Annotated in this window: 101 protein-coding genes, 1 tRNA gene and 1 pseudogene (2 of these 103 running past the window's edge); 58 read left to right on the top strand and 45 right to left on the bottom strand. The window is 73.4% G+C overall.

Annotated elements, in window-relative coordinates:
- The 6 genes from recR to ACQP26_RS29200 all read left to right on the top strand — a co-directional run.
- Nucleotides 1–90: the 3' portion of a recombination mediator RecR gene (gene recR / locus ACQP26_RS29225; protein WP_269703570.1), read on the top strand. 504 nt of this gene lie to the left of the window's left edge; 90 of the gene's 594 nt are visible here — the last part of the coding sequence; the start codon falls outside the window, past its left edge; its stop codon occupies nucleotides 88–90.
- A gap of 323 nt (nucleotides 91–413) precedes the next feature.
- Nucleotides 414–2,075 carry an ABC transporter substrate-binding protein gene (locus tag ACQP26_RS29220; RefSeq protein ID WP_269703572.1) on the top strand — a complete coding sequence of 554 codons (1,662 nt, stop codon included), beginning with the start codon at nucleotides 414–416 and terminating at the stop codon, nucleotides 2,073–2,075.
- 78 nt (nucleotides 2,076–2,153) lie between these two features.
- Complete coding sequence (locus tag ACQP26_RS29215; protein WP_269703574.1) at nucleotides 2,154–3,158, top strand: ABC transporter permease; 1,005 nt, start codon at nucleotides 2,154–2,156, stop codon at nucleotides 3,156–3,158.
- The gene (locus ACQP26_RS29210; protein ID WP_269703575.1) at nucleotides 3,155–4,123 is read left to right on the top strand and encodes an ABC transporter permease; all 969 of its coding nucleotides are present in this window, start codon (nucleotides 3,155–3,157) and stop codon (nucleotides 4,121–4,123) included. Before ACQP26_RS29215 ends, ACQP26_RS29210 begins: the two co-directional genes overlap by 4 nt.
- 11 nt (nucleotides 4,124–4,134) lie before the next feature.
- Nucleotides 4,135–5,250 carry an ABC transporter ATP-binding protein gene (locus ACQP26_RS29205; RefSeq protein WP_433494510.1) on the top strand — a complete coding sequence of 372 codons (1,116 nt, stop codon included), beginning with the start codon at nucleotides 4,135–4,137 and terminating at the stop codon, nucleotides 5,248–5,250.
- Nucleotides 5,247–6,350: an ABC transporter ATP-binding protein gene (locus tag ACQP26_RS29200; RefSeq protein ID WP_269703578.1), complete on the top strand. Its 1,104-nt coding sequence runs from the start codon at nucleotides 5,247–5,249 to the stop codon at nucleotides 6,348–6,350. The genes ACQP26_RS29205 and ACQP26_RS29200 overlap by 4 nt, the downstream gene beginning before the upstream one ends.
- Nucleotides 6,351–6,402: 52 nt before the next feature.
- On the opposite strand, the gene ACQP26_RS29195 is transcribed toward ACQP26_RS29200, so the two are convergent.
- A complete protein-coding gene (locus ACQP26_RS29195; RefSeq protein WP_281579536.1) occupies nucleotides 6,403–6,855 on the bottom strand; it encodes a hypothetical protein in 453 nt (150 codons plus the stop codon).
- The gene (locus ACQP26_RS29190; RefSeq protein WP_269703580.1) at nucleotides 6,837–7,496 is read right to left on the bottom strand and encodes an HNH endonuclease family protein; all 660 of its coding nucleotides are present in this window, start codon (nucleotides 7,494–7,496) and stop codon (nucleotides 6,837–6,839) included. Before ACQP26_RS29190 ends, ACQP26_RS29195 begins: the two co-directional genes overlap by 19 nt.
- Before the next feature lie 108 nt (nucleotides 7,497–7,604).
- Here ACQP26_RS29190 and ACQP26_RS29185 point away from each other — a divergent pair, with 108 nt between their 5' ends.
- Entirely contained in the window at nucleotides 7,605–9,029 is a 1,425-nt protein-coding gene (locus tag ACQP26_RS29185; protein ID WP_433494509.1) for an MFS transporter, read from the top strand.
- Between the two features lie 61 nt (nucleotides 9,030–9,090).
- Here the strand turns inward: ACQP26_RS29185 and leuA are convergent, their stop codons facing one another.
- On the bottom strand, nucleotides 9,091–10,836 hold the full coding sequence (gene leuA / locus ACQP26_RS29180; protein WP_433494508.1) for a 2-isopropylmalate synthase: 1,746 nt from the start codon (nucleotides 10,834–10,836) through the stop codon (nucleotides 9,091–9,093).
- Between the two features lie 238 nt (nucleotides 10,837–11,074).
- Complete coding sequence (locus tag ACQP26_RS29175; protein ID WP_269703583.1) at nucleotides 11,075–12,349, bottom strand: MFS transporter; 1,275 nt, start codon at nucleotides 12,347–12,349, stop codon at nucleotides 11,075–11,077.
- A gap of 77 nt (nucleotides 12,350–12,426) precedes the next feature.
- Here ACQP26_RS29175 and ACQP26_RS29170 point away from each other — a divergent pair, with 77 nt between their 5' ends.
- Nucleotides 12,427–13,413 (top strand): DUF5937 family protein, encoded by a 987-nt coding sequence (locus ACQP26_RS29170; RefSeq protein WP_433494507.1) that lies wholly within the window; start codon nucleotides 12,427–12,429, stop codon nucleotides 13,411–13,413.
- Nucleotides 13,414–13,423: 10 nt separating this feature from the next.
- Here the strand turns inward: ACQP26_RS29170 and ACQP26_RS29165 are convergent, their stop codons facing one another.
- The gene (locus ACQP26_RS29165) at nucleotides 13,424–14,179 is read right to left on the bottom strand and encodes a hypothetical protein (protein WP_433494506.1); all 756 of its coding nucleotides are present in this window, start codon (nucleotides 14,177–14,179) and stop codon (nucleotides 13,424–13,426) included.
- A 238-nt stretch (nucleotides 14,180–14,417) separates the two neighbouring features.
- Between ACQP26_RS29165 and ACQP26_RS29160 the strand changes: the two genes are divergently transcribed.
- Together ACQP26_RS29160 and ACQP26_RS29155 are read left to right on the top strand one after the other, a co-directional pair.
- A complete protein-coding gene (locus tag ACQP26_RS29160) occupies nucleotides 14,418–15,683 on the top strand; it encodes an aspartate kinase (protein WP_269703586.1) in 1,266 nt (421 codons plus the stop codon).
- Nucleotides 15,684–15,689: 6 nt separating this feature from the next.
- Nucleotides 15,690–16,751, top strand: coding sequence for an aspartate-semialdehyde dehydrogenase (locus ACQP26_RS29155; protein WP_433494505.1), 1,062 nt, complete (start codon nucleotides 15,690–15,692; stop codon nucleotides 16,749–16,751).
- Nucleotides 16,752–16,901: 150 nt separating this feature from the next.
- Here ACQP26_RS29155 and ACQP26_RS29150 read toward each other — a convergent pair whose 3' ends face one another.
- On the bottom strand, nucleotides 16,902–18,359 hold the full coding sequence (locus ACQP26_RS29150) for a GGDEF domain-containing protein (protein ID WP_269703588.1): 1,458 nt from the start codon (nucleotides 18,357–18,359) through the stop codon (nucleotides 16,902–16,904).
- A 177-nt stretch (nucleotides 18,360–18,536) separates the two neighbouring features.
- Here ACQP26_RS29150 and ACQP26_RS29145 point away from each other — a divergent pair, with 177 nt between their 5' ends.
- From ACQP26_RS29145 to ACQP26_RS29125, 5 genes are all read left to right on the top strand, one after another.
- The gene (locus ACQP26_RS29145; protein WP_269703589.1) at nucleotides 18,537–19,316 is read left to right on the top strand and encodes a phosphodiesterase; all 780 of its coding nucleotides are present in this window, start codon (nucleotides 18,537–18,539) and stop codon (nucleotides 19,314–19,316) included.
- Between the two features lie 12 nt (nucleotides 19,317–19,328).
- The gene (locus tag ACQP26_RS29140) at nucleotides 19,329–19,943 is read left to right on the top strand and encodes a histone deacetylase (RefSeq protein WP_269703590.1); all 615 of its coding nucleotides are present in this window, start codon (nucleotides 19,329–19,331) and stop codon (nucleotides 19,941–19,943) included.
- An 84-nt stretch (nucleotides 19,944–20,027) separates the two neighbouring features.
- Nucleotides 20,028–20,540, top strand: coding sequence for a SigE family RNA polymerase sigma factor (locus tag ACQP26_RS29135; protein ID WP_433494504.1), 513 nt, complete (start codon nucleotides 20,028–20,030; stop codon nucleotides 20,538–20,540).
- Between the two features lies 1 nt (nucleotide 20,541).
- Nucleotides 20,542–21,807, top strand: a complete 1,266-nt coding sequence (locus ACQP26_RS29130; RefSeq protein ID WP_433494503.1) for a hypothetical protein — start codon at nucleotides 20,542–20,544, stop codon at nucleotides 21,805–21,807.
- Between the two features lie 466 nt (nucleotides 21,808–22,273).
- Complete coding sequence (locus tag ACQP26_RS29125) at nucleotides 22,274–24,016, top strand: bifunctional metallophosphatase/5'-nucleotidase (RefSeq protein ID WP_281579542.1); 1,743 nt, start codon at nucleotides 22,274–22,276, stop codon at nucleotides 24,014–24,016.
- 89 nt (nucleotides 24,017–24,105) lie between these two features.
- On the opposite strand, the gene ACQP26_RS29120 is transcribed toward ACQP26_RS29125, so the two are convergent.
- Entirely contained in the window at nucleotides 24,106–25,395 is a 1,290-nt protein-coding gene (locus ACQP26_RS29120; protein ID WP_433494502.1) for an MFS transporter, read from the bottom strand.
- A gap of 109 nt (nucleotides 25,396–25,504) precedes the next feature.
- Between ACQP26_RS29120 and ACQP26_RS29115 the strand changes: the two genes are divergently transcribed.
- Entirely contained in the window at nucleotides 25,505–25,978 is a 474-nt protein-coding gene (locus ACQP26_RS29115; protein WP_433494501.1) for a hypothetical protein, read from the top strand.
- A 120-nt stretch (nucleotides 25,979–26,098) separates the two neighbouring features.
- Here the strand turns inward: ACQP26_RS29115 and ACQP26_RS29110 are convergent, their stop codons facing one another.
- The 5 genes from ACQP26_RS29110 to ACQP26_RS29090 all read right to left on the bottom strand — a co-directional run bounded on the left by ACQP26_RS29110 (nucleotide 26,099) and on the right by ACQP26_RS29090 (nucleotide 29,723).
- Nucleotides 26,099–27,202 (bottom strand): calcium:proton antiporter, encoded by a 1,104-nt coding sequence (locus ACQP26_RS29110; protein ID WP_433494500.1) that lies wholly within the window; start codon nucleotides 27,200–27,202, stop codon nucleotides 26,099–26,101.
- Nucleotides 27,203–27,278: 76 nt separating this feature from the next.
- The gene (locus ACQP26_RS29105) at nucleotides 27,279–27,953 is read right to left on the bottom strand and encodes an HAD family hydrolase (protein ID WP_433494499.1); all 675 of its coding nucleotides are present in this window, start codon (nucleotides 27,951–27,953) and stop codon (nucleotides 27,279–27,281) included.
- Nucleotides 27,954–28,118: 165 nt separating this feature from the next.
- Nucleotides 28,119–28,517 carry a hypothetical protein gene (locus ACQP26_RS29100; RefSeq protein ID WP_433494498.1) on the bottom strand — a complete coding sequence of 133 codons (399 nt, stop codon included), beginning with the start codon at nucleotides 28,515–28,517 and terminating at the stop codon, nucleotides 28,119–28,121.
- A 104-nt stretch (nucleotides 28,518–28,621) separates the two neighbouring features.
- Nucleotides 28,622–28,698: transfer RNA gene (locus ACQP26_RS29095), tRNA-Pro, on the bottom strand.
- Between the two features lie 131 nt (nucleotides 28,699–28,829).
- Nucleotides 28,830–29,723, bottom strand: a complete 894-nt coding sequence (locus ACQP26_RS29090) for a metallophosphoesterase (RefSeq protein ID WP_281579547.1) — start codon at nucleotides 29,721–29,723, stop codon at nucleotides 28,830–28,832.
- Nucleotides 29,724–29,748: 25 nt separating this feature from the next.
- On the opposite strand from ACQP26_RS29090, the gene ACQP26_RS29085 reads away from it, so the two are divergent.
- Nucleotides 29,749–30,204, top strand: a complete 456-nt coding sequence (locus tag ACQP26_RS29085; protein ID WP_269703601.1) for a GatB/YqeY domain-containing protein — start codon at nucleotides 29,749–29,751, stop codon at nucleotides 30,202–30,204.
- Between the two features lie 76 nt (nucleotides 30,205–30,280).
- Here the strand turns inward: ACQP26_RS29085 and ACQP26_RS29080 are convergent, their stop codons facing one another.
- Nucleotides 30,281–32,716 carry a transglycosylase domain-containing protein gene (locus tag ACQP26_RS29080; RefSeq protein ID WP_281579548.1) on the bottom strand — a complete coding sequence of 812 codons (2,436 nt, stop codon included), beginning with the start codon at nucleotides 32,714–32,716 and terminating at the stop codon, nucleotides 30,281–30,283.
- 404 nt (nucleotides 32,717–33,120) lie between these two features.
- On the opposite strand from ACQP26_RS29080, the gene ACQP26_RS29075 reads away from it, so the two are divergent.
- Nucleotides 33,121–33,441 (top strand): WhiB family transcriptional regulator, encoded by a 321-nt coding sequence (locus ACQP26_RS29075; RefSeq protein WP_269703603.1) that lies wholly within the window; start codon nucleotides 33,121–33,123, stop codon nucleotides 33,439–33,441.
- A 9-nt stretch (nucleotides 33,442–33,450) separates the two neighbouring features.
- Here the strand turns inward: ACQP26_RS29075 and ACQP26_RS29070 are convergent, their stop codons facing one another.
- The 3 genes from ACQP26_RS29070 to ACQP26_RS29060 form a co-directional block, all read right to left on the bottom strand.
- Nucleotides 33,451–34,599, bottom strand: a complete 1,149-nt coding sequence (locus ACQP26_RS29070; RefSeq protein ID WP_269703604.1) for an ArsA family ATPase — start codon at nucleotides 34,597–34,599, stop codon at nucleotides 33,451–33,453.
- A 54-nt stretch (nucleotides 34,600–34,653) separates the two neighbouring features.
- Nucleotides 34,654–35,628 carry an ArsA-related P-loop ATPase gene (locus ACQP26_RS29065; protein ID WP_269703606.1) on the bottom strand — a complete coding sequence of 325 codons (975 nt, stop codon included), beginning with the start codon at nucleotides 35,626–35,628 and terminating at the stop codon, nucleotides 34,654–34,656.
- 72 nt (nucleotides 35,629–35,700) lie between these two features.
- Nucleotides 35,701–36,282: an Rv0361 family membrane protein gene (locus tag ACQP26_RS29060; RefSeq protein WP_281579549.1), complete on the bottom strand. Its 582-nt coding sequence runs from the start codon at nucleotides 36,280–36,282 to the stop codon at nucleotides 35,701–35,703.
- Nucleotides 36,283–36,617: 335 nt separating this feature from the next.
- Between ACQP26_RS29060 and ACQP26_RS29055 the strand changes: the two genes are divergently transcribed.
- From ACQP26_RS29055 to ACQP26_RS29025, 7 genes and pseudogenes are all read left to right on the top strand, one after another.
- On the top strand, nucleotides 36,618–37,058 hold the full coding sequence (locus ACQP26_RS29055) for a hypothetical protein (protein WP_269703608.1): 441 nt from the start codon (nucleotides 36,618–36,620) through the stop codon (nucleotides 37,056–37,058).
- 62 nt (nucleotides 37,059–37,120) lie between these two features.
- Nucleotides 37,121–37,276, top strand: a complete 156-nt coding sequence (locus tag ACQP26_RS29050) for a DUF4177 domain-containing protein (protein WP_013289021.1) — start codon at nucleotides 37,121–37,123, stop codon at nucleotides 37,274–37,276.
- Nucleotides 37,277–37,281: 5 nt separating this feature from the next.
- Nucleotides 37,282–37,743 carry a RidA family protein gene (locus ACQP26_RS29045; RefSeq protein ID WP_269703609.1) on the top strand — a complete coding sequence of 154 codons (462 nt, stop codon included), beginning with the start codon at nucleotides 37,282–37,284 and terminating at the stop codon, nucleotides 37,741–37,743.
- Nucleotides 37,744–37,870: 127 nt separating this feature from the next.
- On the top strand, nucleotides 37,871–38,665 hold the full coding sequence (locus ACQP26_RS29040) for an MBL fold metallo-hydrolase (protein WP_433494497.1): 795 nt from the start codon (nucleotides 37,871–37,873) through the stop codon (nucleotides 38,663–38,665).
- Nucleotides 38,662–42,242 (top strand): annotated as a pseudogene (locus ACQP26_RS29035) (adenylate/guanylate cyclase domain-containing protein). The gene ACQP26_RS29040 and the pseudogene ACQP26_RS29035 overlap by 4 nt, the downstream one beginning before the upstream one ends.
- 135 nt (nucleotides 42,243–42,377) lie before the next feature.
- The gene (locus tag ACQP26_RS29030) at nucleotides 42,378–42,836 is read left to right on the top strand and encodes a hypothetical protein (protein WP_433494496.1); all 459 of its coding nucleotides are present in this window, start codon (nucleotides 42,378–42,380) and stop codon (nucleotides 42,834–42,836) included.
- 30 nt (nucleotides 42,837–42,866) lie between these two features.
- Complete coding sequence (locus ACQP26_RS29025; RefSeq protein WP_433494495.1) at nucleotides 42,867–44,342, top strand: serine/threonine-protein kinase; 1,476 nt, start codon at nucleotides 42,867–42,869, stop codon at nucleotides 44,340–44,342.
- Here ACQP26_RS29025 and ACQP26_RS29020 read toward each other — a convergent pair.
- Nucleotides 44,329–44,796, bottom strand: coding sequence for a hypothetical protein (locus ACQP26_RS29020; protein WP_269703614.1), 468 nt, complete (start codon nucleotides 44,794–44,796; stop codon nucleotides 44,329–44,331). The genes ACQP26_RS29025 and ACQP26_RS29020 overlap by 14 nt on opposite strands.
- Before the next feature lie 254 nt (nucleotides 44,797–45,050).
- Here ACQP26_RS29020 and ACQP26_RS29015 point away from each other — a divergent pair, with 254 nt between their 5' ends.
- Nucleotides 45,051–45,992, top strand: coding sequence for a transporter substrate-binding domain-containing protein (locus tag ACQP26_RS29015; protein WP_269703615.1), 942 nt, complete (start codon nucleotides 45,051–45,053; stop codon nucleotides 45,990–45,992).
- Nucleotides 45,989–47,026: a hypothetical protein gene (locus ACQP26_RS29010; protein WP_433494494.1), complete on the top strand. Its 1,038-nt coding sequence runs from the start codon at nucleotides 45,989–45,991 to the stop codon at nucleotides 47,024–47,026. Before ACQP26_RS29015 ends, ACQP26_RS29010 begins: the two co-directional genes overlap by 4 nt.
- Before the next feature lie 81 nt (nucleotides 47,027–47,107).
- On the opposite strand, the gene ACQP26_RS29005 is transcribed toward ACQP26_RS29010, so the two are convergent.
- From ACQP26_RS29005 to ACQP26_RS28965, 9 genes are all read right to left on the bottom strand, one after another.
- Nucleotides 47,108–48,271, bottom strand: a complete 1,164-nt coding sequence (locus ACQP26_RS29005) for an acyl-CoA dehydrogenase family protein (RefSeq protein WP_269703617.1) — start codon at nucleotides 48,269–48,271, stop codon at nucleotides 47,108–47,110.
- Entirely contained in the window at nucleotides 48,268–50,283 is a 2,016-nt protein-coding gene (locus tag ACQP26_RS29000; protein WP_433494493.1) for a biotin carboxylase N-terminal domain-containing protein, read from the bottom strand. Before ACQP26_RS29000 ends, ACQP26_RS29005 begins: the two co-directional genes overlap by 4 nt.
- 14 nt (nucleotides 50,284–50,297) lie before the next feature.
- Nucleotides 50,298–51,905: an acyl-CoA carboxylase subunit beta gene (locus ACQP26_RS28995; RefSeq protein WP_269703619.1), complete on the bottom strand. Its 1,608-nt coding sequence runs from the start codon at nucleotides 51,903–51,905 to the stop codon at nucleotides 50,298–50,300.
- Entirely contained in the window at nucleotides 51,902–53,041 is a 1,140-nt protein-coding gene (locus tag ACQP26_RS28990; RefSeq protein WP_269703620.1) for an acyl-CoA dehydrogenase family protein, read from the bottom strand. The genes ACQP26_RS28995 and ACQP26_RS28990 overlap by 4 nt, the downstream gene beginning before the upstream one ends.
- Nucleotides 53,038–54,714 (bottom strand): acyclic terpene utilization AtuA family protein, encoded by a 1,677-nt coding sequence (locus tag ACQP26_RS28985; protein ID WP_281579556.1) that lies wholly within the window; start codon nucleotides 54,712–54,714, stop codon nucleotides 53,038–53,040. Before ACQP26_RS28985 ends, ACQP26_RS28990 begins: the two co-directional genes overlap by 4 nt.
- The gene (locus ACQP26_RS28980; protein ID WP_433494492.1) at nucleotides 54,711–55,508 is read right to left on the bottom strand and encodes a TIGR03084 family metal-binding protein; all 798 of its coding nucleotides are present in this window, start codon (nucleotides 55,506–55,508) and stop codon (nucleotides 54,711–54,713) included. The genes ACQP26_RS28985 and ACQP26_RS28980 overlap by 4 nt, the downstream gene beginning before the upstream one ends.
- Before the next feature lie 29 nt (nucleotides 55,509–55,537).
- A complete protein-coding gene (locus ACQP26_RS28975) occupies nucleotides 55,538–56,149 on the bottom strand; it encodes a TetR/AcrR family transcriptional regulator (protein WP_269703623.1) in 612 nt (203 codons plus the stop codon).
- A 105-nt stretch (nucleotides 56,150–56,254) separates the two neighbouring features.
- A complete protein-coding gene (locus tag ACQP26_RS28970) occupies nucleotides 56,255–56,998 on the bottom strand; it encodes a metallophosphoesterase family protein (RefSeq protein ID WP_433494491.1) in 744 nt (247 codons plus the stop codon).
- A gap of 161 nt (nucleotides 56,999–57,159) precedes the next feature.
- A complete protein-coding gene (locus ACQP26_RS28965; RefSeq protein WP_007466162.1) occupies nucleotides 57,160–57,837 on the bottom strand; it encodes a Crp/Fnr family transcriptional regulator in 678 nt (225 codons plus the stop codon).
- A 219-nt stretch (nucleotides 57,838–58,056) separates the two neighbouring features.
- On the opposite strand from ACQP26_RS28965, the gene ACQP26_RS28960 reads away from it, so the two are divergent.
- The 6 genes from ACQP26_RS28960 to ACQP26_RS28935 all read left to right on the top strand — a co-directional run bounded on the left by ACQP26_RS28960 (nucleotide 58,057) and on the right by ACQP26_RS28935 (nucleotide 63,485).
- A complete protein-coding gene (locus ACQP26_RS28960) occupies nucleotides 58,057–58,782 on the top strand; it encodes an adenosylcobinamide amidohydrolase (protein WP_433494490.1) in 726 nt (241 codons plus the stop codon).
- A 172-nt stretch (nucleotides 58,783–58,954) separates the two neighbouring features.
- Nucleotides 58,955–60,100, top strand: coding sequence for a CapA family protein (locus tag ACQP26_RS28955; RefSeq protein WP_433496222.1), 1,146 nt, complete (start codon nucleotides 58,955–58,957; stop codon nucleotides 60,098–60,100).
- A gap of 59 nt (nucleotides 60,101–60,159) precedes the next feature.
- Nucleotides 60,160–60,939: an endonuclease III gene (nth, locus tag ACQP26_RS28950; RefSeq protein WP_269703627.1), complete on the top strand. Its 780-nt coding sequence runs from the start codon at nucleotides 60,160–60,162 to the stop codon at nucleotides 60,937–60,939.
- Entirely contained in the window at nucleotides 60,939–61,541 is a 603-nt protein-coding gene (locus ACQP26_RS28945; protein WP_433494489.1) for a TlpA family protein disulfide reductase, read from the top strand. Before nth ends, ACQP26_RS28945 begins: the two co-directional genes overlap by 1 nt.
- Nucleotides 61,538–62,230, top strand: a complete 693-nt coding sequence (locus ACQP26_RS28940) for an NUDIX hydrolase (protein ID WP_433494488.1) — start codon at nucleotides 61,538–61,540, stop codon at nucleotides 62,228–62,230. Before ACQP26_RS28945 ends, ACQP26_RS28940 begins: the two co-directional genes overlap by 4 nt.
- A gap of 76 nt (nucleotides 62,231–62,306) precedes the next feature.
- Nucleotides 62,307–63,485 (top strand): MarP family serine protease, encoded by a 1,179-nt coding sequence (locus ACQP26_RS28935; protein WP_269703630.1) that lies wholly within the window; start codon nucleotides 62,307–62,309, stop codon nucleotides 63,483–63,485.
- A gap of 15 nt (nucleotides 63,486–63,500) precedes the next feature.
- On the opposite strand, the gene ACQP26_RS28930 is transcribed toward ACQP26_RS28935, so the two are convergent.
- The 4 genes from ACQP26_RS28930 to eccCa form a co-directional block, all read right to left on the bottom strand.
- Nucleotides 63,501–64,226: a phosphatase PAP2 family protein gene (locus ACQP26_RS28930; protein ID WP_269703631.1), complete on the bottom strand. Its 726-nt coding sequence runs from the start codon at nucleotides 64,224–64,226 to the stop codon at nucleotides 63,501–63,503.
- 30 nt (nucleotides 64,227–64,256) lie between these two features.
- Complete coding sequence (locus tag ACQP26_RS28925) at nucleotides 64,257–65,051, bottom strand: phosphatase PAP2 family protein (protein ID WP_281579558.1); 795 nt, start codon at nucleotides 65,049–65,051, stop codon at nucleotides 64,257–64,259.
- A gap of 40 nt (nucleotides 65,052–65,091) precedes the next feature.
- Complete coding sequence (gene mycP / locus ACQP26_RS28920; RefSeq protein ID WP_433494487.1) at nucleotides 65,092–66,405, bottom strand: type VII secretion-associated serine protease mycosin; 1,314 nt, start codon at nucleotides 66,403–66,405, stop codon at nucleotides 65,092–65,094.
- Nucleotides 66,406–66,493: 88 nt separating this feature from the next.
- Entirely contained in the window at nucleotides 66,494–70,432 is a 3,939-nt protein-coding gene (gene eccCa, locus ACQP26_RS28915; protein ID WP_433494486.1) for a type VII secretion protein EccCa, read from the bottom strand.
- Nucleotides 70,433–70,538: 106 nt separating this feature from the next.
- On the opposite strand from eccCa, the gene eccD reads away from it, so the two are divergent.
- Nucleotides 70,539–71,921, top strand: a complete 1,383-nt coding sequence (eccD, locus tag ACQP26_RS28910) for a type VII secretion integral membrane protein EccD (protein WP_433494485.1) — start codon at nucleotides 70,539–70,541, stop codon at nucleotides 71,919–71,921.
- A gap of 55 nt (nucleotides 71,922–71,976) precedes the next feature.
- Here eccD and ACQP26_RS28905 read toward each other — a convergent pair whose 3' ends face one another.
- Complete coding sequence (locus ACQP26_RS28905) at nucleotides 71,977–72,483, bottom strand: inorganic diphosphatase (RefSeq protein WP_013288994.1); 507 nt, start codon at nucleotides 72,481–72,483, stop codon at nucleotides 71,977–71,979.
- Nucleotides 72,484–72,987: 504 nt separating this feature from the next.
- Between ACQP26_RS28905 and dacB the strand changes: the two genes are divergently transcribed.
- The 3 genes from dacB to tilS all read left to right on the top strand — a co-directional run bounded on the left by dacB (nucleotide 72,988) and on the right by tilS (nucleotide 76,582).
- Nucleotides 72,988–74,391 carry a D-alanyl-D-alanine carboxypeptidase/D-alanyl-D-alanine endopeptidase gene (dacB, locus tag ACQP26_RS28900; protein WP_433494484.1) on the top strand — a complete coding sequence of 468 codons (1,404 nt, stop codon included), beginning with the start codon at nucleotides 72,988–72,990 and terminating at the stop codon, nucleotides 74,389–74,391.
- A 66-nt stretch (nucleotides 74,392–74,457) separates the two neighbouring features.
- Complete coding sequence (locus ACQP26_RS28895; RefSeq protein ID WP_433494483.1) at nucleotides 74,458–75,525, top strand: zinc-dependent metalloprotease; 1,068 nt, start codon at nucleotides 74,458–74,460, stop codon at nucleotides 75,523–75,525.
- Between the two features lie 127 nt (nucleotides 75,526–75,652).
- Entirely contained in the window at nucleotides 75,653–76,582 is a 930-nt protein-coding gene (tilS, locus tag ACQP26_RS28890) for a tRNA lysidine(34) synthetase TilS (RefSeq protein WP_433496221.1), read from the top strand.
- A gap of 103 nt (nucleotides 76,583–76,685) precedes the next feature.
- Here tilS and ACQP26_RS28885 read toward each other — a convergent pair whose 3' ends face one another.
- A complete protein-coding gene (locus ACQP26_RS28885) occupies nucleotides 76,686–77,645 on the bottom strand; it encodes a GlxA family transcriptional regulator (protein WP_433494482.1) in 960 nt (319 codons plus the stop codon).
- 150 nt (nucleotides 77,646–77,795) lie between these two features.
- Between ACQP26_RS28885 and ACQP26_RS28880 the strand changes: the two genes are divergently transcribed.
- The 4 genes from ACQP26_RS28880 to folE all read left to right on the top strand — a co-directional run bounded on the left by ACQP26_RS28880 (nucleotide 77,796) and on the right by folE (nucleotide 81,756).
- A complete protein-coding gene (locus ACQP26_RS28880; protein WP_281579563.1) occupies nucleotides 77,796–77,933 on the top strand; it encodes a hypothetical protein in 138 nt (45 codons plus the stop codon).
- A 99-nt stretch (nucleotides 77,934–78,032) separates the two neighbouring features.
- A complete protein-coding gene (gene hpt, locus ACQP26_RS28875; protein WP_013288988.1) occupies nucleotides 78,033–78,608 on the top strand; it encodes a hypoxanthine phosphoribosyltransferase in 576 nt (191 codons plus the stop codon).
- A gap of 431 nt (nucleotides 78,609–79,039) precedes the next feature.
- A complete protein-coding gene (gene ftsH, locus ACQP26_RS28870; RefSeq protein WP_269703640.1) occupies nucleotides 79,040–81,052 on the top strand; it encodes an ATP-dependent zinc metalloprotease FtsH in 2,013 nt (670 codons plus the stop codon).
- Between the two features lie 86 nt (nucleotides 81,053–81,138).
- The gene (gene folE / locus ACQP26_RS28865; protein ID WP_121683718.1) at nucleotides 81,139–81,756 is read left to right on the top strand and encodes a GTP cyclohydrolase I FolE; all 618 of its coding nucleotides are present in this window, start codon (nucleotides 81,139–81,141) and stop codon (nucleotides 81,754–81,756) included.
- A 4-nt stretch (nucleotides 81,757–81,760) separates the two neighbouring features.
- Here folE and ACQP26_RS28860 read toward each other — a convergent pair whose 3' ends face one another.
- From ACQP26_RS28860 to ACQP26_RS28850, 3 genes are all read right to left on the bottom strand, one after another.
- Entirely contained in the window at nucleotides 81,761–83,479 is a 1,719-nt protein-coding gene (locus tag ACQP26_RS28860) for an IS110 family transposase (protein WP_433494481.1), read from the bottom strand.
- Between the two features lie 114 nt (nucleotides 83,480–83,593).
- A complete protein-coding gene (locus tag ACQP26_RS28855) occupies nucleotides 83,594–84,295 on the bottom strand; it encodes a hypothetical protein (RefSeq protein ID WP_281579564.1) in 702 nt (233 codons plus the stop codon).
- Complete coding sequence (locus ACQP26_RS28850; protein WP_433496220.1) at nucleotides 84,292–86,874, bottom strand: FtsK/SpoIIIE domain-containing protein; 2,583 nt, start codon at nucleotides 86,872–86,874, stop codon at nucleotides 84,292–84,294. The genes ACQP26_RS28855 and ACQP26_RS28850 overlap by 4 nt, the downstream gene beginning before the upstream one ends.
- A 213-nt stretch (nucleotides 86,875–87,087) precedes the next feature.
- Between ACQP26_RS28850 and ACQP26_RS28845 the strand changes: the two genes are divergently transcribed.
- The gene (locus ACQP26_RS28845; RefSeq protein ID WP_433496219.1) at nucleotides 87,088–87,651 is read left to right on the top strand and encodes an Rv0361 family membrane protein; all 564 of its coding nucleotides are present in this window, start codon (nucleotides 87,088–87,090) and stop codon (nucleotides 87,649–87,651) included.
- Nucleotides 87,652–87,654: 3 nt separating this feature from the next.
- Here the strand turns inward: ACQP26_RS28845 and ACQP26_RS28840 are convergent, their stop codons facing one another.
- Genes ACQP26_RS28840 through ACQP26_RS28810 form a run of 7 tightly spaced genes read right to left on the bottom strand, consistent with a single transcriptional unit; the run spans nucleotide 87,655 to nucleotide 96,039 of the window.
- Nucleotides 87,655–88,254: a hypothetical protein gene (locus tag ACQP26_RS28840; protein ID WP_433494480.1), complete on the bottom strand. Its 600-nt coding sequence runs from the start codon at nucleotides 88,252–88,254 to the stop codon at nucleotides 87,655–87,657.
- A gap of 10 nt (nucleotides 88,255–88,264) precedes the next feature.
- Complete coding sequence (locus ACQP26_RS28835; RefSeq protein ID WP_433494479.1) at nucleotides 88,265–89,440, bottom strand: M23 family metallopeptidase; 1,176 nt, start codon at nucleotides 89,438–89,440, stop codon at nucleotides 88,265–88,267.
- Nucleotides 89,437–89,997 (bottom strand): hypothetical protein, encoded by a 561-nt coding sequence (locus ACQP26_RS28830; RefSeq protein ID WP_433494478.1) that lies wholly within the window; start codon nucleotides 89,995–89,997, stop codon nucleotides 89,437–89,439. Before ACQP26_RS28830 ends, ACQP26_RS28835 begins: the two co-directional genes overlap by 4 nt.
- Nucleotides 89,994–91,931 (bottom strand): MFS transporter, encoded by a 1,938-nt coding sequence (locus ACQP26_RS28825; protein WP_433494477.1) that lies wholly within the window; start codon nucleotides 91,929–91,931, stop codon nucleotides 89,994–89,996. The genes ACQP26_RS28830 and ACQP26_RS28825 overlap by 4 nt, the downstream gene beginning before the upstream one ends.
- A gap of 1 nt (nucleotide 91,932) precedes the next feature.
- Nucleotides 91,933–95,298 (bottom strand): ATP-binding protein, encoded by a 3,366-nt coding sequence (locus ACQP26_RS28820; protein ID WP_433494476.1) that lies wholly within the window; start codon nucleotides 95,296–95,298, stop codon nucleotides 91,933–91,935.
- Between the two features lie 49 nt (nucleotides 95,299–95,347).
- The gene (locus ACQP26_RS28815) at nucleotides 95,348–95,710 is read right to left on the bottom strand and encodes a hypothetical protein (protein ID WP_013288977.1); all 363 of its coding nucleotides are present in this window, start codon (nucleotides 95,708–95,710) and stop codon (nucleotides 95,348–95,350) included.
- A gap of 14 nt (nucleotides 95,711–95,724) precedes the next feature.
- The gene (locus ACQP26_RS28810) at nucleotides 95,725–96,039 is read right to left on the bottom strand and encodes a hypothetical protein (protein WP_013288976.1); all 315 of its coding nucleotides are present in this window, start codon (nucleotides 96,037–96,039) and stop codon (nucleotides 95,725–95,727) included.
- Nucleotides 96,040–96,397: 358 nt separating this feature from the next.
- Between ACQP26_RS28810 and folP the strand changes: the two genes are divergently transcribed.
- The 7 genes from folP (at nucleotide 96,398) to ACQP26_RS28775 (ending at nucleotide 101,077) form a co-directional block, all read left to right on the top strand.
- Nucleotides 96,398–97,339, top strand: a complete 942-nt coding sequence (folP, locus tag ACQP26_RS28805) for a dihydropteroate synthase (protein ID WP_433494475.1) — start codon at nucleotides 96,398–96,400, stop codon at nucleotides 97,337–97,339.
- On the top strand, nucleotides 97,336–97,695 hold the full coding sequence (folB, locus tag ACQP26_RS28800; RefSeq protein ID WP_043327897.1) for a dihydroneopterin aldolase: 360 nt from the start codon (nucleotides 97,336–97,338) through the stop codon (nucleotides 97,693–97,695). The genes folP and folB overlap by 4 nt, the downstream gene beginning before the upstream one ends.
- On the top strand, nucleotides 97,692–98,219 hold the full coding sequence (folK, locus tag ACQP26_RS28795; protein WP_269703650.1) for a 2-amino-4-hydroxy-6-hydroxymethyldihydropteridine diphosphokinase: 528 nt from the start codon (nucleotides 97,692–97,694) through the stop codon (nucleotides 98,217–98,219). Before folB ends, folK begins: the two co-directional genes overlap by 4 nt.
- An 85-nt stretch (nucleotides 98,220–98,304) precedes the next feature.
- Nucleotides 98,305–98,793 (top strand): DUF3180 domain-containing protein, encoded by a 489-nt coding sequence (locus ACQP26_RS28790; protein ID WP_269706979.1) that lies wholly within the window; start codon nucleotides 98,305–98,307, stop codon nucleotides 98,791–98,793.
- Nucleotides 98,794–98,905: 112 nt separating this feature from the next.
- Nucleotides 98,906–100,138 carry an ABC transporter permease gene (locus tag ACQP26_RS28785; RefSeq protein WP_269703651.1) on the top strand — a complete coding sequence of 411 codons (1,233 nt, stop codon included), beginning with the start codon at nucleotides 98,906–98,908 and terminating at the stop codon, nucleotides 100,136–100,138.
- A gap of 61 nt (nucleotides 100,139–100,199) precedes the next feature.
- Nucleotides 100,200–100,502 carry a hypothetical protein gene (locus tag ACQP26_RS28780; RefSeq protein ID WP_269703652.1) on the top strand — a complete coding sequence of 101 codons (303 nt, stop codon included), beginning with the start codon at nucleotides 100,200–100,202 and terminating at the stop codon, nucleotides 100,500–100,502.
- 83 nt (nucleotides 100,503–100,585) lie between these two features.
- Nucleotides 100,586–101,077, top strand: a complete 492-nt coding sequence (locus ACQP26_RS28775; protein ID WP_269703653.1) for a hypothetical protein — start codon at nucleotides 100,586–100,588, stop codon at nucleotides 101,075–101,077.
- A 2-nt stretch (nucleotides 101,078–101,079) separates the two neighbouring features.
- Here ACQP26_RS28775 and ACQP26_RS28770 read toward each other — a convergent pair whose 3' ends face one another.
- On the bottom strand, nucleotides 101,080–102,072 hold the full coding sequence (locus ACQP26_RS28770; RefSeq protein WP_433494474.1) for an ABC transporter ATP-binding protein: 993 nt from the start codon (nucleotides 102,070–102,072) through the stop codon (nucleotides 101,080–101,082).
- A gap of 2 nt (nucleotides 102,073–102,074) precedes the next feature.
- Here ACQP26_RS28770 and ACQP26_RS28765 point away from each other — a divergent pair, with 2 nt between their 5' ends.
- From ACQP26_RS28765 to ACQP26_RS28750, 4 genes are all read left to right on the top strand, one after another.
- A complete protein-coding gene (locus ACQP26_RS28765; protein WP_281579574.1) occupies nucleotides 102,075–102,764 on the top strand; it encodes an ABC transporter permease in 690 nt (229 codons plus the stop codon).
- Nucleotides 102,761–103,483 (top strand): ABC transporter permease, encoded by a 723-nt coding sequence (locus tag ACQP26_RS28760; protein WP_269703656.1) that lies wholly within the window; start codon nucleotides 102,761–102,763, stop codon nucleotides 103,481–103,483. Before ACQP26_RS28765 ends, ACQP26_RS28760 begins: the two co-directional genes overlap by 4 nt.
- Nucleotides 103,484–103,636: 153 nt before the next feature.
- The gene (locus ACQP26_RS28755; RefSeq protein WP_091425701.1) at nucleotides 103,637–104,641 is read left to right on the top strand and encodes a glycine betaine ABC transporter substrate-binding protein; all 1,005 of its coding nucleotides are present in this window, start codon (nucleotides 103,637–103,639) and stop codon (nucleotides 104,639–104,641) included.
- 124 nt (nucleotides 104,642–104,765) lie between these two features.
- Nucleotides 104,766–106,607 (top strand): hypothetical protein, encoded by a 1,842-nt coding sequence (locus ACQP26_RS28750; protein WP_433494473.1) that lies wholly within the window; start codon nucleotides 104,766–104,768, stop codon nucleotides 106,605–106,607.
- Nucleotides 106,608–106,653: 46 nt separating this feature from the next.
- Here ACQP26_RS28750 and ACQP26_RS28745 read toward each other — a convergent pair whose 3' ends face one another.
- Together ACQP26_RS28745 and ACQP26_RS28740 are read right to left on the bottom strand one after the other, a co-directional pair.
- A complete protein-coding gene (locus tag ACQP26_RS28745; RefSeq protein WP_176722867.1) occupies nucleotides 106,654–107,823 on the bottom strand; it encodes an NADH-quinone oxidoreductase subunit D in 1,170 nt (389 codons plus the stop codon).
- Nucleotides 107,820–108,887 carry an SAM-dependent methyltransferase gene (locus ACQP26_RS28740; RefSeq protein WP_433496218.1) on the bottom strand — a complete coding sequence of 356 codons (1,068 nt, stop codon included), beginning with the start codon at nucleotides 108,885–108,887 and terminating at the stop codon, nucleotides 107,820–107,822. The genes ACQP26_RS28745 and ACQP26_RS28740 overlap by 4 nt, the downstream gene beginning before the upstream one ends.
- 193 nt (nucleotides 108,888–109,080) lie before the next feature.
- On the opposite strand from ACQP26_RS28740, the gene ACQP26_RS28735 reads away from it, so the two are divergent.
- The 5 genes from ACQP26_RS28735 to ACQP26_RS28715 form a co-directional block, all read left to right on the top strand.
- Nucleotides 109,081–110,010, top strand: a complete 930-nt coding sequence (locus ACQP26_RS28735; RefSeq protein WP_433494472.1) for a Rossmann-like and DUF2520 domain-containing protein — start codon at nucleotides 109,081–109,083, stop codon at nucleotides 110,008–110,010.
- Nucleotides 110,010–110,852, top strand: coding sequence for a pantoate--beta-alanine ligase (gene panC / locus ACQP26_RS28730; protein ID WP_269703659.1), 843 nt, complete (start codon nucleotides 110,010–110,012; stop codon nucleotides 110,850–110,852). The genes ACQP26_RS28735 and panC overlap by 1 nt, the downstream gene beginning before the upstream one ends.
- Before the next feature lie 30 nt (nucleotides 110,853–110,882).
- Entirely contained in the window at nucleotides 110,883–111,308 is a 426-nt protein-coding gene (panD, locus tag ACQP26_RS28725; RefSeq protein ID WP_433494471.1) for an aspartate 1-decarboxylase, read from the top strand.
- A 230-nt stretch (nucleotides 111,309–111,538) separates the two neighbouring features.
- On the top strand, nucleotides 111,539–112,432 hold the full coding sequence (locus ACQP26_RS28720; RefSeq protein ID WP_433494470.1) for a septum formation family protein: 894 nt from the start codon (nucleotides 111,539–111,541) through the stop codon (nucleotides 112,430–112,432).
- Between the two features lie 61 nt (nucleotides 112,433–112,493).
- A protein-coding gene (locus tag ACQP26_RS28715; protein WP_433494469.1) for an L-aspartate oxidase crosses the window boundary here: on the top strand, nucleotides 112,494–113,397 show its 5' portion. The gene runs 788 nt beyond the window's last position; the window shows 904 of its 1,692 coding nt (coding positions 1–904); the start codon lies at nucleotides 112,494–112,496; its stop codon lies beyond the right edge, outside the window.

Below are 113,397 nucleotides of genomic sequence, written 5' to 3'. Positions count from 1 at the left end.
CTCGCGAGTGGACTGCCGGTCGGCGGCGACCTCGAGTACGCCGACGAGATCACGCTGGGCCGGGCCTTCGAGGGCCGCCGGGCCGTCTGAGTTCTGTCGTACCGCCTCCGGCGGGTGCCCCTCGGGGTGCCCGCCGGACGTGTCTCCGGGCCGGGCCGGGACACCCGTCGATCTGACAGGAGCGTGCGTCCGGGACCGGATCGACGTAATAAATTCGCCCTTCAAACCGACGAAACGTCGGCAGCCCAAGGGATTCTCCTTCGATTCGCATGCCTCGTTGCGGAACAGACACGATTCGATACCAACCCACCCCCCGCCGGTTTCCGGGCCGTCCGCGCGAGGGCTAAGGTCTGCGCACATCGGTGACCCTGTCACCACGTTGTCCGTACCCCCAAGGACGAGGTGAAAGCACCATGCGTGCATCGAGGCCGAAGGTCGCAATCGCGGCCGTCGCGGTCGCGGCCCTCGCGGTTGCAGGCTGCGCCGAGAGCGACCGTGAGAGTGGCTCCGGAGATAGCAAGAAGGACACCCTCGTCTTCGGCGTCGCCGGAGACCCGAAGGTGCTCGACCCCAGCTTCGCCAGCGACGGTGAGTCGCTGCGCGTGGCGCGCCAGGTCTTCGAGACCCTGGTCCGTCCGGAGGAGGGCGGCACCAAGGTGACGCCGGGCCTCGCCGAGTCCTGGACGCCGGACGCGGCGGGCACCACCTGGACGTTCAAGCTCCGCTCGGGAGTCAAGTTCCACGACGGCACCGACTTCAACGCCGAAGCCGTCTGCGCCAACTTCGACCGCTGGTACAACGCCAAGGGCCTCATGCAGAGCCCGGACGTGACCGCCTACTGGCAGGACGTCATGGGCGGGTTCGCCAAGAACGAGGACCCGGAGCTGGGGCCGAGCCTCTTCAAGTCCTGCACCGCCAAGGACGCCACCACTGTGGACCTCGCGTTCACCCGGGTCTCCAGCAAGATCCCGGCCGCGCTGATGCTGCCGTCGTTCTCGATCCAGAGCCCCAAGGCGATGGAGCAGTACGACGCGAGCAACGTGACCGGCACCGCCGAGGACATCAAGTACCCGGCGTACGCGATGGAGCACCCGACCGGCACCGGTCCGTTCAAGTTCAAGTCGTGGGACATCGCGAACAAGACGCTCACCATCGAGCGCAACGACGACTACCACGGCGACAAGGCCAAGCTGAAGACCATCATCTTCAAGACGATCTCGGACGAGAACGCCCGCAAGCAGGCGCTCCGCTCGGGTGACATCCAGGGCTACGACCTGGTCGGCCCGGCGGACGTGGAGCCGCTGAAGAAGGAGGGCTTCAACGTCCTCACCCGGCCCGCCTTCAACATCCTCTACCTGGCGATCAACCAGAAGGGGAACCCGAAGCTTGCCGACCTGAAGGTCCGGCAGGCCATCGCGCACGCGCTGAACCGGCAGGCCCTGGTCGACTCGAAGCTGCCCCCGGGCGCCAAGGTCGCGATGAACTTCTTCCCGGACACCGTCGAGGGCTGGAACGGCGACGTCACCAAGTACGACTACGACCCCGCCAAGGCCAAGGCCCTGCTGGCCGAGGCCGGCGCGTCGAACCTGACGCTGAAGTTCCACTACCCGACCGAGGTCACCCGGCCGTACATGCCGAACCCGAAGGACATCTTCGAGCTGCTCTCGGCGGACCTCAAGGCGGTCGGCATCAACGTCCAGGCCATTCCGCTGAAGTGGAGCCCGGACTACCTCAACGCCACCACCTCCGGCAGCAAGCACGACCTGCACTTCCTCGGCTGGACCGGTGACTACGGCGACGCGTACAACTTCATCGGGACCTTCTTCGACCGCCAGAAGGACGAGTGGGGCTTCAACAACCCCGCGCTCTTCGCGCAGTTCAAGGACGCCGACACCACCGCCGACGCGGCGGCCCGGACGGAGAAGTACAAGGCGCTGAACAAGACGATCATGGACTTCCTGCCGGGTGTGCCGATCTCGCACTCCCCGCCGGCGATCGTGTTCGGCAAGGACGTGACCGGGGTCAAGGCGAGCCCGCTCACCGACGAGCGGTACGCGACCGCAGAGTTCAAGTGATCTGAAGGCACCGTACGCGGGCGGGCGCTGTGACCACAGCGCCCGCCCGCACCCCTCCGCACCCCCTCCGAGGCGCCCGTGTTCCGGTTCATCGTCAGACGCCTGCTACAGCTGATACCCACGCTGTTCGGGCTCTCCGTCCTGCTGTTCATCTGGCTCCGCCGACTTCCCGGCGGGCCCGAGACCGCGATCCTCGGTGAACGGGGCACGCCCGAGTCACGCGCCGCCATCCGGCGCAACCTCGGCCTCGACGAGCCGATCCTGGTCCAGTACGCCCGCTTCCTGCGGCGGATGATCCGGTTCGACCTGGGCACCTCGACCGGTACGAAGCGGGCCGTCACCACGGAGTTCGTGGAGCGGTTCCCCGGCACCGTCGAGCTGACGCTCATGGCCATGATCCTCGCGGTCGGCATCGGCATCCCGCTGGGCTACCTGGCCGCCCGCCGCCGGGGCCGGTTCCTCGACCACGCCTCGGTCGGCGGATCGCTCATCGGCATCTGCATCCCGGTCTTCTTCCTGGCGTACGTGCTCAAGGCGATCTTCGCGGAGAATCTGGGCTGGTTCCCCTCCAGCGGCCGGCAGGACCCGACCATCGGGGCGACCCGGGTCACCAACTTCTTCGTCCTCGACGGGCTCATGACCCGCGAGTGGGACGCCGCCGCCGACGCGCTCTGGCACCTCGTGCTGCCAGGCATCGCGCTCGCCAGCATCCCGCTCGCGATCATCGTCCGGATCACCCGGGCCAGCGTGCTGGAGGTGCTCAACGAGGACTTCGTCCGGACCGCCGAGGCCAAGGGCCTGACCGAGCGGACCGTACGCCGCCGGCACGTGCTGCGTAACGCCATGCTGCCGGTGGCCACCTCGATCGGTCTGCAGACCGGTCTCCTGCTCTCCGGCGCGGTGCTCACCGAGACCGTGTTCGCCTTCAGCGGCATCGGCGCGTTCGTCGCCGAGTCGATCAGCCAGCGTGACTATCCGGTGCTGATGGGCTTCATCATGATCATTGCGGTGGTGTACGTGCTGGTGAATCTCCTGGTCGACCTCTCCTACAGCGTGATCGACCCGAGGGTGAGGGTGCGATGACCATCACCGGAGGAAAGAAGCGCGAGAAGATCGACCGGCTCGCCGAGCTGTCCGCCCGCGAGGACGAGCAGGGGGTGAGCCTCTGGAAGGAGGCGTTCCGCCGCCTGCGGCGCAACCCGGCGGCCATCATCGGCGTGGTCATCCTGGCCGTCTTCGTCCTGGTCGCGGTGATCGGGCCGTTCTTCGTCCCATACAGCCCGACGGACTCCGTCGGCATCCGGGAAGGGCTGGTCAAGTCCGGCCAGGGCATCATCCCGGGCGCCTCCGCCGACCACTGGCTCGGCTTCGACCACCAGGGCCGGGACGAGTTCAGCCGGCTCATCGTCGGCGCGCGGCAGACGCTGCTCGTCGGCGTGGTCTCCACCCTGATCGGTCTCGCGGTCGGCGCGCTGATCGGCGGCGTCGCCGGTGCGGCGGCCGGGCTCGGCGGGCGCTGGGGCCGCTGGATCGACACCACCCTGATGCGCTTCATCGACATGCTGCTGGCCATGCCGAGCCTGCTGCTCGCGGTGAGCATCGCGGCGCTGCTCGGTGCCAGCCTCACCACCGTGATGATCGCCGTCGGTGTGGTGTCCGTGCCGATCTTCGCCCGGCTGCTGCGCGGCTCGATGATCGCGCAGTCGAACAGCGACTACGTGCTGGCGGCGACGGCGCTCGGCGTGAAGCGGTCCAAGATCGCCCTCACCCACGTGGTGCCGAACTCGATCGCGCCGGTCATCGTCCAGGCCACGCTGACGCTGGCCACCGCGATCATCGAGGCGGCTGCGCTGTCCTTCCTCGGCCTCGGCAACCCCGACTCGGCCATCCCGGAGTGGGGCGTCATGCTCGCCGACGCGCAGCCGTACCTGGGCATCCGGCCCGGTCTGGCGATCTACCCGGCGCTCGGCATCATCATCACCGCGCTCGGGTTCACCCTGCTCGGTGAGGCGATGCGCGAGGCCCTCGATCCAAAGCTGCGGAAGTAGGTCAGTCAGTCATGGCACTGCTCGAAGTGGACGACCTCTCCGTCACGTTCGCCCGTCGTGGGCAGCGCACCGTGCACGCGGTGGACGGGGTGTCCTTCTCGGTCGACGCCGGCGAGGTGGTCGGCCTGGTCGGCGAGTCCGGCTGCGGCAAGAGCGTCACGTCGCTGGCCATCATGGGTCTGCTGCCCAAGCAGCCGGGCCTGCGGGTCGGCGGCAAGGCGGTCTTCGACGGCACCGACCTGCTCCAGCTCGACGACCGGGCCCGCCGCGACATCCGCGGCCGGGACGTCGCGATGATCTTCCAGGACCCGCTCTCCTCGCTGAACCCGGTCATCCCGATCGGGCTCCAGGTGACCGAGGTGCTGACCCGGCACCGGGGCATGAAGGGCGAGGCGGCCACCAAGGAGGCGGCCGAGCTGCTCGACCGGGTGGGCATCCCGGACCCGCGCCGCCGGCTCAAGGAGTACCCGCACCAGCTCTCCGGCGGCATGCGGCAGCGGGCGCTGATCGCCATGGCGGTCGCCTGCCAGCCCCGGCTGCTGATCGCCGACGAGCCGACCACCGCGCTCGACGTCACCATCCAGGCGCAGATCCTGGAACTGCTGAAGGACCTGGTCCGGGACTCCGGCACCGCACTCGTCATGATCACCCACGACCTCGGTGTGGTCGCCGGCATGTGCGACACCATCAACGTGCTCTACGCCGGCCGGGTGGTGGAGACGGCCACCCGCCGTCCGCTGTTCCGCCAGCCCCGGCACCCGTACACCGAGGGGTTGCTCGGCTCGGTGCCCCGCCTGGACGCCGGCCGCGGCGAACGGCTCAACCCCATCCCCGGCTCGGTGCGCGACGTGCTGCCCTGGCCGGACGGCTGCGCGTTCGCCCCGCGCTGCGCCCGCCGCGTCGACGCGTGCGTGGGCGAGCCGCCGGAGCTGGTGCTCACCCACGACGCGCGCAGCTACCGCTGCGTCAACCCGGTGCCGGTTCCCGGCCTGACCCCGGAGGCGGACGCCCGGACGACCGCGCCGACGACCACCGAGCCGGGTGCGGTGCCGGCCCAGGCCGAGCCGGCCGACGCGCCCGCCGTGCCCGGCTTCGGACCGGCTCCGCGCGAGGAGGAGACCCCATGAGCGACAACGACATCCTCGTCGAGGTCCGCGACCTGAAGGTGCACTTCCCGATCCGCCGGGGCGTGCTCTTCGACCGGACCGTCGGGCACGTCAAGGCGGTCGACGGGGTCGACCTGAGCATCCCGCGCGGCAAGACGTACGGACTGGTGGGCGAATCGGGCTGCGGCAAGTCCACGCTCGGCCGGGCGCTGCTCCAGCTCAACCCGCCGACCAGCGGAGAGGTGAAGTTCGACGGCGTCGAGCTCACCACGCTGCCGGCCGGCAAGCTGCGCACGATGCGCCGCCGGATGCAGATGATCTTCCAGGACCCGATGTCCAGCCTGGACCCGCGGCAGAACGTCGAGTCGATCCTCACCGAGGGCCTCCAGACCCACGGCATCGGTGCCAACCGGGACGACCGGCGGCGGATCATCGGGGAGACGCTCGACGCGGTGGGGCTGCCCAAGTGGGCGCTGTCCCGCTACCCGCACGAGTTCTCCGGCGGCCAGCGCCAGCGCATCGGCATCGCCCGCGCCCTGGTGCTCGGCCCGGAGCTGATCGTCGCCGACGAGCCCGTCTCCGCGCTGGACGTGTCGATCCAGGCGCAGGTGGTCAACCTGCTCGACGAACTCCAGGACAGCCTCGGCCTGACCTACCTGGTCATCGCGCACGACCTGGCCGTGGTGCGGCACATCTCCGACATCGTCGGCGTGATGTACCTGGGCGCGCTCGTGGAGGAGGCGCCGAGCGACCGGCTCTACACCGAGCCGCTGCACCCGTACACCAGGGCGCTGATGTCGGCGGTGCCGGTGCCGGACCCGGACGTGGAGGACCGGCGCGAGCGCATCCTGCTCGCCGGTGACCTGCCCTCGCCGGCGAACCCGCCGTCCGGTTGCCGGTTCCACACCCGCTGCCCGTGGGCGCAGCCGACCCGCTGCGCCGACGAGCGGCCGGAACTGCGCCAGATCGGCGCCAGCCGGGTGGCCTGCCACTGGGCCGAGCAGATCGCCGCCGGTGAGCTGCGCCCGCACGAGGTGACCGCGAAGATCACCCGGCCGGAGGGTGAGGGCGAGGAGCCCGGCGTGGTCTCCGCGCCCAGCGAGCCCGGCTCGTACGTCTGACACGACGAAGCGCGTCCCCACCCGGCCCGGGTGGGGACGCGCTTTTCGTCTGTCAGCCCTCGGGGCGGTTGAGCAGGCCCACCGCGATCGTGTGCACGGCGTCCAGCGCGGCCGGGTCGGCCAGCGGCGCGGAACCCCCGGTCACCGCGTACCACTCGTCGGCGTCCTTGTACTGCACCCGCAGCGTCACCCGGCCGTCGGCGTGCTCGGTGCGCAGCGTCAGCTCGCCGGTCACCACGCCCACCTCGTCCGTCATGACCCCGCCCGGGCCGGGGACGATGTCGGTGGTCCGCTCTGCCGGTCCGGCCGGCGCTCCGCCGGCCGGAGCACCGGGCACCGCGTCGGCGGTCATACCCGCCCCGGCGACATCGGCGGGCTCCGGCTGCCGGCCGTCCGCCGTCATCCCGGCCGACGCCGGGCCGGCCGACGCGGCCTCCGGGGCCGGTGCGGCGCCTGCCTCCGGGGCCGGTGTGGCGTCCGGCCCGGTCACGGTTTGCTCGCCCATGTGCAGCCCTCCAGCATGTCGGTGAGAGCGGCCTTCTCGGCACTTGTCACAGTCAGCCGCCAGTAGTGCTTCACCGTCACCCAGTCCGCCGCGTACTGACACCAGGACGACCGGTTCGGCGGCTTCCACTGGGACGGATCCTGGTCACCCTTTGCCCGGTTGGACCGCGCCGAAACCGCGATGAGCTGCGGCCGGGTCAGGTCGTTGGCGAAGTCGCCACGCTTCGAGTCGTCCCACTCGGCCGCGCCCGAACGCCACGCGGCGGCCAGCGGGACGGTGTGGTCGATGTCCACGTCCGACGGATCGTTCAGCACCACACCGTCGTAGACGCTCTCCCACCGGCCGCCCACCACGTTGCAGCCGGACAGCTTGATGCCCTCGCCGTCGCGTTGCAGCACGCTGTCGCGGACGTCGCAGTTCTTGCCGGTGCCCCGCCAGTGCGGGAAGCGGGAGCGACTGTAGCCCTTCATCGGCTCGGCGGTGGCCACTGTGAGCTCACCGAGCTGCTTGTTGACGTTCCCGGAGGCGCTCGGCGGCGCCTCCGGCTCGGTGACCGACACGTCGCAGCCGGCCACGCCGAGGGCGAGCACCGCGCTCAGCGCGGCGGCCAGCCCGGCTCGGGCTCCTGATCTCGTACGCACAGACGACACCTCTCCAGCTTGCGTGCTCCGGGCGAGTCCGCACAGTACCCGGCGGCGGTTTCCGCGATTCGTGGCGTCGAGGGTGGGCGGCGGGCAGAGTGGTGAGACGTGACCGCACCCGCTCCCGCGCTGCGTACCGGCTCCGCCGCCGGTCGTGGCACGCTGCTCGCCGCGATCCTCGCCTCCGGCATGGTGTTCCTCGACAGCACAGTCGTGAACGTCGCGTTGCCGCGCCTCGGCGCCGAACTCGACGCCACCGTCGCCGGTCTGCAGTGGACCGTGAACGGCTACCTGCTCATGCTCGCCGCGTTCGTGCTGCTCGGCGGCGCGCTCGGCGACCGGTTCGGCCGGCGGCGCATCTTCCTGCTCGGCGTGGTCTGGTTCGCGGTGGCGTCGGTGCTCTGCGGGCTGGCCCAGGACACCGGCTGGCTCGTCGCCGCCCGCTTCCTCCAGGGGGCGGGCGGGGCGCTGCTCACCCCCGGCTCGCTGTCGGTGCTCCAGGCCAGCTTCCACCCGGACGACAGGGGCCGGGCCATCGGCACCTGGTCCGGGCTGTCCGGCGTGTCCACAGCGCTCGGACCGCTGCTCGGCGGCTGGCTCATCGACACGCTCTCCTGGCGGTGGATCTTCTTCGTCAACCTGCCGCTCGCAGTCGGCGTGGTGCTCGCCGCGCTGCGCTGGGCGCCGGAGAGCCGGGACGAGGAGGCGTCGCGTACCGGGGAGGGGCGTCGGTTCGACGTGGCCGGCGCGTTGCTCGGCGCGCTCGCGCTCGGCGGCGTCACGTACGCGCTGATCGACGCCCCGGCGCAGGGCGCCTCCCCGGCGGTGCTGGCCGCGGCGGTGCTCGGGGTGGTCGCCGTGGTGGTGTTCGTGCTCCTCGAACGGCGGCGCGGCGACACCGCGATGCTGCCCACCGGGCTGTTCTCCAGCCGGCTGTTCTCCGTGCTGAACGTCTTCACAGTGGTCGTGTACGCGGCGCTCGGCGGGTTCACCTTCTTCCTCGCCGTCTACCTGCAGAACGTGGTCGGCTGGTCGGCGCTGCTCACCGGCCTGGCCACAGTGCCGATGACGGTGCTGCTGCTGGTCGGCTCGCCGCGCGCCGGCGCGCTGTCGGCCCGCATCGGTCCCCGGTTGCCGCTCACCGTCGGGCCGGTGATCGCCGCCGTGGGTCTGCTGCTGCTGCGCCGGGTCGGGCCGGGCGCGTCGTACTGGGTGGACGTGCTGCCGGGCGTGGCACTGTTCGGCGCCGGGCTCACGCTCGTGGTCGCGCCGCTGACCACGTCGGTGCTCGGTGCCGTCTCGGACCGGTTCGCCGGGGTGGCGAGCGGCTTCAACAACGCCGCCTCCCGGGCCGGTGGCCTGCTCGCGGTGGCCGCGCTGCCGCTGCTGGTCGGGCTGTCCGGCACCGGGTACGAGCAGAAGGGCGCGCTCGCCGGCGCGTACCGGGGGGCGTTGGCCTGGTGCGCGGGGCTGCTGCTCGCCGGCGCGGTGCTCGCCGCCGTGCTCATCCACCGCCCCCGGCGCGGGCGTTAAGAAGGGCCCCTTCCTATGCGGAATGCGTTAAGAAGGGGCCCTTCCTTACACCTCAAGCAGCTCAGGCGCGGGTGCGGTTCACCGCGCTCGTGACCGCCTTGATCGAGGCGGTCACGATGTTCGCGTCCACCCCGACGCCCCACACCGTACGGCCGTCCACCTCGCACTCCACGTACGCGGCGGCCTGCGCGTCCCCACCGGAGGACAGCGCGTGCTCGTGGTAGTCGAGCACCCGTACCGCCACGCCCAGGGACTGCAACGCGTTGACGTACGCGTCGATCGGGCCGTTGCCGACGGCGGTGAGCGCGCGGGTCTCGCCGCCGAAGCCGACGCGGGCGTCGATCTCGACCTTGCCGTCGACGGTGCCGATGGTGTAGTCGGCCAGCTTGACGGCCGGGTCGACCTGGTGGTCGACCAGGTAGTTGCGGGCGAAGATCTCCCACATGGCGCCCGGCTCGACCTCGCCACCGTCGTGGTCGGTGACCTGCTGCACGACGCCGGAGAACTCGATCTGGAGGCGGCGCGGCAGGTCGAGCTGGTGCTCGGTCTTCATGATGTACGCGACGCCGCCCTTGCCGGACTGCGAGTTGACCCGGATGACCGCCTCGTAGGTGCGGCCCAGGTCCTTCGGGTCGATCGGCAGGTAGGGCACGGCCCAGGTGAAGTCGTCGACCGGCACGCCGGCCGCCGTCGCGTCGGCGTGCAGCGCGGCGAAGCCCTTGTTGATCGCGTCCTGGTGGGAGCCGGAGAACGCGGTGTAGACCAGGTCGCCCGCGTACGGGTGGCGCTCGTGCACCGGCAGCTGGTTGCAGTACTCGACGGCGCGCTTGATCTCGTCGATGTTGGAGAAGTCGATCATCGGGTCGATGCCCTGGGAGAACATGTTCAGGCCCAGCGTCACCAGGTCGACGTTGCCGGTGCGCTCACCGTTGCCGAACAGGCAGCCCTCGATCCGGTCGGCGCCGGCCAGCAGGCCCAGCTCGGCGGCGGCCACGCCGGTGCCCCGGTCGTTGTGCGGGTGCAGGCTCAGCACCAGGCTCTCCCGCCGGGGCAGGCGCCGGTGCATCCACTCGATCGAGTCGGCGTAGACGTTGGGCATGGCCATCTCGACGGTGGCCGGCAGGTTGATGATCAGCTTCCGGTCCGGCGTCGGGTCGATCACCTCGATGACCGCCGAGCAGACCTCCAGCGCGTACTCCAGCTCGGTGCCCGTGTAGGACTCCGGCGAGTACTCGTAGTGGATGTCGGTGTCCGGGGTGTGGATCTCCGCGTACTTCTGGCACAGCCGCGCGCCCTGGGTGGCGATGTCGGTGATGCCGTCGCGGTCCAGGCCGAAGACCACCCGGCGCTGCAGCGTCGAGGTGGAGTTGTAGAAGTGCACGATGGCCCGGCGGGCGCCGCGCAGCGACTCGAAGGTCCGCTCGATCAGGTGCTCCCGGCACTGGGTCAGCACCTGGATGGTGACGTCCTCCGGGATCAGGTCCTGCTCGATCAGCTGCCGTACGAAGTCGTAGTCGGTCTGGCTCGCCGACGGGAAGCCGACCTCGATCTCCTTGTAGCCCATCTGCACCAGGAGCTGGAACATCCGCCGCTTGCGCTCGGGTGACATCGGGTCGATCAGCGCCTGGTTGCCGTCGCGGAGGTCGACGGCGCACCAGCGGGGCGCGGCCTCGACGCGGCGGGTCGGCCAGGAGCGGTCCGGCAGGTCGACGCCGAACTCACGGTGGTACGGGACGTAGCGGTGGACCGGCATCCGGCTGGGGCGCTGGCCGGCGAACGGATCGGTGGCGGTGACAGGTTGAGCCATCTCGGAGTGCTCCCTGGAACATGTGGCGTCAGCAGATCGGAAAGGTGTCGGCGGACTGCCGGGCGACGGTGCGCGGCGGTGCCGAGAAGAAGATCGGATGTGCTGGACGGCGCGTAGCGACTCCGCGACGAGGTGCCGGCCGGTCAGGCCTCGTCGCGGCAGCCAAGGAGAAGGTACGCGCGCCACATGACAAGGTCACCCTACGTGGTGGGACGGGCGGTGGGAAGGCTGGTCCGGACTATGGGACCAGTGTCACTGAACCGGTGGATCTCGCGACTGTCGGTAGCCGGGGTGTCCGTTCCACCCGGGCGACAGCGGGCACGATCACCAGTCCGACCAGGGTGAAGATCGCCGCAGCCGGGTACCAGCCCCAGCCGCCGGTGCTCACGCCGAGCGCGGTCAGCCCGGCCGGCGCGATCAGGAACTGCACCTGGGAGCCGAGCCCGAACGCGCCGACGTACGCGCCGCGCTGGGCGGCGGGCGGCAGCGTGGCGGTGAGCCCCCAGGTACCCGCCGACTCGATCATCTCGGCCAGGATGAGCACCGTCGCGGCGGCCACCAGCACCGCCACGGTGAGCGGTCCCCGGGTCGCGCCGGAGACCGGCAGCACCAGGCAGAACAGGGCGATCAGCACCGCACCCCGGCGGGACGCCCGGGCCGCGCCCGGCGCGGTGTCCGCGCCCCGGCTGGCCCGCACCTGGAACAGCACGACCAGCACGGTGTTGAGCAGCACCAGCGCGGCGATGATCGTCTTCGGCGCGTCGGTACGGGTGAGGATCCACAGCGGCATCACCGTCAGGTAGAGCGTCTGGTGCGCGGTGAGCAGCCCGGACAGCAGCGCGACGGTCATGAAGGGCCGGTCCCGCAGCACCGCCAGCCGGCTCGTCGGCTCGGCCGTGCGGGTCACCTCCGGCAGCCGGGGCAGCCGGCGCACGAAGCCGGCGGTCACCAGGAAGACCACTGTGATGAACCAGACCATCCCGCGGTACGCCCAGATCGTGTCGACGGCCAGCACCAGGCCGCTGATCAGCGCGCCGAGCCCGAAGCCGACGTTCAGCGAGGAGCGCTGGTAGGCCATCGCGGTGACCCGTTCCTCCGGGCGCAGCACGTTTATCGAGTAGACCTGGCGGGCCACGCCGGTCGCCGCGCCCGTCACGGCCAGCGCGATCACCACGGCGAGGAACCCGGCGAAGCCGCCGACGAACGGGTACGCGGCGAACAGCGCCGCGTCCAGCAGCAGGCAGACGATCCACACCCGCTGCGGCCCGTACCGGTCGGTGAGCCCGCCCAGCGGCACGGTGCCGAGCAGGGACGCCCCGGCGGCGAGGGAGAGGCCGAGACCCACCTGCGCCGGGCTCAGCCCGAGCGCCCGGGTGAAGAAGACGGCGCTGCCGGCCTGGAACAGGCCGTGACCGACGGCGAACACCATGGCCTGCACGGCCAGGGCGCGGGTCAGACCGGCCGGCGGTACGACGTGACGGACGGCGGTGCGGATGCTCTCTCTGGCCCCCATGACCGGTGAGCAAACCGTGCCCCCCGCGCTCCGGTCGAACCTTTTAGTCTGGGCCGAATCCGGCGTCGGGGGTGCGTGTGTCCGAGTTGCGGTTCAATCTGGCCGACGTGGCGGGCGTGCGGTTCGCGGTGTCGCCGGCCAACGAGACCGTGATGAGCATGTGGGCGCTGGCCGAGCCGGTCCGCTACGCGGTGCACCTGCCGTGGATCGACCGCGCCCGGGCGACGCTGCGCCGCCCCGAGGTGGCCGATCGGGTCCGCCCGTTGACGGACCTGGCCCGGCCGCGCCGCTGGCTACCGGACTTCCTGACCCCGGCCGCCCGCCCGGACGCGGACATGGCGGACCAGCTCGACCAGATCGCGGCGACGCCGCCCGACGTGGTGGTACAGGACCTGCTGGCCACCGTTCCGAGCCGTCCGCTGAGCCCGTACGGGCAGGCGTTGCTCGCCGACCCGGCCGGGCTGCTGCCGCAGCTCGTCGAGGCGCTCCGAGTCTGGTACGAGGAGGCGATCGCCCCCGACTGGCCGCGCATGCGGGCGCTGCTGGACGCCGACGTGGCGTACCGGGCGGCCCAGCTCGCCGAGGGTGGCGCCGGCCGGTTGTTCGAGCAGTTGCACCCGAGCCTGCGCTGGCTCGGCGACCGCGTGGTGAGCGACGATCCGTTCGAGCGGGACTTCGATCTGCGGGGGCGTGGGCTGGCACTGAATCCGAGTGTGTTCACCGACCGGCGGGTGCTGTGGAACCTGCTGGAGGACTCGATGCCCGCCGGGGCGTACCCGGTGCGGGCGGTCGGGACGCTGTGGGAACGCGGACCCGAACCGGCGGGCGACGCGCTCGCCCGGGTGGTGGGTGCCGGCCGGGCCGCGTTGCTGCACCTGCTCGACGCGGCGACGACCACCACGGACCTCGCCCGGCTCACCGGGCTGTCCGCCGGGAACGTGTCCCAGCACCTCTCCGCGCTGCACGCCGCCGGTCTCGTCACCCGGTCCCGGGCCGGGCGGCACGTGCTCTACCGCAACACCGAGGTCGGTGCCGCGTTGCTCCGCGCGGCGCGGGGCGGCTGAGCGCGCGGCGTCACGACGTCGCCGGCGCGTCCTGCCCCACCGGTTCGCCCTCGGTCACCGCGCCCGCGAGTTCGACGCTGCCGGGCGCCGCACCGGGCTCTCCGGTCAGCGTCAGCGTGCCGAAGCCGGCCCGTACCGCGGCCGGTGTGCCGTCCTCCCGGAAGCAGTAGATGCCCACGTCCAGTGGCGCGTTCAGCGACGCCGAGGTGCTGTCGACCGTGTAGCAGGGGCCGTCGACGCCGGGCAGCGGCTCGGCGGGGGAGACCGCGAGCGGCGCACGCCTGTCGGTCAGCACCTCCAGCCAGTCGGTGAACGGGTGCTGCACCCGGGGGTCGAGCCGGCGCGGCACCGCGTCGTCGGCGTCGCCGAGGCGGACGCAGGTCGCCGCCTGTGCCCAGCCGGCCGAGGGCAGCGCGCACTGGAACAGCCCGTCGGAGGTGGCGGCGAGCGAGACGTCCACCGTGCCGGCGTGCCCCCAGCCGGGCACGTCGACCCGCCAGCTGCCGTCGTTGGCGCTGGTGAACGCCACGGTGCGGGGCGTGCCCTCGGCGGGCGCGAAGGCGTACGTGGCGGTGAGGTGCCGGTCCTGCGCGGCGGCGGCCAGCCCGGCCAGTTCCTCTCGGGCGGCGTCGACCTGCACCGGGACCGGGTCGGCGGTGCCGGTGGGCGCCGCTTCGGGGTGGTCGCCGGTACAGGCGGCCAGCAATGCCGGCAGGGTGAGCGCGAGCACGCCGGTCAGGCGGGCCGCACGTCGATGAGCGTGCACGGGCTCATTCTGCGTCGTGGGGACGGTCGCGGACAGCCCACCGTACGGCTGTACCGCTTGGCGTGTCGCGTATTGCCGGGCTGGTGAGCCGCCCCACGCCGGGGCCGGATGGTGGGATCACCCGACCCGGCGTCGCGGCCCGCCCGATAGGCTGAGGCGGTCTGACACGCGCCGCCGGACCGAGAAACCCGGCGGCGTCGGCACGCTCAGGGTCGTCGCTGGGAGGGAGTGCACCGTCGTGGCACTCGTGGTGCAGAAGTACGGCGGGTCCTCCGTCGCCAACGCCGAGCGGATCAAGCGGGTGGCCGAGCGCATCGTGGCCGCGCGCAAGGCTGGCGACGACGTGGTGGTGGTGGTGTCCGCGATGGGCGACACCACCGACGAGCTGCTCGACCTGGCCAACCAGGTCAGCCCGCTGCCGCCGGGCCGCGAGCTGGACATGCTGCTCACCGCCGGGGAGCGGATCTCCATGGCGCTGCTCGCCATGGCCATCCACAACCTGGGGTACGAAGCCCGCTCGTTCACCGGTTCGCAGGCCGGCGTGATCACCACCTCGGTGCACGGCCGGGCCCGGATCATCGACGTGACCCCGGGGCGGCTCAAGGGCGCGCTGGACGAGGGTGCGGTGGTCATCGTCGCCGGCTTCCAGGGCGTCTCGCAGGACACCAAGGACGTCACCACGCTCGGCCGTGGCGGCTCGGACACCACCGCCGTGGCGCTCGCCGCCGCGCTCGAGGCGGACGTCTGCGAGATCTACACCGACGTGGACGGCATCTTCACCGCCGATCCGCGCATCGTGCCGAACGCCCGGCACATCAAGCAGATCACCTACGAGGAGATGCTGGAGCTGGCCGCCTGCGGCGCGAAGGTGCTGCACCTGCGCAGCGTCGAGTACGCGCGGCGCGCGGGCTTGCCGATCCACGTCCGTTCGTCATACTCGACCAACACCGGCACGATGGTCACCGGATCGATGGAGGACCTTCCTGTGGAACAGGCACTGATCACCGGGGTCGCCCACGACCGCAGCGAAGCGAAGATCACGATCGTCGGCGTGCCCGACGAGCCCGGCGCCGCCGCGCGGATCTTCGACACCGTGGCCGGGGCCGAGATCAACATCGACATGATCGTGCAGAACGTGTCCACCGAGGGCACCGGCCGCACCGACATCTCGTTCACGCTGCCCAAGGCCGACGGCCCGACCGCGATGGCCGCGCTCAGCAAGATCCAGGAGACGGTCAAGTTCAAGGGCCTGCTCTACGACGACCACGTCGGCAAGGTCTCGCTGATCGGCGCGGGCATGCGCTCGCACCCGGGCGTGGCCGCCGGCTTCTTCGCCGCCCTCGGCGCGGCCGGCGTGAACATCGAGATGATCTCCACGTCGGAGATCCGGGTCTCCGTGGTCTGCCGCGACACCGACCTGGACAAGGCGGTCAAGGCCATCCACGACGCCTTCGAGCTGGGTGGTGACACCGAAGCCGTCGTCTACGCCGGCACCGGGCGGTAACGCGCCGTGGCGTCGCTGCCCACCCTCGCCGTGGTCGGGGCGACAGGTGCCGTCGGCACGGTGATGTGCCAGATCCTCTCCTCGCGGCGCAACGTGTGGGGCGAGATCCGGCTGCTCGCCTCCGAGCGGTCGGCCGGCCGGCGCGTGCAGTGCCGGGGCGAGGAGTTGACCGTCCAGGCGCTCACCGCCGACGCGCTCGCCGGCGTCGACGTGGCGATGTTCGACGTGCCGGACGACGTCTCGGCGGAGTGGGCCCCGGTCGCCGCCGCGCGCGGCGTGGTCGTGGTGGACAACTCCGGCGCGTTCCGGATGGACCGCGACGTGCCGCTGGTGGTCACCGAGATCAACCCCGAGCAGGTACGCAACCGGCCCAAGGGCATCATTGCCAACGCCAACTGCACCACGATGGCGATGATCGTGGCGGTCGCGCCGCTGCACCGCGAGTACGGCCTGCGCGAGCTGGTGCTCGCGTCGTACCAGGCGGTCTCCGGGGCGGGGCAGGCCGGCGTGGACGCGCTGCACCTCCAGCTCGGCAAGATCGCCGGCGACCGGGTGCTCGGCTCCCGCGCCGGTGACGTGCGCCAGGCCGTCGGCGACGAGCTGGGCCCGTTCCCGGCACCGCTGGCGCTCAACGTCGTACCGTGGGCGGGCTCGCTCGCCGACGGCGGCTGGTCGTCGGAGGAGATGAAGCTGCGCAACGAGTCGCGCAAGATCCTCGGGCTGCCCGATCTCAAGGTGTCCGCCACCTGCGTACGGGTGCCGGTGGTGACCGGCCACTCGGTCGCCGTGCACGCGGTCTTCGCCACCGAGGTGGACGCCGAGGGCGCCCGCGAGGTGCTGCGCAACGCGCCGGGCGTGATCCTGGTCGACGACCCGGCGTCCGGGGAGTTCCCGATGCCGATCGACGCGGTCGGCACCGACCCCTCGTGGGTGGGCCGGATCCGCCGCGCGGTGGACGACCCCCGCGCCCTGGACCTCTTCGTAACGGGCGACAACCTTCGCAAGGGCGCCGCCCTGAACACGGCCCAGATCGCCGAACTCCTCGCCAAGGAGCTGACCCGCCCCTAAGCCCCGCCCCCGCGCCGCGCCCGCGCCGCGCCCGCCCAGAGTCCGTCGATCATGAAGTTGACGGCAATCGCCGCCCGATTTGTCGCCGCCAACTTCATGATCGACGGGCTGGGAGACGGGGGCGGGGGGAGGCGGGGAGAGGGGGGCGGGTCAGGCTGCCGAGAGGTGGACTCCGTCTCGGCCGTGGCGCTTCACGGCGTACAGGGCCTGGTCGGCTCGGTGCAGGGTGCGCTCGGGGGACTCGCCGGGTCGCGGCAGGGCCACGCCGACGCTGATCGTCCGGCCGGTACGGCGGGCCGCCTCGGTGAGCCGTTCGGCGATCCGGACCGCCTCCTCCGGGCGGCTGACCTCGATCACCGCCACGAACTCGTCGCCGCCGGTCCGGTACAGCTCGTCGCCCTGGCGCAGCGCACCTTCGAGGGCCCGGGCCAGACCCACCAGCAGCCGGTCGCCGGCCTGGTGGCCGTACGTGTCGTTGACGTCCTTGAACCCGTCCACGTCGATCGCCAGCAGCGCGGTACGCCCCGGCGTGGCGGTGGCGATCCGCTTCCCGAACGGGCCGGTGTGCCGCAGCCCGGTGAGCGGGTCGGAGCTGGCCTGCTCGCGGAGCCGGGCGAGCGTACGCAGCCGGTCCAGGCAGGTCCACGCCTGCCCGGCGAGCAGTTCGATCAGGTTGACGGTGGTCGGGTCGGGGCGCCGGCGTTGCTCGTCGGCGACCAGCAGCACCCCGCCGGACGCCGGTGCGCCGACCGGCACCGCCACCAGCGTGCGCGCGCCGGCCCGGGTCAGCGGCAGGTACTCCTCGGTGGGCGGGTGGCCCGCCTCGCCCAGCGTGTACGCCGAGCCGTACCGGTGGGCCCGGTCGATCATGCGGTCGAGCGCTGCCGGTCCGGCGTCGGCCAGTTCGGCCCGGATCCGCGCCTCCAGCTCGCCCGGCGTGTCGGTGGGCGCGCCGAGGCGCGGGCCGCGCCGGCCGGTGAGCACCAGCACGGCGGCGGAGAGCGCCGACACGTCCCGGGCCGCGGCGAGCGCGGCGGTCATCAGGTCCCAGTCGGTCGGCGCGGCCGTGAACGCGGCGGCGTGCCGGAGCAGCTTCTCGCTGCGGCTCTCGGCCGGCGGCCCGCCGAGCGCGGCGATCCGGCCGCCGAGACGGTCGGCCACCAGCTCGGCGGTCTCCCGCCACGCGGCGAGCACGACCGGTTCGCTCCACTGCAGGTCGAGCACGCCGATCGGGTGGCCGTCCGGGTCGCGTACCGGCACGCAGAGTTCCGCGGTGACGTCCGGGCGGACCTCGAGGTAGTCGGGGTCGGCGCCGACGTCGGGGACCGCGGCGGTGACGCCGGAGGCGTAGACCCGTCGCACCACCGAGGGTTCGGGCCGGTGGCGGCCCGGCGGGGCGCCGTCGGCGGTGGCCGGTACGTGCGAGAACACCTGCCAGGCGCCGGTGGCGGCGACGCAGCGCAGACGGTCGTGGACGCGGAGCAGGACGGTGGCGGTCGCCGGGGTGTGCCGGGCGAGCGCGGCGACGGTCCACTGGCATGCCTCCGGGACGGTGGACGCCGTGGGGAGGCGCACCGTGACGTCGCGGAGGACTCGCTCGTGATCCACGTCGTTCCTGCTCGGAGGGGGTCGGGTCGCGATCAAGCGTACTCAGCGCAACCGCTGCCGACCTTCGTACACATGTGCTATCCACAGGCTGTGGACGCCGCCTGTGGGCGGAATCGGGCCTGCGCGAGGAGGGCGCGCGGCGATAGCGTGAGGGCCCGGGACCCGAGGAGGCCGCCGATGCTCATCGCCCAGCTCAGCGACCCGCACGTGACCACCGGCCCGCTCGCGGCCGCCCCGGCGTCCGGGCTGCACCGGGCGCTCGGCACGGTGCTCGCGCTGCGTCCCCGGCCCGACTGCGTGGTGATCACCGGTGACCTGACCGCCAACGGCCGCCCGGACGAATACCTCGCCCTGCGCGAGATCGTCGGCGCGTTCCCGCTGCCGGTGCACCTGGTGACCGGCAACCACGACGACCGCGAGTCGCTGCTCGACACGTTCGGCGGCACCCCCTACCTGGCGGGTGGCTTCTCGGCGCACTACCACGTCGACCTGCCGGACGCGACACTCGTGGTGCTCGACTCGCTCACCCCCGGCAGTCCCGGCGGACGCCTCGGCGACGAGCAGCTCGCCTGGCTCGACGGGGTGCTCGCCGGGCGTACCGACGCGCCCGCCGTCGTGTGCCTGCACCATCCGCCGGTCGCGGTGGGCGCACCCGTCATGGACGCCATGGGCCTCGCCGACGCCGACGCGCTCGCCGCCGTGATCGGCCGCCACCCCCATGTCGTACGCGTCGCCGCGGGTCACCTGCACCGTCAGGTCACGAGCGCGTTCGCCGGTACGGTGCTGACCACCGCGCCGAGCACCTGGATCCAGGTGGGCCTGGCCATGACCGACGACGAGGAGCCGGGGTTCCTCGCCGAGCCGACCGCCTTCCTGCTGCACCTGATCGCCGACGGCGGCTGCGTGACGCACACCGTCCAGGTCAGCCACGCCGCCGGGCGCACCTGCTGGTTCTGAGCCGCGCCGCCGATGCTCTGGTACGTCGCGTACGGCTCGAACCTGTACGCCGCGCGGCTCGACTGGTACCTCCGTGGCGGGTGTCCACCGGGCGGGCTGCGCACGTACCCCGGCTGCCGGGACCGCCGGCCACCGCGCCGGACGGCTCCGGTGCTGATCGACGGCGGCGTCTACTTCGCCGGGGAGTCGCGGGCCTGGACCGGCGGCATGGCGTTCTACGACCCGCTGCTGCCGGGCCGGGCGGCAGCGCGCGGCTACCTGGTGACAGTCGAGCAGTTCGCGGACATCGCCGCGCAGGAGATGTACCGGCCGCCCGGGGCCGACCTGGCCGGGATCCGCACGGCTGTCGAGACCGGGCGGGCGACGCTCGGGCCGGGCCGGTACGAGACGCTGCTGCGCGTCGGCGTCCACGAGGGCCTGCCGATGCTCACGTTCACCGCGCCGCACCGGGCGGTGGAGGTGCAGTGGACCCGGCCCGCGCCGATCTACCTCGGGATGTTGGCGCGCGGGCTGCGCGAGGCACACGGCTGGGACGCCGCGCAGACCGTCGGCTACCTGGCGGGCCGGCCGGGGGTCGCCGGGCGGTGGACCCGGTCCGCGTTGCGGAGGCTGGTCGGCGCCGGCTGAGGGTGGCGGTGGCGATTTGTCCTGATGCAACCGCCGTCGCCGCCGGGCCCGTCTTGCAGCCGTAGGGTCCCGGGAAGGAGCGGTATGCGGGCCGAGGACGAGACCGAGTACGTGGCGTACGTGCGGGCACGGCTGCCCGTGCTGCACCGCACCGCGTACCTGATCTGCGGTGACGCGCACCTGGCGGACGACATCGTGCAGACGACGCTCACCAAGCTCTACCGGTACTGGCGGCGGGCGGCCGCGGCGGACGACACCGACGCGTACGTCCGGCGGATTCTGATCCACACCTATCTGGACGAACGCCGGCGCGGGTGGTTCCGGATCCGGCTGCTGCCGCAGGCGCCGGATCGACCGGCCGCCGCGCCGCCGGACGTCGAGGAACGCGACGGCCTCGAGGATCTGCTGGCCGGCCTGCCACCGGCCCAGCGGGCCGTGCTGACCCTGCGCTTCCTCTGCGACCTTCCCGTCGCCGAGGTGGCAAGCCTGCTCAACTGCTCGACCGGCAACGTCAAGAGCCACACCTCTCGTGGGCTCGCGAAGCTGCGCAAGCGGCTCGATCTGGAGACCTGCACCGACAACCGAGCGGGAGGCTGACATGACCTGGGACGAGGATCGGGCGGGTGCGGTCGTCCGCCGGGTGCTGGCCCGGGTCGACGTGCCGCCGAGCCGGGTCGATCCGGCAGCGGTGGTGGTCGCCGCGCGCAGGGCCGAACAGCGGCGTCGCCGGCTCACCGTCACCCTCGCGGCGGCAACGGTGCTCGCGATCGGGCTCGGGTCGGCGGTGGCGCTGGGCCGGGACGGCAGCGGCCGAGGCATGGACGAGGTCATCGACCGGCCGTCCCCGGGCCCGACCGAGACCCGCGCCGTGCCCACCGTGGACCAGGTGCGGGTACGGGTGAGCGCGAGTCCGGCCGAGTGCACCTCCGAGCAGTACGACACGCCTGACGACGCGTACTTCCCGAGCCTGGGCGCGGTGGACCCCAGCGGCCGGTTCCTCGCGGGGACCTCCCCGGTGGGGGACTGGCGGAAGAAGGGTTTCCGCACCTACCTGGTGATCTGGGACCGGGGGAAGGCGAACCTCGTGGAGTTGTCACGTGCCTTCCAGGCCACCGTGACCGCGATCAACTCCGCGGGTGTGGCCGTCGGCAACCGCTGGGACGGCGAGAATCGGCCCGACGTGCCCTGGGTCTACCGCGACGGGCAGGTGCGGAACCTTCCCCTGCCCGAGGGCTACCGGGACGTCCAGCCGGTCTCGGTCGACGCCGCCGGGGAGATCCTGGGAGTCGCCGTCGGTAGCGACGACCAGGCGGTCCTGGTCCGGTGGGACGCCGCGGCGCAGACTCCGCCACGGGTCGTCGCGAACCACGTCGGCAACTTCCTCGGCCGGGCGTCCGACGGCACGGTCATCGACACCGTGAGGCTCGCCCGGGAAGCGGGGGGCATCCGGATCTCCCGGCCGGGCGGCGGCACCGTGGTGCAGCCCGCTGCGCCCGATTGGCACTTCCGACGGGACGCTCCGGTGCAGGGCGACTGGCTGGCCGGAACCGTCTGGGGCGTCGGCGCCGAGAAGTCGTCACCGGCGCAGTGGAACGTCCGGACGGGCCGGCTCACGGTGTTCCTCGGCCTGGACACCCACCGGGTCGACACCGTCGTCACCGACCGGAACGGGCGGCTGGTCGTCTCGACGCCTCGGCAAGGCTGGTTCCTGGTCGGACCGGACGGGACGGCGCGGCCGATACCGAGGAGCCTGACGGGCGAGCGCCAGTTGTGGAGGATCCTTTTCGACGACGCGGGACGCATCTACGGCGGGGCGGCCGACGAGAGCGGGCGGCAGTGGCCGGTGGTCTGGCAGTGCCGGTGACCGGCACGCGCGGCAGTGAGTCGAGTTCGGACAGTTCGCTCGATGTACCGGGCCGTCGGATGTGAACGACCGTTCGGTCGACGATGGGTGACCGGCAGGGGGTGATTCCGGCAGGGACGGTTGCCAGCGCAAGGAAATGCGCGTGACATGAGCGTCGGCGCCGGCTCCCTGTCCCTGGGGGCCGGCGCCATCGACGGCGGCAGGCATCGAGAGCCTGCGCCGCGCGGAATTTCACCTGACCGTCATGTCCGACTCGTCCGGCAGACCGGTACGGGCCGCCCGAGACAACGACGATTCCTGATGCCGCCCCGTTCGACCTGGCGGCCGGTGGATGAGAAGCTACCCCGGCGGGGCGGCGTTCCCCCGAGTACCGCCCTCCGCGATCGACACCTGTCACGGCACGGACCAGGGTCGCCGGGCGCACCATCGCCCGGACGCCACATACCGGCATCTCACGAGGAGTTCCATGTCCGTCACCGGGATGCGACGCCGGGCCGCCGTCGGCCTGGCCGCACTCGCCGCGACCGCGTTCACCGCGGTCGCCGTCACCCCCGACCAGGCCGAGGCCCGCCCGAAGCCGGTCGACGTCCAGTTGCTCGCGATCAACGACTTCCACGGCAACCTGGAGCCGCCGAGCGGGTCCAGCGGCACCATCGAGGGCCAGCCGGCCGGTGGCGCGGAATACCTGGCCAGCCACCTGAAGAAGATGCGCGCCGAGGCCAAGAAGCAGGGCAAGGGCACCGTCACCGTCGCCGCCGGTGACCTCATCGGCGCCTCGCCGCTGCTGTCCGCCGCGTTCCACGACGAGCCCACCATCGAGGAGATGAACCTCGCCGGGCTGGAGTTCGCGAGCGTCGGCAACCACGAGTTCGACGAGGGCGCGGCCGAGCTGCTGCGCATGCAGCGTGGCGGCTGCCACCCGGTGGACGGCTGCGCCGACGGCACCCCCTTCAAGGGCGCCAAGTTCTCGTACCTCTCGGCGAACGCCTTCAAGACCTCCACCGGCCTGCCGCTGATGCAGCCGTTCGGCATCAAGATCGTCAAGGGTGTGCCGATCGGCTTCATCGGGATGACCCTGGAGGGCACCCCGAACATCGTCAGCCAGCAGGGCGTCGCCGGCCTGCGGTTCACCGACGAGGCCGACACCGCCAACAAGTACGCCAAGATCCTGCGCCTGCTCGGCGTCAAGAGCATCGTCGTGCTGCTGCACGAGGGCGGCGTGCAGAACGGCGGCGGCATCAACGACTGCACCGGGTTCAGCGGCCCGATCGTCGACATCGCCAACCGGATGGACCCGTCCATCGACGTGATCGTCAGCGGGCACACCCACGCCGCGTACAACTGCAACATCAACAACAAGCTGGTCACCAGCGCCAGCTCGTTCGGCCGCCTGGTCACCCAGATCGACCTGAAGATCGACCCGCGTACCCGCGACGTGGTGAGCGCGTCCGCCAACAACGTGGTCGTCACCCGGGACGTCGAGCCGGACCGGCCCTCGACCGATCTGATCAACCGGTACAAGACCGCGCTCGGCCCGGTGGCCGACCGGGTGGTCGGCGAGACCACCGCCGCGATCACCAAGACGCAGGAGAACCTGTACCAGACCGGGGTCGACGTCAACGGCAAGCCGACGTACCAGACCGGTGAGTCGCCGCTGGGCAACCTGATCGCCGACGCGCAGCTCGCCGCGACCGACACCGAGCAGAACGCGGTGGCCGCGTTCATGAACCCCGGTGGCGTACGCGCCGACCTCGACGCCGGCCCGGTCACCTACGCCGAGGCGTTCACCGTGCAGCCGTTCGCCAACAACCTGGTGACGCTCGACCTGACCGGCGCGCAGCTCTACTGCATGCTGGAGCAGCAGTTCACTGTGGCGCGCGTGCTCTACGCGTCCTCGACCGTCAACTACGTCGTGGACGTCAACGGCACCACCGCGCCGGCCGGCACGCCGTGCGCCGGCACCCGCGTGGTCCGGGGCAGCCTCACCATCAACGGCACCCCGGTGACGGACACCGCCACCTACCGGGTCACCGTGAACAACTTCCTCGCCGGTGGCGGCGACGGCTTCAGCGTCCTGACCGGCGGCACCAACGCGGTGACCGGCCAGATCGACCTGGACGCCTTCACCGCGTACCTGACCGAGAAGTCGCCGGTCTCCCCGCCGGCGCTGGACCGGATCCGCACCACCACCGAGGTCGCGGCCGGCTGACCGCCGACCGCATCGCCGACGGGCCCCGGAGCGCCGCTCCGGGGCCCGTTCGCGTCCGGCGGCCCGCTTCGTCGCAGGCCGCCGGCTTGTCAGGTCGCCCGCGCGGGCTCGGGCGCCGGCGTCGCAGCGACCGTCGACCGGCCGTCCTGCGCGGCGCTGAGCAGCGGACGCAGCGACAGCGCGAGCAGCGAGGCGGCCAGGCAGCCGCCCACCACGACGGCCACCCACACCCGGCCGTTCGCCGCGCCGATCAGCGGGCCGGCGGTGACCGGGCCGACCACGCCGCTGATCCCGAAGATCATCGAGCTCATCGCGTTGTACCGGCCGCGCAGCTCGTCGGTGGCGAGCGCGTTGGTCAGGGCGGGCATGACCGGCGACAGCATCGTCTCGCCGAACCCGAAGATCGCCGAGCAGGCCACCACGCCGAGCGCCGCGAGCACCGCGTTGCCGCTGCCCACCACGCCCGCCGCGCCGAGCACCAGCCACGCGCCGGCGAAGACCGCGCCGACGGTGGCCAGAGCGCGGGTACGGCTGCGCCCCTCCAGCCGCCGGATCACCAGCAGCTGCGAGAGCACGATCATCACGGTGTTCGCGGCCAGCGCCCACGCCACCACCCGGGGCGTCACCTCGACCACCCGCACCGAGTACGCCGCGAAGCCCACCTCGATCTGCGCGTACCCGCAGGTGGTGAGCACCAGGCCGAAGATGACGAGGCGGCGGAACGGCCGGTCCCGCAGCACCGTGAGGTAGCCGCCGGTCCTCCGGTCGGCGGCCTTCGCGCCGACTGCCACGGCCGGCCGGCGCCCGACGTGCGGCAGGCTCAGCAGGATCAGGGCCGGGGTCAGGTAGCTCACCGCGTCCAGCAGGTAGATCACCTCGAAGGTGACCGGACGGGCCACGTCGACCACCGCGCCGGAGATCAGGCCACCGGTGCCGATGCCAAGGTTGAGCAGCGCGAAGTTGAGCCCGAAGACGCGCTGCCGCTCGCCGTCGTCGGTGAGCGAGGCGAGGATCGTGTTCTGCCCGGCCCAGATCGCCGAGCTGCCGACCGCGACCAGCGTCATCACGCCGAACGCCGAGGCGGTCGAGTTGACGAGCGCCAGCGAGCCGGTGCCGATCGCCTCGATCACCAGGCACGGCAGCACCACCCGGCGCGCGCCGAACCGGTCGATGAACGTTCCGGCAAGCGGCGAGAGAGCCAGCGTGACCGCGCCGAACCAGCCGATCACCAGCCCGGCCCGGGTGTCGGTCAGGCCGCGTACGTCGGTGAGGTAGATGAACAGGAACGGCAGGGTGAGGCCGCGCCCGACGGCGGAGAACAACGTGCCGAGGAGGATCCGGCGGGCTTCGGGACGGGCGGGCAGGGCGCGGCGCAGCATGCTGGGATTCTGTTCGGCGGGTACGACGACCGCGACCCGTTTACCCCTTACGCCAGCGGTCGCCGGGCCGGAAGGTGAGCGAGCACACGTGCTCTGCCATGCTGACCCGGTGACGACGACCTGGCGGCACCTGCCCGCACCGGCCCGCGAGATCGCCGAGACGGCCACCGACGCGGTGAGGGCCGCGCAGGCCCGCGACGCCGAGGCGTACGCCCCGGCTGTCGAGCGGCTGGCCGCCGCCGACCGGTCCGGGCTGGTGCTCGGCGGCGTGGTCCGGCTGCTGCTGGAGGAGGGGCACCCGGACGGACTCGACGGCGACGACGTACGGCAGGTGCTCGAACAGTGCGTCCGGTCGGCGGCATCCTGGTGGCCCGACGTCGACCCGCACGTACTGCTGGTGCTGCTGGCCGGCGCGCTCGGCGTCTACGACCCGGGCGACGACGAGAACCCGCCCGATCCGGCGGCGGTCGCCCGGCACGCCCCGCTGCTGGTGGCCGACCTGCTGGCGGTTACCGGACGACCGTTCGCCGAGTACCTGACCGCCGCGTTCGCCGAGGTGGCGCGCACGGAGACGCAGGACTGACGGTTCTGCCGGCCGTCCGGCCCGCGCGCCCACGTCCCGGCGGCGAGCCGGTGGCCGGCGCGACGGCTCACGGGCCGGCGGCCGGCGTGGCGGCTCACGGGCCGGCGGCGGGTCGGCGGCTCACGGGCTGGCGGCCAGGAAGACGAACGCGGCGAGCAGCACCAGGTGCACGCCGCCCTGGAGCACAGTCGCCCGGCCCGGCACCACGGTGAGCACCGCCGTCACCGCGGTCAGCGCCAGCAGCGTCATCTGGGTGCCTCCCAGGCCCAGCACCAGCGGCCCGTCCAGCCAGATCGAGGCGATCGCGATGGCCGGGATGGTCAGGCCGATGCTGGCCATGGCCGAGCCGAGCGCGAGGTTGAGGCTGATCTGCACCCGGTCCCGCCGGGCCGCCCGAGCCGCGGCGAGCGTCTCCGGCAGCAGCACCAGCAGCGCGATGATCACGCCGACGAAGGCCTGCGGCAGGTTGGCGGCGCCGACGGCCGTCTCGATCGCCGGGGAGATCGTCTTCGCGTCGCCCACCACCGCGACCAGCGCCACCACGAGCAGAGCCAGGCTGGCCAGGGCAGTACGCGTGGACGGTGGCTCCGCGTGCCCGTCGCCGGTCTTGTCCTCGGCGAGGATGCTGCCCTCCTGTGTGACCGGGAGGAAGTAGTCGCGGTGCCGGCCGGTCTGCACCATGACGAACAGCAGGTAGAGGGCCAGCGAGGCGACCGCCGCGAAGGCGAGCTGGGCCGGGGAGAACTCCGGACCCGGCCGGCTCGTGGTGAACGTCGGCACCACCATGCTGAGCGTGGCGAGCGTGGCCACCGTCGCCAGCGCCCCGCCGGTGCCCTCCGGGTTGAACACCGCCACCTGCCGGCGTAGCGCGCCGAGCAGCAGCGACAGGCCGAGAATGCCGTTACAGGTGATCATGACGGCGGCGAAGACCGTGTCCCGCGCCAGCGCCTGCGTCTTGTCGCCGCCGCTGATCATCAGCGTGACGATCAGACCGACTTCGATCACGGTGACCGCCACCGCGAGCACGAGTGACCCGTACGGTTCACCGACCTTGTGCGCGACCACCTCGGCGTGGTGGACGGCCGCCAGCACAGCCGCCGCGAGCAGGGCCGCGACCACGGCGATGAGCGGGCCGGGCAGCTCCCGTCCCCAGGTCATCACGAGCACGAGCACGGCGACCAGGGGCGCGACGGTGGTCCAATCGGTCAGGCGGGATCGGATCATCGGCGGCATGCGCACACTTTGCCAGGAGGCAGGGGCAACCGCGCGTGGCGGGGTGGCTTCGGGCAGTCCTGTCGATCTATTCGATCGAGGCCGGCTGCTCCACGTGGGCGAGCACCTCACCGAGGTTCGCGATCACGGTTCCGATCCAGCCCGGATCGGTGTCCTGGTGTTCGGTCGTCCGGAGCACCGTCATGCCGACCGCCGCCGCACCGGCCAGCTCGCCGTCCGCGCCGTCGCCCACGTACACGCAGTCGCCCGGTGCGACGCCCAGCCGCTGCGCGGCCGCGCGGTAGATCGCCGGTTCCGGCTTGGCCAGCCCGACCTCGCAGGAGAACACCGTGACGTCGAACCGCCGGGCCAGCGGGCCGCCCGGCCACGCCTCGGCCGTCTCCGAGGTGGCGTTGCTGATCAGGGCCAGCCGGTGCCCGCGCTCCCGCAGCGCGTCGAGCACGTCCAGGGTTCCGGCCGAGACGCGGCCCAGCACCCGGCGGGCGAGCGCCAGCCGGTGCGCGGCGGCGCGGGCCACCTGCTCATCCGTCGGCGCGCCGCCGAGGCGCCCGGCGAGGATGCGGACGGTCTCCTCCGCGTTCCACCGGACGAGCCGGTCCCGCCAGGTCGCGTGGTACGCGTCGACGAGCGCCGCCGGCTCCACGCCGACGATGAGCGCCATCTCGCCGACCACCCGGTCCCGCTCGTCGTCGGCACCGTGGACCAGGGTGTGGAAGAGGTCGAAGACGACCGGCCGTGGCATGGCGGGATCCTACTGCGACGGTGCTCGTCGTCCGGGAACGACAGAGGGCACGTCAGATGCTCGGATCTGGCCCCTTGCCCCTGGTCGGTGTGGCCGGAGTCGTGCGAGCTGTCCATGTAGCAAGCCCTGGCCCAGCAAGCAGCATGACGATCACCCCGGCCCCGATCAGCGGGTACGGGGCGTGAGTTGCACGCTGCTGGTCACATAGCCGTCCCTGGTCGCGACGAGCCGCGGGTCGTTCTGCGACACATAGATGGTGACGTCCTCACCCCGCCAGTAGCCGGGCCCGTTACCCCAGGCACTTTCCAAGGGGACGTTCCAGGTTCGGCCGTGAATCACATACCTGGCATGATCGCCGAACTTGGATCCCTCCGTCACCGCCTGGACCTGTTCGCCGGTCGCCACGAGTTGGCGGATACGGACGTCAGTACGGTGTGCTTGAAGGATTCCCCCGGCGACAAGACCGGCACCAGTCAGGCAGAACAGGACGACGCGCAGCCGGGACCGGGCGATCCAGTCGAACAGCGGCCCAGGGCTGACAGTCGCATGATGCCGACCAGTCATCGCGCCGCCTTCGTCGTGGAAGCTTTGAACCCAGACGACAGACCTGCCCTCCTGGGAATGCACAAGAGGGCACATCCGATCGATCGGATGTGCCCTCTTACCTCTGGTCGGGGTGGCCGGATTCGAACCGACGACCTCTTCGTCCCGAACGAAGCGCGCTACCAAGCTGCGCCACACCCCGAGGCGTGCCGACAAATAGTAGCCCACCCGCCCGCTCGGTCAAACTCGGTACCCCCTGCCCCGCGCACCCGGCAGATCTTGGTACGAAACGGCCCTCCGAGGGGCGGCCGCGTACCAAGATCTGCCGGGAGGTCAGCGGGGGATCAGGGTCAGGATGCTCGCCTCGGGCGGGCAGGCGAAGCGGATCGGGGCGGTGGGATGGGTGCCGAGGCCGGCGGAGACGTGCAGCCAGGAATCCGAGCCGGGCCAGCGGTGCAGCCCGCGCGCCATCGAGCGGGGGAGTCCGCAGTTGGTCACCAGCGCGCCGTAGCCGGGCACGCAGACCTGGCCGCCGTGGGTGTGCCCGGCCAGCATCAGGCCGAAGCCGTCGGCGGCCATCCGGTCCAGCACCACGGGCTCGGGGGAGTGGGACACCGCGATCGACAGCGCCGCGTCGGCGCTGACCGGGCCGGCCACGGCGTCGTAGTCGTCCCGTTCGATGTGCGGGTCGTCCACGCCGACCAGCTCGATCTCCCGCCCACCGGCCTTGAGCGTGGTGCGGGCGTTGTTCAGGTCGGCCCAGCCGGCCCCGGTGAGGATGTCGCGCAGTTCCTCGTACGGCAGCGGCACGCCGTCGGTGTACTCCCGGTCGGGCAGGAAGTAGGTGAAGGGGTTCTTGAAGACCGGCCCGGTGTAGTCGTTGGAGCCGAAGACGAACGCGCCGGGCAGGTCGAGCAGTGGTTGCAGGGCGCGCAGCACGCCCGGCACCGACTCCGGGTGCGCCATGTTGTCCCCGGTGACCACGACCAGGTCGGGGTCGAGCGCGGCCAGCGAGGCCACCCAGTCCTGCTTGCGTCGCTGGTCGGGCATCATGTGCAGGTCGGTCAGGTGCAGCACCCGCAGCGGTTCGGCGTCGGTCGGGAGCACCGGTACGTCGTACCGGCGGAGTGTGAACATGTTGCGCTCGATGAGCGACGCGTACGCCAGGGTGGCCGCGCCGACGGCGACGGTTCCGGCCGCGAGCCGGAATAGTGTGCGCTTTCGCATGGCGTTCAGGGTAGTTTCACCGTCCATGAGCACGCTGAAGGACCGTCTCACCGCCGACATGCGCGCCGCACTCAAGGCGCGCGACGAGCTGACCACCTCCACGCTGCGGATGGCCCTGGCCGCCGTGGGCACCGCCGAGGTCGCCGGCCGGGAAAAGCGCGAGCTCAGCGACGACGAGGTGCTCGCCGTGCTGACCAAGGAGGCCAAGAAGCGCCGCGAGGCGGCAGTGGCGTTCGCCGACGCCGGGCGCGCCGAGCAGGCCGGCAAGGAGACCGCCGAGGGCGAGGTGCTGGAGCGCTACCTGCCCAAGCAGCTCTCCGACGACGAGCTGGCCGAGCTGGTCTCGGGGGCGCTGGCCGCGGGCGGCTTCACCGGCAAGGCGCAGATGGGCCCGGCCATGAAGGCGGCCCAGGCCGCGGTGGCCGGCCGGGCCGAGGGTGGCCGGGTGGCCGCCGAGGTACGCCGGCAGCTCGGTCTCTGACCGGCGCCTTCCGTAGCGCGGAGACAACGACGGCCACCTCCCGTGGGAGGTGGCCGTCGCTGTCTGCTGTCCGGGGTCAGTTCCCCGGTCGTCCCGGTCTGCCGTTACCCCCGCCCGGCCCACCCGGCCGGTCCGGTGTCGCGGTGCCGCCCTGCTCCGGGGTGCCCTGGCCGGAGCTGACCTCGATCATCACCACGCCACCCTTGATGGTGCGCCCGTTCGGGCTGGTGCCGGCGGCGGTACCCGCCGGGCACTCCGACGGCACCTTGTTGCTGGAGACCACCGGGTCGAAGCCGGCACCCTTCAGCCGGGACTTCGCGCTCTCGACGGACGCGCACTTCACATCCGGGATGGACCGCTGGTCACCCATGACGATCTTGCCGCTGGGTGGCGTGAAGTTCTTCCGGTCCTTGCCCTTCATGGCGTCCCGCAGCGTCTCGTAGACCGCCGGGTTGATGCCGGTGGGGGTGTCGTGACCCATCTTCTGGGTGGTCTGCGGCCAGTCCGGGTCGGCCATGATGCCGGCCACCGCGTACTGCTTGGTCATCGCGACCAGCGAGGAGGTCTTCTCCGAGTCGGTGGTGCCGGACTTGCCGGCCACCGGCGCGTCCACGATGCCGCGGACGTTGCCGGCGGTGGCGGTGCCGCACTTCGAGGTGGAGGAGCGGTCACCCACCGGGCAGCGGGCGGCGTCCACGGCGGCCCGGGCCACCTCGGTGCTGACCCGCTGCTCGCAGCGCGGGTTGGCGACGTCGAGCTTCTCGCCCTCCGGGCCACGGATCTCCTGCACCGGGATCGGCTCGCAGTACTTGCCGTCGGCGCCGAGCGTCGCGTACGCGTTCGCCAGCTCCAGCGGCGTGGTCTGCGAGACGCCGAGGCTGAACGCGCCCCACTGGTGCGGGTTGGCGGCGAGCTGCGCGTCGCCCGACGAGCGGAACGAGATGCCGAGCTTCTGCGCCGCCTTCACCACGTTCTCCGCGCCGACCCGCTGCTGGAGGTCGATGAAGAACGTGTTGACCGAGAAGCCGAAGCCGCTCCACATGGTGTGCGGGCCGGCCATCGAGGCGTTGGCGTTCTTCGGGCAGTACTTGTTGGTGCCCGGGCAGGCCGCAGGCGAGTTGAACTCGACCGGGTAGTCCGACTTGAAGACCGGCTGCGCGTTGATGCTGTAGCTGAGCGGGTAGCCCTTCTCCAGCGCGGCCACCAGCGTGAAGATCTTGAAGGTCGAGCCGGCCTGGTAGCCGGCGATGCCGGGGCCACCGGTGATCAGCGGGTTCACCGTGTTGGGGTAGTTGCCCCGGATCTTCTTCTGGGCCTTCTTCGGGTCGCTGGAAATCTTGTTCTGCGGGTCGTCCGGGTCGTCGAGCTTGAAGTTGCGGTTCACCGCGACGGCGCGGACCCGGCCGGTGCCGGGCTCGACCGCGGCCACCATCCGGGCCGCCTTGCTCTTCTCGCCCAGGTTCTTGCGGACGGCCTTGTCGGCGGCCTTCTGCGCCTGCACGTCGAGCGTGGAGACGATGGTGTAGCCGCCGCTCTTGAGCCGCCGCTCACGGTCGTACGAGGTGGCGCCGAACGTCTCCTGCTGCAGCCACCAGCGGTAGAGGTAGTCGCAGAAGAAGCCCCACGAGCGGGTGGTGGTCTGGGTGCAGCCGTTCGGGGTGCGCTTGCCCTGGACGACGAGCTTGATCTTCTTGGCGGCGTCCGCCTCCTGCTGGGTGATCGCGCCGATCTGCACCATGTTGCCGATGACGTAGTCGCGCCGGCCGACCGCCTCGGGGTAGCCCGCGGGGGTGGTCGGGTCGAACGCGGTGGGGGCCTTCACCATGCCGGCGAGCATCGCCGACTCCTGGATGTCGAGCTTGCTCGGCGGCTTGTTGAAGTAGACCTGGCTGGCCGCCCAGATGCCGTACGCGCCGTTGCCGAACGCGGCGATGTTCAGGTAGCGCTCCAGGATCTCGTCCTTGGAGAGCTCCTTGTCGATCTGGAGCGCCAGGCTCATCTCGCGCAGCTTGCGGGCGCTGGTGTCCTCGGTGGCGGCGACCACGTCGGCCGGGTGGGTGGCCGAGTAGGAGATGGCCAGCCGGACGTACTGCATGGTGAGTGTCGACGCGCCCTGCCGGGAGGAGCCGGCGGCCTGGTTGTTGACGAACGCCCGGGCGACACCGTTGAGGTCCACGCCGTTGTGCTTGTAGAAGTCGTGGTCCTCGGCCGCGATGATGGCCTTCTGCATGTACTGCGAGATGTCCTTGAGCTTGACGTCCTTGCGGTTCTCGTCGTACATCGTGGCCAGCACGGTCTTGCCGTCGGCCGCGAGCAGCCTGGTGATCTGCGGAGACCGGGCGACTGTCAACTCCTTGGGCAGCGCGCCGAATGTCTCCGAGCCGGCCTTCGCGGCCAGTCCGGTCATCGCCACCGCGGGGAAGGCCGCCGCAGCGACCACCACTCCGGCCAACAGGCCGCAGATCAGTAGCGATGCGGCGTTGGTCAGCACGTTGTGGTCACGTTTCCGCATCCAGGTCACCTCGACAGGGTACGCGAGTAGGGAACGGCGGGCGCGCGGGGAACTTTCCCCATTTCCTGCACGCGCCGGCCTCGTTGTGCTAAACGCACGAGCCCTGGTCCGAGGTTGCGTGAGATCCGGCGGAAGTCTGGCCGAAACTCCGGGAGCGGCGCAGCGTTTTCACGTACACGGGCGGGGTAGTCGCGGGGCGAAAGCCCGGGAAGCCGGGAGTGTCCGGAATGATGGATTTCGCCGACAACGTTGCGTAATCGGGCGACTACACAGCATGATGGTGGCGGCGACCGCAGCCATGTGTCGTTCGTGCCGCCCTGGGGAGGCCGGCACGAACGACCGGGGGGATGTACGAGGGCTGCTCGCGCGAAGTCGGTAGGTACTGCAAGGGGGGACGTGTACAGATGGGCATGATCACTGACTGGCCGTCACTGGCGGCGTGTCAGAACGGAGACCCGGACGCGTTGTTCGTACAGGGCGCCGAACAGAACGTGGCGAAGAGGATCTGCCGGAGCTGCCCAGTTCGGTACGAGTGCCTGGCCGACGCGCTCGACAACCGGATCGAGTTCGGCGTGTGGGGTGGCATGACCGAGCGCGAGCGCCGGGCGTTGCTGCGCCGTCACCCGCAGGTCACCAGCTGGCGCAAGATGTTCGAGGCGGCCATGAAGAAGAACGCCAAGGAGAAGTCCGGTAAGGACAAGATCCTGGTCACCACGGCCACCTGACCGCTCCGGTCAGTTCCGGCTGATCGCCTCGCCGATCGTCCGCAGCCCGTCGACGTCGTGCACGTCGGCGGGCTGTGCCGTCACCGACACCGACGGCACCGCCGGGAACGCCTCGGTGAACCGGGCCGCCACCTGCTCCTCGCGTACCGCCTGCTGGGCCAGCGCGGCGTGCGCCCGCAACACCTCGACGGTGCCCTCGTGCCCACCCTCGCCGGCCAGCCGCTCCGCGGCGGCCAGGCTCTCCGCCGCGGACAGGCCCGCCGCCGGCCGGTGCACCCGGTTGAGCACCAGCCCGGCCAGCGGCATCCGCTCCTCACGCAGCCGGCCCGCGAAGTAGGCGGCCTCCCGGACCGCGTCCGGCTCCGGCGTCGCGACCAGCAGGAACGCCGTCTCCCGGGCCTGGAGGATCCGGTACGTCTGCTCGGCGCGCTGCCGGAACCCGCCGAACATCGAGTCGAGGGCGGCGACGAAGCCGGACAGGTCGGTGAGCAGCTGGGCGCCGATCACCTTCTGCACCACCTTGGAGAACATCCCGAAGCTCGCCGTGACCAGGCTGAACATGCTCCGGCCACCGCTGCGTGCCGGAGCCAGCAGCAGTCGCAGCATCCGGCCGTCGAGGAACCGGGACAGCCGGGCCGGCGCGTCCAGGAAGTCGAGCGCGGACCGCGACGGCGGCGTGTCCACCACGATCAGGTCCCACTCGCCCCGGGCGTGCAGCTGGCCCAGCTTCTCCATCGCCATGTATTCCTGCGTGCCGGCGAAGGTGGAACTCATGGCCTGGTAGAAGGGGTTGGCGAAGATCTCCGCGGCCTTCGCCGGGTCGGTGTGCTGGAGCACCACGTCGTCGAACGTGCGCTTCATGTCGAGCATCATGGCGTGCAGTTCGCCGCCGCCGGCCTCGACGTCGATGCCCTTGACCTGGCGGGGTGTGTTGTCCAGCTCGGTCAGGCCGAGCGACTGGGCCAGCCGGCGGGCCGGGTCGATGGTGAGCACCACCGTCCGCCGGCCGTGCCGCTCGGCCGCCCGCAAGGCCAGCGCCGCGGCGGTGGTCGTCTTGCCCACGCCGCCCGCCCCGCAGCAGACCACGATCCGTACGCCGTCGTCGGCGAGGATCTGGTCGACGTCAAGCGGAGGCGCCGCGTCTTCGGAAGGCACCAATCGAGCGTATCGGTCCCGAGGGCCTCTCTGCTCCGTGCCGGCCGCAGGTGTGAGTCAATCCGCCCGGACGAGGGCGTCCGCGAGCGTCTCCAGCCCGGCCCGGTCGACGCCCTCGGGCAGCAGCGGCAGCTCGACCAGGGGCAGGCCCAGGTCCACCAGGTCACCCCGCAGGGAGTCCTCCAGCTCACGGCGTACCTGCTGGTCGCGGGCCTCCTCGACGAGCCCGGCCACGGTCGGGCCGTCGGTCGGCAGGCCGGCGGCGGCCAGCCCGCGCTTCAGCTCGGCCGCCGTCACCGCGCGGCCCGCCGGCACCGGCGGGCGGACGCCGTTGACGATCACGCGGCCGACCGGGAAACCGAGCTGGGTCAGCTCCGCGACCGCGTCGAGCGTCTCCTGGACCGGCATCTCCTCCAGCAGCGTGACCACGTGCACAGCGGTCATCGGCGACCGGAGCAGCGCGGAGACGCCCTCGCTCTGGGTCTTGATCGGGCCGACCTTCGCCAGTCGGGCGGTCTCCGCCGTGACGTTGAGGAAGCGGCCGATCCGCCCGGTCGGCGGCGCGTCCAGCACCACCGCGTCGTACGTCCGGCGTGACCCGCTGGTCCGGGTGGTCGCCTCCTTGACCTTGCCGGTGAGCAGCACGTCGCGCAGGCCCGGCGCGATCGTGGTGGCGAAGTCGATCGCGCCGAGCTTGCGCAGTGCCCGGCCGGCCGCGCCGAGCTTGTAGAACATGTCCAGGTATTCGAGGAGGGCCTCCTCGGCGTCCACCGCCAGTGCCCGCACCTCACCGCCGCCGGGCGCGTCGGCGAGGTGGCGCTCCTCGTACGGCAGCGGGTCGGTGCCGAAGAGCTGGGCGATGCCCTGCCGGCCCTCGACCTCGACCAGCAGGGTGCGCCGGCCCCCGGCGGCCAGGCCGAGGGCCAGCGCGGCGGCCACGCTCGTCTTTCCCGTGCCGCCCTTGCCGGTCACCACATGCAGGCGGGCCGGCCATCTGCCGGCGAACTCGGCCGGCTGCTCACTCGCTGCCACCCGTCGAGCCTAACCAGCCGTTGGGACCAGCCCTGTCCGGCCGGTGGGATCAGCCCTGTCCGGCCGGTGGGATCAGCCGACCTCGCAGACCCACCAACCCGTCTTCCGCACCACGGTGAAGCGCAGCGCCTGCTCGGCGACCTTCTCGTCGGCGGTGGTCATGGTCACCCGGGCGGAGACGGTGGCCCGGTCCCCGGTCTGGTTGTCGACGGTCGGTGTGGGCCAGCGGAACCGGGGGTTCTGGTACTGCCCGACGTACTTCTGCACCTCGGCGACCTTGGTGGCGATCTTCTCGTCGTCGCGGGCCGCGGAGCAGACGAACGTGGCCGCCTTTCCGGGGTCGCGCTCCTGGTAGACGGCCTTGAGGAAGCCGTCCACAGCTACCTGCGGCTCCTTCGCGCCCTGGCCGTCCTCGCTGTCGCGCAGCGCGAGGAAGGCGGCCGTGCCCCCACCGCCGCAGAGCAGGACCGCGGCGGCCAGGACCAGCGAGGCGATCAGGACCGCCGGTCGCTTGCGCGGCGGTGTGTCGGACGGATACGCCGGCGGACCGGCTGCGGGTGCGGGTCCCGGCGGCACGCCGCCCGTGGGCGGTGGTGGTTGCGGATTCGGGTCGCCGGACGTGCCGGTGTCCCCACCGGCGGGCGGTTGGGTCATCTGTCTCCCCCGGGTTGCGGATCCCGTCGCCGCCCCAGGCGACGGGCACGGGTCGAGGTGTGCGGGCGCGCGTCGGCACGCGTCCAGTCCGGAAGGGTATCGGTCGGCGGGGCGCTTGCCAGCCCCGCGTACGCGCCCCGCCGGACGGAGGCGGCCACCGCGTTCCCGACCGGGGTTGTGTCGCAAATGTGACTGGACGTGATGAGGCGTGCGCGTCCCGTTGCCGGGACTTGCCGCAGCACCTACGTTCGTCCCCGACGCGGAGAGCCGGGCCGGGGACGGCTCCGAGCCGGATGGCGGTGTTGGTGAACAGGTACGACGCCCGGAGGCGACGGATGCGCGACGCGGAGAACAGTCCTCGAGCCCAGTTCCCCGGTGACCGGGCCGGACGACCGGGCGAGGTCGAGAGCCCGGGGGCGCCGTTCAACGAGCGGTCCTACGGCCCTCCGGCCGAGCTGGTCCGGACGCTTCCCCGTTCCGGCGGGAAGGGCCGGGACGAGGACGAACCCGGCTACGTCATCCACCTCCAGGTCCGGGTGCCCGACCTGGCGGCGGCCACCGCGCTCGCCGGCACCGTGGCCACCTCGCTGGGCTTCCTGGTGGAGCTGGACGCGGGCGAGACGACCGTCTCCACCGCCGACGACCAGAACAACAGGCACCGGGTCTTCTGCGACCTGCTGCTGCCCGACCGCAGCCGGTGTCCGCAGCGCTTCGAGCACGAGGGGCCCTGCGGCGAGCCGCCGCCGGCGCCGGAGCCGCGTCCCGCGTCCTGGTGACGGCGGCGGACCGTAGGCTGTGCCTGACCGAAGTCCAAGTCAGGCAAGGGAGCCCTCCTCCGATGCAGAAGTGGGAATACGCCACGGTGCCGCTGCTGGTCCACGCGACCAAGCAGATCCTCGACAACTGGGGCGAGGACGGCTGGGAACTGGTCTCCGTGGTCCCCGGCCCGAACCCGGAGCAGCTCGTCGCGTACCTGAAGCGTCCGAAGGGCTGACCCGGATGAGCAACGGACCCCACGCGAAGCTCGCCGAACTCGGCCTCGACCTGCCCGAGGTGGTGCCGCCGGTGGCAAGCTACGTGCCGGCCGTCCAGTCCGGGCAGCACGTCTACGTCTCCGGCCAGCTGCCGATGGCCGAGGGCAAGCTGCTCGCCACCGGGAAGGTCGGCAACGGCGTCTCGGCCGAGCAGGCGAAGGACCTGGCGCAGCGGTGCGCGCTCAACGCGCTCGCCGCGATCGACGCGCTGGTCGGGTTGGAGAACGTGGTCAAGGTCGTGAAGCTGACCGGCTTCGTGGCCAGCGCACCCGGCTTCACCGGCCAGCCCGGCGTGATCAACGGTGCCTCCGACCTGTTCGGCGCCGTGTTCGGCGAGGCCGGCCGCCACGCCCGCAGCGCCGTAGGCGTGGCGGAGCTTCCCCTGGACGCCCCGGTAGAGGTAGAGGTCATCGTCGAGGTCGCGTGACCCTCGCCCGCCGCTGAGCCCGCGATCTTGCGGTTGCGGCCCCGGCAGAAGCCCCAGACGGGGACAAAGCTCGGGCCGGAACTGCAAGATCGCGGGGAGTGGCGGGCGGAGTCGTACGATCGCAGCCATGGGTGGGCGTATGGCCGGTGCCGCGGGGGCGCTTGCGGACAAGTTGCCGGCGTGGGTGACGTTGCTTCGTGCGCCGAACCCGGGACCGATGACGCTCGACGGGACGAACACGTGGGTGCTGCGGGCCGGCCCGGACGCGCCCGCCGTCGTGGTCGACCCGGGGCCCGCCGACGAGGGGCACCTGGCCGCGATCGCGGCGCAGGGGAGCATCGGGTGCGTGCTGATCACGCACGGGCACGCCGACCACACCGAGGGCGCGCCCCGGCTGCGCGAGCTGCTCGACGGCGTACCGGTGCTCGCCGCCGACCCGGCGCACACCGCCGGAGGAGCACCGCTCACCGCCCACACCACCTTCGACGTGGGGCTCGACCTGCGGCTGCTGCCCACCCCCGGGCACACCGCCGACTCCGTCTGCCTCGTCGCCGCGCACGGCGGTGAGCGCGTCGTGCTGACCGGTGACACCATCCTCGGCCGGGGCACCACAGTGGTCGCCCACCCGGACGGGCACCTCGGCGACTACCTGTCGAGCCTGGAGCTGCTCTCCACGTACCGGGGGATCCCGGCGCTGCCGGGCCACGGCCCGGCGCTCGCCGACTGCGGCGTGGCGGCCGACTTCTACCTGGCCCACCGGCGGGCCCGGCTGGACCAGGTGCGCGCCGCCGTCGCCGCGGGCGCCACCACCGCCGCCGAGGTGGTCGCCGTGGTCTACGCCGACGTCGACAGGTCGCTGTGGTGGGCCGCCGAGTGGTCGGTCCGGGCCCAGCTCGAACACCTCGGAGTGGAGCAGCCGTGACCTGCCCGGTGTGCGGAACCGTAGCCGTGCCCGGGGCGCGGTTCTGCCACAACTGCGGGGCGGCGCTGCCGGCTGCCGCCACGCTGCCCGCCGCCGAGCGCCGCGTGGTGACTGTGCTCTTCGGCGACCTGTCCGACTTCACCTCCTGGTCGGAGGACCTGGACCCGGAACGGGTCGGCGCGGTCACCGACCGGGTGCTCGCCGCCCTCGCGGGCGCGGTCAAGACGTTCGGCGGGCATGTCGACAAGCTCACCGGCGACGGGATCATGGCGGTCTTCGGCGCGCCCGTGGCGCACGAGGACGACGCCGAGCGGGCGGTCCGCGCCGCGCTGTCCATGCAGCGCGCGGTGCGGCGGGTGCTCGACGACGAGCGCGGCGGTGGCGCGCCGCTGGGCCTGCGCGTCGGCCTCAACACCGGGGACGTGATCGCCGGCATCCAGGCGGCGATCGAGTACACGGTCATCGGCGACACGGTGAACACCGCCGCCCGGCTGGCCGACGCCGCCGCCGTCGGCGCGGTCTACGCCGGTGCGCGCACCTCCGCCGCCACGCGGCACGTCGCCTCCTGGCGGGCGCTGCGCCCGCTGCGGCTCAAGGGCAAGCGTGAGCCGGTCGAGGCGTACGAGCTGCTGGGCCTGCTCGACGCGCCCGGCACCCGGTCCGGCCTCGGCGACGAGGCGCCGTTCGTGGGCCGGGAGACCGAGATCGGCCGGGTGGCCGGCCGGCTCGCCGAGGTGATCGACAGGGGTGAGCCCCGGGTGCTGCTGATGACCGCCGAGGCGGGGATCGGCAAGTCCCGGTTCGCGGCCGAGGTGGAACGCCTCGCGGCCGGCTACGACGTCGGCGCCGGGCGGTACGCGGCGCACACCGGCGCCCGCGTGCTGTCGGTGCGCTGCGCGGCGTTCGGTGAACGCCGCCGGCTGGCCCCGCTGGCCGACCTGGTCCGGGCCGCCGTCGGCCTGCCCGGCGACGCGGCCACCGCCGTCACCCGGCCGGCCGTCGAGGAGCGGCTCCGCCGCCTCGGCCAGCGCCTGTCCCGGCTGCCCGGCGACCCGCCGCCGATCGCCGTGGACCAGCTCCTGGCCCTGCTCGGGTACGCCGAACTCCCGCCCGCCACCGAGAACGGCGAGTGGAACGCGGCCGGGCCGCCGCCGGACGACGAGGCGGTGCCGACCGCCGTGGCCGACCTGTTGAGCGCGCTCGCCGGCGAGGCGCCGCTGGTGATCGTGGTGGACGACCTGCACGACGCCACCGCCGAGACGCTCAAGGCGCTGGCGCTGACCCTCAACCGGCTCAGCGGACCGGTGCTGGTGCTGCTGCTCGGCCGCCCCGAGCTGGTACGGACCGCGGGCGCGCTGACCCGCGTCGCGGACGCCGAGGTGCACGCGCTGCCGCCGCTGCGCGGCGCGGACGCGTCCCGGCTGCTCACCAGCTACCTGTCCGGTGGCCGCATGCCCCAGGCCGACGCGGACCGGCTGCTCGCCACCGCGCAGGGCAACCCGTTCTATCTGGCCGAGCTGGTCACGCTGCTGATGGAGCGCGGGGCGCTCACCGCCGGCCCGGGCCGGGGTGCCGATGTCGGCTGGCGGCTCGCCCCCGGCTCGCTCGGCAGCCGGCTGCTCTCCCGGGACCTGGCCGCGGTGCTCGCGGCGCGTATCGACGCGCTGCCGCCCAACGCCCGCTCGGCGCTGCGTGACGCCGCGGTGGTGGGCGACACCGTGCCGGCCGGTGCGCTGGAGGCGCTGCGGGAGCAGCGGGTCGGACAGGACGGCCGGCCCGCCGCGGTGGCCGCCGTCGAGCTGGACCGGGCGGTGGAGGAACTGCTGCAACGGCGCATGCTGCACCGCACCCGCAGCGGGTTCGCCTTCGCCACCCCGCTGATGCGGGAGGCCGCGTACGCCGGGGTGAGCAAGGCCGAGCTGGCCGAGCGGCACGCGGCACTGGCCCGCTGGGCCGCGCCGGAGAGCGTCGACGACACCGGCGGCGCGCCGGGTGGCGCGTTCACCGAGGCCGCCCGGGACGACTTCGTCGCCGAGCACGTGGAGCGGGCCACCGCGCTCGCCGACGCGGTCAAGCTGCGCCCGGACGCGCCGGCCCGGGCGGTCACCCCGCTGGGCGTGGCCGCGCTGGGCCGGGCCGCCCGCCGGTCGCTGCGGTCGGGGAGCCGGCGCTGGCGGTCGAGTACGCCGAACGCGCGGCCGAGCTGGCCCGCGACGGGGTGCCACCGGCCGACCGGGTGGTGCACGCGCGGGCGCTGCTCCAGATCGGCCGCCCGGCCGACGCGCTGGCGTTCGCCGAGAAGATCGCCGCGAACACCGGCGACCCGGCCACCCGGACCGCCGCGCTGCTGCTCGCCGGGCAGGCCCAGCAGACACTCGGTGACGGCGAGCGGGCCGAGTGCAACTGGCAGGAGGCGTTGCAGGTGGCCACCGACGCCGACCTGCCCACGCTGCGGGCCTCGGCGATGCGGCGGCTCGGCATGGCCGACTTCATCGCCGGCCGGCTCGGGCAGGCGAGCAGCCGGCTGGCCGCGTCCTATCAGGTCAGTCTCGCCGCCCGGGATCCGCGCGGGCAGGCGTGGTCGTTGCAGAACCTGGCCTGGGTGACCACCACCCGGGGTGACTTCGCCGGGACCGACGCGGTGCTCGGCCGGGCCGCCCGGCTGTTCGCCGAGCTGAAGGACCCGTACGGGCGGGCCTGGCTGCGCGGCACCACCGCGTTCGCCCGGCTGCTGGCCGGCCGGCTGCGCGAGGCGTGCCGGATGGCCCGGGTGTTCCTGCCGTTCGGGGAGCGGGTCGGCGAGGCGTGGGCGGTGGGGACACTGCGCGCGGTCGAGGCGTACGCCACCGCCGAGCTGGGCGACCTGGCCGAGGCGGACCGGGCCGCGCGGCGCGCGTACCGGGACTTCGCCGAGGTGGGCGACGACTGGGGGCAGGGCTTCGCGCTCGTGGTGCGCGGGGTGGTGGCGCGCGGGCTGGGCGAGCCGGAACACGCGGCCGACCTGTTCACCGAGGCGCTCGAATACGCCGACCGGACCACCCACCCGCTGCTCACCGGCATGGCCGGCACGCTGCGCGGATTCGTGGCGCTGGACATGGGCGACCACGAGACCGCTGAGCGGGAGGCACGGTCGGTGCTGACCCGGGTCGAGCCGCACAACCCGCAGGCGCCGGCCCAGGTCGCGCCGCGGGTGCTGCTCGCCATGGCCCGTCTCGCCGCCGGTGACCCGGGCACCGCCGTGGGGCTGCTGGCCCCGGTGGCGACCGGCGCGGCGAACGCGCCCTCGCTGCTGTTCTCCCGGCGGCAGACGATGGCCCGGTACGCGGCCGCGCTGCTCGCCCACGGCCAGCGCGAGCAGGCGCTCGACTGGGCGCAGCGGTCGATCACCGCGCCGGCCGAGGACGTACGCAGCCAGGTGGTGGCGCTGCTGGTGCTGGCCGAGGCGCTCGACGCGTGCGGGCGCCGGGCCGAGGCGCTGACGCACGCGGAGGAGGCGGTACGCCTCGCGTACGCCACCGAGCAGCGCAGTGAGCGGATCGTCGCGGACGCGTTGCGGGTGCGCCTCTCCGGCGGCTGATCGCCGCTTGTTCTGCCGGTTCCGGGGATGTGTTAGTCGGTGGAGCCGGTTAGCGTGGTGCGGCGACAGTCGTGGGTCGACTGTCGTCTCCCGGTGCGCGCCTGCGTGACCGGCGGACCACGCTGGGGAGGGACGATGAGGCTGCCGCGCTCGGGCGCCGGCTGGACGATCGCGGTCTTCGGGCTCCTCGCGCTGCTGCTCGGCGCGCTGGGTCTGATCTGGCCGGAGACGCAGCTGCGCCTGCTCGGCTTCGAGGTGCCGGCCGAGCGCGCTCCGGGCGACTACACCGGCACGTTCCTCACCGCGTCCTCGATGGCCTCGTTCAACATGGGGGTCTACTACCTGCTCGCCGTCGCCACCGAGTGGCGGCCGTTCTACCGGTTCACCGTCTGGTTCCGCCTGGTCACCTTCACGGTGTTCACCATCGCGGTGCTCTCCGACGTCGCGCCGGACCGCTTCTTCGGGGTCGCCGCGTGGGAAGGGCTGGGCGCTGTCGCGACGGCCGTCGGCCTGTGGTGGGACGCCCGCCGGGCGGGGGTCGCCACTGACGACTCCGCCTCGGAACCGGTGCCGGCCGCCGACGCGGCGCGCTGACGGGTCCGGATCGTTGGGTATTTTCGAGTCGTGACCGAGATCCCGCCCGGCGCCCTCCGGCTGCCCATCGTGCCCGGTCTGACCGATCTGCAGGTGTTCGCCCGGGGCGGCTACGCCACCATCTACCGGGCCACGCAGATCTCGGTGGGACGCGAGGTCGCGGTCAAGATCGAGAACCGTACGCTCGACAGTGAGCGCGACCAGGCCCGCTTCCTGCGTGAGGCCCGCGCCGCCGGGCGGATGTCGTCGCACCCGCACGTGGTGGACCTGTTCGACGTCGGGGTCACCGTCGACCAGCACCCCTACCTCATCATGGAACTGTGCGACGGCTCGTACGCCGAGCGGATGCGCACCTCGCCGCTGGGCGCGGCCGAGACCCGCGACCTCGGCGTGAAGATCGCCGACGCGCTGGCCCACTCGCATGCGGCAGGCGTCCTGCACCGCGATGTCAAGCCGGCGAACATCCTGCACTCCGAGTTCAACTCGGCGGTCCTGGCCGACTTCGGCCTGGCGGTGCTCGCCGAGTTCCGCGACTCCTCGGTCATGCTGGAGGCGCTCACCCCGGCGTACGCGCCGCCGGAGACGTTCAACCACAGCCCGCCCACGCCCGCCGTCGACGTCTACTCGCTGTGCGCCACCCTCTACGCGGTGATGTACGGCCGCCCGCCGCGCTGGCAGTCCGAGCGCAACCCGAGCCTGGTCACCGTGCTGGAGATGTTCCAGCAGCCGATCCCGGGCCTGCCCGGCGTGCCCGGTGAGCTGATCGACGTACTCCGGTTGGGTATGTCGAACGACCCGGGTGCGCGGCCCTCCGCGGTCGAGCTGCGCGGCCTGCTCGCCTCGCTGCCGCTGGACGGCGCCCCGGCGACCGGCGGGCCGTACGACGGTGCCGGCAGCGACCGGTTCCACCGCACCGGCGGGCCGAACCCGCGACCGCCCGCCGACGACGACCACCCGACGGTGGCCTCGCGTGGCCGGCGCTGGCCCAGGCGTTGGTTCCTCGGTGGCGCCGGCGTGCTCGCGCTCGCCGCCTCGGCCGGCGGCGGCTGGGTGGCCGCCGGGCACGCGCCGGCCGCCGCGCCGACGCCGACGCCCAGCGGCGTGGCCGGGGTGGCGCCGGTGCCCGGCTGCGCGTCAGCCGACGTGCGGCTGCCCGCCGGGGCCCGCTGCGCGACGGAGCTGGAGTGCTTCGGTCCGGTACGGCTGCGCCGCGACCGGGCCGAGGCGAGCCGGGTGCCGTGCGACGGCCAGCACACCTGGGAGACCTACGCCGCCGGTGACCTGCCGGACGGTCTCGCCGGTGCCCGGCACGAGACGGTGGCGGCCGACCCGGCCGTCGCGCGGGTCTGCAACGTCGACACGTTCCGGCTGGTCAGCAGGGGCAAGTCGGCGACCGGGTGGAACCTGGAGGTGTTGCCGCCGGAGGCCGAGGCGGACCGCACCTACCGCTGTCTGGCCGGCCGGGGCGTGAACGCGCTGGCCGGTCCGACGCTCACCGGTCGCTGAGCCCGTTCACGGTCCGGCTCTGCCGGACCGACCGCGGGTCGAGCGTCTCCAGCGTGTCGGCGTCCACCGCTGTGGTCGCCCGCATGCCGCGTACGACCCGGGGGTCGAGCGTCTCCAGCGTGTCCGCGTCGATCGGCTGGCCCGCCGGGGTGCGCAGGTTCCGCACCGCGCGCGGGTCGATCGCCTCCAGCGTGTCGGCGTCCACGCCGTACCCCTGGTGGGGGACGACCGGCCAGTTGTCGGTCTGCGGGGCGGATCCGCCGGTGGCGCCGGGCTGGCGGGCGGCGGTGATCGTCACTCCGGTGATCATGGCGAGCAGGACGCAGACCAGGGCCAGCACGACCGACAGGATGCCGGGCGGACGCCACACGGCGAGGGACACCACCGCCGCCACCGTCGCCATGCACGCGACGACGGCCTTCGCCCGCGCATCGGGCTTCGGGAACGATCTCACCCGACAAGCATGGCCCAGCGCGTCCACCTGTCAACCGGCGGGATGAGACGGCTTCCCGTCAGCGACGCTCCACTGTCGAGAAAGCACCGTGACCACGCCTGGTCGTTTGCCGTATCGATCCACATTTGGGGGCCGCGACCGTGAGCGTCGATCCCTGCCGGCTGCCTCGATGGCGACGCCGCAAGGTCATAGCCGACTGTGTGTCTGCCGCTACCCTGGGTGCTCAGTCGCCGCGTAGTGAGCGAGGTAGCCCGATGCCCGAGGTTTCTGCCCGCCACCGCTTCCGTACCCTCGCCACCACCCTGGCGGTGGCGCTGACCCTGACGCTGGCCGCCGCGGCCGGTTGCGACAACCGCCGGGAGCCGCCACTGCCGTCGGTGCTCGACAAGCTGCGCGAGTCGCACATCGACGGCCAGGCAAAGATCAAGATAGGGGTCGCCACCACCGAGCCCCTGATGGGTGAGCTGCGCAACGGCGCGCACGTTGGCTTCGACGTCGAGATCGCCCGCTACATCGCCGCGTCGCTCGGCTTCGAGGGCGACCAGCGGATCGAATGGGTGTCGCTGGCCACCGAGGACCGCATTCCCGCCCTCCAGGGCGGCACCGTCGACCTGGTGGTGTCGAGCTTCTCCATGACCGAGGAGCGGGAGAAGCTCGTCAGCTTCGCCGGGCCGTACTTCGTCACCACGCAGGAGGTGATGGTGCCGAAGCGGCTGCGCGACCGGGTCCGCACCATCGAGGACCTGCGCCGGCCGGAGCTGAAGGTCTGCACCAGCGGCGGCTCGACCACCGAGGCCGAACTGGAGAAGCACCAGGTACGGGCGTACGTGGTGAAGGAGGTCGGCGACTGCGTCCGGGGCATCCGGACGGGGCGTTACGACGCGGTCAGCTCCGACGAGACGATCCTGGCCGGCTTCCTCTCCCAGTACCCGACCGAGTTTGAGATCGTCGACATGCCGTTCGGCACCAGCGAACTGCTCGGCGTCGGGGTGCCGATCGGTGACCCGGCGCTGCGTGACCTCGTCGCGTTCTTCCTGCACAAGAGCTACCTGGAGGGGCGCGACGGAATCAGCAGCCCGTGGCTGACCGCGTACAACCGCACCCTCGGGCCGTGGCTGAAGGCGGACAAGTCACAGCCGCAGCCGCTGAACGTGCCGAAGCTCGTCGACTTCGAAGACAAGGCACCCCGGCGATGACGGCGCCGGCGACGCTGCCCGGCACCGCGGCGCCGGACCGGCCCGCACCGCCACCCGCCGACCCGGCCGAGCGCCGCGCCCGGGCCAGCCAGTCGTTCTGGACCGCAGTGGTCGGGGTGCCCGCCGTCTTCTCGGTGCTGCGCCTCGGCGTCGAGGCGGGCGGCGAGTTGCAGACCACGCTGCTGCTGGTGGCGAACGTCGGCACGGTGAACCTGCTGGCCGGCTTCCTCACCACGGCCGCCGCCCTGCTCTCCACGGCGCTCGTCGCGGTGTTCGCGCTGGGCGCCGTGCTGCGGGTCAGCGTGGACCGCATGCTGCCGGGGATCCGCCGGCCCCTCTTCGCCCGCTGGGTGGACGGCACACCCGCCTGGTTCGCCGTGGCCAGCTTCCTGCTCGCGCTCATCACCTGGCCGCTGCTCTACCTGCCGTTGCTGCTGCCCGCGTTCGTGGCCGCGTTCCAACTCACCCCGCACCGGCTGCACGAGCAGCGGCTGCCCCGGCTGCTGCTGCTCGCCGCCGGGTTCGCCGGCTACCTCTGGCTGCTCGGGCCCACCCTGCTGGACGCCGTCCGGCAGGGAGAGGCGTTCGCGGTGGCGCTGCTCGTCGTACCCCCGGTGCTGGCCCTGTTCGTGACCGGTCCGCTGCCGGCGGCGGTGGTCCGGCCGCTCGCGTCGATCACCGAGGCGGCGGTGCTGGCCATGCTGGTCTGGGCCGCGTTGCCGGTGATCAGCACGCCGGTGCTGCCGCTCACGGTGACCACTGTGGAGTCCTCGCCCGGCGTCACCGAGGATGTGCGCGGCCACGTGGTCACCGTCGACGACGTGGACGTGGTGCTGCTCCAGGAACGCGGTGGCGTGCGCTACGTGCCGGTCGACCAGGTACGCGCCCAGGTGCTCTGCCCGAGTGAGGAGGAACTGCCCCGGCGGCAGCTGCGGGTGCACGACTTCCACGTGGAGGACTCGCTGCTGGAAGGGCTGGGCCGGCGGGTCCGCCCGGTGCACCGCATCGACGCCGCCTGCCGCACCGTCGACTGACCTCGGTGAGCGCCAGGCCGCCGCGGGCGAGGGTGGGTGGAACGTCGACACCTTTGACGTTCCACCCACCGCAGCCGTTCGTCAGTAGGACTTGTCCTGGCCGAGGACGTGCTGGGCGACGAAGTTGAGGATCATCTCCCGGCTGACCGGGGCGATCCGTCCGGCGCGGACCGCGCCGAGCAGCGTCGACACGCCGTACTCGGTGGTCATGCCGGCCCCGCCGAGCGCCTGGACGGCGGTGTCGACGGCGAGCGCGGCGGCCTCGCCGGCCGCGTACTTGGCCATGTTGCCGGAGATGCCGGCCTCCAGGTCGCGGCCCGCGTCGTAGAGCGTCGCCGCCTTGTGGATCATCAGCCGGGCCAGCTCGACCTGCACTGCCGCGTGCGCCAGCGGGTGCGACACCCCCTGGTGCGAGCCGATCGAGCGCCCGCCCCACACCTTGCGGGTGGACGTGTAGTCGCTGGCCCTCTCGATCGCGTACCGGCCGGTGCCGGCGCCCATCGCGGCCACCGTGATGCGCTCCGGGTTGAGCCCGGCGAACAGCGCGGGCAGCCCGGCGTCGAGCGACTCGCCGACGAGCGCGTCGGCGGGCAGCCGGACGTCGTCGAGGAAGAGCAGGAACTGGTTCTCCGGCGACAGGATCTCCATGTCCAGCTTGGACTTCTCCAGGCCGGGCGCGTCGGTCGGCACGATGAACAGCGCCGGCTTCAACTTCCCGGTGGACGCGTCCTCGGTACGAGCGACCACGAGCACGTGCCCGGCCTCGTCCACCCCGGAGATGTAGATCTTCCGGCCGCTGAGCAGCCAGTCGTCGCCGTCGCGGCGGGCCACCGTGGCGAGGCGGTGGAAGTTCGAGCCGGCGTCCGGCTCGGTGATCGCGAAGACGATCTTCTGGGAGCCGTCGGCGAGGCCGGGGAGGTGCTTCTTGCGCTGCTCCTCCGTACCGTGCTTGTGGATGATCGTGGCGGCGATGGCGGGGGAGACCACCAGGAGCAGCAGCGGGCAGCCCGTCGCGGCCAGTTCCTCGCACACCAGCGCCAGCTCGGTGATGCCGCCGCCCCCGCCGCCGTACTCGGTGGGGATGTTCACGCCCAGGTAGCCCAGCCGGCCGGCCTCGTGCCACAGCTCGTCGGTGTGCCCGCCGGACTTGGCCTTCTCGACGAAGTAGGAGTGGCCGTACTTGCGGCCCAACGCCCGGACGGCGTCGCGGAGCTGGTCCTGCTCGGGGGTCAGGTCGAAGTTCACTGCGGGTCCTCCTCGGGGTCCACCACGGCAAGTACGGCACCCGTCTCGACCTGGCCGCCGGCCGGAACCGGCAGTTCCGTCACCACGCCGTCGGCGGGGGCGAGCACGGGATGTTCGAGCTTCATCGCTTCCAGCGTCAGCAGCAGGTCACCGGCGGCGACCCGCTGACCGACCTCGACGTGCACCCGGGTCACCGCGCCGGGCAGCGGCGCGAGCAGCGACCCGGCCGCCAGCTCCGCGGTGGGCAGGGGCAGGCGGGGCAGCTCGGTGAGGCTCGCCGCCCCGTCCGGGCCGTCCACGAAGACCGACGACCCCGCCCGGTGTACGCGGAAGGCCCGCCGTACCCCGTCGACGTCGAGCACCACCCGGTCCGGGGTGGCAGTCACGAGCTCGACCACCGGCAGGGCGCTGTTAACAGGGGACCCTTCCTCTACCGAATCCGTTAAGAGGGGGCCCTTCCTTCCCCACTCGGCGAGGGCGCCGGTGCGGTCCAGGCGGTACTGGACCTCGATCTCCTCGTCACCCGGGCCGGTGAAGCGGGTGACCTGCGGGACGGACGGCACGTTGCGCCAGCCCGACGGCAGCCCGGCCAGCACCGGGGCGGCGGCCCGGCGCGCGGCGGCACCGGCCAGCGCGGCGGCCAGTGCCGCCACCGGAAGCTGCTCGGCCGGCAGCAGCGGCTCGAACACCTCCGGGTGCCGGTCCAGGAAGCCGGTGTCCACGTCCACGGCGGCGAACTCCGGGCTGCGCAGGACGCGGACCAGCAGGTCCCGGTTGGTGGCCACACCGTGCAGTTCGGCGCGGGCCAGCGCGCCGGCCAGGGCGCGGGCCGCCTCGGTGCGGGTGGGCGCCCAGGCGACGAGCTTCGCCAGCATCGAGTCGTAGTGCACGCTCACCGTCGAGCCGTCCACCACGCCCGAGTCCAGGCGCAGACCACGGGCCGGACCGAACTCGGCGGCGACCCCGGGGATCGCGAACCGGTGCAGCGTGCCGGTGGCCGGACGGAAACCCTGGGCCGGGTCCTCGGCGCACAGCCGTACCTCGATGGCGTGGCCGTCGGCCGGCGGCGTGGTGGTGACCGGCAGCGGCTCGCCCTCGGCGACGAGCAGTTGCAGCCGCACCAGGTCCAGCCCGGTGGTCAGCTCGGTGACCGGGTGCTCCACCTGGAGGCGGGTGTTCATCTCCAGGAAGTGCACCTGACCGTCCGGCGCGAGCAGGAACTCCACGGTGCCCGCGCCGACGTAGTCGACGGCCCGACCGGCCGCCACCGCCGCCTCGTGCAGCGCCGCGCGTACGTCGTCGGGCAGCACACCGGGTGCCTCCTCGACGATCTTCTGGTGCCGGCGCTGGATCGAGCAGTCGCGTACTCCGAGCGCCACGACCGTGCCGTGGGTGTCGCCGAAGATCTGCACCTCGACGTGGCGGCCGCGTTCCACGTACCGCTCGATGAAGACGGTGCCGTCGCCGAACGCCGCCGCCGCCTCGCGGCGTGCGCCCGCGACGGCCTCGGCCAGCCCGTCGGCGTCGCGGACGATCCGCATGCCCCGGCCGCCGCCGCCCGCCGAGGCCTTGACCAGCACCGGGAAGGCGGTCACCTCGGCCGGGTCGGTCCAGGTGGGCAGCATCGGCACGCCCGCGTCGGCGAGCAGCGCCTTGGCGGCCATCTTGTCGCCCATCGCGGCGATCGCCTTGGCCGACGGACCGACCCAGGTCAGGCCCGCGTCGGTCACCGCCGCCGCGAACTCCGCGTTCTCGGCCAGGAACCCGTAGCCGGGGTGGACGGCGTCGGCGCCGGAACGCCGGGCCGCGTCCAGGACGGCGTCGATGCGCAGGTACGTCTCGGCCGGCGTGTTACCCGGCAGCCGTACGGCCTGGTCGGCGTCGGCGACGAACGGCGCGTCGGCGTCCGCGTCGGAGTGCACGGCGACGGTGGCCACGCCGAGGGTGCGGCAGGTGGCGAAGACCCGGCGGGCGATTTCGCCCCGGTTCGCAACCAGAAGCTTGGTGATCATTTTGAGCACGCCCCCTACATCCGGAAGACGCCGAAACCGTCGGCGCCCTTCACCGGTCCGTTGTGGATCGCCGACAGGCACAGCCCGAGGACGGTACGGGTGTCCCGGGGGTCGATCACCCCGTCGTCGTAGAGCCGCCCGGACAGGAACAGAGCGCCGGACTGCGACTCGATCTGCTGCTCGACCATCATCCGCATGGCGGCGTCGGTGTCCTCGTCGTACTCGCGTCCCCGCGCGGCGGCGGCCTGGCGGGCCACGATGGACAGCACCCCGGCGAGCTGCGCCGGGCCCATCACCGCCGACTTCGCGTTCGGCCAGGTGAACAGGAACCGGGGCTCGTACGCCCGGCCGCACATGCCGTAGTTGCCGGCGCCGTAGGAGGCGCCCAGATTGACGGTCAGGTGCGGCACCTTCGAGTTCGACACCGCGTTGATCATGAAGGCGCCGTGCTTGATGATGCCGCGCTGCTCGTACTCGGTGCCGACCATGTAGCCGGTGGTGTTCTGGAGGAAGACCAGCGGTGTGTCCGCCGCGTTGGCGAGCTGGATGAACTGGGCCGCCTTCTGCGCCTCCTCGCTGAACAGCACGCCTCGGGCGTTCGCCAGCACGCCGACCGGGTAGCCGTGCAGCTCACCCCAGCCGGTCACCAGCGCGGTGCCGTAGCCGGGCTTGAACTCGTCGAACGCGCTGTCGTCGAGCACCCGGGCCAGCACCTCGCGCGGGTCGAACGGCACCTTCAGGTCGGCGCTGGCGATGCCGAGCAGCTCCTCCGGGTCGTACCGGGGTGGCAGCGGGTGCGGGTTGCGCGGCGGCGGGCCCTGCTTGCGCCAGTTGAGCCGGCGGACGCACTGCCGGGCCAGCCGGATGCCGTCGCGCTCGTCCTCGGCGAGGAAGTCGGCCAGGCCGGACGTGGTAGCGTGCATCGCCGCGCCGCCGAGCGACTCGTCGTCGGTGACCTCGCCGGTGGCCATCTTCACCAGCGGCGGCCCGGCCAGGTAGACCTGCGACCGGTCCCGGATCATGATGGTGAAGTCCGACATGCCCGGCACGTACGCGCCACCGGCGGTGGCGTTGCCGAAGACGACGCTCACGGTCGGGATCCGCTGCGCGGACAGCCGGGTCAGGTCACGGAACACCCGGCCGCCGGGGATGAAGATCTCCGCCTGGGTGGGCAGGTCCGCGCCGGCCGACTCGACCAGGTTCACCATCGGCAGCCGGTTGGCCGCCGCGATCTCACCGGCCCGTCGGGTCTTCGCCAGCGACCACGGGTTGATCGCGCCGCCGCGTACCGTCGGGTCGTTCGCCACGATCAGGCACTCGACGCCCTCGACCACGCCGATGCCGGTCACGGTGCTGGCGCCGACCGGGAAGTCGGTGCCGTACGCGGCCACCGACGACAACTCCAGGAACGGGCTGTCCGGGTCGAGCAGCAGCTCGATCCGCTCCCGGGGGAGCAGCTTGCCGCGACCGTGGTGGCGGGTCACGTACTTTTCGCCGCCACCGCCCCGGGCCTGGTCGAGCGCCTCCTCCAGCTCGGCCAGGCGTTCCAGCAGCGCCTCCCGGTTCGCGGTGAAGGCGGGCGCGGACGGGTCGATGGTGCTCTGCAGGACAGTCGTGCTCATAGGCCCATGCCCTTCGCGATGATCTCGTTCATGATCTCGGTGGTGCCGCCGCCGATGCCGAGCAGACGGGCGTCCCGGTAGTGCCGCTCCACCTCGGCGTCGCGCATGTAGCCGAAGCCGCCGTGCAGTTGCAGCGCCGCGTCGACCACCCAGTCGCAGGTGGCCACCGCGACGTTCTTCGCCATCGCCACCTCGGTCACCACCGGCTGCCCGGCGGCCACCCGCTCGGCGACGTCGTGCACGTACGCCCGGGCCGCGTCGGTGCGGCTGTGCATCTCGGCCAGCTTGTGCCGGACGACCTGGCGTCCGACGAGCGGACGGCCGAACGTGGAGCGGTCCCGGCACCACTGCACCGACAGGTCCACGCAGCGCTGCGCGGTCGCGTACGCCTGGGTGGCGAGCGACAGCCGCTCGTTGGCGAACTGCTGCATGATGGCGAGGAATCCGGTGTCCTCCGGGCCGACCCGGTTCGTCACCGGCACCCGTACGTCGACGAAGGACAGCTCGGCCGTGTCGGAGCAGTGCCAGCCCAGCTTCTCCAGCCGCCGGCCCACTGTGAACCCGGGCGTGCCCTTGTCGATCACCAGCAGGCTGACGGAGCCCGAGCCGGGGAAGTCGGTGCAGACCGCGGTGGTGACGAAGTCGGCGCGGACCCCGCTGGTGATGTACGTCTTGGCGCCGTTGACGACGTAGTGGTCGCCGTCGCGGACGGCGCAGGTGCGGATGCCCGCCACGTCCGAGCCGCCGTCCGGTTCGGTGATCGCCAGTGCGCCGATCATCGTCCCGGCGAGCGCGGGCCGGACGTACTTGTCGATCAGCCCTTCGTCCTGGGTCTCGACCATGTGCGGCAGCGCGATCCCGTGCGTGAACAACGCGGCGACCAGCCCGGACGACCCACCCGAGCGGATGATCTCCTCGGTGACCACCATCGAGTCGAGCAGGTCACCACCGCTGCCGCCGACCGACTCCGGGAAGCCGATGCCGAGCAGGCCGATCTTCGCGGCGGTCTCGTGCAGCGACCGGGGCACCTCGCCCGCCCGCTCCCAGTCGGACAGGTGCGGCAGCACCTCCCGGGTGACGAACGAGCGGGTCAGCTCGCGCAGTTGCCGGCGTTCCGGCGTGTCCACGATGGTCATGCGCGTGCCTCCGTCGGTAGGTCGACCACCCGGGAGCGCAGCAACTCGCCGAGCGCCTTGGCCTGGGGGTCGAACCGGGTGGACGCGGCCACGCCCTGTCCGAGCAGCCCTCGGATCACGAAGTTGACGGCACGCAGGTTCGGCAGCTCGTACCGCTCGACGGTGAGCGCCGCCGTCTCCGGCAGCAGCTCGGCCAGCCGCTCCACCGTCAGCCAGTCGCGCAGCCACGGCCAGGTCGCGTCGGTGCGCGCCCAGACGCCCAGGTTGGCGTCGCCGCCCTTGTCGCCGGACCGCGCGCCGACCAGCTCACCGAGCGGCCCTCGCCGGGTTGCGGGTAAGGAAGGGCCCCCTGTTAACGCCTCGTGTTGTACCGGGGCCCCCTGCAAACCGCCCGTCACCGTCGGCGGAGGGATCGGCACCCGCTCGCCGGACGGCAGCACCGCGACGTGCTCGACCGCGTCCTGCGCGATCGTGTCGGCGGTGAACACCCCGTACGGCGTCGCGTCGCCGGGCAGCGTGGTGAGCGTGCAACCCGGGTACGAGGCCAGCGCCAGCTCCACCGCCGCCGCCGAGAACGCCCGCCCGGCCCGCGACTTGTCGCCGTCGCGCAGGTGTACGTGCAGCAGCGCGCTCGCCGCCTCGGTGTCGCCGGTGTCCGGGTGGTCGGTACGGGCCAGCGTGAACTCCAGCCCTTCCGTGCCGACCGACTCCTCGATCTGGGCGCGGACCAGTGCCGCCTTGGCCGGGATGTCCAGCCCGCACAGCACGAACGTCATCGAGTTGCGGAAGCCGCCCAGGTTGTTGACGCCCACCTTGAGCGTGTCCGGCGGCGGCGTGCCGCGCACCCCGGAGACGCGTACCCGGTCCGGGCCCTCCTGCTCCAGCCGCACCGTGTCCAGCCGGGTCACCACGTCCGGCCCGAGGTAGTCCGGCCCGCCCACCTCGTACAGCAGTTGGGCGGTGACCGTCTCCACGGTGACCGCGCCGCCGGTGCCGGGGTGCTTGGTGAGCACCGACGAGCCGTCCGGGTGCAGCTCGGCGATCGGGAAGCCGGGGCGGTGCCCGCCGTCCGGCAGTTCGGTGAAGAAGCTGAAGTTGCCGCCGGTGACCTGCGCGCCGCACTCGATCAGGTGACCGGCCACCGTCGCGCCGGCCAGCGCGTCGAGGTCGTCGCGGGTCCACCCGAAGCGGGCGATGGCCGGACCGACCGCCAGCGAGGCGTCGGTCACCCGCCCGGTGACCACCACGTCCGCGCCCGCGTCGAGGCAGGCCGCGATGCCGAACGCACCCAGGTACGCGTTCGCGGTCAGCGCGTCCGGCCGCTGGATCGCGTCGCCCTCGACGTACCCGACCCGGACCTGGAGGCCGAGCCGGTCGCCGAGCGACCGGATCGCGTCGGCCAGCCCGGCCGGGTTGAGGCCGCCCGCGTTGGTGACGAGCGTGACGCCGCGTTCCAGCGCGGTGCCGAGCACGCCCTCCGCCTGGCGCAGGAAGGTTTTCGCGTAGCCCAGCGACGGGTCGCGCATCCGGTCCCGGCCGAGGATGAGCATGGTCAGCTCGGCCAGGTAGTCACCGGTCAGCACGTCCAGCTCGCCGCCGTCGAGCATCTCCCGCCAGGCGGCGAAGCGGTCGCCGTAGAAGCCCGACGCGTTCCCGATCCGCAGCACGCTCATGAGGGAACTCCGCTCGCGGCGGGTTCCCGCTTGTCGCCGGGCGGGCCGGCGAACGCCTGGGCCACGTCCAGCCACTCGTCGGCCACCGGTCCGGTAGCGGTCAGGGCCAGGTCGGCGCGGTGCCGGCGCTGCGTGACGAGCAGGCAGAAGTCGAGCGCCGGGCCGGTCACCCGGTCGGCCGCGTCCGCCGGCCCGAACTCCCACACGTCACCGCCCGTGGGCGCGGTCAGCTCGACCCGCACCGGCGCCGTGGGCACCGCGCGGCCGTGGGCCGCGAAGCCGTGCCCGAGGGTACGGAAGCCGAGGTGCGCGATGTGCCGCAGGCGCTGCGTCGGGGCACGGCTGACGCCGAGCGCGTCGGCCACGTCCTCGCCGTGCGCCCACGTCTCCATCAGCCGGGCCGTCACCATCGACGTCGGCGACATGCTGGTGCCGTACCAGGGGATCTTCTGCCCGGCCGGGACGGCGGCGACCGCTCCGGCGAGCGCCGACCGGCCGGAACGCCAGCGGGCCAGCAGCGCGGCCGGGGGCGCGAGGAAGGACTCGGCACCGTCCTCGACCAGGCGCGACGGGTCCGGCGCGGCCATCACCGAGGCGAAGAACGCGGACTCGTCGGTGGCCGCCAGGTACGCGACGTGGTCGGTCCAGGCCAGGTGCGCGATCTGGTGTGCGACGGTCCAGCCCGGGGCTGGCGTCGGCCGCTCCCATCCTTCCGGCGGCAGGTCCGCGACGAGCGCGTCGAGCTGTTCGGACTCGGCGGCCAGATCCGCGAGCAGGGCTGTCAGGTCGACCATTGTGCCTCCGGGCGGGGGTGGGCAGGGGATCAGTGCCGCTCGCTCTCGGGGGTGAGCAGCGCGGCGAGCTGGCGTTTCCAGGTGTGCAGCAGGGCGGCGCGGCGCGGCGAGTCGTCGCTGAGCAGGTTGGCCACGCCGAGGCCGCGGAGCAGGTCGAGCGTGGCCTGCACCGACTCGCGTACGCCTGGCTTGCGCTCGTCCACACCGAGCAGTTCGACGGTGAGCCGGTGCATCTCGCGACCGATCCGCGCCTCCAGCGGCACCAGCGCGGCCCGCAGCTCGGCGTCGGTACGGGCGGCCACCCACAGCTCCAGCGCGGCCACGAACAGCGGGCCGGTGAACGAGGCGGCGAGCAGGTCGACCACCCCGTCGAGCCGCTTCGAGCCGACCGGCAGGTGCGCCGCCTCGGCGCGCAGCTCGGCCGCCCGGCGCTCGGTCAGGTGGGTGACGGCGGCGGTCACCAGCGCGGCCCGGGTGGGGTAGTGGTGCAGCTGGGCGCCCCGGGAGACGCCGGCGCGGGCGGCCACCACAGTCGTCGTGGTGCCGGACCAGCCGTGCTCCACCAGGCACTCGACAGTCGCCTCCAGCAGCCGGGCCTGGGTGGCACGGCTGCGCTCCTGCTGTGGAACCCGGCTCGACACGCAGACAGCGTGCCCCGCCCAAAACAAACAGTCAAGCCTGACTTTTTTGAAAGGAGGGGGCCCTTGTTAACGCCTGCGGTAGAGGAAGGGCCCCCTTTTAACGCCTCAGCGGCCGTCGCGCGGCGCGAAGACCGTGAGCGCGTCGGCGTCGGAGTGACGGGAGCGGACGTACTCGTCGGCCCAGGCCGCCGCATCCGGGAACGTGGACTCGGCGGCGATCCGGGCGCAGGCGGCGTCCACGTCGAAGCGCGTCCGGCGCATCTGCACGCCCGGGCCGAGCAGCGCCCACCAGGCGCCCGCGCCCCCGTACGGCATTCCGACGCTGCCCGGGTTCACCACCAGGCGACGGTCGGCCAGCCGGGTGAACGGCATGTGCGTGTGCCCGCAGACCACCGTGCCGACCTCGGCCGGCAGGCCGGCGAAGACCTCGGCCCAGCGGTTGAGCCGTGAGTCGACGAGCACTACCTCCTCGTCGTCGCGCGGGGTGGCGTGGCAGAACAGCACCTCGCCCAGGCCGGTGACCGGCAGCGTGACGGACGGCGGCAGCGCGGCCAGCCGGGCCACCTGGTCGTCGCGGAGCTGCCCCGCGGCCCAGTTGGAGACCTCGATCGCCGACGGCCTGCCGGCCCGCGCCTGCACCAGCTCCCGGTCGGCGTTCCCGCCGACCCAGCAGGCCCGGTCACCGAGCGCGGCCAGCCGGTCCAGCACCTCGACCGGCTGCGGACCGGCCGCCAGGTCACCGGTGAGGACGATCAGGTCGGCGGCGGCCACGTCCGGCTCGGCCAGGACTGCTTCCAGCGCGGGCAGCACACCGTGGATGTCGGAGAGGACGGCGACGCGATCGGGCATCGTCCCAGCCTGGCGACACCGGCGCGGGAGGACCAAGCGATTCTGCGGTGGGCAGAGACGGCACCGGCCCGCTCGGGCACGGCACTGCCCGATGCGCTCGAAGACGGCACCGGCCCGGCTCCGCGCGGTGGCGGGCCGGGCCGGGAAGCCGGTACGGAGGATCAGACCCGCGCGCGGCGGGCCAGGCGCTCCGGGTCGAGGATGATGATGCTCTTGCCGTCCAGCCGCAGCCAGCCGCGCGAGGCGAAGTCGGCCAGCGCCTTGTTGACGGTCTCCCGGGAGGCGCCGACGAGCTGGGCGATCTCCTCCTGGGTGAGGTCGTGCGTCACGCGCAGCACGCCGCCGTCGCGGGTGCCGAACCGGCCGGCCATCTGGAGCAGGTTCTTGGCGACCCGGCCCGGTACGTCGGTGAAGATCAGGTCGGCGAGCGAGTCGTTGGTCCGGCGGAGCCGGCGGGCGAGCACCCGCAGCAGCTGCTCGGCGATCTCGGGCCGGTTGTTCAGCCACGGCCGCAACGCCTGCTTGCGCAGCCGGACCAGGCGGGTGTCGGTGACCGCGGTGGCCGTCGCCGTACGCGGACCGGGGTCGAAGAGCGACAGCTCACCGACCATGTCCGACGGGCCCATCACGGCGATCAGGTTCTGCCGGCCGTCGGCCGCGCGGCGACCCACCTTGATCTTGCCGGACAGGAGGATGTAGAGACTGTCGCCGGGCTCGCCCTCGTTGAATACGATCTCGCCCTTGCGGACCTCGATCGTCTCCATCTCCTTGGCGAGCGCCTCGGCAGCCTCCGGGTCGACACCCTGGAAGATCCCGCTGCGGGCCAGTACCTCGTCCATCGCGCACCTCCACCTGCGCGTGCCGTCCGTCGGCCGGGTCTGCCGTCCGCTGATCCCTCGCGCGCCGCCAGTCTAGGCGCACATGAGCAGGAATCAGAGGTGCACCCCTGGAATCTTGATCGTTGGGCGTAACCCGCCCGACCTGGGGAGCGGCTAGGATCCCGCCTCCGGCCCGGGCCGGCGCCACCCGTTCCCACCTGTGATCGTAGGGTGACCGGCGTGCTGTGTGAGCCGTTCCTGACCAGCCGGTCCGAATCCGGGTGGGACATCCCGCTGCTGGCCTGGCGGGCCGAGTCGCCGCTGCTCGCGGTCGGCTCCGCGCCGCTGGGCGGGGGGATCGGCGTCCGCCGGTGGGTGCTGAACGCGACGGTCCCGATGTCGTACGACCGGGACGACCCCGCCGCGCACCTGGCCGAGCTGGCGCGCGGCCTCGACCTGGACGGCCCCGGGGTCGGGCTGCTGACCGGCGTGGACGTGAGCGAGGTGGTCCGCCGCACCGACGGCGGCGTCCGGGTCTGGGCGACTGTCGGCCTGGGCACGCCGGTGTGGGCCGCCGCCCCCGAGCCGGCCACCGCCGCACCCGCGCCGGCCCCGCACGCCGCGTCGGCGCCGTCGGCCGCGAGCGAGCCGGCGCGGCCCGCGCAGCGCGTCGGCACCGTCAACATCGTCGCGTACGTGCCGGTGCGGCTCGGCGACGCCGCCCTGGTGAACGCCGTGGCCACCGCCACCGAGGCGAAGGCGCAGGCGATCTGGGAACTGGGACTCCCCGCCACCGGCACCCCCACCGACGCGGTGACGGTGCTCTGCCCGGCTGACGGCGATCCGGCCCCGTACGGCGGTCCCCGGTCGGCCTGGGGCGCACCGCTGGCCCGCGCCGTGCACGCCGCCGTCCGCTCCGGCGGCGCCGGGACCGTCGTGCCCTGGTCCGACCGGCGGGCGGGCTGACGTGGGCCCGTCACACGCGACACGTCGGGTTTTCCGACCGATCGGCCCTCGTCGCGGCGTTCCGGGGACGGTAGCGTCGCCGACGATGTACGCTCCCGCCCGCTCTGTGCCCCGTACCCTCCGCGCCGCCGTCGCCGGACCGCCCGCTGCCGCTCCCGGCCCGCGCCGCGCGGTGCTCGGCCGGCGCCTGGCCGCGCTCGCCGCGCTGTTCGCCGTCCTGTTCGTCGCCGGCTGCGGCGGCGACGCCGGCGGGTCCGGTGGCGACCCCCGATGGCAGGCGGGACAGGGCGGTGGCGCGACCGGACCGGCCACCGGCGAGCAGCCCGCCGCGTCGGACCCGGCGAAGGAGCCGTCGATCTCGCTCACCGCGACCGGTGACGTGATCATGGGCAACGCGCCGGACCGGCTGCCCCCGAACGGCGGCAAGGGCTTCTTCGACGACGTCAAGTCGGCGCTCAAGGGCGACCTGGTGATGGGCAACCTGGAGGAGCCGCTCACCGACGACACCGGCGCCGGCAAGTGCGGCCCGCAGCCGAAGAACTGCTACCAGTTCCGGGCGCCGCCCGGCTATGCCGCGCACCTGCGCTCGGCCGGGTTCCAGCTGCTCAACCAGGCCAACAACCACGGCTACGACTACGGCCGCCAGGGCTACGAGAACACCCAGTCGGCGCTGGAGGCGCACGGGCTCAAGCACACCGGCGCGCCGGGCGAGATCACCGTGGTGGACGTCAAGGGCATCAAGGTCGCCGTGGTCGGCTTCTCGTCGTACCCCTGGTCGAACAGCCTGGTCGACCTGAACGCCGCCAAGCAGGTGATCGAGATGGCCAAGGAGCAGGCCCAGATCGTGGTGGTGCAGGTGCACATGGGTGCCGAGGGGTCGGACAAGACCCGGGTGAAGCCGGGCACCGAGATGTTCTTCGGCGAGAACCGCGGCGACCCGATCCGCTTCTCCCGCACCGTCATCGACGCGGGCGCCGACCTGGTCGTCGGGCACGGCCCGCACGTGTTGCGCGGGATGGAGTTCTACAAGGGGCGGCTGATCGCGTACAGCCTCGGCAACTTCGCCGGTGGCGGGAAGTCGCTGAACAGCTCGGGCCGGCTCGGCTGGGGCGGCGTGCTCAAGGTGTCGCTCACCGCCGACGGGACGTTCGTCGGCGGCACGTTCACCTCCACCGTGATGAACGGCGTGGGTCGTCCGTCCGTGGACCGGCAGAACCGCGGCCTCGGGCTGGTCCGCGAGCTGAACCGGGCCGACTTCCCGGACACCGGCGCCAAGCTCGACGGAACCGGCAAGATCACCGCACCGGCGGGTGGCTGAGCGCACGGCCGCCGCGCCGAGCCGCCGGAGCGTCGGCCCCGCGACGTAGGCTGGCCGACGTGACCACGCGCTCCCCCGAGACCGACCTCGGTCGTACGCGCCGCGCCCGGCGCATCGGCCGGGTGCTGACCGAGACGCATCCTGACGCGCACTGTGAACTCGACCACTCAGGCGCGCTCGAGCTGGCGGTGGCGACGATCCTGTCCGCCCAGTGCACCGACAAGAAGGTCAACGAGGTCACGCCGAAGCTGTTCGCCCGCTACCGCTCCGCCGCCGACTACGCGGGCGCGGACCGCGCCGAGCTGGAGGAGCTGATCCGGCCCACCGGGTTCTACCGCAACAAGACCAGCTCGCTGATCAATCTCGGGCGGGCGCTCTGCGAGCGGTACGACGGCGAGGTGCCCGGCCGGCTCGACGACCTGGTGACGCTGCCGGGGATCGGCCGCAAGACCGCCAACGTGATCCTCGGCAACGCCTTCGGTGTCCCCGGCATCACCGTCGACACCCACTTCCAGCGGCTGGTGCAGCGGTGGCAGCTCACCACCGAGACCGACCCGGTGAAGATCGAGCACGCGATCGGCGCGCTCTACCCGAAGCGCGACTGGACGATGCTGTCGCACCGGGTGATCTTCCACGGCCGCCGGGTCTGCCACGCCCGCAAGCCCGCCTGCGGCGCGTGCACGTTGGCGAAGCTCTGTCCCGCGTACGGCACCGGGCCGACCGAGCCAGCCGCCGCGGCCAAGCTGCTCAAGGGCCCCCGCGCCCGCGACCTGGCGGTGGCCGTCGGCCTCGACCCCGACCTGGTGCCGCAGCAGGCCGCCGCGGCGGACGTGCCGTGATGCGCCGGTTCGCCTACCTGCTCGTCCCGCTGCTGCTGGCGGCGGCGGGCTGCACCGCCACCACCGAGGAACCGGAACGTCCGGCGCCGGCGACCCGGGCCGAGCGTCCTTCGCCGTTCGCCGACTGCGCCCCGCTGACAGTCGCGCCCGCCGCCGCGTCCCCGGCGCCCACCGGGAAGGCCGAGGGTCAGCTGCCCGATCTGACGCTGAACTGCTTCACCGGTGGGGCGCCGGTGAACCTGCGCGACGTCAAGGGCCCGGCGGTGATCAACGTGTGGGCCTCCTGGTGCCCGCCGTGCCGCAAGGAGCTGCCCGCCTTCCAGCGGCTCAGCGAGCGGGCCGACGGCCGGTTCCAGGTGATCGGCGTGAACAGCCGCGACAGCCGCGGCGGCGCGCAGTCCATCGGCGAGGACTACGGCGTCGACTTCCCGATGCTGCTCGACCAGGGTGACGCGTTCCAGCGCGCGCTGGAACGCAACGCGTTCCCGCTCACCGTGCTCGTCGACGCCGACGGACGGATCCGGCACACCGACGCGACCGGCGCCCTCGACGACGCCCGCCTCGCCGCGCTGCTCGAGCGCCACCTCGGGGTGCGGGTATGACCCGACGGCCACCCGGGTGGTTCGACCCGCTGCTGGGCCGGCTCGGCACCGCGCGGGCGGAGGACTTCACCCGCATCGTCACGCCGGAAAGCGGCGGCCGGGAGAGTGCCGTGCTGGTGCTGCTCGGCGAGGAGCCCGGCGCGGGGCCGGACGTACTCGTCCTCCAGCGCGCCGCGACGCTGCGCAACCACGCCGGTCAGCCGGCCTTCCCGGGTGGTGCGGCCGACCCGGAGGACGCCGATGCCCGCGCCACCGCGCTGCGCGAGGCGAACGAGGAGGTCGGTCTCGACCCCGGCAGCGTCACGGTGCTGGCCGAGCTGCCCCGGCTCTGGATCCCGGTCAGCGACTTCGTGGTCACCCCGGTCCTCGCCTGGTGGCACGACCCGCACCCGGTGCACCCCCGCGAGCCGGCCGAGGTCGCCCACGTGGCCCGGCTGCCGGTCACCGAGCTCGTCGATCCGGACAACCGCATGCGGGTCCGCCACCCGAGCGGCTGGATCGGCCCGGCCTTCTCGGTGCGCGGCATGCTCGTCTGGGGTTTCACCGCGGGCGTGATCGACCGGCTGCTGGAGATGGGCGGCTGGTCCCGGCCCTGGCCGCACTCGCGTGTGGTGGACCTGCCGCCCGTCGGCGCCACGCCCGCGCCGTCGGCGGGCACCGAGGCCGCCGACGAGAGCCCGGTGCGGTGATCACCCGTACGCATCCTCGGGTCACGTTCAGCGAGCGCTGAGCCGAGCACGGGCCCAGTGCCCGTACCCTTGGGGCGTGTCCGCCGTGGATCTCGTCCTTCTCCTGCTCATGCTCGTGTTCGCGATCAGCGGATACCGCCAGGGTTTCGTCATCGGGGCCCTGTCGTTCTCCGGCTTCTTCCTCGGAGCGCTGCTCGGCCTCCAGGTCGGGCCGCTGATCGCGCAGCAGTTCGCGGCGAGCGGCACACGCGTGCTGATCTCCCTGGTGGCGATCTTCGGGCTGGCGGTGCTGGGGCAGGCGCTGGCCGGGTGGCTCGGCTCCAACCTGCGGGCCGCCATCACCGGTCCGGCCGGCCGGAAGATCGACGACGTCGGCGGCGCGTTCATCTCGGTCGTCGCGGTCATGCTCGTGGCGTGGCTGGTCGCCGTGCCGCTCGGCTCCTCCTCGGTGCCGTGGCTGGCGTCCTCGGTGCGCAACAGCGCGCTGCTCACCGTCGTCGACCAGGTGCTGCCGGACAAGGCGCAGGACCTGTCCACCGCGTTGCGCGACACGGTCGACACCAACGGCTTCCCGGACGTGTTCGGCGACCTCGCGCCGACCCGGGCCCGGCAGGTCGCACCGCCCGACCCGGCGCTGGCCAACTCCCAGGTGGTGCAGAACAGCAGGCGGTCGGTGGTGAAGGTGCTCGGCTCCGCGCCGAGCTGCTCGCGCCGCATCGAGGGCTCCGGCTTCGTGTACGCCGACGACCGGGTGATGACGAACGCGCACGTGGTGGCCGGCACCCGCTCGGTGGCGGTCGAGTTGCGCGGCGAGCGGTACGACGGCGAGGTCGTCGTCTACGACCCGGACCGGGATCTGGCGGTGCTCCACGTACCGGGGCTGCCCGGGCCGTCGCTGCGCTTCGCCGCCGGACCGGCCGCCACCGGCGCCGACGCGATCGTGCTCGGCTTCCCGCTCGACGGCCCGTACGACGCCCGCCCGGCCCGGATCCGGGACGTCGACCGGATCACCGGCCCGGACATCTACTCGGCCGGTGACGTCAACCGGGAGATCTACACGATCCGGGCGCTGGTACGCAGCGGCAACTCCGGCGGCCCACTGATCTCCTCGAACGGTCTGGTGCTCGGCGTGATCTTCGCGGCGGCGGCGGACGACCCGAACACCGGCTTCGCGGTGACCGCGGCCGAGGCGCGACCGGTGGCGCTGGCGGGCGCGGAGCGTACCCGGGGAGTGGCGACCGGCGACTGCACCTGAGCCGGCCGGTGGCGCTCAGCCACCCGCCGGTGCTCCCGCCGGTGCGGCCTCGTCGCCGGAGCGGGACAGCGGCAGCCGGGCTCGGCCCCACGTGAGCGTGCGGTCGAGGACCGCCCGCGCCATGATCGCCACGCAGGCGCCGCCGTTGAGGAACGAGGCGACCACGTCGCTGGGGTGGTGCATGCCCCGGTACATCCGGGTGAGCGCCACGCCGATCGGCACCAGCACCAGCAGCGTCCACCAGCCGACCTTGGCCGGGGTGCTGCGCGCCCGCAGCGCCAGCAGCACCGCGAGACCGACGTAGAGCGCGGTGGCCGCCGAGGTGTGCCCGGACGGGAAGCTGGACGTGGGCGGGGAGGCGTCCATGTGCGCGACGGCCGGGCGGTTCCGGTCGATGACCATCGTGGTGAACAGGAAGATCAGCGCCTGCGCGGTCACCGCCGCGCACAGGAACAGCGGCTCCCGCCAGCGGTGCAGCACCAGCCGCAGCACCAGCGCCGCCAGCACCGTCACCACGACGATCATCTGGGTGCTGGCGAGCGTGCTGAACACCAGCGAGACGTCGTTCCAGCCCGGCGTCCGGTCACCGGCCAGCTCCCGGTTGACCGTGTCCTCCACGGTGAACGGCCAGGTGCGGGCCAGCACCCGCGTCACCAGCAGGCCCAGGCCCACCATCAGTGCGAAGAGCACGGCCAGCGGCAGCAGGACACGCCGGGTGACTCGGATCACGACATCGGACATGAGCTCGCCTGTACCCCGGCGCGGGTCCGGCTACGCCCGGTCGCCCTCCGGCCGCTGGTCGGCCAGCTCCGGCTCGACCCCCTCGCGGAGCGGACGGGCGGAGGACCGCCCGGATCCGCCGCGCCAGGTGGCGAACGCGGCCGCTGTCGCGGCCACCACGGCGGCCCCGAGCACCCAGCCGCCCACCACGTCGCTCGTCCAGTGCACGCCCAGCGCGATCCGGCTGAGCCCGGTCACCACGGTGACCAGCAGCGCCGCCGTCCAGAGCGCGACCCGGCCCCGGCGGCTGTCCCGGACGAACGGCAGGAACACCAGCAGCAGCACACCCGCCGCCAGCGTGGCGTTGAGCGCGTGACCGGACGGGAAGGAGTAGCCGGCGGCCCGGGCCACCGGGTCCAGCAGATCCGGCCGGTCCCGCCCCACGAGCAGCTTGAGCAGCGCGCCGAGAAGCCCGCCGGCGACCATGGTGACGACCACCCAGATCCCCAGCCGGGGCGCGCCGCGCCGGACCAGCCAGACCACCAGCACGACCGCTGCCACCCGCAGCGGGCCGGGCCCGAACACGTGCGTCCAGACCGTCATCACACCGACCCAGGCGGGATGGTCCTGCGCGTACCCGTGGAACGCGTCGGCGATCGAGGCGTCCAGCCGCAGCAGGGGCGGCCAGGCGCCGAGCACCAGCAGCGCGATCAGGGCGAACGGCACCAGCACCAGGAACGCCGCGACAACGGTCAGGGTGAGCCGCAGGCCCAGCGAGTGATCGCGGTCGAGGCGGCGGCTCCGCCACGACCGGTGCGCGACAGTCGCCCCGGTGGTGGTGTCCATGGAGCTTCCCCTACCCACCGGAGGGCAGGATCAGACCGGTTCAGCGACGGGCCTGCCGGAACCGGCGAACCATCAACGCGGTGCCGGTGACGAGCGCGACGAACAGGGCCAGGCCGGTCCAGAGCCGCTCCGGGGCGGAGGCGTCCGTCTGCCCGGCCGGCCGGGCGGTCCAGCCGTCCGAGGAATGCCCGAGCGGGTCGCCGCCCCGCCCCGCCGCGGCGGCCCGGGTGTCCCGCCCGTCGCCGGGTGCCGGCCCGAAGCCCACCACGCCCGGGGAGGCGTTGTCGTCGAGCGGGTTGTGGCCCACCGCCGGCACATCGCCGGTGAGCGCGGCCACCGGGTCGACCAGGCCGTAGCCGAACCGGTCGTCACGGCCGGTCGGGCCCAGATCCCGGGCGGTGGTGACCAGTCGGTTCACCACGTCCCCGGCCGGCATCTTCGGATACCGCGCGCGGACCAGGGCCGCGGTCGCGGCGACGAGCGGCGCGGCGAAGCTCGTGCCCTGCACCCGCCAGTAGCCTCCCGGCCGGGCGCCGTAGAGCCCGGTGGCCGGAGCGCTGAGCACCGTCTCGTGACCCGTGATCGAGCCGGACCACAGGTTCTCGCTGGTCCGCTCCAGCCCGGCGACCGCTAGCACACCCGGCTCGCGGGCCGGGTACCAGACCTCGGTGGTCGTCGAGGTGGCCAGGTTGCCGGTGCAGGCGACCACCACCACGTCCCGGGCGAACGCGTAGTCGAGCGCCGCGGCCAGGGCCGGGTTGTCGCTGCTGCCGCCGAGCGACAGGTTGACCACGCGGGCACCGTTGTCGACCGCCCAGCGCACCGCCTTCGCGATGATCAGCGCGTCGTCGTAGCGGTTCTCGGCGTCGAGGACCCGCACCGGCAGGATCTTGGCGTCCGGCGCGAGCCCCACCACGCCCCGGTCGTCGTCGTTGCGCCCGGCGATCAACCCGGCGACGGTGGTGCCGTGCCCCACCGGGTCCGGGCCGTCCGAGCCGTCCGGCGTCACCAGATCCAGGCCCGGAAGCACCTGGCCGACGAGGTCGGGGTGGGTGCCGTCCACACCGGAGTCGATCACCGCGACCACCACGCCGCGCCCGGTCGAGGTGCGCCACGCGGTCTTCGCCCGCAACTCCTCGAGTTGCCACTGCTCGTCGCGTACCTGACCGGTGCGCGGCAGAAGGTCGGGGGCCACCCAGGGACGCGCCACTGTGGCCGGGGCGGCGGGCGCGGCGTGTGCGGGCGGCGCCAACGGACCGGCCACGGTGACGAGTGCCGACACGGCGGCCAGCAGCGCGCGTCCGGCGAGACGCCGGGGCGGCCCTCCGGGCGGTCCCTGCCGATCCCCTGTCACATTCCCCAGCCGTTCGGTCGCGTCAGACACATGCTGCACGGAGATTACCGGTTGTCCCGACCGTCACGGGGCAACTCCGCGAGGCGGATCACCCGGGCGGGAGATGCGCCAGCTGCACCAGGCGCACCCCCTCCCGGCGCGTCACCAGACGCGCCCGGCCCGGGGGCAGCGGCCCGGCCTTCACCTGACCGACGAGCGCGCCCTCCTCCGGACCGCCCGACATCACCAGGCCGGCGGTGGACAGCTCGCGCAGTCGTTGCACGACCGGCTCGTACGCGGTCCGCCCGGCACCGCCGGTCCGCCGTGCCAGCACCAGGTGCAGCCCGACGTCCCGCGCGTGCGGAAGGTGCTCCTCCAGCGCCCGCAACGGGTTCGTCGGCCCGCCCGCCACCAGGTCGTAGTCGTCCACGAGCACGAACAGCTCCGGTCCCTTCCACCACGACCGGCTGCGCAGCTGCGCCGGGGTCACCTCCGGCCCCGGCTGCCGCCCCTGGAGGTAGCCGGCGGCCGACTCGATCAGCTCGGCGGTGTGCGGTGCGGCAGTGCCGTACCCGATCAGGTGTGGAGTGTCGATCACGCCCATCAGGCTGCGCCGGTAGTCCACGAGCATCACCCGGGCCTGCTCCGGGGCGAACCGGTTGACGATCGACGTGGCGAGCGCGCGCAGGAACGACGACTTGCCGCACTCGGCGTCGCCGAAGACCATGAAGTTCGGCTCGGTGGCGAAGTCCAGCACCACCGGGGAGAGGTCCGCCTCGGCCACGCCGATCGGGAACGCCAGCCCGCTCGTCGCGTGCTGGTCCAGTTCGGCGTACGGCAGCACCGGTGGGAGCAGCCGCACCCGGGGCGCCGGCGGGCCGGTCCACGCGCCCGCGACCGCCTTGACCAGATCGGTGGTCTCCGCGCCCAGCGCCTCGACGCGGGGTTCGGCGGTGAGGAAGTGCAGTCCGCCCGCGGTGATGCCGCGGCCCGGACGCTCCTCCGGTACCGTCGCCGCCAGCGCGCGCTTGACCACCACCGAGTCGGCCGGGTCACCCAGGCGCAACTCCAGGCGGGAGCCGAACAGGTCGCGGATCGCCGGGCGGAAGTCCGACCAGCGCAGCGCGGTCGCCACCACGTGCACCCCGTACGCCAGACCCCGGGTGGCGAGCTCGGTGACCAGCGGTTCCAGGTCCTCGTACTCACCGCGCAGCGTGTTCCAGCCGTCCACCACCAGGAACACGTCCCCGAACGGGTCGGGTGCGCCCGCCGCCCGCCGTCGTCGCCACGCGGCCATCGACTCCACACCGGCCTCGGCGAAACGGCGCTCCCGCTCGGCGAGCAGCCCGGCGACCTCGCCGACGGTACGGCGCACGGCGGTGCCGTCGGTCCGTCCGCTGACCCCGCCCACGTGCGGCAGGTCGCGCAGCGTGCCGAGCGTCCCGCTGCCGAAGTCGAGGCAGTAGACCTGCACCTCGGCCGGGGTGTGGGTGAGCGCGAGCGCGCAGACCAGCGTGCGCAGCAGGCTGGACCGGCCGCTGCGGGTGGTACCGACCACCGCGACGTGCCCGGCCGCGCCGTCCAGCGCCAGCCAGAGCAGGTCGCGCCGCTGCTCGAACGGCTTGTCCACCACTGCCACCGGCACCTGCAGCGACCCGTGCAGCTCCGGATTGGCCACCGTCAGCCCGCGTACCGGGTCGGTGCCGACCGGGCCGAGCAGCTCGTCCAGGGCGGGGGAGGCGTCCAGCGGCGGCAGCCACACCTGGTGGGCGGGCGGGCCCTGCCCGGCCAGCCGGTCCACGAGCAGGTCGAGCAGCGTCTCCCCGTTGTCGTCCTCGGCCGGCGGGGCGACCGGCGTCGGCGGCTCCGGCACCGGGACCAGGTGGGTGGAGAACGCGAGCACGCGTGCCTCCCCGGTGCCGGACGCGCCCGCCGCGCCGCCGCGGCGGCGGACCGCGCCGGAGACGTACGCGGCCTTGAACCGGACCAGCGGGTCGGTGCCCGAGCGCAGGTAGCCGTGCCCCGGGCTGCGCGGCAGTTCGTGCGCGTCCGGCACGCCCAGCACCGTCCGGGACTCCAGCGCCGAGAACGTCCGCAACCCGATCCGGTACGACAGGTGCGTGTCCAGCCCGCGCAGCCGCCCCTCCTCCAGCCGCTGGCTCGCCAGCAGCAGGTGCACCCCGAGCGACCGGCCCAGCCGGCCGATCTGCACGAACAAATCGATGAAGTCGGGCTTGGCGGACAGCAGCTCGGAGAACTCGTCGCAGATCAGCAGCAGCGACGGCAGCGGGGCCAGCGGCGAGCCGGCCGCCCGGGCCCGCTCGTAGTCGCGCACGCTCGCGAAGTTGCCCGCCCGGCGCAGCAACTCCTGCCGGCGCATCAGCTCGCCGTTGATCGCGTCCACCATCCGGTCCACCAGCGGCAACGCGTCGGCCAGGTTGGTGATCACGGCGGCGGTGTGCGGCAGCCGCTCGAACGGCGCGAACGTGGCGCCGCCCTTGAAGTCGACGAGGACGAAGTTGAGCTGCTCCGAGCTGTGCGTGGCGGCCAGCCCGAGCACGAGCGTGCGCAGCAGCTCCGACTTGCCCGAGCCGGTCGCGCCGATCAGCAGGCCGTGCGGGCCCATGCCGTCCTGCGCCGACTCCTTCAGGTCGAGGTCGATCGCCCCGCCGTCGGCGCCCACCCCGATCGGCACCCGCAGCCGGTCCCGCGCGGCCCGGGGCGCCCAGCCCTGCTCGGCGGTGAAGCTCTCCGGGTCGCCGAGACCCAGCAGCTCGGGCAGGCCCAGCTCGGCGCCGGGCACCGCGTCCGGTCCGCGTACCGTGCCGGCCAGCCGCAGCGGCGCGAGCCGCCGGGCCACCGCCTCGGCGTCGGCGGGCGCCAGCGCGTCGGCGGCGCCCACCTCGGCGTGGCCCTCCGCGGAGTGCGAGTGCAGCCTGCCGTCGACCAGGTCGAGCAGGAGCGCGTACCGGTCGAGCAGCCGGGGCGGCGGGGTGTCCAGGTCGAGCACGGTGACCGCGTCGATGCCGCCGTCACCCGCCAGGTCGGTCGCGCCGGTCAGGTCGCCGCCGTCGAGCACCACCACGACGTGCGGCCCGTCCGTCGCGGTGCCGTGCGTGCTGAACCGGGACCGCGTGCCGAGCACGTCGTCGAGCAGCCGTTCCAGGTCGGCGGCGGAACTGGTGACCAGCCGCACCGGACCCAGCGCGTCGGTACGCGCCGGATGGTGGGCGTGCGGCAGCCACTTCACCCACTCCCACGCGCTCCGGCGTTCCGGCCCGGCGCAGACCGCGATCAGCAGCTCGTCCGGCGCGTGGAAGACGGCGAGCTGGGTGAGCACCGCCCGGGCCAGCGCCTGCGCGGCGGGCGACCCGGCGCCGCGTACCGGGCCGGCCGGGCCGCGCACGAAGACCCGGGCGAAGCTGCGCAGCGACAGCGCCACCGGCAGGTCCGGCACCACCGAGTACGCGTCCAGGAAGCGCCGCAGCGCCCCGGCCGTCATCGGTTCCAGCTCCTCCAGCGGGCGGGTCACCGGCGGGACCAGCGGGGTGGCCAGCGTCTGCGGCCCGACACCGACCCGGACCACGGCGAAGTCCGGGTCGCCCGGCCGGCGTTCCCAGATCCGGTGACTGTCGACGGTCGACCAGAGCCGCCCCGGCTCGGGATGGCGGTAGGACAGCCCGGCCCGCTGGGCGCCGGCGGTCTCCCGCACCCGGCGCCGGAGCGTGGCCAGGTGGCGCAGGTATTCCCGGCGGGCGGCCATCAGCTCGGACTTCTTCGGCCCGGCGCTGCCCCAGGTGGTCACCAGCATCGCCAGCGAGGAGAGGCCGAACATGCCGCCCACCACGTACGAGTAGGCCCCGCCGCCGCGGCCGAACATCATCGCCATGGCCACCGTCCCGCCGAGCATCGGCAGCACCATCAGCGCCTGCTGCCAGCGCCCACCCGCAGCGGCGGAGATCTCCGGCGGCGCCTCGACGGGCAGCTCACCGACCGGGATCTCCGGTGCCGGGCGGCGTGGCGGCCGCTTGATGACGACAGTGGACACTCGACCCCTCCCGAAAGTGGCTCTGGGTAACCCGAGCCTGGCTCATCGTAGGTAAAGTCCTCTCGTCCGTCAGCCCACTGTTCCCGCTCGATATGGAGATGCCTCGATGACAAGCGGGCTCGCCCGGGTCACCATCAGCGCGCCCAGGCGGCGGGTCGACGTGGCCCTGCCGGAGCAGGTGCCCCTGGCCGAACTGCTGCCCGAGGTGCTCCGGCACGCCGGTGAGGGACTGGCCGACGACGGGGAACGGCACGGCGGGTGGGTGCTGCGCCGCACCGACGGCGCGGTGCTGGCCACCGCCCAGGCGCTGCTGCCGCAGGGCGTCCGTGACGGCGAGGTGCTGCACCTGGTGCCGGCCCGCGCGCAGTGGCCCGAGTTGGAGTACGACGACGTGGTCGAGGCGATCGTGGACGGCGCCCGGCGACGAGGTGCCGCCTGGTCCGGCCAGGCCACCCGGGCCGCCGCGCTCGCCGGCGCCGCCGTACCCCTGGCCGTCGGGCTGGTCGCCGTGGTCGCGGCCGGGCCGGGCGCGCGCGGCTGGCCGGTCGCCGCGGCGGTCGCCCTGATCCTGGTGCTCGCCGCCACCGCGGCGTCCCGGGCGTACGGGGACGGCCCGGTCGGCGCCACCCTCGGCGGGTACGCGCTGCCCTGGGCCACGGTGGCCGGTGCGCTGGCTGTCGCCTCCGGCGATCCGGTCGGCCCGATCCCCGGCCTGCGCTGGGTGGGTGCCCCCGAACTCCTGGTCGGCTCGGTGGCGCTGCTGCTGGTGGCGGTGCTCGGCCTGCTCGGCGTGGCCAGCCGGTCCCGCGTCTTCGTGGCCGGGGTGACCGTCGGCGTGGCAGGCGTGGCGGCAGCGCTCGGCGGGCTGGTGCTCGACCCGGACGGCACCGCCGCCGTCCTGCTCGCCGTGCTGGTGTTCGCACTCGGCGGGCTGCCGCTGCTGGCCATCCGGGTCGGCAAGCTGCCACTGCCGCCGCTCACCCTGCCCAGCCCGGCGGGCACCCGGGACCTGCCGGACCGGGGCCGGGTCCACGCGGCGGTGGCCCACGCCGAGGAGGTGCTCACCGGGATGCTGCTCGGCCACGCGGTGCTCGCCGTCGGCGCGGTCGCCGTGCTCGTCTGTATCGGCCGGACCGCCGGGCTGCTGCTCGCCGCCGTCGCCGGCGGGGTGCTGCTGCTGCGCTCCCGGCTGTTCGTGGCGGTACGGCACCGGGTGCCGGCGATCGTCGCCGGGCTGGTCGCGTTCGCCCTGCTCGGCGTGGTGCTGGCCGAGCGCGCCGGTCCGGTTGCCCGGCTCGCGTTGACAGTCGGCGGGCTGGCCCTGGCCCTGACGGCTGTCACCGCCGGGGCCACGTACGCCCGGCGGCCGGTCTCCCCGTACCTCGGCCGGCTCGCCGACCTGACCGACACCGCGCTGGTGGTCGCGGTCGTGCCGGTGGCCTGCGCGGTCCTCGACCTCTACGACCGGGCCCGCGACCTGCTGGCCTGAACACGCGGAGGCCCGGGTCGCGAAGCGCGACCCGGGCCCCCGGCAGGTGTCAGCGTCAGTGCAGCGTCTCGCCGCGCTCCTCGGCCTCCTTGGCACGCCGGTACGAGGCGGCGATCTCCGCCTCGGCCTCGACCCGGCCGACCCAGGTCGCGCCCTCGACCGACTTGCCCGGCTCCAGGTCCTTGTAGACCTCGAAGAAGTGCTGGATCTCCAGCCGGTCGAACTCGCCCAGGTGGTGGATGTCGCGCAGGTGCTCCTGACGCGGGTCCTCGTAGGGCACGCAGAGGACCTTGTCGTCGCCGCCCTTCTCGTCGGTCATCCGGAACATGCCGATGGTGCGGCAGCGGATCAGGCAGCCCGGGAACGTCGGCTCGGGCACCAGCACCAGCGCGTCCAGCGGGTCGCCGTCCTCACCCAGGGTGCCCTCGATGAACCCGTAGTCGGCCGGGTACTGCGTGGAGGTGAAGAGGGTGCGGTCCAGCCGGATGCGGCCGGTCGCGTGGTCTACCTCGTACTTGTTGCGGTGACCCTTGGGGATCTCAACCGTGACGTCGAAATCCATCTTCCACGCTCCCTCGTTTGCCCACGCTGGCTAACGGAAACCAGCGGCTCACCCCCGGCGCGGGGTGAACGCCCCCCGTCGGCTCCGGCCGCCGCATAGTGTTCGGACCGAAGTAGTGTCGCCCAAGGCGATTTCGAGCGGGGAGGAGGGGGCCGTGGGGAGGGAAGATTCACACTACCGCCCCGACAGGGTTGACGGGCGCGGGTCCGCGGGTTCCGGTTCCGGCGGGGCCACCGGACGGGTGTCCGTCCCGGGGGCGAACGTGCCTCATCGTCCCTCTCCGGCCACCGGGTCCGCCCGCGTCGGCCCGCCGCACCACGGCTCCGCCGCACCGCACCACGGCTCCGGTCCGGCGAGCGGCTCGGCCCGCCCGCCGCACGACCTGACGGCTCCGATCCCGGTCAGCCCGCCGGTGCCACCGGCCGGCGCCGCGCCGCCCGTACCCTCCGGGCCGCCCCGGGCCGGCCGCGACGCGGCCGACGGCTGGTCGCCGCGCTCGCCTGCGTGCTCGTGCTGGCCCTGGCGGTGGCCGGGCTCGCCGTGCTGCGTCCCGGCCCGGTCGCCGGGTGGCTGGGCGACGACGACGGCACGGGTACGGCGGTCGCCGCGCCGCCCGAGCCCTCCCCGCAGGCCGTGCTGGCCGGGCCGGACGGCAACGCCCCGCTACCCACCGAGGCCGGCATCCGCGCCGCCCTGGACCCGCTGGTCCGCGCTGCCGCGCTCGGCGACCGGGTGCACGTGTCGGTGGCCGACGTGAGCACCGGCCAGGCGCTCTACGGCAGCGGCCAGGACACCCCCACCGTGCCCGCCTCGGTGACGAAGCTGGCGACCGGCGTGGCGGTGCTCGCCGCCCGGGGCCCGGCCCACCGGATCCCGACCCGGGCGGTGGCCGGAGCGAACCCGGGCGAGGTGGTCCTGGTCGGCGGCGGTGACCCCACGCTCGCCGTGGACAAGAACGGCTTCTACCCCGGCGCGGCCCGGCTGGACGACCTCGCCGCGCAGGTGCGCGACGCGCTCGGCGGCACCGCCCCGACCAAGGTGATCGTCGACTCGTCCCTGTTCAGCGGCCCCGTCTTCGAGCCCGGCTGGGACTCCGACATCCCCACCGGCGGCTTCGGCGCGGCGATCACCGCGCTGATGACCGACGGCGCCCGCAAGGACGCGGCGGAGGCGCGGCGCACCGCCGAGGAGACGAACCACGCCGCCGAGCGGGTGCCGCAGCCCGACCTGACCGCCGGCCGGCAGTTCGCCAAGCTGCTCGGCCTGACCGGCGGCGCCGCCCAGGTCAGCCGGGGCACCGCGCCGGCCGCGTCCGGCGCCACGGGTACGGCCCCCGGCGCCGAGCTGGGGAAGGTCGAGTCCCTGCCGATGATCCGGCTGGTCGACATCATGATCAGCGACAGCGACAACGTGATCGCCGAGGCGATGGCCCGCCAGGTGGCGCTCGCCAAGGGCAAGCCCGGCTCGTTCGCCGGCGGCGCGGCGGCCACCGACCAGGTCCTCGGCGAGCTGGGCCTGCCGGCCGGTGAGATCAGCCTGGCCGACGGCAGCGGGCTGTCCCGCACCAACCGGATCAGCCCTTCGCTGCTCACCGACCTGATCACGCTCGCCGGCAACGGCAGCCACCCCGAACTCGCGGCGATCTTCGGCGGCCTGCCGGTCGGCGGCTGGTCCGGCACGCTCGACGAGCGCTACCGGGCGGCGGCGACCCGCGCCGGAGCGGGCGTCGTCCGGGCCAAGACCGGCACGCTGAGCGGCGTCAACGCGATCGCCGGCACGGTGACCACCGCCGACGGCCGGCTGCTCACGTTCGCCGTGCTCACCGACCGGACGCAGGGCTCACTGGACGACACCCGGGCGGCGCTGGACCGGATCAGCTCCGCGCTGGCCGGGTGCGGCTGCCGCTGACCGACGGGCGTCGATCGGCCGGCGCGAGCCCGGGTAGGGGTGTTCCGGCGCGGGTACGGTGGGTTCATGGCGCAGTTCGTGGACTGGGATCTGGCCGCCGCGACAGCGGGGGCGCTGAGCAAGTCGGGCCCTCGGGTGTCGTACGCCGAGGCCACCGACGTGGTCGGCGACCTGCGCCGGCTGACCGACGAGGCGGCGGGTCACGTCGCCGACTACACCGGCCTGAGTGCGCAGGTCGCCCACCCGCCGGTACGCGTGGTCGACCGCCGGGACTGGGCGGCGGCGAACATTGCCGGGCTGCGTGAGGTGGTCTCCCCGCTGGTCGAGCGGCTCTCCGGCGACAAGCGGCCCGGCGCGCTCACCGAGGCGATCGGCTCGCGGGTCACCGGTGTGCAGGCCGGCACCGTGCTGGCCTACCTCTCCGGCCGCGTGCTCGGCCAGTACGAGGTCTTCGCCGGCGACCCCGGCCAGCTGCTGCTGGTGGCGCCGAACATCCTCGAGGTCGAGCGGAAGCTCGGAGCCGACTCGCGCGACTTCCGGCTCTGGGTGTGCCTGCACGAGGTCACCCACCGCACCCAGTTCACCGCCGTGCCGTGGATGCGCGCGTACTTCCTCGGCGAGGTGCAGGCGTTCGTGGACGCCTCCCAGGGTGGCGAGCACCTGCTGGAGCGGCTCCGCCGCGGCGTCGCCACGCTCTCCGACGCGGTCAAGGACCCGGAGAGCCGGGCCAGCGTGCTGGACATCGTGCAGACCCCGGCCCAGCGCGCCGTGCTGGACCGGCTGACCGCGCTCATGACGCTGCTCGAGGGCCACGCCGAGTTCGTGATGGACGGCGTCGGCCCGCAGGTCATCCCCAGCGTCGAGTCGATCCGGGCGGCGTTCAACCGCCGCCGGGAGTCCGGCAACCCGCTGGAGAAGGCCATCCGCCGGCTGCTCGGCATCGAGGTCAAGATGCGCCAGTACGCCGAGGGCCGCAAGTTCGTGCACGGCGTGGTCGACCGGGTGGGGATGGCGGGCTTCAACAAGATCTTCTCGTCTCCGCTGACGCTGCCCCGCCTGGACGAGCTGGGCGACCCGGACGCCTGGGTGTCCCGCGTACACGGGCCCGCCGGTGCCACCCCGCCCGTCGGCTGATCCGCACGGCTCGGTCGGCCCGGCTGGTTCGGTCGGCCCGGCCGGTTTCGGTGGCTCGGCTGATTCCGGCGCTCGCCCGCCGTCGCCCGCTCCCGCTGTCGCCGCCGTGCGGCTCGCCGTCCGCCGGATGCTGACCGGCCTGCCCGGCGGCGGCCCGGTGCTGGTGGCCTGCTCCGGCGGTGCCGACTCGCTCGCGCTCGCCGCCGCCACCGCGTTCGTGGCCCCCCGGATCGGGCGCCCGGCCGGCCTGGTGACCGTCGACCACGGCCTGCAACACGGGTCCGCCGACCGGGCCGAGGCGGTCGCCGGCTGGGCCCGTGCCGAAGGGCTCGACCCGGTCGAGGTGCTTCCGGTACGGGTCAACGGCCGGCCCGGCGGACCCGAGGCGGCCGCCCGCGAGGCCCGGTACGAGGCGCTGATCGCGGCCGCCCACCGGTACGACGCAGCCGGGGTGCTCCTCGGGCACACGCGCGACGACCAGGCCGAGACCGTCCTGCTGGCGCTGGCCCGAGGTGCCGGACCGCGTGGGCTGTCCGGAATGCCGGAGCGGCGCGACGTCGACGGGGTGCCGCTGCTGCGTCCGCTGCTCGACGTCCCACGCGCCGGCACCCGGGCCGCCTGCGCCGCGCTCGGGCTCGACCCGTGGGCGGACCCGCACAACGCCGATCCGGCGTACGCCCGCGCCCGGGTCCGGGTCGACGCGCTGCCCGCACTCGTCGAGGCGCTGGGGCCGGGGGTGGTGGCCAACCTCGCGCGTACCGCCGGACTGCTCGCCGCCGACAACGCCGCGCTCGACGCGCTCGCCGACGCCGCGCTCGCCGACGTCCGCACCGCTGACGGCGCTCTCTGCGTCGCCGGGCTCGCCGGGTTGCCGGCCGCCGTGCGTACCCGGGTGTTGCACGCCTGGGCCCGCGAGCTGGGCGCCGCGCCGGCCGCGCTGTCCCACAGTCATGTGGCAGCGCTGGACGCCCTGGTCACAGCCTGGCACGGACAGGGCCCGGTGCATCTACCCGGCGGCCACCAGGTACGCCGCCAGGCCGGCCGCCTCCGGCCCTGACCCGGCGCCAACCGCCCCCGGCCCTCGCCCGGTGATCAAGGACTTTCGGTCACGTTCCGGCCCTCCCCAGCCCTCAAACTCCTTGATCACCGCCGTGAGGGCGTCAGGTGGTCTGGCGGTCTCGGAAAGTGGTGCGGTAGGCCAGGGGGGTGGTGCCGACCCGGCGGGTGAAGTGGTGCCGCAGCGCCGCCGCGTCGCCGAAGCCGGCCTGCTCGGCGACGCCCTCCACGCTCAGCGTGGTGTCCTCCAGCAGCTGCCGGGCCAGCAGCACCCGCTGGTTGGTCAGCCAGTCGTGCGGGGTGGTGCCGGTCTCGGCGCGGAACCGGCGCGCGAACGTCCGCGGGGCCATCCCGGCGCGCGCGGCAAGCTCGTCCACTGTCAGCGGCCGGCGCAGATGCCCCATCAGCCACTCCAGCACCGGTTCCAGGGTGGCTGCCTCGGGCGCCTTGGGGATCGGCGCCTCGACGTACTGCGACTGACCGCCGTCGCGGTGCGGCGGAACCACCATCCGGCGGGCCAGCCGGGTCGCCACCGCGGAGCCGTGCTCCTGGCGTACCAGATGCAGGCAGGCGTCGATGCCGGCGGCGGTCCCGGCGCTGGTGAGCAGCCGGTCGTCCTGTACGTAGAGCGAGTCGCACTGGACCCGGGCGGCCGGGAAGCGCCGCTGCAGTTCGTCGGTGTACCGCCAGTGGGTGGTGCAGTCCCGCCCGTCGAGGACGCCCGCCTCGCCGAGGACGAACGCGCCGGCGCAGACGCTGAGCAGCCAGGCGCCCCGGTCGGCGGCGCGGCGCAGGGCGGCGAGCACCGGTTCGGGTACCGGGGTGCCGTCGGCGTGCGCGGGTACCGCCACCAGGTCGGCGTCCTCGACCGGGCCGAGGTCGGCGGTGGGGGTGAGCAGGAACCCGGACCGGCTGCGGACCGCGCTGCCGTCGGCGGTGCACACGTCGAACCGGTATTCGGGGAAGCCGTCGGCGGTGCGGTCGGTGCCGAAGACCTCGGCGAGCACGCCGAGTTCGAACGCGGCGACCTCGTCCATGGCGATGACGGCGACCGTACGGAGCATGTGACGAGGGTAACCCGACAGGTGGCAGTAAATCGATGCCCGATGACTTTCCTGCCACTGTCCGCATCGGTCGGTGGCCCGCAGAATCAATGGTGTCCGGTGCGCACCGGCGGCGAAAACAGTCTCGACCACGCGAAAGTGAGCGCCGCCATGACCGTTCTGCTGCTCCTGCTCTTCCTGCTCCTCCTCGTCGGTGCCAGCGCCTTCGGGCTCACCGCCGACACCCGCGACTCGGCCGACTGGAAGCCGAGTGACGACGGGCAGCGCTGGCGCTCCCGTACCTGCTGAGGTGATTTATTCAGTTCGCGCCGAAAATCCCCGGCGGGACCGCGCCAAAAGGGGCGGCCCCGCCGACGGCGGCGTGGGGGCGTACGGCAGGCTAGGAGCATGGCTGACGGCTCCTGGTACGACGCCGACATCGACCACGTGATCATCTCGGAGGCGCAGATCCGCGACAAGACCGCGGAGCTGGCCAAGCAGGTCTCGGCGGACTACGCCCACGTCGAGGACGGCCTGCTGCTCGTGTGTGTGCTCAAGGGAGCGGTCATGTTCATGGCCGACTTCGCCCGCGCGCTGGGCCGCCAGGGCCCGCCCGCCGAGCTGGAGTTCATGGCCGTCTCGTCCTACGGCCAGGGCACCACCTCGTCCGGCGTGGTCCGCATCCTCAAGGATCTGGACCGGGACATCGCCGGCCGCCACGTGGTGGTCGTCGAGGACATCGTCGACTCCGGCCTGACGCTGTCCTGGCTGCTGCGCTACCTCGAGTCGCGCTCCGCGGCGAGCGTCGAGGTGGTGGCGCTGTTCCGCAAGCCGGACGCGGTCAAGGTGCAGGTCCCGGTCAAGTACGTCGGGTTCGACATCCCGACCGAGTTCGTCGTGGGCTACGGGCTCGACTTCGGCGAGCGGTACCGCGAGGTGCCCTACGTCGGGGTGCTCAAGCCCGAGGTGTACGCGCGGGCCTGACGTTGCCGAGCCCTTCGTCAGCTGACGTTCAGCGGGCTCTCAGTCTTCCGGTCTACGGTAGGGACCGGTGACGTGGAGGCACCCTCCACGCCCGGCCCCTCGAACCGCGTGACCGTGCGGTGTGGGCGGGCCGGGTGGGAGCTCCCCGCCACGCCGGCTCAAACCCGGGTTCGCCCTACGCGTAAGTGCCGGGCTCGCAAGCTCACGCATCGCGCGCGCCGAGGTTCCGAATGTGCGCGACTGCGGGGCTCGCAAGCTCACTCCTCGCGCGCACGGTGTACCGTCGAATGACCGTGGTGCGGCAGTTTGCGTGCCCCGGGGGTCGGGCCGGCCCGCACGGCGGCCCCGGCCGCCGCTCAAGGCGGCGACACCATTCAGACGGTCAGGACGTCGATCAGGAGGATGCGGGCGCCTCGGCGCCCGACTACAGCATGGAACGTACGCGTTTCTTCCGCCGACCGGTGGTCTGGATCATCCTGGTCATCCTCGGCGCCGTTGTGCTCAGTCAACTGTTCACCGCTGGTCCCAGCTACCACCGGGTGGACACGTCCGTCGCGCTCGACCAGCTCAACAAGGGTGGCATCGAGAAGGTCGTCTTCCAGGACAAGGAGCAGACGCTCCAGCTCGACCTGAAGGACAAGGCCAAGTTCGACGGCGACACCACCACTGACAAGATCGAGGCGCAGTTCCCGTACGAGGTCGGCGGCCAGGTCTGGAACCAGGTACGCGAGGCCGAGGCGGCGGACCGCATCACCGGCCCGGTCGACACCAAGGTGTCGTCGGACAGCATCTGGGTCAGCCTGCTGGTCAACCTGCTTCCCATCGCGCTGCTCGTGCTCCTGCTGCTGTTCTTCATGTCGCAGATGCAGGGCGGCGGCTCCCGGGTGCTCAACTTCGGCAAGTCCAAGGCGAAGATGATCACCAAGGACACGCCGAAGACCACCTTCGCGGACGTCGCGGGTGCCGAAGAGGCCGTCGAGGAACTGCACGAGATCAAGGACTTCCTGCAGAACCCGGCGAAGTACCAGGCCCTGGGCGCCAAGATCCCGAAGGGCGTGCTGCTGTTCGGCCCGCCCGGTACCGGTAAGACGCTGCTGGCCCGCGCGGTCGCCGGCGAGGCCGGGGTGCCCTTCTACTCCATCTCCGGCTCCGACTTCGTCGAGATGTTCGTCGGTGTCGGCGCGAGCCGCGTCCGCGACCTGTTCGAGCAGGCCAAGTCGAACGCCCCGGCGATCGTCTTCGTCGACGAGATCGACGCCGTCGGCCGCCACCGCGGCGCCGGCATGGGCGGCGGTCACGACGAGCGGGAGCAGACGCTCAACCAGCTGCTGGTCGAGATGGACGGCTTCGACACCAAGGGCGGCGTCATCCTGATCGCCGCCACCAACCGGCCGGACATCCTCGACCCGGCGCTGCTGCGCCCGGGCCGGTTCGACAGGCAGATCCCGGTCGACGCCCCCGACATGGAGGGCCGCAAGGCCATCCTGCGGGTGCACGCCAAGGGCAAGCCGTTCACGCCCGACGTCGACCTCGACGCGGTCGCCCGGCGTACCCCGGGCTTCAGCGGCGCCGACCTGGCCAACGTGATCAACGAGGCCGCGCTGCTCACCGCCCGTAAGGAGCAGCGGGCGATCACCAACGACTCCCTGGAGGAGTCGATCGACCGGGTGATCGCCGGCCCGCAGCGCCGGACCCGGGTGATGAGCGACCAGGAGAAGAAGATCACCGCGTACCACGAGGGTGGGCACGCGCTGGTCGCCTGGGCGCTGCCGCACGCCGCGCCGGTGCACAAGGTGACCATCCTGTCCCGGGGCCGCTCGCTGGGTCACACGCTCGTCCTCCCGACGGAGGACAAGTACACCCAGACGCGGGCCGAGATGATCGACACCCTGGCGTACGCGCTGGGTGGCCGGGCGGCCGAGGAACTGGTCTTCCACGAGCCGACCACCGGCGCCGGCAACGACATCGAGAAGGCCACCCAGCTGGCCCGCGCGATGATCACGCAGTACGGCATGAGCTCCAAGCTCGGTGCGATCAAGTACGGCACCAGCGGCGACGAGCCGTTCCTCGGCCGCAACATGGGCCACGAGCGGGACTACTCCGACGCGGTGGCGGCCGAGATCGACGGCGAGATGCGCGCGCTGATCGAGCTGGCCCACGACGAGGCCTGGGAGATCCTGGTGGAATACCGGGACGTCCTGGACACCATGGTCCTGGAGCTGATGGAGAAGGAAACCCTCTCCACCGCCGACATGGCTCGCATCTGCGCCCGGGTGGTCAAGCGCCCGCCGATGGCCCCGTACCACGGCTTCGGCAAGCGTCAGCCCTCCACCGAGCCGCCGGTGCTCACCCCGGCCGAGAAGGAAGCGCTGGCCGCACAGGCCCGCGCCGACGCCGCCGCCTCCATCGGTGGTTCCAGCAACAACTCGGACGGTACGCACTGAACAGCGATCCGACGACGGCCGGCTCCCCGCACAGGGAGTCGGCCGTCTCCGCGACCGAGCCCGACGGGGACGACGCGCTCGACTACGTGGCCGCGCGTCTGATCAGCGGCAAGCTCACCGGGGGCCCGGTGGAGGACACGGTCGACCTCGCCCGGATCGAGAAGGCGGTCCGCGAGATCCTCATCGCGGTCGGCGAGGACCCGGACCGTGACGGCCTCCAGCAGACGCCGGCCCGGGTGGCCCGCGCGTACGCCGAACTCTTCGCCGGCCTGCGGGTCGACCCGGCGCAGGTGCTCCGCACCACGTTCGAGGCCAACCACGAGGAACTGGTGCTCGTGCGGGACATCGACGTGATGAGCCTCTGCGAGCATCACCTGCTGCCGTTCCGGGGCAGCGCGCACATCGGCTACATCCCCGGCCCGGACGGCCGGATCACCGGCCTGTCGAAGCTGGCCCGGCTGGTCGAGGTGTTCGCCCGCCGGCCGCAGGTGCAGGAGCGGCTCACCTCGCAGATCGCCGACCTGCTGATGTCCAGCCTCGCCCCGCGCGGCGTGATCGTCGTGCTGGAGTGCGAGCACATGTGCATGGCGATGCGCGGCATCCAGAAGTCCGGCGCGAAGACCATCACGTCCGCCGTGCGCGGCGGCCTCCAGAACGACGCCAAGTCGCGGGCCGAGGCGATGGCACTGATCATGGCCCGCTGATTCCCTATCGGGGATCGGCTGTCAAGGTGGTGGCCGGCTTGACCTTGTAGGTCGGCTGGTTGGACGATCGTTGGCGGGGAAGGTCGCCTCGTTTGTCGGCGCTTTGCGCGTCTGACCTGACATGTCCCGCGAGGACTCGTTGAGGGGCCTTCCCCGCCTTCGTGTCGGTGGTTTTGGTGCTGCGCCGGCGGGCGCGGACGCTGGCGGGGACGGTCCACTGTTCGGTGATGAGCTGTTTCGCCTGCTGTGGGGTGACCGGGGTGCCGTCGAGGTCGCAGATCACGTAAGGCATGCGGCGGCGCATCACGGCCCAGAGCCGTTCGGCGAGCCGGGCCGCGACGACGCAGCTGGCCTTGAGGTGCTCGGCGCCGCGTTCGACCATCTGCTGGTGGTAGACCCGCGCGAGCTGGGGATCCTGCTTGCGGGCCCAGTCCGCGGCCCGGATCAGGGTGGCCCTGGCGAGCCGGGAGCCGGCCTTGGACATCGGCTGGCCCTTGCGGTTGGTGTCACCGGTCTCCGACGCCCGCGGCGCGAGTCCGAGGTAGGACTTGAAGTGCGCCGCCGTCGGGAACCGGGCGGCGTCACCGATCACCGCGGTCATTGCCGGTCCGCCGACCTCGGCCAGGCCGGGCAGGCTGCGGGCCAGCTGCATCGGGTCCACCCACCGGTAACAGGATTCCCGCTCGGCCGCGTGCGAGGCCAGTTCGGCGTCGATGGCGCGTAGCAGCCGCACCTCGGTCGCGATCTCCGCGGCCAGGTCGCTGAACGCGACCGCCGGATGCTCACCGTAGAGGTCGACCGCGGCCCGGGCGGCGACCAGCCACAACTCGGCCCGCGCCTGACCCTGGTGGTTGTTCGACGCTTTGACAATCAGCGCGGTCAGCCGGGCCCGCCCGAGCCGTAGCAGCGCACGCGGGTCGGCGTAGCGTTCCAGCACCGCCAGATCGGCCTTGCCCAGATCACCGGTCAGCGGGGTGCACGGCCTCACCTGCCGGACCAGGTCCTTGATCCGCACCTTGTGCTCGGACGCGGCCATCGTCAGCCGATCACACGCCCGCACCCGCCGGTCCAGTGCCGCCGCGGCCGCATCCGGCAGTTCCAGGGGCCGCAACCCGTCCGGATCGATCAACGGCAGCCGGGCCAGGGTGTCCGCGTCGATGCCGTTGGACTTCGCATGCCGCGACAGGAATCGACGCAGATCCGCGGCCTTCGCACTCGACACCCGGAACACCAGATGCCCGCGGGCGGTAAAGAACACCGCGATCGGCAACCACGCTGGCCCGGTCGGCTCCATCACCACCTCCAACCGAGTCCCGGCCTCGGCGCCTGCCAGCGCCGCCGTCTCAATCGCGGTCAGACTCTGCAGCGTCGGCTCGCACCGCCGCCTGCACACCTCCTGCCCGGCCTCGTCACGCACCCGCACCGTGTGCGCCGACGCGATCCCCAGATCGATACCGACCAACCTGCGCTGCACTTGCCGCCTCCCGCGCACCGACCAACCACCTACTCCGGCGATCCGCGCGGGAACACCGCACAACAGCCACGGTCCCAAGGAGGCAGAGCAATCCGACGACGGCTCCCACTCATGTGCTGCAACCGGGCCCGACCTCAACAGGGCCGACCCACTTCCCTCATCCGGGGCATCCGTGGCCAGACCAGCGGTGGCAATCAGCGGTACGAGGCTCTCCCTCAGACCCCAACTCGACGCCACCCACCGGACCAACCGGGATGCTCATGCAATCCCAGGACCCCCGCGCTGATCAAGCACCGGAGTTCCTTACATGACCCCGACCACCACCGACGGCCGCGTCCTCCCGCCCGGGAGACGCGGCCGTCGTCAGTCCGGCAGCATGGCCAGCAGCAGCCCGGCGGCGGTGAGTACCGCCGGGACCAGGCAGACCAGCGCGCCGAAGCGGGGCGTCCGGTCCACCCGATCGGTCGGACGCGGGCGGAAGACGCGCCCCACCGCGAGCCAGCCCAGCATGAACGCCACGGCCGGCAGCGGCAGCCCCACGAGCAGGGCCAGTACCGTGACCGGCCCCGGACCGGCGACCGCGTACAGCACGAGCTGGAGCAGCGGCACCACGAGCGCCAGCGGCCCGTACACGAGCAGGTTGCGCGGACGGGCCGGCCACCGGGCCAGCCGCGGCAGGCCGCGCGCGCTCAACGTGTCGTCCGCCGCGTCCGCCCAGTCCCCGGCCGCGCGCAGCGCCGCCAGCACCGCCGACGGCCCACCCGCCATCGACCGGGCCGCCTCGGTCACCTCCGGCGGTGTCGGGACCAGCGACATCGCCGGTACGCCCAGCTCACGCAGCCGGGACTGCTGCGGCGCCAGCCGTTCCCGTACCGCTGTCAGTTCCTCGCGGGCCGCGGCCACCGACCGCGCCTGCTCCCCGGCGGCGGTCGCCGCCGCCCGGCGTACGCCGTCGAGCGCCCGCGCTGCCGCGACGTACTCCGCCCAGGCCGACTCGGCGGGGTCCGCCACAGTGGTCGGGCCACCCGAGCGGGGTCCCGGTACGGACGTGCCGGTCTCGCTCATGCGCCCCCCTCCCCGGTGCGGCCCGCCGCCTGCGGGTCCGGCTCGATCGACGCGCTCGCCGTGACCGCGGTGCCGAACGGTACGAAGACGGTGCCCTGCTCGTCCGGGCCGTCCCACAGCATCGCGCGACCCGGCCGGGGCCGCCACCAGACCGGACGGTCGAACAGCTGCTCCAACCGGCCGCCCGGCACGTCGGTGACCGCCACGGCGGTGAGCTTGTCCACCTCGCCCTCCGGGCCGAGCAGCCCGGCGAGCGGCGCCGGTGTCCGCCACCAGCCGAGCAGGTGCCGGCCGGCCGGCGGGCCCTCCAGCAGCAGCGTCCGCAGCAGGTCGGGCGGCAGCTCGCCGGCGTCCGGCACGTCCAGCCCGAACACCACCAGGTAACCCGGCTCGTCCGACTCCATGGCGGCCCGCAGGCCGGCCGCGTCGACGGTCTCCACCCGGTGGCGCCCGGACAACTCGGCGGCGAGTACCCCGGCCGGCTCGGCCGACCCGTTCGCCAGGGGCGCCAGCACGAACCGGGCCGCGCCCGGTTGCGCCGCCGCCGCGCTGCGCACCGCCGTGACCAGCAGGCGCTCGGCCTCCTCGTCCCGGCCCAGGACTGCCAGGTTCCGTCCCGCGCCCGGCCCCAGCGGCACCGTCACCGTGGACCGCCGTACGTCCACCGCCCGGCCCAGCAACGCGGCGGGCGCGTGGGCCCGGCCGGCCAGGGCGGCCCGGTGCCGCGGATCGTTCGTGAGCAGCGGGCGGGCGTACCCGGCGAAGACCACCGGCGGCGTCACCGACTCGCCCCGCGCCTCCCAGAGCCGTCGCCGCAGGCCGGCCAGGACCTCGGGATCCTCGTACGGGTCGGGGAAGCGGATCATCCGCTCGTGTCCCCGGGTCGCGCCGCGCGGGCCGCCCAGGCCACCCGCCGTGTTCACCACCGCGCTGCCCACCGGCAGGCCGGCCGCCGAGTCGTTCGCCGGTTCCAGCACCGCCGAGCCGCCGGGCAGCGCCACCCGCACCGGGAACTGGCCGAGCAGCGGGTCACGCGGACCGCCCATGCCCAGGTCACCCTCGCCGGCCAGCACCAGGTGGATCCCGTACGACCGGCCGGCGCGGGCGAGCGCGTCCAGCCGGGCCAGCAGGTCGGCGGCGAGCCGGTCCCGCTCGCGCAGAGCCAGCGGGAAGTTGTCGACCACGCAGACGATCCGGGGCAGCGGCTGGTGCTGGCGCAGCTCGGCGTAACGCTGCCCACCGGCCCGCCGGGACGCCTCCTCGCGGCGGCGCAGCTCCGCCTCCAGCTCACCGAACAGGTCGGCCACGTACTCCCGGTCGGCAGCCATCCCGGCGGCGCGTACCTGCGGCACCCAGGACCGGTCCCGTTCGGTCTGGAGGAACTCCACGAAGGACTCGCCGTCGGCCAGGTCGGCCAGGTAGAGCACCAGGTCGTCCGGGCCGTACCGGGCGGCGAGCCCGAACAACGCGTCGGTCAGGAACGCCGACCGGCCCGCCTGGCCCCGGCCGCTGACCAGCCAGTGCGGCGTCAGCTCGGTGAAGCCGAGGCTGACCGGGCGCCCCGCGGCGTCACCCACTGTGGTGCTCAGGCCGTCGGCCGAGCCGGCCGTCCAGAAACCGTCCGCCGGCAGCAGGTCACGCAGGGAGAGGCGGGAGCCGTCCTCGATCTGCCGGGCCAACCGCGCGCACACCGCCGCGACCAGGTCGGCGGGCGGATCCTCGTCGAGGAACACCGGCGAGTTCAACCCGCCCGGCGGCTCCGCGCCGGGACTGCTGAAGCCGGCCCCGGGCGGGTCGCCGACCAGCGCGTACGCGGTGCGAACAGTGACCGCTGTGGCATGCGGCAACGGGATGCCGTCCGGCCAGCCGGCGAGCACCAGATGCAGCCCGGCGCGGGGCCCGCCCTCGGCCAGTCCGGCGAGCCGGTCCAGGTCGGCGGTGGTCGTACCGTCCGGCAGCGCGGCGACCACGAGCAGCAGCGTCCGGTCGTGCCCACGCTGGCGGGCCGTTCCGGCGGCCACCCACTGCTCCGCCTCGGCCAGCACCGCCCGCATCCCGGCGAGGTCGGTGGCGGGCGGGGGCAGCAGGCCGGCGTCGGCGAGCGGTGCGTATTCGGCGAGCGTCGTATCGGAACCGCCGTCGACGGCGCGGGCCAGCAGCGCGCCCGCCGGAGTCGCGGCGAACACCCGCAGCAGCAGCGCGCGGAGAAGCCCGGCCACCCGGGCGTCCGAGGCGTCGGCGTCGAGGCACAGGTGACCGCTGCCGAGCAACGGCACCAGCGCGGGGAAGCGGGCGTCGTCTAGCGGCGACGCGGTGCCGACCCGGACCAGCGGCGGCAGACCGTCACCCGGTGGAGTCGTCGCGGTCAGCGCGTCCAGTGGCGCGCCGGCCCAGCCGGGCGCCGCCAGCTCCGCCGCCGCCCGCAGGCGCTCGGCCAGCTCGTACTGCCGATGGTGGTCGGCCGGCGCGGGCCGGATCTCGTCGAGGATGCCCGCCGCCGCCGTCGCGGCGGCCTCGGCCCGGCGGTGCAGCGCGGCGGCCCGACCGGCGCGCGCCTTCGGAGTCGCCACCGCGTCCACCTCTCTTTCCGAGGCCGACATGTCCTCCCCGAGGAGTGACCGTAACCCAGGCGGCGGCTGTCCACCGGGATGTCGGTCGGCGCGGTGAGCTGGTCGGCGGTGAGCAGCCTCACCCCGCCGCCGGGCGGCGTCCGCCCGGCGGTTCGCCACGATCCGCCGCTTCCAGGCATTGGGTACGCGAGACGCAGCCGATAGCCTCAGGAGGTGGAATCAGTGCAGCCCCCCGCCGGTTCCCAGGTGTCCCGAGTACCGGCGCAGCGAACCCCGCCGGAGCAGTTGGCGCCCCCCGCCCCCGCTCCCGCCCCGGTACGCCCCAAGCGCCCGGTGCGCACTGTGCTCGCTGTCGTCGCGGGGGTGGTGGCGCTGCTGTGCACTGTCGGCGGAGTGGTCGGGTTCGTGCTGTACGACCGCGCAACCGCCCCCGACCGGAGCGCCCCCGACGTCGTGGTGGCCAACTACATTCGGGCCTACCTTATCGACCGGAACGATACGAAGGCCCAGGAATTCACTTGTAACGACAGCGACGGGCTCAGTGGCATGCGTGATCTCAGGACCGAGCTAGAGCAGCGCGAGGCCAACTTCGGCGTGTCGATCAAAGTGAGCTGGGGCCCGTTGGTTCAGGCCGAAAATGGGTCGGGCGAATCGATCACCACAACACTCGCCATCGCCAGCTCAAAGGATGGCCAGTCGGTGAGTAGCCGTCGGGAGACTTGGCGGTTCGACTTGGTGGATAACAAGGACGGATGGCGCGTCTGCGGGGCAAGCAAGGTCGGCTGAGACCTACTCGAGCCAGAGCAGGTGCACCGGCACCTCCAACGTGGTCGGTGCCTGGCCGCGCCAGGCCCACCGGTACCACTCCAGCTCCGGGGCCACCCGCACGCAGATGTCGCCGTCCGCGCCGGAGTAGGTCTCGGTGACGGCACGCAGGTCGCGCCGTTCCACGCCGTTGTCCACGTGCACCACGCGCCGCCCGGTCACCGCGTCGGCCTCGAAGACCGGGGTGGGCGGCCGGCGTTCCGGCACGTCCAGCGAGACCAGCCGGAGACCCGGGGCGCTCCCTTCCGTTGCCGGACGCCGCTCGCCGATGGTCTCCACCCAGACCCGTTCCACGGGCACCAGCGGGGCGAAGACCTCGACCTGCTCGGCCTCGGCCCGGTACCACTCGTGTTCCGGGATCACCGGCACGTAGGTGCGGCTGCCCTGCACCACCCGCTCGTCGGCCCGCAGGTCGCCGCGCCAGCCGAGGCCGGGCAGACCGACGAGCACGCGCCGGCCGCGCAGGTCGATCCCGCCCGTGGCGGGCACGGTCTCCACCGGCCGGGGCGGCAGCGGCGCCCAATCCGGCCGGTCCGCGAAGGGGTCGGGGAGGGGACTGCTCATCCGCCCGGCCTTACCCGGTCTCGCCGAGGGGCGCGCCCCGCTTGCGCATGAACGGCACCGGGTTCTCCGCGCCGTTGCTGGACCGGTCGCCGTTGCGGTGCACCTCGAAGTGCAGGTGCGGCCCGGACGAGTTGCCGCTGCTGCCGGAGAGCCCGATGACCTCGCCCGCCGCGACCGTTTGGCCCGGCACCACGCGGGGTCGTTCGACCATGTGGCAGTAGCGGGTGATGAACCCGCCGGCGTGCAGGATGTCCACGAACCACCCGCAGCCACCCTTGTCCGGCCAGCCGTCCCGGTCGCAGTCGCGCCGACCGGAGCGGTCGGGGTCGCAGCGGGCCACCAGCACCCGGCCCGCCGAGGCGGCGTGGATCGGGGTGCCCTTGTCGGCGGCCAGGTCCACGCCGTGGTGGCTGGGACGGGCGGTGGTGCGGAAGCCGGAGACCACGCCGCCGGGCAGCGGCGCGGTCCAGCCGGAGGCGGCGATCCGGTCTCCGGCGGCGGCGTCGCACACCGCCTTGCCGGCGATCTCCACGGTCCGGGCGGCGCCGCCGGCGAGCGCGTCGACGATGCGCCCGGCCAGCTCCTCGTGCTTGGCGTAGGCGTCGGGGTAGGCGCTGACCTGGACCTTCTGGGCGACCACCGTGAGCGGACGCTGCTGCCAGTTCGGCACCTTCTCCATCTTCTGGTAGAACTTGCGGGCCGCGTACGAGGGCGTCATCCGCTGCTCGACGCTGCCCCATCCGGGCCGCTGCTGGAACAGACCGAGCGAGTCGTGGTCGGCGCCCACGCCCTCGTGGGGGAGCGCGAGCGACGCCGGGACGGTGCTGTTGGCGAGGTTGCGCAGCGCTGATTCCTGCATCGCGGTGGCCAGCGCGATCACCCAGCCGCGAGCGGGGAGCTTCATGTCCTGGCCGACCTTGATGATGACCGCGGCGTTGCGCAGCTGGCGCTCGCCGTACTCGGCGAAGCGCGGCATGTCGCCGGTCAGGTTCACCTGGTAGGCCGGGTCGCAGTTCAGGGCCGCGAGCTTCGGGTCGTCCTCGTCGCCGCCCAGTTCGGTGAGGAGGAAGGCACCGGCGCCGCCGACACAGCAGAGCAGGGCGAGCACGCTCGTGACGGCGGTGGCGACCACGCCCAGGCGCAGCTTCCGGCGCACCTGCCCGGCGACGCCCGGGCCGGCGGTCACGACCGCTCCCAGTCGATCGCGTCCACCAGCCAGGGCCCGTCCGGCGCGACGAGCTCGAGCCGGAGCGTGCCGTTGTCCAGCGGGACCAGCGCCTCCACGAAGGACTCGGTACGGGGCCGGAGCGTCGGAGCGCCGGTGGTCCTCCGGGCGGGCACGGTCTCCGGGTCGGCCCCGGTCATCTTCTCGGCCAGCGCCGGGGTGGAGAGCGGTCGCAGGCGGGCCTGCCAGGCGTCGCCGCTGCTGCCCGGGCCGCTCAGCCACGCGGCGGTGAACCGTCCGGCGACCTGCTCCGGCGTGTCCTCGCCCGGCCGGGTCTTCGGCGCGACGGCGGTCGGCGGACTGGCCAGCACGCCGTCGTCGCCGGCCTCCGGGTCCGCGGTGCTGATCGGCTGGGTGGGTCGGCTGGTCAGGCCGAGGCCGGGATCGCCGGGTCCGGCGACGAGGCGGGCCGCGCCGATCACCCCGAAGACCAGCAGGGCGATCATCAGGGCGACGCCGATCCGGGACCGGAGGACCCGGGTGAAGAGGAATTCCAGCGCGCGTCGCACCGGACTCACCGAGCCTCGGAGCGGATGCGCGGCGCCGGCCGGGCCGGGGCGGCACCACGGCCCGCCGAGTCCGGCCGGTAGACGGCGTAGGAGGGCGACTCCTCCGGCACGTCCGGCTCGGTCCAGGTCGACGGCGCGCGCCGGGGCCGGGGCGTGGCGGCGGGACTCCCACCCGGCCGCTCGGGTGTGGGCACCTCCGCCGGCCGTTCCCGCCCGTCCGGCCGCTCCCGGTCGGCGGGTGTGGCGCTGTGCGCCGGGTCCTCGTGCCGAGCCTCCGGCCGGAGCCTGCGCTGGTCGGCCGTGACGGCGCGGCGCTTGCCGATCGCCGGTTCGTTGGTGCCGCCGGGCTCGGCCACGTCCAGCCGGGCGGCGATCCGCATGTCCCGGAAGAACCGGCGGTGCCAGGAGCCGGCCGAGCTGACCGCCTCGCTGCTGTCCTTCCCGCCGAGCTGGGTGATCCGGCGGTACGGCCGCAGCAGCAACCAGCCGACCACCCCGCAGAGCCAGACCAGGACCACCTGGAGCCAGCCGGGCAGCGTGGCGGTGTTCATGATCAGGTCGACGGCGAAGAGGTAGATGGCCGCGCCGGTGCCGAAGATGGCGATGTTGAAGACCGCGGCGACCACCGCGTTCGCCAGCCGCCGGAGGCCGGCGCTGGCCGGGCGCATCAGGCCGACGGTGCCGAGGATCGGTGCGGCGATCACCGCCCACCGGAAGATCAGGAAGCCGAGCAGCACCAGCAGTGACGCGGTGAGGTCGAACATGGCGAACAGCACCGAGGCCAGCACCGCGATGAACCCGGCGCCGATCCGATCCATGTCCCGGGTGCCCTGGAGATACTCGTACGCCTCCGGGTCCTCGGTCTTGATCTGTTCGGCGACCTTGGCCCACTGCTGCTGCTTGGCCTTGATGACGACGTCGCGAGTGGCCGGGTTGGACCGGATCGACGCCGCCTCGTCCCAGGTCAGCGACTTCGCGTCGTAGAGCGCTTGGCCGTACTTCTTCGCGGTCTCGCTGTCCGCCGAGCCGAGCACACCGCGCAGCCAGTTCCGGTAGAGCATCGTCTCGGTCGCCGTGTCACTGGCGCGGACGGCGGGGGGACGGTGATCCTTGCACGCCTGTGGGTTCGGGTCGTCGCACTGGCCGGGCGGCGTGTCCTTGGTAGACGGACCGACCGCGTCGTGTACCACGCCCAGCGTGGTGATCAGCGTGTTGTCGGCGATGTTCGCGGACTTCACCGGCCAGGCGGCCAGCGCGGTCACCGCCACCATCACCAGCAGCGCCCAGCCCGCCGTGGTCATCGCGTTGCTCATGTCCGACTGGCGGGACCGCCAGAGCAGGTAGAGCCCGACCACGCAGACGGTGATGATGCCGAAGACGCTGAACACCTTCTGGTAGACGGCCTTCGTGGCCTGCTCCACCAGCGGGTCGGCCCAGCTCCACATCGTCCGCGGATCCCAGGCGCGCTCGCGCAACGCGTTCGAGGCGCCGATCACCGCGTTGGCGAACATGAATTCGCCGTTGGCGACCATGGTGGTGAACCGGTAGTCCGGATGCAGCACCGAGGAGGCGCAGCCGCCGTCGACGTCGTACGTGTTGTAGCTGTATCCGGCGTACCCGTAGTCGCTGTAGAGGCCCTTCGGGCCGGGCTCCTTCGCGGAATCGGGCCGGGACGCGAACCAGCCGGCCAGGCCCGAGTCCGGCGCGGCGGGCACCGGGGCGTTGCGGCACTCGACCTGGTCCTCGCTCACCTCCTTGAGCTTGCCGACGCAGGACCGGAAGTCGGCCTGCCACTCCTTGGTGGTGCACAGCTCGGCGCGCGCCTGGGTGACCGGCGCGGCGGCGTACGCGGGTGTGGCCGCCCCGATCACCGGCCAGGAGATCGTGGCCCCGGCGAGTACGCCGAGCGCGAGGAGGAGCGCCGCGATCCGTACCCTCGCCATGTCAGGCCTCCAGGTCAGCCAGGACGGTCGGCAGTATCCCGGCGGCCTGGGCGACCGCGGCGGGGGTGGTGTCCAGGTGCTCCAGCAGCCCGTCGACGTACGACACGTCGACCCGGACCTTCTGCACGCGCCCGTCGACGTCGCGCATGACGAACTCGCGGAAGCCGAGCCGGTTGGCCGATCCGCTGTCCGCCTGGGAGAGCGAGGCGAGTGTCGCCTCGTAACCGTCGTCGACAGGCACCCGCAGCAGGCGCAGCGCCTCGGAGGCGATCTCGCTGTCCTCGGCGATCCGGCCGACGAAGACGGTGGAGACGAGGTTCTGCACGTCGAGGCCGAGGATGTCCTTCGGGTTCTGCGAGGCGACGAGCGCGGCGAGGTTCCACTTGCGGGAGTCGCGGGCGAGCCGGACCAGGAACGAGCGCCCGGACCGCCAGCCCTCCATGAAGTGCGCCTCGTCGAGGCCGACGAGTTTCCGGGAGGACATCGACCCGCCGTAGCAGCGGCGTACGGCGAGCCGGTGCGCGGTGTGCAGCATCGGCAGCGCGAGCGCCTCCTCGGCCGACCAGTACTCCCGCTCGATCTTGAGGTCGGGGAGCCGCAGACCGGCCATGGTGATGACGGTGAGCGCGGCGTCGGCGCCGAGCAGCCCTTCCGGCGGCCGGCCGAAGAAGAGCATGGCCAGCGGCATCTCGGCGGTGTCGAGCAGCAGGTGGGCCAGTTCGCGCCCGGCGTCGTCGTCGAGCCCCTGGAGGCAGGTCACCACGTCGTCGAGCGTGGAGGTCTCCTCGGCGGGCACCTGGCGTACGGCGTGCCGGAACAGCGTGGCGGTGGACGCCTCCCGGGCCACCTGCGGCGGCACCAGCATCATGCAGATGTCCTGCACCAGCATCCGGCGCTCGGCGCGGGCGTTCGACACGGCGATCTCGAACTCGCGGTCACCGGCCGCCCCGGCGCCGAACTCGGTGCGCAGCGGCGTCGGGATCAGCGCGTACGGCGCCAGCGTGCCCTGTTCCGAGCCGGTCAGGTTGAGCACCCGGGAGTACGGGGCCAGCTCGGGCATGGCGCAGAGCCGGGCCAGCGGGCCGGACGGGTCGAGCAGTGTCACCTGCACGCCGCGCCGCGCGGCCAGGTAGCCGAGCGCGCCGAGCAGCGTCGACTTGCCACCGCCGGGCTCGGCGACGAAGACGGCGAGGCCGGAGCGCTCGCGTACCTCCATCGGGAAGTGCAGGTCGAGGAAGACCGGCCGGCGGCAGGTGCCGGCGGTCCGCCCGATCAGGTCGCCGCGCCGGTCACCGACTGTGGACGCGGCCTGGGGCAGCGCGGCGGCGAGCAGGTTGACGGGCATGCGCCGGACGTAGCCGGTGTTGGCGATGGGCTCGCCGGGGATGAACTCGCGGGCCAGCCAGTCCTGGTTCTTCGGGTGCTGGAGCGAGATCCGCAGCTCGCGGGAGTAGAGCTGGATGAGCCGCCGGGCCCGTTCCAGGCACTCCTCCCGGGTGCGGCCGCCGACCGCGATCCGGTGCCAGCCGTGTGCCCGGGCCGAGTCGACGGGCAGGCCGGTGGTCATCTCGTCGCCGATCACCAGCGCGCGCTTGGCCAGTCGTTCCAGCTCCGGCGGCGCGTCGATGCCGTGCTCGGCGTAGTCGAGCTGCTGCGAGCGGATCATCCGGAGCCGGTGTTCGAGGTTCCGGAACGAGTCGTTGGGGCCGAGGATGTCGACCCGGGTGGACAGCTCCATCGGCCACGGCAGCCGCTCGTGGAAGTGCAGCCAGGGCTCGTGCCGCTCGGGGATCTCCAGCGGCTCCATCCGGCCGACCGCGAGCACGGCGACGTGGCGTTCCTCGCCGGTCATCCGGTTGACCAGCTTCACGGTCGAGCCGTACGGCGTGCGGTAGCGCTCGACCTGCTCGGTGAGGGCCAGCAGGTCGCCGCGTTCCCACCGGCCGTTCGTGATCGGGGACAGGACGCCGGGCGGCGCCATGCACAGCGCCACCGAGCGGTAGAGCAGCCATTCCAGTTCGGGCGCGGTGACCCGCCGCCCGCGCATGCCGAACGCGCCGAGGACCTCGTCGAACTGCTCGACGGTACGGCTCAGCCGGCGCCGCTCGCCGTCGGCGGTGCCCCGGCCGAACGTACGCAGCAGGCGCTCGGTGAGCGAGTCGCCGAGCGACCGGCGGGCGAAGGTGACACCGAGGTACGTCTGGCCCTCGGCGTGGTTGACCGCCATCAGGTGCCGCTGGGCGGCGACCAGGTGATCGGCCCAGCCGGTGGTGCCCGGCACGTCGGGCAGCGGGGCGGCGGTGTGCGCGTCGATGGTGCGGGCCCACTCGTCGGCCGGGAAGGGCCGGGTGGTGCGGCGCAGGTGCAGCCGGAACCCGGCCAGTCCGGCGTACTGCTCGGAGATCGCCGAGAGCAGCGCCTCGCGTTCGGCGTCGGGCCGGAACGCCCACCGCACCTCGGGCAGCCAGTACCAGGCGGTGACCGTGTTCGGGGTGAAGGTGAGGTGGCCGGCGATCTCGGTGATGGCCAGCTCGACCGACGGGTCCCGGTCACCGAACTTGATCTTCGGGGCGCGGACCCGGACCGGCTTGGTCGGCCGGTTGCGGCGCTCCGGCGTGCGCTGCCGGGGCGGCGCCACCTCGCGCTGGGTGGCGCGGCCGACATCACGGGACGGTGCCGCGCCGGACGCGATCGGCTCCGCGGGAGTGACATCCGGTTCCCGGTGGTCGGCGGGAGCGGGTACGGGTGCGGGGATCGGTGGGGGCGGCGGAAGCACCGGCTCGGGCTCGGCCGGGGGACGGACCGCGGGCAGCCGGTCGCCGGCCTGCTGCGGCACCCGGCTCCGGGAGGGCGGCGGCGGGGCGAGCGCGGCCGGCGGGTCGGGCAGGGCCGGCTCGACCGGCAGCGGTGCGGGCTCGGGCCGGGGACGGCCGACCGCGCGTACCCCAGGGGCCTGCTCGCGGACCGGTGGGTCCGGTTGGGGCCGGGGTGCCGACTCGATCGGCACGGCGGGCTGGTGCGGGATCGGCAGGGGCTCGCGGCCGACGCCGCGGCGCGGCGGCGCCACCACCGGCTCGACCGGCGGGGGCGGCGTGGCGGCGGGTCGCCGCCGGGGCTGCGCGCCGCCGAACAGGTCGAGGAAGGGCGAGTCGATGTCGCCGTCGGGGCGTACCGGCTCGCGCGGGGTGATCGGTCGCGGCGGCTGGAAGACGCCGACGCGGCTGTGCCCGGGGCTGGTCACTAGCGCGCTGTCGAGGACGACCTCGTCCAGATCCTCGTCCGGTGGGTAGTCGAACGATCGCGCACGGTTACCGTTGGGCCCGGCCGGGCGCCCGGCCGGGGAACCCGGCGTGGAAGAGCGACTCATGCGACCGCCTCACCCGCGTCGTTCGTCTGCACGGTTGTCGTACGCCCGGTCATGCCAGTTCCTCCCGGATCCTGATCCGGCTCGCGACGAGCCGCGGGTCCCGCTGCTCGGTGGCCGGTTCCCGGGTGCGTCGCCAGTCGGTCAGCGCGGTCCGGATGACCATGCGCGCGGGCCGGTCCGGGTCGACGTACCGGAAGATGAACGAGGTCGTCACGATCGCCAGCGAGATCTCCCAGGCGGGGAACAGTTCGACCTGGAGCGTGAACAACCAGTGGATGAACATGTAGAGGGGTACGAGCAGCATGAACAGGCCGTACTGGGCGTACGGCAGGTGGACGGGAAGGGTGTACCCGGGCGGCCCCAGATAGACGAGGCGTGCCCGGTAGATGTCGTCGTCGGTGCGCAGCCGCATCGTCGCCCAACGCCCTACTCGAAGATCAGGTTGATCAGGTAGTCGCCGACGAAGAAGAGTGTGGCCGCACCGGCGATGAAGGCCAGGCCGATGATGGCGATGGCCGAGCTGGTCAGCACCTTCGAGATCTCACCACGGCTGGCACGGCCGATGAAGATCACGCCGAGGACCGCGAGCAGGATCGGCGCGATCTTGCTGGCGAAGAAGGTGACGACGTTGTCGGTGTCGATGCCCTTCGGGGCCGGCTCGGCGAGTGGAGTCGACGCCAGGGTGTGGAGCGCGTGGTCGACGGCACTGGACGCCGTAGCCATGAGCTCGATGGCGATCACTGGAAACCTCCCCAAGGTCGCGGCCGGCGGCGCCGCGTTGGTGCAAGTAGGCAAGCCTGGCGGGATGGTGCTCGTCAGAGACAGCGCCGTCAACGCTGAGTCCGTCACCCACCACGCAGAGTGGTGAGTTTTGGGGGGATTCTTCCCGCTTCGGCCCTCCCTCCAGGCTTCGCCATCTCGATGCTGGGCAATTCCAAAGCGTACGGCCCGGCCACCTTTGCGACAAGCCGCGAAGAGTGGACCTCCGATGACCCGGATGACCGATCGTACACCTGTTCCAATGCGCACGTCAGGGGTGCCGCGTCACGCGCTCGCCCGGCGGCCGGAAGCCCTGCCGGCGAACGGTACTGTCGGGTCCGTGACCGATCTGGTACGGGCGGAGACCCCGGTGGTGATGGGCGTCCTCAACGTCACGCCCGACTCCTTCTCCGACGGCGGCAGATACGCCGATCTGGACGCGGCCGTCGCACACGGGGTGCGACTGCGCGGAGAGGGTGCGGACCTGATCGACGTGGGTGGCGAGTCCACCCGGCCCGGCGCCGACCGGGTCGACGCGGAGACGGAGACCGCCCGCGTGCTGCCGGTGGTCCGCGAGCTGAGCGCCGCCGGCATCCCGGTCAGCATCGACACCAGCCGGGCCCGGGTCGCCGAGGCCGTGCTCGCCGCCGGGGCGTACGTGGTCAACGACGTCTCCGGCGGCCTCGCCGACCCGGACATGGCCCGGGTGGTCCGCGACGCCGGCTGCCCCTGGGTGCTCATGCACTGGCGGGGGCACTCCCGTGGGATGCGCGAGCTGGCCACGTACACCGACGTGGTGACCGAGGTCCGGGACGAGCTGAGCCGGCGCGTCGACGTCGCGCTCGCCGCCGGGGTGGCCGCCGACCGGATCATCGTGGACCCGGGCCTGGGCTTCGCGAAGACCGCCGCGCACAACTGGGCGCTCAGCGCCCGCCTGACCGAGCTGGTCGACCTGGGCTTCCCGGTGCTGTTCGGGGCCAGCCGCAAGTCCTACCTGGGCCGGCTGCTCGCCGACCCGGCCGGCGAACCCCGGCCCACCGCCGGGCGGGAGGCCGCCACCGTCGCGACGAGCGTCCTCGCCGTCGCGGCCGGCGCCTGGGGGGTACGCGTGCACGACGTCCGTGCCACCGCCGACGCGCTCGCCGTCTGGCGCGCCACCGGCAGCCCTCGGCTCGCCGGCTCGACCGGCGCACGGCGTGCGACAGCGCCGCCCACGGAAGCGGCCACCGGCGGCGCACGGCCGGCGGAAGCGACCACCGGCACGAGCGGAGACGACAGATGACCGACCGGATCGAACTGACCGGCCTGCGCGCGCACGGCCGCCACGGCGTCTACGACTTCGAGCGCGCCCAGGGACAGGAGTTCGTGGTCGACGCGGTGCTCGAACTCGACCTCGGCCCGGCCGCGCGCTCGGACGAGGTGACCGACACCGTGCACTACGGCGAACTGGCCGAACGTCTGGTCGCGGTGATCACCGGCGAGCCGGTGAACCTGATCGAGACGCTCGCCGACCGGCTGCTCGCGGTCTGCCTGGCCGAGCCGCTGGTGGCCGCCGCCACGGTGACTGTGCACAAGCCGGAGGCCCCGATCCCGCACGCCTTCCGGGACGTGGCGGTCACGATGCGGCGTACCCGATGACCCGGGCCGTGCTGTCGATCGGCAGCAACCTGGGCGACCGCCTCGGCCACCTGCGTGCCGCGGTCGCCGCCCTCGGCGACCGGGTGCTGCTGGTCTCCGGCGTCTACGAGACTCCACCGTGGGGGGACGCCGACCAGCCCGCGTACCTGAACGCGGTGGTGATGGTCGCGGACCCGGCGGCGGCGCCGGAGGACTGGCTGGCCCACGCCCGGGCCGCGGAGGCGGCGGCCGGGCGCGCCCGCGACCCCGAGCGGCGGTACGGGCCGCGCACGCTGGACGTGGACGTGATCGCCGTCTGGGACGACGCCGGCGAGCCGGTGCTGCGCGACGATCCCGAGCTGACCGTGCCGCACCCCCGGGCCCACCTGCGCGCCTTCGTGCTGCGCCCGTGGATCGACATCGAGCCGCACGGCCGGCTGCCCGGGCACGGCTGGCTGACCGACCTGCTCAACGCCGAGCCGCTGGCGGGGGACGCCCTGGAACTGAGCCCGCGACCCGATCTGACGCTAGAGTCGGAGACATGACCCGCTGGAGCGCGGCCGCGCAGTCGCGAGCTGAGGACCCGCGGTGAGCACCGCCCGCTCCCCGCAGGAGCCCGACCGCTTCCGGATGGGTCCGACCCGGGCCTCCACGCTGGTGGTGGCCGGCCTGGCCGCCGCCGCGGTGGCCTGGCTGCTGATCAGCGGCTTCTACTACGACTTCGCGCCCGACCTGCCCTGGCTGCCGGTGATCACGCTGGCCGGGCTCGCCGTGCTGGAGGGCTACGCGGCGGTGAACACCCGGGGCCGGATCGAGCGGCGGCCCGGCCGGGAGCCGGTCAATCCGCTGCTCGTCGCCCGGTTCGTGGTGCTGGCCAAGGCGTCCGCGCTGGCCGGGGCCATCTTCGCGGGTTTCTACGCCGGCCTGACCGGCTGGCTGTTCGTGGAGCGCACGAACGCGGCGGAGGGCGACCGGCCCGCCGCGCTCGGCGGCCTCGTCGCCGCGCTGGCGCTGGTCGCGGCCGCGCTCTGGCTGGAACGCTCCTGCCGGGTCCCGGAGCAGGAGGACGACGAGGACCGCGAGCCGGGCGACCGGGAGACGCCCCGCGGGCGTCTCTGAGGGTTCCCCCCACCCCGGCCCGGCGGTACCGTCCCTGGCGACCGGAGAGCGACGGCTGCCACGGTCCGCCCGCCCGTGGGCCGGACGCGGCCACCTGGGGAGGCGCGAGCCAATGGCGTACGACGATGCGGGCCGGACAGCGCCGCCGGAGACGTCCTCCGGAGTGCCCGCTGCCGTCCTGGAGAACGTCTTCGACGACCCGGCGCACGGCGAACCCGGCCGGGACCGGATCGCGGTGCACGTGGTCTGGGAGTTCGTGCTGCTGGCCGGTCTGGTCGCGATGGCCTGGCTGCTCTGGCGGGAGGACGCGGACGCGCTGCGCGGCGGTGCCCTGAAGACGCTGCTCGTCGACGTGGCGGCGCTCGGCCTGCTCACCCTCGCCGCCGGCCTGAGCCTGCGGGCCGGCGCGGTGAACCTGGCGATCGGCCCGGTGGCGCTGGCCGCCGCGCTGCACTTCGCCGAGCAGGGCGACCGGGGCATGCGGGAGGCGCTGCTGCCGGCGCTGGCGCTGGCGGCGGCGGCCGGGCTGGCGCTCGCCCTGGCCGTGGTGGTGCTGCACGTGCCCGGATGGGCGGCGAGCCTGGCCGGCGCCGCCGGGGTGATCGTCTACCTGGAGCGCCGGAGCGTGCCGGTGGCGGTCCAGAGCGACTACGACCCCCGCCGCAACGCGCTGTACTTCTTCGTCGGCTTCGCCGCGGTCGCCGTCCTCGGTGGTCTGTTCGCCGCGATGAAACCGGTACGCCGGCTGATCGGCCGGTTCCGCCCGGTCGCCGACCCGGCCCGGCGGCGCGGCGCGGTGGCCGCCACGGTGACCGCGTTGGCGCTCGTCGGGTCGACGGTGCTGGCGATGCTCGGCGGCGTGCTGATCGCGGCGAACGGGGACGGTGAGGTCACGCCCGGCACCGGGCTGGACTGGACCGTGCTGGCGGTCGGCACGGTGATGCTCGCCGGCACCAGCGCGTACGGGCGGCGCGGCGGCATCTTCGGCACCCTGTTCGCGGTCTGCCTGGTGGTGGTGTTCCTGGCCTGGACCGTCCCGCAGGGCTGGTCGGTCGGCCGGTGGGCGCTGGGCGGCGCGGTGCTCGGCGCCGGGCTGCTCGTCACCCGGCTGGTGGAGACGTTCGGCCGCCCCCGCCCGGCGCCCCCGGCGGCCGTGGCACCGGGCCCGGTCCGCCCGCTCCGCGACGGCGTGACGAGCGGCGGCTGGGGGATGACCCCGGCGCCCGAACCGGCCGACGCCTGGCCGTCGGTGCTGCCGGTACGCCAGCACGACACCCCGGTGGAGGCGTGGGAGGCGCCGCGCTGGGACAGCGAGCCCCGGCGCTGGGACTCCGACGACCGCTGACCCCGCCGATGGCCGTGCGTCCGGCGCGCCCGGGCTGATCTCTCCGGTTAGGCTCGGCGGCATGACCGATACTCCTGCCCCCGGCGGCCGCACCTTCGACGAGCTCGACAAGCTCTCCACCGAGGAGCTGCGCGAGCAGGCGTTCAACCTGGCGCGCGAGCGCCGCGACGTGGGCTTCTTCTGGTCGGTCCTGCGGCACCTGCCCAACGCCGACGAGGCCGCCGCGCTGGACGGCGCGCCGAACTCGATCGGCCCGACCATCGACGAGGCGAACGCGCTCTGGCGTGAGCTGACCGGGCACGGCTACGACGAGTCCGCGCCACTGCTGCGCGCCGCCTTCATCGACTACCTGATGAAGCACTGAGGTCGATGACCGCCCGTCGGCCGACGGCGGCCGACCGGTTGCGCAGGTTTGCCCGGCGGGACCGGCCGGGAACTGACCGCCGCATGGCTCTGAGCAACCGCCCCCGCACCGTCTCCCGGTACGGCTCGGCCGCCGGCACCGGCACGCTCGCCGCGTTCCTGCTCGTCGCCGTCGGCGGCAGTCCGATGTACGTGGACTGGGCGCAGCGCGGCACCGACCCGACCGGCGCCGGTGGCTGGTTCCTGCGGCTGCTCGCCTGGCCGTCCTGGCGGTGGCAGGCCGACGAGGGCGTGTTCGCCACCAATCTGCGGGCGATTCTGCTGCTCGTGCTGGCGGCGGCGCTGCTGTACCTGCTGCCCGGGCCGCAGACCGACCGGGTGACGTCCTCGGGCAGCCAGTTCCTGTCCGGCTGGGGTGCGTACGCGCTCGCGGGCGGGCTCAGTGCCCTGCTCGCCACGCTCCTCGGCCCGCACGGCTCGCTGTTCGCCGCGTTCCAGGCCGCCAGCACCGGCGTGACGTACGGCTTCTTCGCGGGCTGGATCGTCGGGCTGGCCAGCCTCGGCGGACGGGCCTGAGCTCAGTCCACGGCGCCCAGCGTCAGCACCCGGCTCCGGGCGAGCAGCCCCACCGCGCGGCCCTCCTCGGTCACCACCGCGTGTTCGGCGCCGGAGGTGAGCAGCGCGCCGAGCGCGTCGTACGCCGAGTCGCCGAGCGCCACAGTGGGCAGGCCGGTGCCGCCGTCGGCCGGGAGCGGGTCGAGCACCGCGTGGGTCACCGGGGTGACGGCGAGCCGCCGGATGCCCCGGTCGGCGCCGACGAACTCCCGGACGAAGTCCGAGGCGGGCGCGCCGAGCAGCGCGGCGGGCGGATCGTACTGCTCCAGCCGGCCGCCCTCGGACAGCACCGCGATCCGGTCGCCCAGCCGGACCGCCTCGTCGAGGTCGTGGGTGACCAGCACGATCGTCTTGCGTACCTCGGCCTGCAGCCGCAGGAACTCCTCCTGCAGGCGGGTCCGGACGATCGGGTCCACCGCCGAGAACGGCTCGTCCATCAGCAGCACCACCGGGTCGGCGGCGAGCGCGCGGGCCACGCCGACCCGCTGCCGCTGCCCGCCGGACAGCTCGTGCGGGTACCGCCTGCCGAACTGCGCCGGGTCCAGACCGACGAGTTCCAGCAGCTCGCCGACCCGGTCCCGGGTCCGCTGCTTCGACCAGCCCAGCAGACCCGGCACCGTAGCCACGTTCGCGGCGACGGTCTGGTGCGGGAACAGGCCGACGTTCTGGATGACGTATCCGATGCGGCGGCGCAACGCCACCGGGTCGACCCGGGTGACGTCGTCGTCGCCGAGCAGGATCCGCCCGTCGGTCGGCTCGATCAGCCGGTTGATCATCCGCAGGACCGTCGACTTGCCGCAGCCCGACGGGCCGATCAGCACCACCAGCTCGCCGGCCGCGACCTCCAGGCTCAGCTCGCGTACCGCCTCGGTGCCGTCCGGGTAGCGCTTGCAGATGCGCTCCAGGGTGATCGACGCCGCGCCGCCTCCGGCGGTGCTCCCCGGGGTACCGTCCACGTGTGTTCCTCCACCTGAGCTACCGGGCCGACCCGGGTAATCCGTGGTTCTCCTGGCAGTACGTGCGGGACAACTCTGACACGATCCTCGCCGCGCTGCGGGAGCACACCTGGCTGACCGCCCGGGCCGTGGTGATCGCCGCGCTGGTGGCGCTGCCGCTCGCGGTGCTCGCGTACTGGTTCCGGTCACTGTCGGCACCCATCCTGGCGGTGACCGGGGTGCTCTACACCGTCCCGTCGCTGGCCCTGTTCGCGTTCCTGGCGCCGTACCTGGGCATCGGCGCGATCACCGTGCTCACCGTGGTCGCGCTGTACGCGTTGCTGGTCATCGTGCGCAACGCGCTGGCCGGGCTGAACCAGGTGCCGCCGGAGGTGCGCGAGGCCGCCGAGGGCATGGGGTACGGCAGGTGGGGGCGGCTGTTCCGGATCGAGTTGCCGCTGGCGCTGCCCGGCATCCTCACCGGCGTACGGCTGGCGACCGTGTCCACAGTCGCGCTCGTGACCGTCGGCGTGGTGGTCGGCCGGGGCGGGCTCGGCCAGCTCATCTTCGCCGGCTTCCAGAACAACTTCTACAAGGCGCAGATCATGGCCGGCACGGTGCTGTGTGTGCTGCTGGCGCTGGTGCTCGACCTGGTGCTCGCGGGCGTGGGCCGCCTGCTCACCCCCTGGCTGCGCGGGAGGTCCGCCCGGTGAACCCCGTCGAGCAGGCAGTGGTCTGGCTGAACGACCCGCTGAACTGGACGAATCCCGGCGGCGTGCTGGACCGCCTCGGTGAACACCTGAGCATGTCCGCGCTGGCGGTGCTGCTGGGCTGCCTGGTGGCCTGGCCGATCGGGCTCTGGCTCGGGCACAGCGGCCGGGGCGGCGGGCTGGTCCTGCTGGTGTCCAACGTCACGCTGGCGATCCCGACGCTGGCGCTGCTGACCATCCTGCCGCTGACGTTCCTCGGCTTCGGCCGGCCGGCCGTGGTGGTGGCGCTCGCGGTCTTCGCGGTTCCGCCACTGCTTGCCAACGCGTACACCGGGGTGCGGCAGGCCGACCCGGAGGCCCGGGACGCGGCCCGGGGGATGGGTCTGTCCGGCGGGCAGGTGCTGCGCCGGGTGGAGCTGCCGCTCGCCGTGCCCTACCTGGCGGCCGGCTTCCGGACCGCGGCGGTGCAGGTGGTGGCCACCGCCGCGCTCGCCTCCTTCGTCAACGGCGGCGGGCTGGGCCAGATCATCAGGGCCGGGTTCGGGCTCGACATCGCCGCCGGCGGCGGCCAGATCATCGCGGGCGGGGTGCTGGTGGCCGGGTTGGCGCTGCTCGTCGAGGGGCTGCTCGCGATCGTGGAGCGGATGGTCACGCCCCGTCCGCTGCGCCGGGTCCGCCGCCGGGCGAGCCGTCGCGCGACGGCGGCGACGACCGGCGGTTGAGCCCCCGGTGACGATCGGGTGACGAAAACCGCTCCGAGTTTGTCGGTCGGGTCCGGAAGATATTGGCTGGAGTCGCGGGTGGCCGTCCGGATCGCCCGTCGGACACGCGGCCGGCCCGAGGGGGTCGCGCCGGGACACGGAAGGCGGGCACTGATGCGCGCGCGTACGACACTGGCCGCGGGGGCGCTCGGCGCACTCACCGCGGCTGTTCTCCTCACCGGCTGCGGCGACGCCGGCTCGTCCGGCACCGACGCGCCCGAGCAGGGCGCCTCGGGGGCGGGCTGCGCTCCGGTGGCGGGCGACCAGCTCGTCGTCCTGACCGACGACAAGAAGCTCCAGAACACCGACAACGTCATCCCCGCGATCAACGCGAAGGCGGCCACGCCGCAGCTCGTCGCCGCGCTGGACAAGGTCTCCGCGAAGCTCGACACCCCGAAGCTGATCCAGCTCAACCGGGCGGTCGACGTCGACCGCAAGACGCCGCAGGTCGCGGCGCAGGAGTTCGCCTCCGCCAACGGCGTGACCGACGGGATCGAGAAGGGTCCGGGCGGGCAGATCACCGTCGGCGCCGGCAACTTCAGCGAGAGCCAGACCATCGCCGAGCTATACAAGATCGCGCTCACCGCGGCCGGCTACCAGGTCAAGGTGCAGACCATCGGCAACCGGGAGCTCTACGAGCCGGCCCTGGAGAAGGGGCAGATCCAGGTCGTCCCGGAGTACGCCGCCACCATGGCGGAGTTCCTCAACACCAAGGCCAACGGCAAGGACGCCCAGCCCGTCTCGTCGCCGGAGCTGGACAAGACGGTCGCGGCGCTGAAGACCGAGGGTGACAAGGCCGGCCTGGTCTTCGGCCAGCCCTCCCAGGCGCAGGACCAGAACGCGTTCGCGGTCACCAAGGCGTTCGCCGACAAGTACGGCGTGTCCACGCTCTCCGAGCTGGCCGCCAAGTGCTCCGGGCAGGCCACCGTGCTGGCCGGGCCGCCGGAGTGCCCGCAGCGGCCGAAGTGCCAGGCCGGTCTGGTCGAGGTCTACGACTTCAAGGCCGGCTCGTTCAGCTCGCTGGATGCGGGCGGCCCGCAGACCAAGAACGCACTGAAGACCGGCTCGGCGAGCGTCGGCCTGGTCTTCTCCTCCGACGCCGCTCTGGCCACGAGCTGACGCGCCACCGCCGGCCGGCACGACGTGTGCCGGCCGGCGGCAGGGCGGCCCTGTTCGGCGGGCCGCGCATCGAATGGTGCCGACCCGTTCCCATCAGGGGGAACTCTCGGTAATCTGCTCAGCCATGCCCGCCCCGGTCGCGCCCGCCGACAAGAGCACGCCCGCCCTGCTCACCGTCCTGTTCTGGGTCGGTGTGGGGCTGGCGCCCCTGGCGGCGCTCATCCTGCTGATCGCCGACGGCAACGGCTCGCTCCGGTTCGGCGCCGTCCTGGCGATCCTCGCCGTCGTGCTGATCGGCCTGTCCATCGCGCTGCGACCGGAGAGCGGTTCCGGGGGCGCCGCCTCCGAGGAACTGCGCGAGGAGCTGGCGCAGCTCCGGCGGGAGTTGCGAGCCGAGATCGTGGCGGCGGCCCAGCGTGGCAACCAGGCGCTCGACCAGGCACGGCGTGCCGAGGAGGCGGCCGGCGCGGTCCGGCACCGGCTCGACGCGGCCGCCGCCGGACTGGCCTCCGCGCCCGTGTCCGCGTCCGCTGCGCCGGAGCGTCCGAGCGGTGCGGCCCGGGTGCCGGTCGCCGGCACGGCCGCCGCGGCGCGGGCGCACCCAGCCGGCCGGGACGAGGACGAACCGGCCCGGGCCGCGTACTCCGGCGGCCGCTACGGAAGCGACCACGACGTCGATCTGCCCCGCGCGGGCGGCTACGACTCCGAGGTGTCCCGGTCGGGCCGTCACGACATCGATCCGCCCCGGGCCGGCCACTACGACGCGGACCCGGCACGGACCGGCCGGCACGACGCCGAGCCGGCGCGGGCCACAGTGCGTCCGGAGCGGCCCGCGAGCGGGGTGTACGGCGCGGCGCGGGTGTCCGAGCCGGTGGCCCGGCCGGAGACCCGGCCGGTGGGCGTGGTCCACCACACCGAGACGGTGCACGTCACCACCCGGCACACGATCGTCGGTGGCGGTGAGCCGGCCGGAACCCGGTACGGCGGATTCCCCGGTGGCTGGTCGGACGAGGACCGTTCCCGGGGCGCGGACCCGGCCGACCAGTGGCGCGCGGGACACCGCGAACCGGGCGACCGGCCGGGCCGTCGCGCCGCCTCGGACGACGGTGGCTGGGGCACCGGGCCGGGCGACGACGGGCACTCGTGGACCGACGCCGGGCGTCCGGGCACCGAACATCCGTGGGCGGGTGTCGCCCGGACCGCCGACGGCGAAGAGGGCTGGTCCGGGCGTACCGCCGGGGAACAGGGCTGGTCCGGGCGTACCTCCGGGGGTGGCTGGTCGGGCGACCGGAGCCGGACGGCGGCGGAGGAGCAGCGGCAGTGGCCCGGCGGCGGGGACGACCGGGCAGGCCGGGCGGCGAGCACCTGGCCGGCGGCGGGCGCACCGGACACCCCGGGAGGCCGGGCGGGCACCGACGGCGACCAGTGGTCCGAGATGCGTGCCGGCAACCGGTGGGCGGCGGTCCGCGACGACGGTGACGGCCGGGAGGTCCGGCTCGGGGAACGGCGGGCCGCGGTGCACGCCGACGGCGGCGGCACCGAGTACCGGGTCGAGGACCGGTGGGCATCGGTGCGCGCCGGTCGGCCGGACGCGAGCGCGCCGGACGGAACCGACGACCGCTGGTCCGGGGAGAGCCACCCGGCGCTGCCGGCCGGCGGGGTGCCGGTGCCGGACGAGTGGCGGCCGCCGACGCAGCGCAACGGCCAGCCGGAGTGGCGCCAACCGCCCCCGGAATGGCGTCAGCCCGAACCCGAGTGGCGTCAGCCGGAACCGGAGTGGCACCGATCGGAACCGGAGCGGCATCAGGCCGAGCCCCACTGGCGTCAGCCGGAGACGCGGCAGACCGAGTCGCAGTGGCGTCGGCCCGAGCCGGAATGGCGGCCGGCGGAGCCGGAGTGGCGCAGCCCGGAGCAGGGCGGACACGGCCGGCCGCACCGGGACACCGCCGCCGACCGCTGGCGCTGACCGCGCCCGTTCACCGCCGTCGGCCGCCCCGAGGGGACGGCCCCGATCACTTGTCGATGTCGCCGACCACGAAGAACATCGACCCGAGAATGGCGATCAGGTCGGGCACCAGGCAGCCGGGCAGCAGCGACGACAGCGCCTGCACGTTCGCGTACGAGGCGGTGCGCAGCTTCATCCGCCACGGCGTCTTCTCGCCCCGGGACACCAGGTAGTAGCCGTTGATGCCGAGCGGGTTCTCGGTCCAGGCGTACGTGTGCCCCTCCGGTGCCTTCAACACCTTCGGCAGGCGGGTGTTCACCGGCCCGCTGATCCGGTCCACCCGGTCCAGGCACTGCTCGGCGAGGTCGAGCGAGACGTATACCTGGTCGAGCAGCACCTCGAAGCGGGCGTGACAGTCACCGGCGGTCTTCGTCACCACGGGCACGTCGAGCTGGTCGTAGGCCAGGTAGGGCTCGTCGCGGCGCAGGTCGAGGTCGAGCCCGGAGGCGCGGGCGACCGGCCCGGACGCGCCGAACGCGGCGGCGTCGGCGGCGGACAGCACCCCGACCCCGACGGTACGGGCCAGGAAGATGTCGTTGCGCCGGATCAGGTTGTCGAGGTCCGGCATCCGGCGGCGTACCTCGGCGATGGCGGCGCGGGCGCGCCCGGTCCAGCCGGACGGCACCTCCTCCTTCAGGCCGCCGACCCGGTTGAACATGTAGTGGATCCGGCCGCCGGAGACCTCCTCCATCACGGCCTGGATGGTCTCCCGTTCCCGGAACGCGTAGAACATCGGCGTGATCGCGCCGATCTCCAGCGGGTACGAGCCGAGGAACATCAGGTGGTTGAGCACCCGGTTCAGCTCGGCCAGCGCCATCCGCAGCCAGGTGGCGCGCTCCGGCACCTCCATGCCCATCAGCCGCTCGACGGCGAGCACCACGCCCAGCTCGTTGGAGAACGCGGACAGCCAGTCGTGCCGGTTCGCCAGCACGATGATCTGCCGGTAGTCGCGTACCTCGAAGAGCTTCTCCGCCCCCCGGTGCATGTAGCCGACGATCGGTTCGGCGGCCACCACCCGCTCCCCGTCGAGCACCAGCTTCAGCCGCAGCACACCGTGCGTCGAGGGGTGTTGCGGCCCGATGTTGAGCACCATGTCGGTGCCGAGCTGCTCACCCCCGGCGCCGGTACCGACTGTCAGCTCGCGGAGGTCGGCGGCGTCCGTGGTCATGCCCGTCATCGTGCCACGACCGCGTCGAGCGCGACGCCGACCGGCTGCCGCAGCCACAGGTGCCCGCCGAGCCCGGCCGGGTCGGTCAGTTCGGCCGCCGCCGACGCCGCTGCCAACGCCCGCAGGTAGCCGGCCGGGTCGCGACCGGCCAGGCTCAGCGGCGGTCGCCCGCCGTCGGCCCCGAGCGTCCGCAGCGCCTCCCGCTGGGAGACCAGGGAGTACGCGCACCGCGCGACCCGCTCACCGGCGGAGGCGACCGAGTCCATGGCGACGTGCGCCGTCACGTCGCACGACCCGTCCGGAACCGGCGGCACCTGCCGCCCACCCCGATACCCGGTCAACGTCCCGTCCAGGGGACGCGAGTCCCGCAGATGCCCGTAGTCCACCGCGAGCGCCAGCCCGCGCGCGACCTTCCCCACGGCCTCCGCCCAGGCCAGATCCCGTCCCACCCCGATCTCCCCCCGCCCACCGGCCGCGTCCGCGCCCCCGACCTCGCCGACGGCGTTGATCAAGGAGTTCGTGTCCTGATCCGGGCCCTCCGCCGCCACAAACTCCTTGATCACCGGGGTGGGAGCCGGGGGCCACCAGGCGGTCAGCCAGGTGGTGTCGGTGGGGGACGGGGCCGGGCCCACCGTCTCCTCGCCGGTTTTCGGGTTCACCAGGAGTAGGCGCCAGCCTGCCGGGGTCTGGACCGCCACGTCGAGGGGGACGTTGTCCAGCCACTCGGTGGCCAGGAGCAGGCCGGTGATGCCGTCGGGGATGTCGGGGCGCCAGTCGATCTCCGGGGGCAGGTCCGGCGGGCGGGTGGCCCGCTCCACAGCTACCGGCCTGATCCGGGCGGCCAGTGCGGGTGCGGCCTGGGTCAGCAGGGCCCGGAGCAGCTCGCCCTGCCCCGCGCCCACGTCCACCACGTCCAGCCGGGCCGGGTGCCCCAGCGCCGCGTCCACCATCTCGAGCTGCCGCGCCAGGCAGGCGGTGAAGACGGGTGAGGCGTGCACACTCGTGCGGAAGTGCGCGGCAGGCCCGGCGCCGGAGACGAAGAAGCCGTCCGGCCCGTACAGCGCCCGCTCCATCGCGTCGCGCCAGCGCAGCGGGGTGGTCACCGTGCCGACCCTACGGGACGTACCCGAAAGGGCGGTTTGCCCGCCACCGGAGCGACCGCTTCGGGCGGTCGGTGAAGGTTTTCACACCTTCTTGTTTCCGCTCTGTCACCCGGGCGCATACTTGCCATCGACCGGTACCCCCTTCGAGGACTGGATCGCTGCCATGAGCGCACCGCTGCGCCCCCGGGCCACCGCTGCCCCGCTCGTCTTCCCGCGTACCCTCGCCGTCGGCGTCCTCGGCGCCGGCCGGGTCGGCGCCGTGCTGGGCGCGGCCCTCGCCGCCGCCGGCCACCGGGTGGTCGCCGCGTCCGGCGCCTCGGGCGCGACAGGGGCCCGGCTGGCGCTGCTGCTGCCGCAGACCCCGCACCGCACCGCGTCCGAGGTGGCGCGTGCCGCCGCCGATCTGCTGATCGTCGCGGTCCCGGACGACGCACTGGCGGGCGTGGTCGCGGACCTGGCCGCGACCGGCGCGCTGCGTCCCGGCCAGGTGGTGGCGCACACCTCCGGCGCGCACGGGCTCGCCGCGCTGGCCCCGGCCGTCGAGGCGGGCGCCCGGCCGCTCGCGCTGCACCCGGCGATGACCTTCACCGGTACGCCGGACGACCTGTCCCGCCTGCCCGGCATCTCCTACGGGGTGACCGCCCCGGCCGAGCTGCGCCCGTTCGCGGCCCGGATGGTGGCCGACCTGGGCGGCGTACCGGAGTGGGTCGGGGAGAACGACCGGCCGCTCTACCACGCGGCGCTGGCACACGGCGCGAACCACCTGGTCACGCTCGTCAACGAGGCGGCCGACCGGCTGCGCGACGCCGGGGTGGAGCGGCCGGAGAAGGTGCTCGCCCCGCTGCTGCGGGCGGCGCTGGAGAACGCGCTGCGGCTGGGCGACGACGCGCTGACCGGCCCGGTGTCGCGGGGTGACGCGGGCACCGTACGCCGGCATCTGGACCGGCTGGCGCGGACCGCGCCGGAATCCGTACCCGCGTATCTGGCGTTGGCACGACGGACGGCTGATCGTGCCGTCGCGGTCGGCCGCCTTCGCCCGGCGGACGCCGCCGTGCTGCGGAACGTGCTCGACGGAATCGAGGTGGCGGCCTGATGGCCGAGGTGCTGCACACGCGCAAGGAGCTGGCGGCGGCCCGGGAGGCGATGGCCGGCCGGGTCGGCGTGGTGATGACCATGGGCGCGCTGCACGCCGGGCACGAGGCGCTGCTGCGCGCCGCCCGCGAGCGCGCCGGCCACGTGATCGTCACGATCTTCGTGAACCCGCTGCAGTTCGGCCCGAACGAGGACTTCGACCGCTACCCGCGCACGCTCGACACCGACCTGGAGATCTGCCGCCGGGCCGGGGTGGACGTGGTGTTCGCGCCCTCGGTGACCGAGATGTACCCGGAGGGCCGCCCGACGGTACGGCTCGACCCGGGGCCGCTCGGCGAGGACCTGGAGGGCCTGAGCCGCCCCGGTTTCTTCCACGGGGTGCTCACCGTGGTCATGAAGCTGCTCCAGCTCACCCGCCCCGACCTGGCCTTCTTCGGCGAGAAGGACTACCAGCAGCTCACCCTGGTCCGCCGGATGGTCCGCGACCTCGACGTGCCGACCGAGATCGTCGGCGTGCCGACCGTCCGGGAGCCGGACGGGCTGGCCATGTCGAGCCGCAACCGCTACCTGTCGGCGCCCGAGCGGCAGACCGCGCTGAGCCTGTCCGCCGCGTTGCGGGCCGGTGCGGCGGCGGCCGAGCGGGGCGAGGACGCGGGTGCGGTGCTGGCCGCCGCGCACCGGGCCTTCGACGCGCCGGACGCCCGCCTGGACTACCTGGTGCTCACCGACACCGAGCTGGAACCCGGTCCGGTCGCCGGTCCGGCCCGGCTGCTGGTCGCGGCCTGGGTCGGCGCCACCCGCCTGATCGACAACACGGCGATCCACCTCGCGCCGCGTCCCTGAACCCCACCACGAATGCGGAAAGGCACCCCGATGTTCCGGACCATGCTCAAGTCGAAGATCCACCGCGCCACCGTGACCCAGGCCGACCTGCACTACGTCGGCTCGGTGACGGTGGACGAGGATCTGCTCGACGCGGCGGACCTGCTCCCCGGCGAGCAGGTGGCGATCGTGGACATCACCAACGGCGCCCGGCTGGAGACGTACGTGATCCCGGGGCGGCGGGGAAGCGGCGTGATCGGCATCAACGGCGCCGCCGCGCACCTGGTGCACCCGGGTGACCTGGTCATCCTGATCTCGTACGGGCAGATGGACGACGCCGAGGCCCGCGCGTACCGCCCGAAGGTGGTCCACGTCGACGCGGAGAACAAGGTCGTAGACCTCACCACGGACCCGACCACGGCCGCCCCCGGCACCGCAGGCGCCCCCGTCCCCAACCCCCTGGCCGCCGCGCGCTGACCCTCCCGGCCGCCCCCGCCGCCCCCCTCTCGCCGTTGATCTTGCGCTTTTGGCCCTCGGCGCGGGCGGTTCGCCCCTTTTGCCGGGGCAGCAAGTGCAAGATCGGCGGGGCGAGAGGGGCCGCGGGCGGGGCGGACGGGCGGGGAACGCGGTCTGTCACCGGAAGGTCATTTTCGGCTACCCTGAGCGGACCGTCGGGGATCGACGGTCGTCGGCTGGGGGAGGCCGCGATGCGCCGTGCGATGAGCTTCCTGGTCGCCGCGATGGTCGCGAGCGCCGCCCTGACCGGCTGCGCCGACGCCGGCGGGTTGGACGGCGACCTCACCGACGACTGGGCCGCGATGGCGGCGCCCGGGCCGTTCACCCCGGCCGCAGGGGTCTGCCAGGTCGCCGACTTCACCGCGAGCGTCGGCCTGGCCGCGTACGCGCCGGTCGGTTGCGAGCTGCCGCACCGGGTGGAGACCGTGCACGTCGGGGCGTTCACCGCCGACCGGCCTGCCCCGCCGCCGCTCGCCTCACCCGAGCTGCGTAGCGCGTTCGCCGACTGCGACAAGCGGGCCGCCGAATACGTGGGTGACGACTGGCGTGCCGGACGGCTCCGGCTGGCGGTGGCGGTGCCCACCGGCCTCGGCTGGACGGCCGGCTCCCGCTGGTACCGGTGCGACCTCACCGAGCTGACCACCGTCGAGGCGGCGGCCACCGTGGTCACCCGGACGGGCAGCCTGCGCGACGCGCTCAAGACGCCCTCCCCGCTGCGGCTCGGCTGCCAGCGCACCGGGCGGGACGCGGGCCGCGTGCAGCGGCTCACCCCGGTCGACTGCGCTGTCGCGCACGACGCCGAGTTCGTCGGCGTGTGGGCCGCGCCGGACCGCCCGTACCCGAAGAAGCCGGAGGACTGGGTTCCCCTCTACGACGGCTGTTTCGGCGTGATCGCCCGCTACGCGGGGGTGCCCGCCGACGCGTTCCTGCGCTACCGCAGCGACGTGGTGGTCCGGCCGCCCGGTGCCGGCCGCTGGGCGGTCGGCGACCGGGGCGTGCGCTGCTACCTGTGGCTCAGCGACCGTACGGTGACCACCTCCCTGAAGGGCGCCGGACCGACCGCCCTCCCGCGCCGGACGAGGTAGCCGAGCGCACTCGTCACGCCCCCCGCGCCCGAGCCGAGTTCGCTTCGGGTTGACTGTGCTCATGGACGTACCGACCGTCGACCTGCCGGCGCTGCCCCGTCTGCTCGCCGCGCCCGCCCCCGGCTGGGTGGAGACGACAGACGTGATCGTGGTCGGCTCCGGCGTGGCCGGGCTGACCGCCGCGCTGCACCTGCGCGAGGCCGGCCTGCACGTCACGGTGGTCACCAAGGTCGACATGGACGAGGGCTCCACCCGCTGGGCGCAGGGCGGTATCGCCGCCGTACTGGACCCGGCGGACACGCCGGACGCGCACGCGTACGACACGGAGGTCGCCGGCGTCGGCCTGTGCGACCCGGCGGCGGTCCGCGCGCTCGTGGCCGAGGGACCGACCCGGCTGCGCGAGCTGATGCGGATCGGGGCGGAGTTCGACCGCAACCCGGACGGCTCGCTGATGCTGACCCGCGAGGGCGGCCACCGCGCCGACCGGATCGTGCACGCGGGCGGCGACGCCACCGGCGCGGAGGTGCAGCGGGCGCTGCACGACGCGGTACGCCGCGACCCGTGGATCCGGCTGGTCGAGCACGCCCTGGTGCTGGACCTGCTGCGTGCCCCCGGCGACGGGCCGGGCGGGCTCGGCCCGGCCTGCGGCATCACGCTGCACGTGCTCGGCGAGGGCAGCGAGGACGGCGTCGGCGCGATCCTCGGCCGCGCGGTGGTGCTGGCCACCGGCGGGATGGGGCAGATCTTCGCCGCCACCACGAACCCGGCGGTCTCCACCGGCGACGGGGTGGCGCTGGCGTTGCGCGCGGGCGCGGCGGTCACCGACGTGGAGTTCGTCCAGTTCCACCCGACCGCGCTGATCGTGCCGGCCGGCGGTCCGGGCGCCGGGCTGGCCCAGCAGCCGCTGGTCTCCGAGGCGCTGCGCGGCGAGGGCGCGCACCTGGTCGACGGCGACGGCAAGCGGT

Origin of the sequence: Micromonospora sp. CA-248089 (assembly GCF_050948515.1) — a bacterium.
Taxonomy (GTDB): domain Bacteria; phylum Actinomycetota; class Actinomycetes; order Mycobacteriales; family Micromonosporaceae; genus Micromonospora.
The sequence above is the reverse complement of the archived record's forward strand: the minus strand, read 5'-3'. Positions and strand labels throughout refer to the sequence as shown.

Bases quoted from the DNA above. Each gene is read 5' to 3' on its own strand.
- ACQP26_RS29220 (WP_269703572.1), top strand. From the start codon at position 414: ATGCGTGCATCGAGGCCGAAGGTCGCAATCGCGGCCGTCGCGGTCGCG.
- ACQP26_RS29210 (WP_269703575.1), top strand. From the start codon at position 3,155: ATGACCATCACCGGAGGAAAGAAGCGCGAGAAGATCGACCGGCTCGCC.
- ACQP26_RS29205 (WP_433494510.1), top strand. From the start codon at position 4,135: ATGGCACTGCTCGAAGTGGACGACCTCTCCGTCACGTTCGCCCGTCGT.
- ACQP26_RS29200 (WP_269703578.1), top strand. From the start codon at position 5,247: ATGAGCGACAACGACATCCTCGTCGAGGTCCGCGACCTGAAGGTGCAC.
- ACQP26_RS29195 (WP_281579536.1), bottom strand. From the start codon at position 6,855: ATGGGCGAGCAAACCGTGACCGGGCCGGACGCCACACCGGCCCCGGAG.
- leuA (WP_433494508.1), bottom strand. From the start codon at position 10,836: ATGGCTCAACCTGTCACCGCCACCGATCCGTTCGCCGGCCAGCGCCCC.
- ACQP26_RS29175 (WP_269703583.1), bottom strand. From the start codon at position 12,349: ATGGGGGCCAGAGAGAGCATCCGCACCGCCGTCCGTCACGTCGTACCG.
- ACQP26_RS29145 (WP_269703589.1), top strand. From the start codon at position 18,537: ATGCTCATCGCCCAGCTCAGCGACCCGCACGTGACCACCGGCCCGCTC.
- ACQP26_RS29140 (WP_269703590.1), top strand. From the start codon at position 19,329: ATGCTCTGGTACGTCGCGTACGGCTCGAACCTGTACGCCGCGCGGCTC.
- ACQP26_RS29135 (WP_433494504.1), top strand. From the start codon at position 20,028: ATGCGGGCCGAGGACGAGACCGAGTACGTGGCGTACGTGCGGGCACGG.
- ACQP26_RS29130 (WP_433494503.1), top strand. From the start codon at position 20,542: ATGACCTGGGACGAGGATCGGGCGGGTGCGGTCGTCCGCCGGGTGCTG.
- ACQP26_RS29125 (WP_281579542.1), top strand. From the start codon at position 22,274: ATGTCCGTCACCGGGATGCGACGCCGGGCCGCCGTCGGCCTGGCCGCA.
- ACQP26_RS29120 (WP_433494502.1), bottom strand. From the start codon at position 25,395: ATGCTGCGCCGCGCCCTGCCCGCCCGTCCCGAAGCCCGCCGGATCCTC.
- ACQP26_RS29110 (WP_433494500.1), bottom strand. From the start codon at position 27,202: ATGATCCGATCCCGCCTGACCGATTGGACCACCGTCGCGCCCCTGGTC.
- ACQP26_RS29105 (WP_433494499.1), bottom strand. From the start codon at position 27,953: ATGCCACGGCCGGTCGTCTTCGACCTCTTCCACACCCTGGTCCACGGT.
- ACQP26_RS29100 (WP_433494498.1), bottom strand. From the start codon at position 28,517: ATGACTGGTCGGCATCATGCGACTGTCAGCCCTGGGCCGCTGTTCGAC.
- ACQP26_RS29090 (WP_281579547.1), bottom strand. From the start codon at position 29,723: ATGCGAAAGCGCACACTATTCCGGCTCGCGGCCGGAACCGTCGCCGTC.
- ACQP26_RS29085 (WP_269703601.1), top strand. From the start codon at position 29,749: ATGAGCACGCTGAAGGACCGTCTCACCGCCGACATGCGCGCCGCACTC.
- ACQP26_RS29080 (WP_281579548.1), bottom strand. From the start codon at position 32,716: ATGCGGAAACGTGACCACAACGTGCTGACCAACGCCGCATCGCTACTG.
- ACQP26_RS29075 (WP_269703603.1), top strand. From the start codon at position 33,121: ATGGGCATGATCACTGACTGGCCGTCACTGGCGGCGTGTCAGAACGGA.
- ACQP26_RS29060 (WP_281579549.1), bottom strand. From the start codon at position 36,282: ATGACCCAACCGCCCGCCGGTGGGGACACCGGCACGTCCGGCGACCCG.
- ACQP26_RS29055 (WP_269703608.1), top strand. From the start codon at position 36,618: ATGCGCGACGCGGAGAACAGTCCTCGAGCCCAGTTCCCCGGTGACCGG.
- ACQP26_RS29050 (WP_013289021.1), top strand. From the start codon at position 37,121: ATGCAGAAGTGGGAATACGCCACGGTGCCGCTGCTGGTCCACGCGACC.
- ACQP26_RS29045 (WP_269703609.1), top strand. From the start codon at position 37,282: ATGAGCAACGGACCCCACGCGAAGCTCGCCGAACTCGGCCTCGACCTG.
- ACQP26_RS29040 (WP_433494497.1), top strand. From the start codon at position 37,871: ATGGGTGGGCGTATGGCCGGTGCCGCGGGGGCGCTTGCGGACAAGTTG.
- ACQP26_RS29030 (WP_433494496.1), top strand. From the start codon at position 42,378: ATGAGGCTGCCGCGCTCGGGCGCCGGCTGGACGATCGCGGTCTTCGGG.
- ACQP26_RS29015 (WP_269703615.1), top strand. From the start codon at position 45,051: ATGCCCGAGGTTTCTGCCCGCCACCGCTTCCGTACCCTCGCCACCACC.
- ACQP26_RS29010 (WP_433494494.1), top strand. From the start codon at position 45,989: ATGACGGCGCCGGCGACGCTGCCCGGCACCGCGGCGCCGGACCGGCCC.
- ACQP26_RS29000 (WP_433494493.1), bottom strand. From the start codon at position 50,283: ATGATCACCAAGCTTCTGGTTGCGAACCGGGGCGAAATCGCCCGCCGG.
- ACQP26_RS28995 (WP_269703619.1), bottom strand. From the start codon at position 51,905: ATGAGCACGACTGTCCTGCAGAGCACCATCGACCCGTCCGCGCCCGCC.
- ACQP26_RS28990 (WP_269703620.1), bottom strand. From the start codon at position 53,041: ATGACCATCGTGGACACGCCGGAACGCCGGCAACTGCGCGAGCTGACC.
- ACQP26_RS28985 (WP_281579556.1), bottom strand. From the start codon at position 54,714: ATGAGCGTGCTGCGGATCGGGAACGCGTCGGGCTTCTACGGCGACCGC.
- ACQP26_RS28980 (WP_433494492.1), bottom strand. From the start codon at position 55,508: ATGGTCGACCTGACAGCCCTGCTCGCGGATCTGGCCGCCGAGTCCGAA.
- ACQP26_RS28970 (WP_433494491.1), bottom strand. From the start codon at position 56,998: ATGCCCGATCGCGTCGCCGTCCTCTCCGACATCCACGGTGTGCTGCCC.
- ACQP26_RS28965 (WP_007466162.1), bottom strand. From the start codon at position 57,837: ATGGACGAGGTACTGGCCCGCAGCGGGATCTTCCAGGGTGTCGACCCG.
- ACQP26_RS28945 (WP_433494489.1), top strand. From the start codon at position 60,939: ATGCGCCGGTTCGCCTACCTGCTCGTCCCGCTGCTGCTGGCGGCGGCG.
- ACQP26_RS28940 (WP_433494488.1), top strand. From the start codon at position 61,538: ATGACCCGACGGCCACCCGGGTGGTTCGACCCGCTGCTGGGCCGGCTC.
- ACQP26_RS28930 (WP_269703631.1), bottom strand. From the start codon at position 64,226: ATGTCCGATGTCGTGATCCGAGTCACCCGGCGTGTCCTGCTGCCGCTG.
- ACQP26_RS28925 (WP_281579558.1), bottom strand. From the start codon at position 65,051: ATGGACACCACCACCGGGGCGACTGTCGCGCACCGGTCGTGGCGGAGC.
- eccD (WP_433494485.1), top strand. From the start codon at position 70,539: ATGACAAGCGGGCTCGCCCGGGTCACCATCAGCGCGCCCAGGCGGCGG.
- ACQP26_RS28905 (WP_013288994.1), bottom strand. From the start codon at position 72,483: ATGGATTTCGACGTCACGGTTGAGATCCCCAAGGGTCACCGCAACAAG.
- ACQP26_RS28895 (WP_433494483.1), top strand. From the start codon at position 74,458: ATGGCGCAGTTCGTGGACTGGGATCTGGCCGCCGCGACAGCGGGGGCG.
- tilS (WP_433496221.1), top strand. From the start codon at position 75,653: ATGCTGACCGGCCTGCCCGGCGGCGGCCCGGTGCTGGTGGCCTGCTCC.
- ACQP26_RS28885 (WP_433494482.1), bottom strand. From the start codon at position 77,645: ATGCTCCGTACGGTCGCCGTCATCGCCATGGACGAGGTCGCCGCGTTC.
- ACQP26_RS28880 (WP_281579563.1), top strand. From the start codon at position 77,796: ATGACCGTTCTGCTGCTCCTGCTCTTCCTGCTCCTCCTCGTCGGTGCC.
- hpt (WP_013288988.1), top strand. From the start codon at position 78,033: ATGGCTGACGGCTCCTGGTACGACGCCGACATCGACCACGTGATCATC.
- ftsH (WP_269703640.1), top strand. From the start codon at position 79,040: ATGGAACGTACGCGTTTCTTCCGCCGACCGGTGGTCTGGATCATCCTG.
- ACQP26_RS28855 (WP_281579564.1), bottom strand. From the start codon at position 84,295: ATGAGCGAGACCGGCACGTCCGTACCGGGACCCCGCTCGGGTGGCCCG.
- ACQP26_RS28840 (WP_433494480.1), bottom strand. From the start codon at position 88,254: ATGAGCAGTCCCCTCCCCGACCCCTTCGCGGACCGGCCGGATTGGGCG.
- ACQP26_RS28825 (WP_433494477.1), bottom strand. From the start codon at position 91,931: ATGGCGAGGGTACGGATCGCGGCGCTCCTCCTCGCGCTCGGCGTACTC.
- ACQP26_RS28820 (WP_433494476.1), bottom strand. From the start codon at position 95,298: ATGAGTCGCTCTTCCACGCCGGGTTCCCCGGCCGGGCGCCCGGCCGGG.
- ACQP26_RS28815 (WP_013288977.1), bottom strand. From the start codon at position 95,710: ATGCGGCTGCGCACCGACGACGACATCTACCGGGCACGCCTCGTCTAT.
- folB (WP_043327897.1), top strand. From the start codon at position 97,336: ATGACCGACCGGATCGAACTGACCGGCCTGCGCGCGCACGGCCGCCAC.
- folK (WP_269703650.1), top strand. From the start codon at position 97,692: ATGACCCGGGCCGTGCTGTCGATCGGCAGCAACCTGGGCGACCGCCTC.
- ACQP26_RS28790 (WP_269706979.1), top strand. From the start codon at position 98,305: ATGGGTCCGACCCGGGCCTCCACGCTGGTGGTGGCCGGCCTGGCCGCC.
- ACQP26_RS28785 (WP_269703651.1), top strand. From the start codon at position 98,906: ATGGCGTACGACGATGCGGGCCGGACAGCGCCGCCGGAGACGTCCTCC.
- ACQP26_RS28780 (WP_269703652.1), top strand. From the start codon at position 100,200: ATGACCGATACTCCTGCCCCCGGCGGCCGCACCTTCGACGAGCTCGAC.
- ACQP26_RS28775 (WP_269703653.1), top strand. From the start codon at position 100,586: ATGGCTCTGAGCAACCGCCCCCGCACCGTCTCCCGGTACGGCTCGGCC.
- ACQP26_RS28755 (WP_091425701.1), top strand. From the start codon at position 103,637: ATGCGCGCGCGTACGACACTGGCCGCGGGGGCGCTCGGCGCACTCACC.
- ACQP26_RS28750 (WP_433494473.1), top strand. From the start codon at position 104,766: ATGCCCGCCCCGGTCGCGCCCGCCGACAAGAGCACGCCCGCCCTGCTC.
- ACQP26_RS28745 (WP_176722867.1), bottom strand. From the start codon at position 107,823: ATGACGGGCATGACCACGGACGCCGCCGACCTCCGCGAGCTGACAGTC.
- ACQP26_RS28740 (WP_433496218.1), bottom strand. From the start codon at position 108,887: ATGGAGCGGGCGCTGTACGGGCCGGACGGCTTCTTCGTCTCCGGCGCC.
- ACQP26_RS28735 (WP_433494472.1), top strand. From the start codon at position 109,081: ATGAGCGCACCGCTGCGCCCCCGGGCCACCGCTGCCCCGCTCGTCTTC.
- panC (WP_269703659.1), top strand. From the start codon at position 110,010: ATGGCCGAGGTGCTGCACACGCGCAAGGAGCTGGCGGCGGCCCGGGAG.
- panD (WP_433494471.1), top strand. From the start codon at position 110,883: ATGTTCCGGACCATGCTCAAGTCGAAGATCCACCGCGCCACCGTGACC.
- ACQP26_RS28720 (WP_433494470.1), top strand. From the start codon at position 111,539: ATGCGCCGTGCGATGAGCTTCCTGGTCGCCGCGATGGTCGCGAGCGCC.